The organism is Mycobacterium europaeum, assembly GCF_034555895.2.
Taxonomy (GTDB): Bacteria; Actinomycetota; Actinomycetes; order Mycobacteriales; family Mycobacteriaceae; genus Mycobacterium; species Mycobacterium europaeum.
In genome coordinates, this window is the sequence record NZ_CP157315.1 from 623,725 (window position 1) to 739,067 (window position 115,343).

At 69.0% G+C, this 115,343-nt stretch carries 102 protein-coding genes and 2 pseudogenes (2 of these 104 only partly in view); 65 read left to right on the forward strand and 39 right to left on the reverse strand.

Annotated features, from left to right (window positions below; translation table 11 throughout):
* A protein-coding gene (locus U8D42_RS03145) for a 3-hydroxyacyl-CoA dehydrogenase (RefSeq protein ID WP_322859265.1) crosses the window boundary here: on the forward strand, positions 1-75 show its end. 678 nt of this gene lie to the left of the window's left edge; the window shows 75 of its 753 coding nt (coding positions 679-753); the start codon falls outside the window, past its left edge; the stop codon is at positions 73-75.
* Positions 76-204: 129 nt separating this feature from the next.
* Here the strand turns inward: U8D42_RS03145 and U8D42_RS03150 are convergent, their stop codons facing one another.
* Positions 205-327 (reverse strand): hypothetical protein, encoded by a 123-nt coding sequence (locus U8D42_RS03150; RefSeq protein WP_085981634.1) that lies wholly within the window; start codon positions 325-327, stop codon positions 205-207.
* 311 nt (positions 328-638) lie between these two features.
* Between U8D42_RS03150 and U8D42_RS03155 the strand changes: the two genes are divergently transcribed.
* Together U8D42_RS03155 and U8D42_RS03160 are read left to right on the forward strand one after the other, a co-directional pair.
* Positions 639-2,960 (forward strand): MMPL family transporter, encoded by a 2,322-nt coding sequence (locus U8D42_RS03155; RefSeq protein WP_322859264.1) that lies wholly within the window; start codon positions 639-641, stop codon positions 2,958-2,960.
* 52 nt (positions 2,961-3,012) lie between these two features.
* Positions 3,013-3,642, forward strand: coding sequence for a class I SAM-dependent methyltransferase (locus U8D42_RS03160; RefSeq protein WP_322859263.1), 630 nt, complete (start codon positions 3,013-3,015; stop codon positions 3,640-3,642).
* Positions 3,643-3,652: 10 nt separating this feature from the next.
* Here the strand turns inward: U8D42_RS03160 and U8D42_RS03165 are convergent, their stop codons facing one another.
* Entirely contained in the window at positions 3,653-4,366 is a 714-nt protein-coding gene (locus U8D42_RS03165; protein ID WP_322859262.1) for an NAD-dependent deacylase, read from the reverse strand.
* A gap of 37 nt (positions 4,367-4,403) precedes the next feature.
* Here U8D42_RS03165 and U8D42_RS03170 point away from each other — a divergent pair, with 37 nt between their 5' ends.
* Positions 4,404-4,769 carry a GntR family transcriptional regulator gene (locus tag U8D42_RS03170; RefSeq protein ID WP_067277218.1) on the forward strand — a complete coding sequence of 122 codons (366 nt, stop codon included), beginning with the start codon at positions 4,404-4,406 and terminating at the stop codon, positions 4,767-4,769.
* A 10-nt stretch (positions 4,770-4,779) separates the two neighbouring features.
* On the opposite strand, the gene U8D42_RS03175 is transcribed toward U8D42_RS03170, so the two are convergent.
* The gene (locus tag U8D42_RS03175; RefSeq protein WP_322859261.1) at positions 4,780-5,301 is read right to left on the reverse strand and encodes a DUF1697 domain-containing protein; all 522 of its coding nucleotides are present in this window, start codon (positions 5,299-5,301) and stop codon (positions 4,780-4,782) included.
* Between the two features lie 77 nt (positions 5,302-5,378).
* Between U8D42_RS03175 and U8D42_RS03180 the strand changes: the two genes are divergently transcribed.
* Both U8D42_RS03180 and U8D42_RS03185 read left to right on the forward strand, forming a co-directional pair.
* Complete coding sequence (locus tag U8D42_RS03180; protein WP_085240390.1) at positions 5,379-5,822, forward strand: PPOX class F420-dependent oxidoreductase; 444 nt, start codon at positions 5,379-5,381, stop codon at positions 5,820-5,822.
* A 37-nt stretch (positions 5,823-5,859) separates the two neighbouring features.
* The gene (locus tag U8D42_RS03185; protein WP_085240389.1) at positions 5,860-6,048 is read left to right on the forward strand and encodes a DUF5302 domain-containing protein; all 189 of its coding nucleotides are present in this window, start codon (positions 5,860-5,862) and stop codon (positions 6,046-6,048) included.
* Positions 6,049-6,097: 49 nt separating this feature from the next.
* Here U8D42_RS03185 and U8D42_RS03190 read toward each other — a convergent pair whose 3' ends face one another.
* Positions 6,098-6,631, reverse strand: a complete 534-nt coding sequence (locus U8D42_RS03190; RefSeq protein ID WP_322859260.1) for a nuclear transport factor 2 family protein — start codon at positions 6,629-6,631, stop codon at positions 6,098-6,100.
* Between the two features lie 88 nt (positions 6,632-6,719).
* On the opposite strand from U8D42_RS03190, the gene U8D42_RS03195 reads away from it, so the two are divergent.
* Positions 6,720-7,292, forward strand: coding sequence for an HhH-GPD-type base excision DNA repair protein (locus U8D42_RS03195; RefSeq protein WP_322859259.1), 573 nt, complete (start codon positions 6,720-6,722; stop codon positions 7,290-7,292).
* 29 nt (positions 7,293-7,321) lie between these two features.
* Complete coding sequence (locus U8D42_RS03200; protein WP_067325215.1) at positions 7,322-7,468, forward strand: DUF1059 domain-containing protein; 147 nt, start codon at positions 7,322-7,324, stop codon at positions 7,466-7,468.
* A 66-nt stretch (positions 7,469-7,534) separates the two neighbouring features.
* On the opposite strand, the gene U8D42_RS03205 is transcribed toward U8D42_RS03200, so the two are convergent.
* Together U8D42_RS03205 and U8D42_RS03210 are read right to left on the reverse strand one after the other, a co-directional pair.
* On the reverse strand, positions 7,535-8,680 hold the full coding sequence (locus tag U8D42_RS03205; protein ID WP_322859258.1) for an Rv1157c family protein: 1,146 nt from the start codon (positions 8,678-8,680) through the stop codon (positions 7,535-7,537).
* A 49-nt stretch (positions 8,681-8,729) separates the two neighbouring features.
* Positions 8,730-9,401, reverse strand: coding sequence for a hypothetical protein (locus U8D42_RS03210; protein WP_322859257.1), 672 nt, complete (start codon positions 9,399-9,401; stop codon positions 8,730-8,732).
* A 162-nt stretch (positions 9,402-9,563) separates the two neighbouring features.
* Here U8D42_RS03210 and U8D42_RS03215 point away from each other — a divergent pair, with 162 nt between their 5' ends.
* Positions 9,564-10,805, forward strand: coding sequence for a mannosyltransferase (locus U8D42_RS03215; RefSeq protein ID WP_322859488.1), 1,242 nt, complete (start codon positions 9,564-9,566; stop codon positions 10,803-10,805).
* On the opposite strand, the gene U8D42_RS03220 is transcribed toward U8D42_RS03215, so the two are convergent.
* On the reverse strand, positions 10,802-11,086 hold the full coding sequence (locus U8D42_RS03220) for a 4a-hydroxytetrahydrobiopterin dehydratase (protein WP_085240384.1): 285 nt from the start codon (positions 11,084-11,086) through the stop codon (positions 10,802-10,804). The genes U8D42_RS03215 and U8D42_RS03220 overlap by 4 nt on opposite strands.
* Before the next feature lie 103 nt (positions 11,087-11,189).
* Here U8D42_RS03220 and U8D42_RS03225 point away from each other — a divergent pair, with 103 nt between their 5' ends.
* From U8D42_RS03225 to U8D42_RS03250, 6 genes are all read left to right on the forward strand, one after another.
* The gene (locus U8D42_RS03225; RefSeq protein WP_322859256.1) at positions 11,190-12,104 is read left to right on the forward strand and encodes a tyrosine-type recombinase/integrase; all 915 of its coding nucleotides are present in this window, start codon (positions 11,190-11,192) and stop codon (positions 12,102-12,104) included.
* 23 nt (positions 12,105-12,127) lie between these two features.
* Positions 12,128-12,607, forward strand: a complete 480-nt coding sequence (locus U8D42_RS03230; protein ID WP_322859255.1) for a hypothetical protein — start codon at positions 12,128-12,130, stop codon at positions 12,605-12,607.
* Positions 12,608-12,646: 39 nt separating this feature from the next.
* On the forward strand, positions 12,647-12,988 hold the full coding sequence (locus U8D42_RS03235) for a hypothetical protein (RefSeq protein WP_322859254.1): 342 nt from the start codon (positions 12,647-12,649) through the stop codon (positions 12,986-12,988).
* Between the two features lie 1,310 nt (positions 12,989-14,298).
* A complete protein-coding gene (locus U8D42_RS03240; RefSeq protein ID WP_322859253.1) occupies positions 14,299-14,523 on the forward strand; it encodes a hypothetical protein in 225 nt (74 codons plus the stop codon).
* 308 nt (positions 14,524-14,831) lie between these two features.
* On the forward strand, positions 14,832-16,241 hold the full coding sequence (locus U8D42_RS03245; RefSeq protein WP_322859252.1) for a phage major capsid protein: 1,410 nt from the start codon (positions 14,832-14,834) through the stop codon (positions 16,239-16,241).
* A gap of 446 nt (positions 16,242-16,687) precedes the next feature.
* A complete protein-coding gene (locus tag U8D42_RS03250; RefSeq protein WP_322859251.1) occupies positions 16,688-17,143 on the forward strand; it encodes a hypothetical protein in 456 nt (151 codons plus the stop codon).
* 5 nt (positions 17,144-17,148) lie between these two features.
* On the opposite strand, the gene U8D42_RS03255 is transcribed toward U8D42_RS03250, so the two are convergent.
* From U8D42_RS03255 to U8D42_RS03265, 3 genes are all read right to left on the reverse strand, one after another.
* Positions 17,149-18,123 carry a DUF2971 domain-containing protein gene (locus tag U8D42_RS03255; protein ID WP_322859250.1) on the reverse strand — a complete coding sequence of 325 codons (975 nt, stop codon included), beginning with the start codon at positions 18,121-18,123 and terminating at the stop codon, positions 17,149-17,151.
* A 102-nt stretch (positions 18,124-18,225) separates the two neighbouring features.
* A complete protein-coding gene (locus U8D42_RS03260; RefSeq protein WP_322859249.1) occupies positions 18,226-18,759 on the reverse strand; it encodes a hypothetical protein in 534 nt (177 codons plus the stop codon).
* A gap of 31 nt (positions 18,760-18,790) precedes the next feature.
* Positions 18,791-19,708, reverse strand: coding sequence for a hypothetical protein (locus U8D42_RS03265; protein ID WP_322859248.1), 918 nt, complete (start codon positions 19,706-19,708; stop codon positions 18,791-18,793).
* 158 nt (positions 19,709-19,866) lie between these two features.
* On the opposite strand from U8D42_RS03265, the gene U8D42_RS03270 reads away from it, so the two are divergent.
* From U8D42_RS03270 to U8D42_RS03310, 9 genes and pseudogenes are all read left to right on the forward strand, one after another.
* Positions 19,867-20,022, forward strand: coding sequence for a hypothetical protein (locus tag U8D42_RS03270; protein ID WP_322859247.1), 156 nt, complete (start codon positions 19,867-19,869; stop codon positions 20,020-20,022).
* A gap of 318 nt (positions 20,023-20,340) precedes the next feature.
* Positions 20,341-20,535 (forward strand): hypothetical protein, encoded by a 195-nt coding sequence (locus tag U8D42_RS03275; RefSeq protein ID WP_322859246.1) that lies wholly within the window; start codon positions 20,341-20,343, stop codon positions 20,533-20,535.
* 295 nt (positions 20,536-20,830) lie between these two features.
* Entirely contained in the window at positions 20,831-21,235 is a 405-nt protein-coding gene (locus U8D42_RS03280) for a (deoxy)nucleoside triphosphate pyrophosphohydrolase (RefSeq protein ID WP_085240383.1), read from the forward strand.
* A gap of 433 nt (positions 21,236-21,668) precedes the next feature.
* Positions 21,669-25,367 (forward strand): annotated as a pseudogene (locus tag U8D42_RS03285) (nitrate reductase subunit alpha).
* Positions 25,368-25,401: 34 nt separating this feature from the next.
* A complete protein-coding gene (narH, locus tag U8D42_RS03290) occupies positions 25,402-27,024 on the forward strand; it encodes a nitrate reductase subunit beta (RefSeq protein WP_322859245.1) in 1,623 nt (540 codons plus the stop codon).
* Positions 27,021-27,689, forward strand: a complete 669-nt coding sequence (gene narJ / locus U8D42_RS03295; protein WP_322859244.1) for a nitrate reductase molybdenum cofactor assembly chaperone — start codon at positions 27,021-27,023, stop codon at positions 27,687-27,689. The genes narH and narJ overlap by 4 nt, the downstream gene beginning before the upstream one ends.
* Positions 27,682-28,413 carry a respiratory nitrate reductase subunit gamma gene (narI, locus tag U8D42_RS03300; RefSeq protein ID WP_322859243.1) on the forward strand — a complete coding sequence of 244 codons (732 nt, stop codon included), beginning with the start codon at positions 27,682-27,684 and terminating at the stop codon, positions 28,411-28,413. Before narJ ends, narI begins: the two co-directional genes overlap by 8 nt.
* Positions 28,414-28,565: 152 nt before the next feature.
* Positions 28,566-30,455 carry a translational GTPase TypA gene (gene typA / locus U8D42_RS03305; protein WP_322859242.1) on the forward strand — a complete coding sequence of 630 codons (1,890 nt, stop codon included), beginning with the start codon at positions 28,566-28,568 and terminating at the stop codon, positions 30,453-30,455.
* A 51-nt stretch (positions 30,456-30,506) separates the two neighbouring features.
* The gene (locus tag U8D42_RS03310; protein WP_431523819.1) at positions 30,507-32,393 is read left to right on the forward strand and encodes an ABC transporter family substrate-binding protein; all 1,887 of its coding nucleotides are present in this window, start codon (positions 30,507-30,509) and stop codon (positions 32,391-32,393) included.
* A 30-nt stretch (positions 32,394-32,423) separates the two neighbouring features.
* Here U8D42_RS03310 and U8D42_RS03315 read toward each other — a convergent pair whose 3' ends face one another.
* Positions 32,424-33,038 (reverse strand): TetR/AcrR family transcriptional regulator, encoded by a 615-nt coding sequence (locus U8D42_RS03315; protein ID WP_085240377.1) that lies wholly within the window; start codon positions 33,036-33,038, stop codon positions 32,424-32,426.
* A gap of 80 nt (positions 33,039-33,118) precedes the next feature.
* On the opposite strand from U8D42_RS03315, the gene mshB reads away from it, so the two are divergent.
* The 4 genes and pseudogenes from mshB to U8D42_RS29325 all read left to right on the forward strand — a co-directional run.
* Positions 33,119-34,021: an N-acetyl-1-D-myo-inositol-2-amino-2-deoxy-alpha-D-glucopyranoside deacetylase gene (gene mshB / locus U8D42_RS03320; protein ID WP_085240376.1), complete on the forward strand. Its 903-nt coding sequence runs from the start codon at positions 33,119-33,121 to the stop codon at positions 34,019-34,021.
* Positions 34,022-34,114: 93 nt separating this feature from the next.
* Positions 34,115-34,576, forward strand: a complete 462-nt coding sequence (locus U8D42_RS03325) for a hypothetical protein (RefSeq protein ID WP_085240375.1) — start codon at positions 34,115-34,117, stop codon at positions 34,574-34,576.
* A 109-nt stretch (positions 34,577-34,685) separates the two neighbouring features.
* The gene (locus tag U8D42_RS03330; RefSeq protein ID WP_322859241.1) at positions 34,686-37,313 is read left to right on the forward strand and encodes a bifunctional FO biosynthesis protein CofGH; all 2,628 of its coding nucleotides are present in this window, start codon (positions 34,686-34,688) and stop codon (positions 37,311-37,313) included.
* A gap of 81 nt (positions 37,314-37,394) precedes the next feature.
* Positions 37,395-37,496 (forward strand): annotated as a pseudogene (locus tag U8D42_RS29325) (maleylpyruvate isomerase N-terminal domain-containing protein); the annotation flags it as partial.
* 14 nt (positions 37,497-37,510) lie between these two features.
* On the opposite strand, the gene U8D42_RS03335 reads toward U8D42_RS29325, so the two are convergent.
* The gene (locus U8D42_RS03335; RefSeq protein WP_085240373.1) at positions 37,511-37,843 is read right to left on the reverse strand and encodes a hemophore-related protein; all 333 of its coding nucleotides are present in this window, start codon (positions 37,841-37,843) and stop codon (positions 37,511-37,513) included.
* Positions 37,844-38,216: 373 nt separating this feature from the next.
* Here U8D42_RS03335 and fdxA point away from each other — a divergent pair, with 373 nt between their 5' ends.
* The 4 genes from fdxA (at position 38,217) to pks2 (ending at position 48,770) form a co-directional block, all read left to right on the forward strand.
* Entirely contained in the window at positions 38,217-38,543 is a 327-nt protein-coding gene (gene fdxA, locus U8D42_RS03340) for a ferredoxin (RefSeq protein ID WP_068096492.1), read from the forward strand.
* 26 nt (positions 38,544-38,569) lie between these two features.
* On the forward strand, positions 38,570-39,682 hold the full coding sequence (gene dapC / locus U8D42_RS03345; protein WP_322859240.1) for a succinyldiaminopimelate transaminase: 1,113 nt from the start codon (positions 38,570-38,572) through the stop codon (positions 39,680-39,682).
* 106 nt (positions 39,683-39,788) lie between these two features.
* Entirely contained in the window at positions 39,789-42,152 is a 2,364-nt protein-coding gene (locus U8D42_RS03350) for an APC family permease (protein WP_322859239.1), read from the forward strand.
* Between the two features lie 282 nt (positions 42,153-42,434).
* Entirely contained in the window at positions 42,435-48,770 is a 6,336-nt protein-coding gene (gene pks2 / locus U8D42_RS03355) for a sulfolipid-1 biosynthesis phthioceranic/hydroxyphthioceranic acid synthase (protein ID WP_322859238.1), read from the forward strand.
* 70 nt (positions 48,771-48,840) lie between these two features.
* Here the strand turns inward: pks2 and U8D42_RS03360 are convergent, their stop codons facing one another.
* Both U8D42_RS03360 and U8D42_RS03365 read right to left on the reverse strand, forming a co-directional pair.
* Positions 48,841-50,001, reverse strand: coding sequence for a PPE family protein (locus U8D42_RS03360; protein ID WP_322859237.1), 1,161 nt, complete (start codon positions 49,999-50,001; stop codon positions 48,841-48,843).
* A gap of 84 nt (positions 50,002-50,085) precedes the next feature.
* Entirely contained in the window at positions 50,086-51,282 is a 1,197-nt protein-coding gene (locus U8D42_RS03365; protein WP_322859236.1) for a PPE family protein, read from the reverse strand.
* A 1,115-nt stretch (positions 51,283-52,397) separates the two neighbouring features.
* On the opposite strand from U8D42_RS03365, the gene U8D42_RS03370 reads away from it, so the two are divergent.
* The 7 genes from U8D42_RS03370 to U8D42_RS03400 all read left to right on the forward strand — a co-directional run bounded on the left by U8D42_RS03370 (position 52,398) and on the right by U8D42_RS03400 (position 60,322).
* Entirely contained in the window at positions 52,398-53,822 is a 1,425-nt protein-coding gene (locus U8D42_RS03370) for a nitrate/nitrite transporter (protein ID WP_322859235.1), read from the forward strand.
* A gap of 95 nt (positions 53,823-53,917) precedes the next feature.
* Complete coding sequence (gene cysC, locus U8D42_RS03375) at positions 53,918-54,610, forward strand: adenylyl-sulfate kinase (RefSeq protein ID WP_085240368.1); 693 nt, start codon at positions 53,918-53,920, stop codon at positions 54,608-54,610.
* A gap of 145 nt (positions 54,611-54,755) precedes the next feature.
* Positions 54,756-56,015: a sulfate adenylyltransferase gene (gene sat, locus U8D42_RS03380; RefSeq protein WP_085240367.1), complete on the forward strand. Its 1,260-nt coding sequence runs from the start codon at positions 54,756-54,758 to the stop codon at positions 56,013-56,015.
* On the forward strand, positions 56,012-56,329 hold the full coding sequence (locus U8D42_RS03385) for a DUF6955 family protein (RefSeq protein WP_085240366.1): 318 nt from the start codon (positions 56,012-56,014) through the stop codon (positions 56,327-56,329). Before sat ends, U8D42_RS03385 begins: the two co-directional genes overlap by 4 nt.
* Before the next feature lie 625 nt (positions 56,330-56,954).
* Positions 56,955-57,893, forward strand: a complete 939-nt coding sequence (locus U8D42_RS03390; RefSeq protein WP_322859234.1) for a sulfotransferase domain-containing protein — start codon at positions 56,955-56,957, stop codon at positions 57,891-57,893.
* Positions 57,894-58,015: 122 nt separating this feature from the next.
* Positions 58,016-58,957 carry a hypothetical protein gene (locus U8D42_RS03395; RefSeq protein ID WP_322859233.1) on the forward strand — a complete coding sequence of 314 codons (942 nt, stop codon included), beginning with the start codon at positions 58,016-58,018 and terminating at the stop codon, positions 58,955-58,957.
* Positions 58,958-60,322 (forward strand): cation:proton antiporter, encoded by a 1,365-nt coding sequence (locus U8D42_RS03400; protein ID WP_322859232.1) that lies wholly within the window; start codon positions 58,958-58,960, stop codon positions 60,320-60,322. It abuts the gene before it with no gap.
* A 140-nt stretch (positions 60,323-60,462) separates the two neighbouring features.
* Here the strand turns inward: U8D42_RS03400 and fadD21 are convergent, their stop codons facing one another.
* A complete protein-coding gene (gene fadD21 / locus U8D42_RS03405; protein WP_322859231.1) occupies positions 60,463-62,196 on the reverse strand; it encodes a fatty-acid--AMP ligase FAAL21/FadD21 in 1,734 nt (577 codons plus the stop codon).
* Between the two features lie 5 nt (positions 62,197-62,201).
* Positions 62,202-63,806, reverse strand: coding sequence for a PucR family transcriptional regulator (locus U8D42_RS03410; RefSeq protein ID WP_322859230.1), 1,605 nt, complete (start codon positions 63,804-63,806; stop codon positions 62,202-62,204).
* Between the two features lie 81 nt (positions 63,807-63,887).
* On the opposite strand from U8D42_RS03410, the gene pruA reads away from it, so the two are divergent.
* From pruA to U8D42_RS03425, 3 genes are all read left to right on the forward strand, one after another.
* Complete coding sequence (gene pruA / locus U8D42_RS03415; RefSeq protein ID WP_322859229.1) at positions 63,888-65,519, forward strand: L-glutamate gamma-semialdehyde dehydrogenase; 1,632 nt, start codon at positions 63,888-63,890, stop codon at positions 65,517-65,519.
* Positions 65,519-66,481, forward strand: a complete 963-nt coding sequence (locus U8D42_RS03420) for a proline dehydrogenase family protein (RefSeq protein ID WP_322859228.1) — start codon at positions 65,519-65,521, stop codon at positions 66,479-66,481. The genes pruA and U8D42_RS03420 overlap by 1 nt, the downstream gene beginning before the upstream one ends.
* Positions 66,482-66,712: 231 nt before the next feature.
* Complete coding sequence (locus U8D42_RS03425; protein WP_322859227.1) at positions 66,713-67,960, forward strand: HNH endonuclease signature motif containing protein; 1,248 nt, start codon at positions 66,713-66,715, stop codon at positions 67,958-67,960.
* Between the two features lie 33 nt (positions 67,961-67,993).
* Here U8D42_RS03425 and U8D42_RS03430 read toward each other — a convergent pair whose 3' ends face one another.
* The 10 genes from U8D42_RS03430 to U8D42_RS03475 are packed head-to-tail and all read right to left on the reverse strand — an operon-like array spanning position 67,994 to position 76,862.
* Positions 67,994-69,028 (reverse strand): alpha/beta fold hydrolase, encoded by a 1,035-nt coding sequence (locus U8D42_RS03430; RefSeq protein WP_322859486.1) that lies wholly within the window; start codon positions 69,026-69,028, stop codon positions 67,994-67,996.
* A 50-nt stretch (positions 69,029-69,078) separates the two neighbouring features.
* Positions 69,079-69,693, reverse strand: a complete 615-nt coding sequence (locus tag U8D42_RS03435; RefSeq protein WP_322859226.1) for a TetR/AcrR family transcriptional regulator — start codon at positions 69,691-69,693, stop codon at positions 69,079-69,081.
* Positions 69,690-70,760, reverse strand: a complete 1,071-nt coding sequence (locus U8D42_RS03440) for a zinc-binding dehydrogenase (RefSeq protein WP_322859225.1) — start codon at positions 70,758-70,760, stop codon at positions 69,690-69,692. Before U8D42_RS03440 ends, U8D42_RS03435 begins: the two co-directional genes overlap by 4 nt.
* A gap of 11 nt (positions 70,761-70,771) precedes the next feature.
* A complete protein-coding gene (locus U8D42_RS03445) occupies positions 70,772-71,941 on the reverse strand; it encodes a lipid-transfer protein (protein ID WP_322859224.1) in 1,170 nt (389 codons plus the stop codon).
* Positions 71,938-72,393, reverse strand: a complete 456-nt coding sequence (locus tag U8D42_RS03450; RefSeq protein ID WP_322859223.1) for a MaoC family dehydratase — start codon at positions 72,391-72,393, stop codon at positions 71,938-71,940. The genes U8D42_RS03445 and U8D42_RS03450 overlap by 4 nt, the downstream gene beginning before the upstream one ends.
* Entirely contained in the window at positions 72,390-73,523 is a 1,134-nt protein-coding gene (locus tag U8D42_RS03455; protein WP_322859222.1) for an acyl-CoA dehydrogenase family protein, read from the reverse strand. Before U8D42_RS03455 ends, U8D42_RS03450 begins: the two co-directional genes overlap by 4 nt.
* A gap of 9 nt (positions 73,524-73,532) precedes the next feature.
* Positions 73,533-73,931: a Zn-ribbon domain-containing OB-fold protein gene (locus tag U8D42_RS03460; protein WP_322859221.1), complete on the reverse strand. Its 399-nt coding sequence runs from the start codon at positions 73,929-73,931 to the stop codon at positions 73,533-73,535.
* The gene (locus tag U8D42_RS03465) at positions 73,931-74,476 is read right to left on the reverse strand and encodes an FAS1-like dehydratase domain-containing protein (protein ID WP_322859220.1); all 546 of its coding nucleotides are present in this window, start codon (positions 74,474-74,476) and stop codon (positions 73,931-73,933) included. The genes U8D42_RS03460 and U8D42_RS03465 overlap by 1 nt, the downstream gene beginning before the upstream one ends.
* 14 nt (positions 74,477-74,490) lie before the next feature.
* The gene (locus tag U8D42_RS03470) at positions 74,491-75,678 is read right to left on the reverse strand and encodes an acyl-CoA dehydrogenase family protein (protein WP_322859219.1); all 1,188 of its coding nucleotides are present in this window, start codon (positions 75,676-75,678) and stop codon (positions 74,491-74,493) included.
* The gene (locus tag U8D42_RS03475) at positions 75,678-76,862 is read right to left on the reverse strand and encodes a cytochrome P450 (RefSeq protein ID WP_431523820.1); all 1,185 of its coding nucleotides are present in this window, start codon (positions 76,860-76,862) and stop codon (positions 75,678-75,680) included. The genes U8D42_RS03470 and U8D42_RS03475 overlap by 1 nt, the downstream gene beginning before the upstream one ends.
* Before the next feature lie 200 nt (positions 76,863-77,062).
* On the opposite strand from U8D42_RS03475, the gene U8D42_RS03480 reads away from it, so the two are divergent.
* From U8D42_RS03480 to U8D42_RS03500, 5 genes are all read left to right on the forward strand, one after another.
* Entirely contained in the window at positions 77,063-78,532 is a 1,470-nt protein-coding gene (locus U8D42_RS03480; RefSeq protein ID WP_322859218.1) for an aldehyde dehydrogenase family protein, read from the forward strand.
* A complete protein-coding gene (locus tag U8D42_RS03485) occupies positions 78,529-80,832 on the forward strand; it encodes a CaiB/BaiF CoA transferase family protein (RefSeq protein ID WP_322859217.1) in 2,304 nt (767 codons plus the stop codon). The genes U8D42_RS03480 and U8D42_RS03485 overlap by 4 nt, the downstream gene beginning before the upstream one ends.
* Before the next feature lie 46 nt (positions 80,833-80,878).
* Positions 80,879-81,787: an alpha/beta fold hydrolase gene (locus tag U8D42_RS03490; RefSeq protein WP_322859216.1), complete on the forward strand. Its 909-nt coding sequence runs from the start codon at positions 80,879-80,881 to the stop codon at positions 81,785-81,787.
* A 28-nt stretch (positions 81,788-81,815) separates the two neighbouring features.
* Positions 81,816-83,234 carry an acyl-CoA synthetase gene (locus U8D42_RS03495; protein WP_322859215.1) on the forward strand — a complete coding sequence of 473 codons (1,419 nt, stop codon included), beginning with the start codon at positions 81,816-81,818 and terminating at the stop codon, positions 83,232-83,234.
* 170 nt (positions 83,235-83,404) lie between these two features.
* Positions 83,405-84,691: an MFS transporter gene (locus tag U8D42_RS03500; protein WP_322859484.1), complete on the forward strand. Its 1,287-nt coding sequence runs from the start codon at positions 83,405-83,407 to the stop codon at positions 84,689-84,691.
* Between the two features lies 1 nt (position 84,692).
* On the opposite strand, the gene dapD is transcribed toward U8D42_RS03500, so the two are convergent.
* A complete protein-coding gene (dapD, locus tag U8D42_RS03505; protein WP_322859483.1) occupies positions 84,693-85,646 on the reverse strand; it encodes a 2,3,4,5-tetrahydropyridine-2,6-dicarboxylate N-succinyltransferase in 954 nt (317 codons plus the stop codon).
* 104 nt (positions 85,647-85,750) lie between these two features.
* Here dapD and dapE point away from each other — a divergent pair, with 104 nt between their 5' ends.
* Complete coding sequence (gene dapE / locus U8D42_RS03510; protein ID WP_322859214.1) at positions 85,751-86,815, forward strand: succinyl-diaminopimelate desuccinylase; 1,065 nt, start codon at positions 85,751-85,753, stop codon at positions 86,813-86,815.
* On the opposite strand, the gene U8D42_RS03515 is transcribed toward dapE, so the two are convergent.
* Positions 86,812-88,929: an AAA family ATPase gene (locus U8D42_RS03515; protein WP_322859213.1), complete on the reverse strand. Its 2,118-nt coding sequence runs from the start codon at positions 88,927-88,929 to the stop codon at positions 86,812-86,814. The two genes, dapE and U8D42_RS03515, sit on opposite strands and share 4 nt — an antisense overlap.
* A 60-nt stretch (positions 88,930-88,989) precedes the next feature.
* On the opposite strand from U8D42_RS03515, the gene U8D42_RS03520 reads away from it, so the two are divergent.
* The 7 genes from U8D42_RS03520 (at position 88,990) to U8D42_RS03550 (ending at position 94,800) form a co-directional block, all read left to right on the forward strand.
* A complete protein-coding gene (locus U8D42_RS03520) occupies positions 88,990-89,553 on the forward strand; it encodes a TIGR00730 family Rossman fold protein (protein ID WP_090421089.1) in 564 nt (187 codons plus the stop codon).
* Positions 89,554-89,622: 69 nt separating this feature from the next.
* The gene (gene fadD6, locus U8D42_RS03525; RefSeq protein ID WP_090421086.1) at positions 89,623-91,407 is read left to right on the forward strand and encodes a long-chain-acyl-CoA synthetase FadD6; all 1,785 of its coding nucleotides are present in this window, start codon (positions 89,623-89,625) and stop codon (positions 91,405-91,407) included.
* Positions 91,408-91,437: 30 nt separating this feature from the next.
* A complete protein-coding gene (folP, locus tag U8D42_RS03530) occupies positions 91,438-92,448 on the forward strand; it encodes a dihydropteroate synthase (protein ID WP_431523821.1) in 1,011 nt (336 codons plus the stop codon).
* Positions 92,445-93,443: a glucosyl-3-phosphoglycerate synthase gene (locus tag U8D42_RS03535; protein ID WP_322859212.1), complete on the forward strand. Its 999-nt coding sequence runs from the start codon at positions 92,445-92,447 to the stop codon at positions 93,441-93,443. The genes folP and U8D42_RS03535 overlap by 4 nt, the downstream gene beginning before the upstream one ends.
* A 50-nt stretch (positions 93,444-93,493) precedes the next feature.
* Positions 93,494-93,841 (forward strand): DivIVA domain-containing protein, encoded by a 348-nt coding sequence (locus tag U8D42_RS03540; protein WP_322859211.1) that lies wholly within the window; start codon positions 93,494-93,496, stop codon positions 93,839-93,841.
* A 2-nt stretch (positions 93,842-93,843) separates the two neighbouring features.
* Positions 93,844-94,422, forward strand: coding sequence for a DNA-3-methyladenine glycosylase I (locus U8D42_RS03545; protein WP_322859210.1), 579 nt, complete (start codon positions 93,844-93,846; stop codon positions 94,420-94,422).
* A gap of 204 nt (positions 94,423-94,626) precedes the next feature.
* A complete protein-coding gene (locus U8D42_RS03550; protein WP_003878471.1) occupies positions 94,627-94,800 on the forward strand; it encodes a DUF3117 domain-containing protein in 174 nt (57 codons plus the stop codon).
* A 22-nt stretch (positions 94,801-94,822) separates the two neighbouring features.
* Here the strand turns inward: U8D42_RS03550 and glgA are convergent, their stop codons facing one another.
* Positions 94,823-95,986, reverse strand: a complete 1,164-nt coding sequence (gene glgA, locus U8D42_RS03555; RefSeq protein ID WP_322859209.1) for a glycogen synthase — start codon at positions 95,984-95,986, stop codon at positions 94,823-94,825.
* Between the two features lie 159 nt (positions 95,987-96,145).
* Here glgA and glgC point away from each other — a divergent pair, with 159 nt between their 5' ends.
* Positions 96,146-97,360: a glucose-1-phosphate adenylyltransferase gene (glgC, locus tag U8D42_RS03560; protein WP_322859208.1), complete on the forward strand. Its 1,215-nt coding sequence runs from the start codon at positions 96,146-96,148 to the stop codon at positions 97,358-97,360.
* 48 nt (positions 97,361-97,408) lie between these two features.
* Here the strand turns inward: glgC and U8D42_RS03565 are convergent, their stop codons facing one another.
* From U8D42_RS03565 to U8D42_RS03585, 5 genes are all read right to left on the reverse strand, one after another.
* Complete coding sequence (locus tag U8D42_RS03565; RefSeq protein WP_322859207.1) at positions 97,409-98,083, reverse strand: methyltransferase family protein; 675 nt, start codon at positions 98,081-98,083, stop codon at positions 97,409-97,411.
* Between the two features lie 8 nt (positions 98,084-98,091).
* Positions 98,092-99,735, reverse strand: coding sequence for an ABC transporter permease (locus U8D42_RS03570; RefSeq protein ID WP_322859206.1), 1,644 nt, complete (start codon positions 99,733-99,735; stop codon positions 98,092-98,094).
* Entirely contained in the window at positions 99,732-100,646 is a 915-nt protein-coding gene (locus U8D42_RS03575; protein ID WP_322859205.1) for an ABC transporter ATP-binding protein, read from the reverse strand. Before U8D42_RS03575 ends, U8D42_RS03570 begins: the two co-directional genes overlap by 4 nt.
* A complete protein-coding gene (locus U8D42_RS03580) occupies positions 100,636-101,274 on the reverse strand; it encodes a TetR/AcrR family transcriptional regulator (protein ID WP_322859204.1) in 639 nt (212 codons plus the stop codon). The genes U8D42_RS03575 and U8D42_RS03580 overlap by 11 nt, the downstream gene beginning before the upstream one ends.
* Before the next feature lie 85 nt (positions 101,275-101,359).
* Positions 101,360-102,028: an O-methyltransferase gene (locus U8D42_RS03585; protein WP_085242605.1), complete on the reverse strand. Its 669-nt coding sequence runs from the start codon at positions 102,026-102,028 to the stop codon at positions 101,360-101,362.
* 202 nt (positions 102,029-102,230) lie between these two features.
* Here U8D42_RS03585 and sigE point away from each other — a divergent pair, with 202 nt between their 5' ends.
* The 4 genes from sigE to tatB all read left to right on the forward strand — a co-directional run bounded on the left by sigE (position 102,231) and on the right by tatB (position 105,615).
* Positions 102,231-102,998, forward strand: a complete 768-nt coding sequence (gene sigE, locus U8D42_RS03590; RefSeq protein ID WP_085242604.1) for an RNA polymerase sigma factor SigE — start codon at positions 102,231-102,233, stop codon at positions 102,996-102,998.
* A gap of 111 nt (positions 102,999-103,109) precedes the next feature.
* Positions 103,110-103,505: an anti-sigma E factor RseA gene (gene rseA, locus U8D42_RS03595; RefSeq protein ID WP_322859203.1), complete on the forward strand. Its 396-nt coding sequence runs from the start codon at positions 103,110-103,112 to the stop codon at positions 103,503-103,505.
* Between the two features lie 187 nt (positions 103,506-103,692).
* Entirely contained in the window at positions 103,693-105,216 is a 1,524-nt protein-coding gene (gene htrA, locus U8D42_RS03600) for a serine protease HtrA (RefSeq protein WP_085242602.1), read from the forward strand.
* Positions 105,217-105,615 (forward strand): Sec-independent protein translocase protein TatB, encoded by a 399-nt coding sequence (gene tatB / locus U8D42_RS03605; protein ID WP_322859202.1) that lies wholly within the window; start codon positions 105,217-105,219, stop codon positions 105,613-105,615.
* A 39-nt stretch (positions 105,616-105,654) separates the two neighbouring features.
* Here tatB and U8D42_RS03610 read toward each other — a convergent pair whose 3' ends face one another.
* The 5 genes from U8D42_RS03610 to U8D42_RS03630 form a co-directional block, all read right to left on the reverse strand.
* Complete coding sequence (locus U8D42_RS03610) at positions 105,655-106,800, reverse strand: Mrp/NBP35 family ATP-binding protein (protein ID WP_085242600.1); 1,146 nt, start codon at positions 106,798-106,800, stop codon at positions 105,655-105,657.
* A 36-nt stretch (positions 106,801-106,836) separates the two neighbouring features.
* Complete coding sequence (locus U8D42_RS03615; protein ID WP_322859201.1) at positions 106,837-108,138, reverse strand: lytic transglycosylase domain-containing protein; 1,302 nt, start codon at positions 108,136-108,138, stop codon at positions 106,837-106,839.
* Between the two features lie 106 nt (positions 108,139-108,244).
* Complete coding sequence (locus U8D42_RS03620) at positions 108,245-108,787, reverse strand: DUF1003 domain-containing protein (RefSeq protein WP_322859200.1); 543 nt, start codon at positions 108,785-108,787, stop codon at positions 108,245-108,247.
* Positions 108,784-110,091, reverse strand: a complete 1,308-nt coding sequence (locus U8D42_RS03625) for a magnesium transporter MgtE N-terminal domain-containing protein (RefSeq protein ID WP_322859199.1) — start codon at positions 110,089-110,091, stop codon at positions 108,784-108,786. Before U8D42_RS03625 ends, U8D42_RS03620 begins: the two co-directional genes overlap by 4 nt.
* A 70-nt stretch (positions 110,092-110,161) precedes the next feature.
* Positions 110,162-110,782: a DUF4190 domain-containing protein gene (locus U8D42_RS03630; RefSeq protein ID WP_322859198.1), complete on the reverse strand. Its 621-nt coding sequence runs from the start codon at positions 110,780-110,782 to the stop codon at positions 110,162-110,164.
* Positions 110,783-110,952: 170 nt separating this feature from the next.
* Between U8D42_RS03630 and U8D42_RS03635 the strand changes: the two genes are divergently transcribed.
* The 5 genes in view from U8D42_RS03635 to U8D42_RS03655 are tightly spaced (at most 26 nt apart) and all read left to right on the forward strand, a layout consistent with a single transcriptional unit that may run on beyond the window.
* Positions 110,953-111,477: a general stress protein gene (locus U8D42_RS03635; RefSeq protein WP_085241580.1), complete on the forward strand. Its 525-nt coding sequence runs from the start codon at positions 110,953-110,955 to the stop codon at positions 111,475-111,477.
* A 26-nt stretch (positions 111,478-111,503) separates the two neighbouring features.
* The gene (locus U8D42_RS03640; protein ID WP_322859197.1) at positions 111,504-112,913 is read left to right on the forward strand and encodes an extracellular solute-binding protein; all 1,410 of its coding nucleotides are present in this window, start codon (positions 111,504-111,506) and stop codon (positions 112,911-112,913) included.
* Positions 112,913-113,842, forward strand: coding sequence for a carbohydrate ABC transporter permease (locus U8D42_RS03645; protein WP_322859481.1), 930 nt, complete (start codon positions 112,913-112,915; stop codon positions 113,840-113,842). Before U8D42_RS03640 ends, U8D42_RS03645 begins: the two co-directional genes overlap by 1 nt.
* Positions 113,832-114,683 (forward strand): carbohydrate ABC transporter permease, encoded by an 852-nt coding sequence (locus tag U8D42_RS03650; protein WP_322859196.1) that lies wholly within the window; start codon positions 113,832-113,834, stop codon positions 114,681-114,683. Before U8D42_RS03645 ends, U8D42_RS03650 begins: the two co-directional genes overlap by 11 nt.
* 4 nt (positions 114,684-114,687) lie before the next feature.
* Positions 114,688-115,343, forward strand: the 5' portion of a protein-coding gene (locus U8D42_RS03655) for an ABC transporter ATP-binding protein (RefSeq protein ID WP_322859195.1). 520 nt of this gene lie beyond the right edge of the window; 656 of the gene's 1,176 nt are visible here — the first part of the coding sequence; it begins with the start codon at positions 114,688-114,690; the stop codon falls past the right edge of the window.

Consider the following 115,343-nt stretch of genomic DNA (forward strand, 5'->3'; position numbering starts at 1 on the left):
CACATCATCGAAAACCCGATGCTCAACGGCGAGGTCATCCGGCTGGACGGTGCCATCCGCATGGCGCCCCGCTGAGTCCCACGAACACGAAAGCCCCCCGCGCGAAGCGGGGGGCTTTCGTATCGGAGAGAGACCTTATCGACGGAACCATCGACTGACAGCGGGTTCGGCCATCAACAGCCGTGCGAGCATACTCATGTCAGCTCAACTCGCCGCTTGCAGTTCTTCGAACTGCTCGGAGGTCTCGCCTTCCACCAGGACGTCGCCGTGGTAGAGGGCTTCGAAGTCAACCTTGATGACGTCGGCACTTGTGTCGTCGATCCACATGACACTGAGCGTATGGGCCACCATTAAGGAATCCTTGAGTCACGATTCGGAAAATGTTGGCAATTTACCGGCGGGTAGGTTCCGGGCGGTCAACCGTGGCGTTCAGCCCCATGACCTGCTTAATCGCCGGCCAAGTTTCTGGCCGGACTCTTACTGTGTGCCCGGTTTGAAACGCCCCCGTTGAACCCTGGGATGGGCGCCGCCCGTGCTTGAAGGTGAATCTGTTTGACGCGTGGAAACTAGCGTTTGTTAGGTTGTCGCCGGTACGCCAGCGGCCAGCGCGATCAGCACCGGCGGCGGAAGGGCTTGACATGCTGCAGGGGATCGCCCGCATGGCCATCGCGGCGCCCCGCCGCATCATCGCCATCGGTGTCCTGGTTTTCGCCGCCGCCGCGATCTTCGGCATCCCGGTCGCCAAGAGCCTGTCTCCCGGCGGCTTCCAGGATCCCCACTCCGAGTCCGCCCACGCGATCCAGGTGTTGACCGACAAGTTCGGCCAGAGCGGTCAGCAGATGCTGATCGTCGTGACCGCTCCCGGCGGCAGCGACAGCGCACAGGCCCGCGCCGTGGGCACCGGCCTGGTCAACCAGCTGCAGAAGTCACCGCTGGTGTACAACGCATCGTCACCCTGGACGGTCCCGCCCCAGGGGGCCGCCGACCTGCTCAGCCGCGATGGCAAGTCGGGGCTGATCGTGGTGAACCTCAAGGGCGGCGAGAACTACGCGCAGAGCAACGCCCAGACCATCGCGGACCAATTCGTCCACGACCGTGACGGCGTCACCGTTCGCGCCGGCGGCGCGGCCATGCAGTACGCGCAGATCAACACCCAGAACCAGGCGGACCTGCTGGTGATGGAGATGATCGCGCTGCCGCTGAGCTTCCTGATCCTGATCTGGGTGTTCGGTGGGCTGCTGGCGGCTGCGTTGCCGATGGCGCTGGGCGCGCTGGCCGTCGTCGGGTCCATGACGGTGCTGCGGCTGATCACCTTCACCACCGAGGTGTCGATCTTCGCGCTCAACCTGAGCACCGCGCTGGGCCTGGCGCTGGCCATCGACTACACGCTGCTCATCGTCAGCCGGTACCGCGACGAGTTGGCCGAGGGCTGCGACCGGGACGAGGCGCTGATCCGGACCATGGCCACCTCCGGGCGGACGGTGTTGTTCTCCGCGGTCACCGTGGCGCTGTCCATGTCGGCGACGGTGGCGTTCCCGATGTACTTCCTCAAGTCGTTCGCCTACGCCGGCGTGGCCACCGTGGCCTTCGTCGCGACCGCCTCGATCGTGCTCACCCCGGCCGCCATCGTGCTGCTGGGTCCCCGGCTCGACGCGCTCGACGTGCGCCGGCTGCTGCGCCGGGTGTTCCGGCGTCCGGAGCCGGTGCGCAAGCCGGTCGAGGAGACGTTCTGGTACCGCTCGAGCAAGCTGGTGATGCGCCGCTGGGCGCCGATCGGCCTGACCGTCGTGGCGCTGCTGCTCCTGCTCGGGCTGCCGTTCATGGGCGTCAAATGGGGTTTCCCGGACGACCGGGTGCTGCCGCGCTCGGCCTCGTCGCACCAGGTCGGCGACCAGTTGCGCAACGACTTCGCGGACGACTCCGCGACGTCCGTGCCGGTCGTCGTGCCCGACGCGCGCGGCCTGAAACCGGCGGACCTCGACTCCTACGCCGCCGACCTGTCGCGGGTGCCCGACGTGGAGGCGGTGTCGGCCCCCGGCGGGACGTTCGTCGGCGGCAACCGGACCGGGCCGCCGGCCGGGGCCACCGGCCTGGCCGACGGCAGCGCGTTCCTGACCGTCAGCAGCACGGCGCCGCTGTTCTCCGCGGCCAGCGACGCCCAGCTCAAGCGGCTGCACCAGGTGCCCGGGCCCGCGGGCCGGTCCGTCGCGATGGGCGGCGTCGCCCAGGTCAACCGCGACAGCGTGGACGCGGTCACCGACCGCCTTCCGCTGGTGCTCGGGTTGATGGCCGCGATCACCTTCGCCCTGCTGTTCCTGCTCACCGGCAGCGTGCTGCTGCCGGCCAAGGCGCTGGCGTGCAACATGCTGTCGCTGACCGCCGCGTTCGGTGCGCTGGTGTGGATCTTCCAGGACGGGCATCTCGGCGCGCTGGGCACGACGCCGAGCGGGACGCTGGTCGCCAACATGCCGGTGCTGCTGTTCTGCATCGCCTTCGGGCTGTCGATGGACTACGAGGTGTTCCTGCTCTCGCGCATTCGTGAGTACTGGCTCGCGTCCGGGGCGGCTCGACCGGCGAAGCCGAGCCCGCAGCAGGCCGACGCCGCCAACGACGAGAGCGTGGCGCTCGGCGTGGCGCGCACCGGCCGGGTGATCACCGCGGCGGCGCTGGTGATGTCGATGTCGTTCGCCGCGCTGATCGCCGCCCACGTGTCGTTCATGCGGATGTTCGGGCTCGGCCTGACGCTCGCCGTCTTCGCCGACGCCACCCTGGTGCGGATGGTCGTCGTGCCCGCCTTCATGCACGTGATGGGCCGGTGGAACTGGTGGGCGCCCAGGCCCCTGGCCTGGCTGCACGATCGGTTCGGCATCAGCGAGGGCGGGGCGCGGGAGACCGGATACGCCGAGCCGATCCCGCTTGACGGTGGCCCGTTGGGGGAACCCGTGCCCAACATCGGCTAGGCACCGGCGCGACCCTTATCCTGAGGCCGATCCGATCGGAAGGTTGACCTGTATGACAACGGCGGTGGACAACCCGTTCTTTGCGCGCATCTGGCCCGTCGTGGCCGCCCACGAAACCGAGTCCATCCGGGCCCTGCGCCGGGAGAACCTGGCCGGGTTGTCGGGGCGCGTGCTGGAGGTCGGCGCGGGCATCGGGACGAACTTTCCCCACTACCCGGAGTCGGTCCACGAGGTGGTCGCGGTGGAGCCCGAGCCGCGGCTGGCGGCCCAGGCGCGCGCCGCCGCGGACGTGGTGCCCGCCCGGGTGGTCGTGACGGGGGAGACGGCGGAGGACTTCCGCGGCGGTGAGGCGTTCGACGCCGTGGTGTGCTCGCTGGTGTTGTGCTCGGTGCGCGACCCCGGCGGCGTGCTGCGGCACCTGTACTCGGTGCTGCGCCCGGGTGGGGAGCTGCGGTACCTCGAGCACGTGGCGAGCGCCGGCGCGCGGGGGCGCCTGCAACGGGTCGCCGACGCGACGGTGTGGCCCCGGTTGTTCGGCAACTGCCACACCCACCGGGACACCGAGCGTGCGATCGTGGACGCCGGATTCGAAGTGGACGCGTCCCGGCGCGAATTCACGCTGCCGGCGTGGGCGCCGATGCCGGTGTCGGAGCTGCTCTTGGGCCGCGCCCGCAGGCCGTAGTCCGCGCCGGCTACTTGAGCAGGGCGGGCAGCCGCTGCAGCAAGCCGGGCAACGCCTGGCTCGCCGTCTCGCGGATGCTGATCGTCGCGTTCCGCGACAGCGGTGTGACCTCGGGATTGACCTCGATGACGGCCGTGCCGCGGGACAGCGCGAGCTCGGCCAGCCCGGCCGCCGGGTAGACGATCGCCGACGTCCCGACCACCACCATCACGTCGGCCGCCTCGGTCGCCTCGACCGCGCGCTGCCATGGCGCGTCGGGCAACGGCTCACCGAACCACACGATGTCGGGCCGGATCAGGCCACCGCAGTGGCAGACCGGCGGTTCGACCTCCAGCATCGGTTCGGGCATCTTGGGCAACGCGCCGCTGTAAGGCATACCGCAACGGTCGCAACGGAATTCGAACAGGCTGCCGTGCAGGTGGTGGACCGGCATGCTGCCAGCGCGCTCGTGCAGGTCGTCGACGTTCTGGGTGATGACGCTGACCTCGGCGCCGTCCTGCCAGGCGGCGATGGCGCGGTGCCCGGTGTTGGGCTGGACATCGGCCACCAGGTAGTGACGCCACAAGTACCATCCCCAGACCCGCTCGGGGTTGTCGCGCCAGCCCTGGGTGCTGGACAGCTCGTAGGGATCGAAGCGGGCCCACAATCCGTTCTTGTCGTCGCGGAAGGTCGGCACCCCGCTCTCCGCGGAGATCCCCGCGCCGCTCAGCACCGTCACTCGCATCCCACAAAGATAGCCGTGCTTGGGACATACTGAGGACGTGGAGCTGCGGGATTTGCTGAAGGTCGACGTGAAGGCGGGCAAACCGCTGTTCGACCAGCTCAGGACCCAGGTCATCGACGGCGTTCGGGCGGGCGCACTGCCCCCGGGCACGCGGCTCCCGACGGTGCGCGACCTGGCCGGGCAGCTCGGCGTGGCGGCGAACACCGTGGCCCGTGCCTACCGGGAGCTGGAGTCGGCGGCGATCGTCGAAACGCGGGGCCGCTTCGGCACTTTCATCTCCCGCTTCGACCCGACGGACGCCGCGATGGCCGCCGCCGCCAAGGAGTACGTCGAGGTGGCCCGGGCGCTGGGGCTGACCAAGTCCGACGCGATGCGCTACCTGACGAACGTGCCGGACGACTGAGCGCGTCCCCTCAACGCAACACCTTCGCCAGCGTGCGCAGGTTGCGGGTCGTGGTCGAGGACTTGTAGCGGGGCTTGCCCATCGTCTTGCCGATGGTGCTGTCCAGGGTGCCGCCCTTGGGCACCTGCCAATAGATGACGCCCGCGCCGGCCCCGATCCTCTCGTGCGGGCCCGCGCCCTCGCCCAGCGCGGCGAGTTCGTCGAGCGCCGTTTGGTCGGCGACGAACGTGACGTAGGACTGGTACCCGTCGACCTCGGGCTCGAACGGGTAGGCCTCGACGACGGCCCGCACCGTCGCCAGGTCATAAACGAGCACCCAGGCGTCGTAGCCGAACCGCTCGCGCAGCGCGGCCTCGGCCTTCTTGCGCACCGCCGCGGCACCGGCGGGTGACTCAAGCACGACGTTGCCGCTGGCCAGGATGGTGCGCACGCCGGTGAAGCCGGCGTCGGTCAACGCGCGCGCCACCTCGGCCATCTTGAGGTTGACGCCGCCGACGTTGACACCGCGCAGGAAGGCCGCGTACTCGGTCATGATCCGATTCCACCAGGGCGTCCCGTGCTGGGCTGATCCGGGACCGGTTGCTGGACCGGCGACGTAGGCTTTCTCCCATGGGGCGCCAAGTCTTCGACGACAAGTTGCTGGCCGTGATCAGTGGAAACTCGCTCGGAGTGCTGGCCACCATCAAACGCGACGGGCGCCCGCAGCTGTCGAACGTGAGCTACCACTTCGACCCGCGCGACCTGGCGGTGCGGGTGTCGATCACCGAGCCGCGCGCCAAGACCCGCAACCTGCGCCGCGACCCGCGGGCGTCCATCCTGGTCGACGCCGACGACGGGTGGTCCTACGCGGTGGCCGAGGGCACGGCGATCCTGACGCCGCCGGCGGCCGATCCCGGCGACGACACCGTCGAGGCGTTGATTGCCTTGTACCGCAACATCGCCGGCGAACATCCGGACTGGGACGAATACCGCGAGGCGATGGTCACCGATCGGCGGGTGCTGCTGACCCTGCCGATCTCGCACGTGTACGGCATGCCGCCCGGGGTGCGGTAGCCGCCCGATTTCGGCGCTCCGGGGCTAGGCTGCCGGTATGGCTGAACCCAAGTCTTCCGAGGCGCCGGAATCGGACGACGACACCAAGCGCAAGTTCCGCGAAGCCCTCGACCGCAAGATGGCCAAGTCGTCGGGCGGGTCGGACCACAAGAGCGGCGGCGGCAAGCAGTCACGCGCGCACGGACCGGTGGAGAACCGGCGTGAATTCCGCCGCAAGAGCGGGTGAGTAGCGAACGGAAAGCATTGCGTCGCAGCTAGTTCGGCGCTGAGCCGGTTCAGCTTTTCGGCGGGGCGAATAGGCCGACCGACGGGTCGGCCTGGCCCGGCCGGCCGCGCAGGCTGCCCCGGGTGCTGGGGTGCCCGAAGTTCACCTGCGACGGGTCGTTCTGGTAGGCCCAGTCGGCCACGATGGTGCGCTGGGCGAACTTCCAGCGGCCGTCGTGTCTGGCGTAGGAGTCCAGGTACCGGCCGCCGATGACGACGTCCGAGTCGTGCTCGGGACCGGCGAAGGTGTGAAACACCAGGCAGTAGATCTCGCCGCGGGCGGTGTCGCCCTCGACCACGAAGTTCGTCGTGGTGATGTTGTGTTGGGAGACACGCACATACGGTTCGGCCGCCTGCAGTTGCGTGATGAATTCTTCGACGCCGCCGGCGGAGAACGAGCCGTGCGAGTCGATCGCGTCCGGGTGGTACAGGCCGCGGAGCGCGGCGTAGTCGGCGCGGTCGACGGCACGGCAATAGGCAGTGACGAGCTCGTGCAGTTCGTCGCGGGCCAGCATCAGCGCCAATCGGGCCTCGTCCACCACCACGCCACGATAACGCGGGGATGGGGTGAGTAGTCTCCCAACAACAGCTCTTCGGTCTTAGGGTGTTCACCGGAAAGGGAGGTCGTTGACGGTGAAACTGTGGCTCGCTCAAGAACCCGAGGCCGACGCGCTGCTGGACGAGAACCCGCTGGCCCTGCTCATCGGGATGGTTCTCGACCAGCAGGTGCCCTTCGAGACGGCGTTTGCGGGACCCAAGAAGATCGCGGACCGGATGGGCAGCTTGAATGCCCATGAAATCGCCGAGTACGACCCGGACAAGTTCGCCGCCCTGTGTGCGGAAAAGCCTGCGATACACCGCTTTCCCGGCTCGATGGCCAAGCGGATCCAGGCCCTGGCCCAGATCATCGTGGATCGCTACGACGGTGACGCGGCGGCGCTGTGGACCTCCGGCGACCCGGACGGCGAGGAGCTGCTGCGCCGCATCAAGGGGCTGCCGGGGTTCGGCGAGGTCAAGGCGCAGATCTTCCTGGCTCTCCTGGGCAAGCAGTACGGCGTCGACGCCGAAGGGTGGCGCGCCGCGGCCGGGCAGTTCGGCAAGGACGGCACCCACATCTCCGTCGCCGACATCGTCGACGCCCAATCGATGGGCAAGGTGCGTTCCTACAAGAAGCAGATGAAGGCAGCAGCCAAGGCGGCCAAGTAGTTCGGTGACCAGAAGGGAAGGGCGGCGACGTGAAGACACACCTGACGTGTCCGTGCGGGGAAGCCATCGTCGGCAAGGATGAGGACGAGCTGGTCGAGCTGACCCAGGCTCATCTCGCCAAAGATCATCCGGGCCTCGAGTACGACCGGGACGCGATCCTGTTCATGGCGTACTAGCGCCGACGCAGTGAGCGCGCGTGCCCCGGCGGGGACACGCGCGCCCATGGCGATAGACGGTGCGGCCTACGGCACCACCGTGGAGCCGATCGTGGGCATGAACTGGCACTGCTTTTCCTTGGTGGTGACCTGCCCGAAGATGGTCGACATGACGCTGCCCGACCCGGTGTCGGCGATCGCGGTGAGCGTCGTCGGCCCCTCGGGATTGATGTCGGTGCGCGGCTTGAGCGCGACCGTTCCCGACTTGCCCGTCGTCAGATTCACCCAGGTGACGTTCAACGGCAGCTTCTGCACCTCGGCGGGGCCGGGAGTGCCGACGGCGGTGAACACGTAGGCGGTCTGCCCGGGGCCCGGCCCGGGGGTCGGAATCTTCGCCGGTCCCGCCACCGACAGCGCGGTGGCGATCGAACCGGTGCCGTCCGCAAGGCAATTGGTGCCGATCGAGGGATACATGAAGTCCTGCGTGGGCGGAGCGTCGGGGCCGAATCCCGGCGCCGCCGCCGGGGCCGCGGCGGGCGCGGGAGCCGGTGCGGGGGCGGCGGCCGGTGCGGCTTCGGCCGGCGCCGGCGGCACCGGTGCGGGTGCGGCGACGGGTGCGACGGTGCCCGGCGCCGGTGCGGAAGCGGGCGGCGCGACCACCGACGGTGCGGCGGCCGGCGCCGCGACCTGTCCCGGGCCGGCGGCCGGCGCCGTGACCGGTCCCGGGCCGGCGGCGTGTGCCGGGTCGATGCCGGTCGGCAGGTGAGACTGGGTTCCCGGTTCGGCGCCCGCCGCTGGCGGGGCGGCGGCCGGTGCCGGGCCGGCGGCGTGTGCCGGGTCGATGCCGGTCGGCAAATGCGACTGGGCGCCCGGTTCCACGCCCGCCGCCGGCACGTGCGGCACCGGTGAGCCGTCCGGCAGGGCCACGCCGGGCTCGGCCAGGAACTGGTTCACCGACGCGGCCACGTTGCGGGACTCGGTGGGCGCGCCCTGGTTGTGACTGAAAGCTTGCGCGGCGGCCATGAGCAGCTGAGTCGCCTGCGCCGGATTGCCGGCCGCCTGCTGAATGATCGGGCTGAGCTGGGAGAGGGCCGGCAGGCCCGGAAGTTCTTGAGTCGAGTTCGGTTGCGGTGCCGCCGGATCGGCTGCCGCGCTCGGGCAGAACCCGAACGCGGCAGCCGATGCCGTCACGACAGCGGCCAAACCTTTGGACAGATTCCAAGTGGTTGCCACGGTGTGTCCTCCGGTCGTTAGGTGGTGGCGTTGGCTGTCTGGCGACTTATCAGGGCAGGGCGGCGAGCAGCGGGGCGACCGGGTTGGCCCCGGTTGCCGGTGCGGCCGGCGCTGCCGGCGCGGCCGGTGCGGCGGGCGCCCCGGCCAGTGCCGGCAGGTCCTGCGGCAGGGTCATCTGCGCGGGCATGTTGACCGGCAGGTTGGGCAGGAACGCCGGCATGTCGACCTTGGCCTGCGGGATCTGCGGGGCCGGCGGCGTGGCGGGGGCGGTCGGCGTCGACAGCCCCGGGATGGCCGGCAGTCCGGGAATCGAGGACGAGGCCGGGGCGGCGGGTGCCGCGGGTGCCGACTGCGTCAGGCCCGGAATCAGGCCCTGCAGGCCCTGCGTCGTCGCAGGCGCGGACGGGGTCGCCGCCTGCGGCAACCCGGGAATCGAGGGCACGGCGGCCGGCGACGCCGGCGACGTCGCGGCCGCGGACGGAACCCCCGGGAAGGTGATGCCCGGGGCGGCCGGGGCGGCCGGCGGGGTCGCACCCAGCGCGGTGGCGAGGTTCTGCAGGATCTGCGGCGCGTTGGCCGCCGAACTGATCAGTTGCTGCGGAATGTTCGGCATGGGCGGAGCCGGCACGGGGTCGGCGTGGGCGATACCGCCCGTGAGTAGGGCTGCGGACGAACCGACGACGACGGCCGCTGCACGCATGTAAGTCCAGATGGTTGGCATGACTCTCCCTGGTTGTGGAAAACGGGTCCGCCGCCGAAGTTACGTTGATACTGATGGGACTCAAGTGACACGTGTGGCATTTACTTGATCGTTATTGCTTCGAGTGACGGCGGTGATCGACCGCCCGCGGCCAGGCCTGCCGATGCCGCTGGGGCCGCGGCCATCGCTAAAGTCGGGCGGATAGACACCACCTCGGCCACCGCGGCGGTCCCCCCGCGCCGGCGGATCGCGAGTCTCCTGCGAGCGGCGGCGCCCGCCCTGCTGGTCGCCAGCGTCGCCGCGCGGCTCGGCTGGACCTATCTGACGCCACACGGCGCGAACTTCGTCGACCTGCACGTCTACCTGGGCGGCGCCGCAACCATCAACCATCCCGGCACCCTGTACCGCTACGTCTACGCCGACCAGACGCCGGACTTCCCGCTGCCGTTCACCTACCCGCCCTTCGCGGCGGTCGTCTTCTATCCGCTGACCCTGCTGCCGTTCGGCGTGGTCGCCTTCGCGTGGCAGATCGCGACGATGGCCGCGCTGTACGCGGCGATCCGGATCAGCCAGCGGTTGATCGGCGTGGCGCCCGGCGCCGACGGCCGCCGCCTGGCCATGGTGTGGACGGCGGTCACGATCTGGATCGAGCCGCTGCGCAGCACGTTCGACTACGGGCAGGTCAACGTGCTGCTGATGCTCGCGGTGTTGGGCGCGGCCCTGACCGCGCGCTGGTGGATGTCGGGGCTACTGGTCGGCGTGGCGGCCGGCATCAAGCTGACCCCCGCGATCGCCGGTGTCTATCTGGCCGGCATGCGGCGCTGGGCCGCCGCGGCCTTCTCCTTCCTGGTATTCCTCGGCACCGTCGGCGTGTCCGTCCTGGTCGTCGGCGATCAGGCCCGCTACTACTTCACGAAGCTGCTGGGCGACGCGCACCGCGTGGGGCCCATCGCCACGTCGATCAACCAATCCTGGCGCGGCGGCATCTCCCGGATCCTGGGCCACGACGCCGGCTTCGGGCCGCCGGTCCTGACCGCCATCGCGGTCACGGCGGCGCTGGCCGTGCTGGCCTGGCGGGCCCTGGAGCCATCCGATCGGCTGGGCAAGTTGCTGGTGGTCGAGCTGTTCGGGCTGCTGCTGTCCCCGATCTCCTGGAGCCACCACTGGGTGTGGCTGGTGCCGCTGATGATCTGGGCGATCCACGGGCCGCAGCGCGAGCGACCCGGCGCGCGGATCGTGGGCTGGGGCTGGCTCGCGCTCACCCTCGTCGGCGTGCCGTGGCTGCTGCTCTTCGCTCAGCCGACCATCTGGCAGATCAGCCGGCCGTGGTATCTGGCCTGGGCCGGCCTGGCCTACATCGTGGCGGCCGTGGCCACGCTGGTCTGGGTCGCCGCCACCGGCCGGCGCGCCGGATCCGGCGACTAGCTCCCGACGATCTCGTCGATGTCGTGCGCCATCGCCACGTCCTTGTCGGTGATGCCACCCTCGGAATGCGTGACCAGAGCGAAAGTCACCGTCCGCCAACGAATGTCGATGTCCGGGTGGTGGTCCTTGCTCTCCGCGTGCTCGGCCACCCGGCGCACCGCATCGATGCCGGCGAGGAAACTCGGGAACTTGATCGACCGGCGCAACGCGCCGTCGGCACGCTCCCATCCGTTGAGATCGGGCAGTGCGGCGTCCACCTGCTCGTCCGTTAACACAGCCATATCGTAAGTATCCCTCCTCGCGTTGAATGGGCTCTAAATGGGAAAACATGCCGAAAATCCAGCATCCACCTTCTGTACAGCGTTATCAGTTACCGTTAACAACATGCCAGCAACACCCACCCTGCCGCCGCTAGACATCACCGAGCTGGTGGACAGCTGGGTCATCGCGCTCAAGTCCGCCCGCCGTTCGTCGTCAACGCTGAAGATCTACACCACCAGTGTGGACCGCTACCTGCAATGGTGCGACGACCACGGTCACCCGCGCCAGATCGACCGCGGTCAAGTCTCCAAGTGGCTGGCCGAGATTCTTGACGCTGGGGCACAGCCCACCACCGCGGCTGCCCGGCTGGCCGGGGTCCGGCAGTTCTCCAAGTGGCTGGCCGAAGAGGGGGAGATACCGTCCGACCCGCTGCTGCGGCTGACCGCCCCCAAAGGTGACATGCCGATCACCCCTGTGCTCTGCGACGACGAATTGAAGGCGTTGATCAAAGCCTGCAACGGCAATCGGCTGCGGGATCGCCGCGACGAAGCCATTGTGCGTCTGCTGGCCGAAACCGGCATGCGCGCTGGTGAGTTGATCGCGCTGGAGCTGGACGACGTGGATTTGACGCGCGGGCTGGCGTACATACGGCGCGGCAAGGGCGGCAAGGGCCGAATTGTGCCGTTCGGCCCGCAGACCGCCCGGGCCCTCGACCGCTATATCCGGTTACGCCGCGGCCACCGTGGGGCAGAGAGCAGGGCGCTGTGGCTGGGCGCGCGAACCCACCAGCCCCTCGGCCCCCACGGGCTACGGGTCACATTGTTGGAGCGCGCTGAGATGGCCGGTATCACCGGGTTTCATCCACATGTGTTGCGGCACACGGCGGCATCGCGCTGGCTGTCCAAGGGCGGAACCGAGGGCGGCCTTATGAGCGTGGCCGGGTGGAGTTCCAGAGAGATGTTGGACCGTTATGCCCGCGTCACGGCATCTGAACGCGCTGCCGCCGAGGCCCGTGGACTGAACCTGGGGGACCTGTGAGCGACATCAGAGCGTCGGAGGGCATGTCCGACGAGAAGACAATCACGGTGTATTGCGCCGCCCAATCTCACCAGCGGTGGGAGCGCACCTACTTCAGGCATGGCGACGACGACTTTTGGAGGCCGGACACGTGGGATCGTATTGATGGGCGCGCCAAGAAGTCCCGCCGTGGCGGGGGAATGGAGTTCATCGACGCCGCCGGCCGCGTGGTCCCGCTTTGGGCTACCGGCCGTGCCTCGGGCGGCTTTGAGCCACAAGGGATCAACCGGCTTATCGCCGATCTTGATCGCGCCAATCAGGTCGCCGGCCGCAGCGATAATGAATTTGGTCGGCGCTACCTCATACGCTGTCCGCTGTGCGGTGATGGTTTCCACCGCAGCGGCTCGCAGGTCGATGCGCAGTTCGACCTGCTGTGGGAAAAAAGGGAGCTGTGGGAAAACGGGCTCCCCCAAGTTTCCATCGACGACCTCCGAACAATCCGGAAACCCCGCGGCCTGTCATAACCCGTTTTGGGTACAGCGCTGAGCTACGCTGTACCGAGCGTGCCGGATGTCCCTCCGGCCGGAGCCTCCGAGGAAGGCGTGATTTTCCACGCCCAAAACTCGGAGGCCTTTTCAATGCCGCGATTCCTCCTGCTGCTCCTACTGCTTTCGCTCACCCCAACCGAACGCTCGCTCCTCGGCAAACTTGCCGTCGAAACGTCTTGGGCCAATACCGAAGACCGCACGGAGCGAACCGCTAAAGCGCGCAAAGCATTTCACGACAAGTTCCTAGCCGAAGCTGGCGGTGACCCGAAACGCGCCGAGCACTTGCGCAAGGCGCACTATGCGCGGATGGCTTTGAAATCAGCACAGGCCCGCCGACGCAAGTCAGGCGCGGCATGAGCCGGAGCTTAGGCCCCCCTGCACGGGAAAGGCCCCGCGGCCGGCAAGCAGCGGGACCTGACCACAGGAATTCGACCTTCCAACAGTCAGGGTACGCCGGGCCAGGCAGACCCACCGGCCGACGCGCGGAAGCGTGGTGTTGATCGTGGGCCGAAGACACCCGATTTACGTTGCAGGACAACCGATCCGCCAGGGAGTCACCTGGCTTTCCGACGAGCTGATCCGTGTAGGTGCCCACGAGGATGCCCTTGGCTCGGACGGGTTCACGGTCGTTTCGTATCTCCTTTCTTGTGGCTGCGCGCCTGGTTCCAGCCGCCGACCGTGGGAGACCTCCCCGGGCGATCTGTCTGAGCAATTCGGCTGGGGTCAGAACCGAGAGCGAGCCAGGCGGGCTATCGATAAAGCGGAGAAGGACCATCGTCTGGTCCGGCGCAAGTTCATGCGCGGGGGCAAGGAGTTGGCTAACCGATACGCCTACGTCGTGTGTGCGGGCGGCCGGCGGTTCACCGACGAGGAATTGTCACTGTGGTCGAGGCCGATCGAGTGTTGACCAACCTGCACGGTTTCCGTGCACCTTTGGATCGCGGAACCTGCACGGAATCCGTGCAGCTTAACCACTCCACGCTGCACGGGTTGGGGTGCAGCTTAAGCACCCACCAAGCTGCACGGGTTCCGTGCAGCTTAGGTGCACGGATTCCGGTCACCACTGGACAACCTAACTGGACAACCTATCCCGGCATGCACTTCGTGCACGCCGGACCCCAATACCCTTCCGCGACTTGCTTGCCGAGTTACGAAGTCGGGGACTGTGGTGACCAAACGACCGCGCGACGAAAACGGCCTATCCCCGAAAGACGGCGAATTCCCGTGAAACCCCGCAACAACACAGGTTTCGTTGCCTACGCACAGGCCGCCTGCGACTGCCGGCCCGGCGTTGTGTGCTCGTTTTGCCGCGCCATCGGTAACGGACACCCCAAGCGGGCACGGAAATCTCGGCAGCGTCGCGGCCAGACACGCGCAATGCGCGTTGGCTACCGAGCGGCGCACGCCAGGGTCCAGGCCGCGCGAGGACGAGCGTCGTCGTGGCCCTGTGCGGGTGACTGCGGTGGGTTGGCGCGCGACTGGGCCTACGACGGCACCGACAGCCGGGAGCTGACCGAGATTGTCAATGGCTCGCTGTGCCGATACTCGCTCAGCTCCGATCGCTACCTACCCCTCTGCCGTCGGTGTCACAGGAAGTTTGACGCCGCCCAACGCGCGATGCGCGTATTCGCCACCTGGTAGCCCCTACCCACGAAAGGCTCAAAACCATGACTGATTCGCCCGAAAATTACCCCGACTGGGACGACCTGACCGACGAGCAGCGCTGGCAGGTTGCCGAGCTGAGTGCGCTGATCGAGACCCTCGACCGCGAGCAGACCGCGCTCGACAAGATCGCGCATGACGACCCCATCGGGGTCGTGGCATTCGGCGACCGCGACGAGTGGATCGACAAACGGCTCAACCCGAAAGACGCGCCGGATGAGCTGGGCTGACGTCGCGGCGTGGCTTGTTGTCGGTGCGGCGGGTTATCTTGGGGCTGCGGTTGCTGTTTGTGCGGCGGTCGGCGGCTTGGCTACAGGTAGCAAGCGGACTGCGGGAGCGCGGAGAGCGAACCAACGAGGTCGCAGCGAGCCACCAGTCGGCAGGCAAGCACCACCTCGCGCAGTACGCCCGGCTACCGGGCATTCCTTTGACAACGTCGGTTGCGCGCACACGCCCTTTACTTGGCTTCGAGCGATGTGCGCGGGCCGCGTTGTCGCCCACAAGATTCCACAGCCCTGGATGACCAGAGGACACCACAATGAAGACGATCGACCTCGACCGCGAGCAGGCCGTTAGCCGGATGCGCTCTCTCCACGAGCGGATGGAGCAGCTGCAGAAGCAGTCGCGAATGAGCCCCGCCGACGACCAGGAGTTCACCGAGGCCGCCGCGGAGTTCGACGCGCTGGCCGACCACGTGCGCGCCTGGGATCGACGCGCTGAAATCAGCCGCGCGGCCGGCGAAGGCGGAGGCGGGCTGGCGATCGACCGGGGCGTTGACGCGTACCGGGGCCGCGACATCGTCGACGAGCGCCGGTTCGGCGGCCAGCGGGAGTCGGCCCTCAGACAACTCGAGCGCAGCGTCAAGGGCGGCCTGCCGGCGCGCAGCGCCGAGGTCGTTGAGCAGCTGTTGCAGACCGGCCCCGAGGTCTCCCAGTCGTGGGTGTCGCGGTGGGTCACCGAGACCGGATCGGATGTCTACCGCTCGGCCTTTTCGACGTTGGTGGTGAACGGAGAGGCTAGGGCTGCTTTGCTGTGGACGCCAGCCGAGCGCGCGGCGTTCGAGCGGGTCAGCCGGTTGAAGAGTGAGCGCGCAATGTCCTTGACGGACTCGGCAGGCGGGTTCCTCGTACCCTTCGAGCTCGATCCGACCATCGCGATCGTCAACGCCGGGTCGACAGCCCCGATGTTGCAGATCAGCCGGGTCGTGAGCACCTACACCGATCTCTGGCATGGGGTTTCGGCCGCTGGTGTCCAAGCGTCCTGGGATGCGGAGGCCTCGGAGGTGTCCGACGACAGCCCGGTATTGGGCGAGCCGGAGGTTCCATGCCTGAAAATGCAGGCGTTCGTGCCGTTCAGCGTGGAGTTGCAGGGCGATGCGGTCGCGCTTGTCAGTGAGATCGGCAAACTGTTGGCTGATGGGGCGCTGCAGCTGTTGAATTCGGCGTTGACCGTGGGTAGCGGTGTGGGTGAGCCGACGGGCATTGTGACAGCGTTGGCCGGCGGCAGCTCGGTGGTGACCACGGGAGCGGCGGGAACACTCACGGCGGCCGACGTGTACGCGACCCAGAACGCCCTTGGTCCGCGCTGGCAGGCCAACGCACGCTGGGTCGGCAACCTGGCCACCCTGAATGCGTTGCGCCAGATGGAATCCGGCAACGGCAGCCTGCTGTTCCCGGAGCTGCGCGCTTCCGAGCCGACCTTGCTGGGGAGGCCGGTCCACGAGGCCAGTGTCATGGACAACACCGTGGCGACGGGCAAAAACGTTCTGGTGTATGGCGATTGGCAGAACTACCTGATCAGCCAGCGCGTCGGCTCATCCGTCGAGTTGGTGCCGCATCTGTTCGGCAGCAACCGGCGACCCACGGGTCAGCGGGGGATGTTGCTTTGGGCTCGTTGGGGTGCGGATTCCATCAACGACAGCGGTTTCCGGATGTTGCAGGTGGCCTAGAAAGCTCCCGCGCGAGGTCGTGGTCTCTGGTAGCTCTCTGACACGGCTCCGCGCGGGCCAAACTCCCGTGGCCGGGGCACATGGTGGGCCACCGCTTGGGGGCTTCCCCGGTCACGGGACCAGACTTCCGTGGAGGGCGGCAGGAAAGTCGAGGCTGGTCTGAGGCCATCGCCAGTCTCGACACCAGGGCCCTGCCGCCCTCCACGGGACCACCACGGCCATCAACGGCTTTCATCAGCGCCCGCACGTCCCAAGAGTAGGGGGGTGGGTAGGCCGCGCGAAACGGATCGATGCGGCCACACCCCACCCAGAGCGTATGTACCCCTCCGAGCTGGAATGACCGATACACCCTTGCTGCAGGGCGCTGCCGCAGTGGTTTCGGCCCCTGTGACGTGCGGTGATGGGCGATTGTCGTGGGCGTCGGTGCGATAGGAGAAACTGACCACATGAAGGCCGCTGACCGGGAACGCCGTGACGCCCAGGTGGTGCGATTGTTCCTGGGCGGGGCCAGCTATCGGTCCATCGCGGCGGCGGTTGGGCTGCGTTCCCACGTGAGTGTGGGCAACATTGTGCAGCGGGTGTTCGCTGGGCCGTCGCTGCGGCGCGAGCTGCTGACGGATGAGGCGTTCGCGGTGTGGCAGGAGCGCAGCGAGCGGCTGTTCCAAGCTCACTGGACGCGCGGGTTGGACGGCAATCACCGCTCGGCGGAGTTGTGCCGCAAGATCCTCGCCCAGCACGTCCTGGTTTATGGTCTGGCCCAGGACGTTTCGTTAGCCGGCACGCCGGCCGATGCGGTGGAGGTTGAGTTGGAGCGCGAATTTGACGACGATGACGACCTGGACGTGTTGGAGCGCATGCGCCGCGACCGTGCCCGTGTCGAGCGTGAATGCGCTTCCGGCTAACGGGATCAGCCCTGAAACGGCGACTTTGATTCATTGATTGCGGTGTGGCGGAACCCGTTTCGATCCAGCATCCGCCTCACCGTAGCCTCCACCAGTTGGTGCTTCACGACTGGTCCCGTGATGACTTCGACGAGGGCTTCCCGCTCAAATGGCAGCGCGACGTAAGGCTTGAACATCGTCGCGTCGCCTGGGCGAAACTGCACATCCACCGATTCCAGCGCTCCTCGGGCATAAACCGAGAACGGCTCCCCAAGGCTGTGCACAGCTCGTCTGTAGGAAAGGCTTCTGCCACCGAAGTGTTCGGTGATGGTGATGCGGCGCTCTTGCTCGTATTCCCACGCCGTGCGCTTCACCAGCGGCAGGCGGTGCACCAGCGCGTACGTCTGGGAGATGCAGTTGAACACGTTGCTTTCGCGGCTGTCGCTGGTCTCGCCAATCCGTTGTACCGTGTCAATGAGGCCATCCACGACGTGGTCTCGGGCGGCATCGCCATACGCGACCTTCTGCAGGCGCGCTGGCCACGTAAATTCGACCTCCTGACCCGAATTAGGTCCTCCGCCAACGATCGCTGTCATGGGCCTCACCTGCCCACCGACGCCGTGGCGATACTGGGGAACCTTAAGGGCAGCAATGCGTTCGGTATCGAACCCGAGCGCGACGCCGCGCCCCTTGTCACCGTAGCCGGCCCACTGGGTGACCTCGTCGCGCAGTTCGGAGAAGCACGCAACAAATATTGCATCGTCAAACTGCATCAGGTCCCGCGCGTTCATCAGCCTCAGTGCTTCAAGCTGGGCCCGATACGCCTCTGCGTGATCTCCCGGCTGTTTCACCAGCTGATCAAGCCGCTCCACGAACGCGGCCCACGTCCAAACCAGCTCGCCGGAATCGTTGAGGTACCTGAAGTCGGTAGCCCACAACGCCGCATTTTCGATGACGCCTTTGAAGGCCTGGGTGTCTGTGTAGTGGTAGACGATGCCCACGCCATCAACCTAGCGGGGTTGCGCCGCCTTGCCTGAACTAGCAACGTTTCGGGTGCTGCGGCGGGCGGGATTGGAGCCGTGTCCCTCGGGGCTTCTCAAAGGCTATTGGCTTATGAATCCGCGCCGGGGGAGCCGCGCGATTTCACGGTAGGCGGCACGAACTCGCTTGATACACATGAAGACCACGAGCATGAGGTGCAAGCTCAATGCGGTCAAAATTCCCGACCAGAGGCCATTCACTTGACCTTTGTCGTCGGAGGTTGTCGCGGCGATCATAGCGGCCGCGGTCGCGATTACACCCACTACTACTGCGTAGTTCACGTTCGCGAAGAGCTGATCGACGAACTCCACCAACTTGCCGTCCCGGGGGACGGTGGCGTTGCTCAGCAACTGAACACGAAGCTGAAAGACGTAGATGACAAGCGCGAACAACAGGGCCGTAAAGATTGCCACTCCAGCGATATAGGAGCCGAGCTCTCGGAGATGGAACAACCAACCGACAAAGGCACCCGCCGCGCACGGCAAACTGATCAAGACGATGTAGTCCGGCCAATACGGTCGACCCGGCACGTTCTGGTCAACCAGCGTCCGGTAGTGATCACCGATCGTCGGCAGCACGCTGAACTTACTGTCCACAGAACCACCAAACCATGTCACACCGACGAGATCATTCCTGCGCCTCCTGGCGGATCGCGTCAGACTCGCTCCACTCTATCCCGTAGTAGTCGAAGATCCCGGCCGCTTCGTTGAGTGCCGTATTGCGCACGCGCGACTCATCGAACGCCGGTTCACCGCTTGTGGTCAACACCAGGCTCAAGCTTGGCGTCTTCTCGTGATCCAGCTCGAATCTCTTCGTCTGCCCACCGTGGGTCACTGTTACGCCCACGGCGTCTGGCTCAGTCCCCTCGGCGAAGCCGAGGAACTTCGCCCGATCGATTCTCCGGTCGCGCAGGTGCTCCCAGACCCGTCGGGGGAAGTACTTTTGGTCCCGGGGCGGAACCAAGGTATGGGTGAGCTCACCAACAACCTGGTCGCCCGCGTCCGACGCCGGGTCAGTTGTGTACCTGCGTATGGTGCCCTCGACCCGCATCAATTCCGCTGCCTGTAACCAGGCGTCCGTCCGCACCACGCTCTGCTTCTTCATCAAGTAGTCGGTGAACTTCGCGTTGAAGGCATCGACGAAGTGATCGACTAGGGCCGGCATCCCACCAACCCCTGCCGATCGCTCCGAAAAGACGAGCGCTGACGTACCGGTTTTCGGGACGAGTAAAACGCCATGGGTTACGACGGTGGTCGCGTTGTCCCTGGTGAACTCACCTACCTGCTCGTGGGTAGTTACGTCCTTGATTGCCCCGTCTTCGCCGAAGCGCCCTGATTCCATCCGCACGGTGATTGAGCGTCCGATCCGACGCTTGGACTGCAATGTTGCGTAGCGTTCGTTCTCAGCCCGCACAAGGCTATCGGCGGTCAATTCGTCTGTCAGGAACTTGTCGAACATGTCCAGGAGGTCAGACTCGTCGGGGAGTTCGGTCAGGTCGCCGAGCTCGTCTGGCTTCCGGCGGGGGTGATACCACAGCCTGGTCACGCTCATCGTTCGTCTGGGCATTGATCCCTTCTTTTTGCTTCTCGTTGTGCCGGACCGGCCAGTCCGGCGGACCAGCGCCCAACAAGTTCAACACCCTAGATACCCGATCCACGGATTCAACGCGCCCACATGGGGAAACGCAACCTTCGGAAAGTGATATGGGGTCGAGCACGCTGGCGGTGCTGTTGCGATCCCGCCAGGTGATGCCATCGCTGCCCGGCCCGGCGAGCGCGGTGTGCGCCCGATTGCGGATTGCCTGGGCGGGGCCGTCGTGGTCGCAGGTGTCCAGTGGACAGCGCGGCGGCGACGGGTGAGACGATTCCTCACACGGCGATCGACGGCCGGTCGGCGACCCCGAATACCAGTTTGCTGGCCAAAATTTTCGTGATTTGGATCACACCGCAAGCGTGGATTGCATTATGTCCGTTTTCCTGGCGGTTTGGCGAGTGACTCTAAGTTTCCTCTGAGAGTCTTCGTTTGCGTGATGTGAAAACGGCAACGAGAAGACAGTAATTGGGCCCAATTCCAGAGCTGGCGAGTTAGCCCGTTTGCTGACCAAAAGCCACTGGGTTTTCCCTGTTCAGGCCCGGTATCGTCGAGTTCAGCGATGTCCCGACGACGAAAGGAAAGTCATGTCGCTGAACGAAATCCCCGTGAAAGTCGCCATCACTCAAGAGACCGGCCAGCCCACCGTCGCGATAGTTGCTGACGTGCAAATGCCGGGGGTCCACCCGAGCCATCTGGAGCACCCCGACTCGCGTGACCATCTGGCGAATGAACTCGCCGACGCGGTGCGGAACGAATTCCTCCGGTGCACGGGCGGTTAGGCGTCCGACGTCGCGTCAAAAGGGGGGGCCGGATTCCGGCACCCCCTTTTGAAACGATGGCCTGGCCGACCACTGTTGCTTGTGGATCCGAGACTCGGCTATTTCGGTAGCCACGTGGTCCCGGCGCTCGGTCATCGCTGGTGGATACGGCGCAGCCGACACCTGGCTACCCATGTGCGGTTACTTACGTATAACAGGCGCTACAGCGTTAGGCGGCCAGCAGTGTTTTCCCAGCTCAGGTACAGCGTTCGGCGGGAAATAACACAGCCATGCCCCGACCGTATACCGTCTGGCCATGCCGACCCAGATCGTCGTCGCCGGTGCGGTCATCCGCCGCGCCACGGTCCTGGTCGCGCAGCGCGTCCGCCCGCCCGAGTTGGCCGGCCGCTGGGAGCTGCCGGGCGGCAAGGTCGCCCCGGGTGAGACGGAGCGGGACGCGCTGGCACGCGAGCTCGGCGAGGAGCTGGGCTTGGCCCTCGGCGACGTCGCGGTGGGCGATCGCCTGGGGGAGGACATCGCCCTGGACGGCATCACGCTGCGCGCCTACCGCGTGCAACTGGTCAGTGGTGAACCGCACGCCCGCGATCACCGGGCGGTGCGCTGGGTGACGGCGGACGAGTTGCCCGATGTCGACTGGGTGCCCGCCGACCGCGGCTGGGTCGCTGACCTGGCCCGGACGCTGGCGGCGTCGGCCTCATAACAATTCCACAGGCTTTCCGCAGCTGACGTCCAGCGCCGTAGAAGGTCGCGAAGGTGAACTTGAGATATAACAACGTAGCTTGTAATAACGATTGACCTAGAAACCCGCGGCGGCAGCGATCCGTCGTCTCGGCGGCGTGGTCACGGCGTCCCCGCCGGGCGCCCCTAGGTCTATAAAACCCATGCTGAACAGACCAAATTGTGCTAACAGGCCGTGCGCGGAGAAGGTGATTGGCGGGCCCACCGCGCCTCGTGCCGGTGCCCGATCGCTCCCCGGCCCGCGGCCCGCCGACCACCATGGCCCGGCCGTTCCGGGCCGGTGCGGGCGGAGGAACCGGCAGACCGTTGTGCGGCGCGGCACCACGGCGCGGATCTGGGGTCGATGCAACGGCCCGGCCACGACGCGCGGCGCGACGAAGTAGAAGGGGTACCTGTTGGCTGTCACATCACACGTCGGTGGACCGCTCGAGGAGTTGCTGGAGCGCAGCGGGCGGTTCTTCACGCCCGGCGAGTTCTCGGCCGACCTGCGCACGGTGACGCGTCGGGGCGGCCGGGAGGCCGACGTCTTCTACCGTGACAGGTGGAGCCACGACAAGGTGGTGCGCTCGACCCACGGGGTGAACTGCACCGGTTCCTGCTCCTGGAAGATCTACGTCAAGGACGGGATCATCACCTGGGAGACCCAGCAGACCGACTATCCCTCGGTGGGCCCGGACCGCCCGGAATACGAGCCGCGGGGGTGCCCCCGCGGGGCGTCGTTCTCCTGGTACAGCTACTCGCCCACCCGGGTGCGCTACCCATATGCCCGGGGCGTGTTGGTCGAGATGTTCCGGGAGGCCAAGGCGCGGCTCGGGGATCCGGTGCTCGCCTGGGCCGACATCCAGGCCGACCCCGAGCGTCGCCGTCGCTATCAGCGCGCCCGCGGCAAGGGCGGGCTGGTCCGGATCACCTGGGCCGAGGCCACCGAGCTGATCGCCGCCGCCCACGTGCACACCATCAAGACCTACGGCCCCGACCGGGTGGCGGGCTTCTCGCCCATCCCGGCGATGTCCATGGTGTCCTACGCCGCCGGGTCGCGGTTCTTCGAGCTGATCGGCGCCCCCATGACGTCGTTCTACGACTGGTACGCCGACCTGCCGGTGGCCTCGCCGCAGGTGTTCGGTGATCAGACCGACGTTCCCGAGTCCGGTGACTGGTGGGACGCGGCGTATCTGATGATGTGGGGCTCCAACGTGCCGATCACCCGGACCCCCGACGCGCACTGGATGGCCGAAGCGCGCTACCGCGGCACCAAGGTGGTGACCGTCAGCCCCGACTACGCCGACAACACCAAATTCGCCGACGAGTGGATGCCCTGCGCGGCCGGCACCGATGGGGCGCTGGCCATGGCGATGGGCCACGTCATCCTCTCGGAATGCTATGTGCAAAAAGAGGTTCCGTTCTTCGCCGACTTCGCCCGCCGCTACACCGACCTACCGTTTTTGATCAAGCTCGAAGAGCGCGGCGACATGCTGGTGCCGGGCAAGAACCTCACCGCGGCGGACCTGGGAGAGGCGGTCGAGAACGCGGCGCTCAAGCCGGCGGTGCTCGACGAGGCGACGAATTCCGTTGCGGTGCCCCACGGTTCGCTGGGATTCCGTTACGGCGAGGACGGCGTCGGGAAGTGGAACCTCGATCTCGGCGGCCTCGTGCCTGCGCTGAGCGTGCGAGGCGCACACGGCACCAACGGCGACGGCGCCACCGCGCTGGTGCACCTGGCGAGCTTCGACACGGTCAACGGGGAGGGCGCCACCATCGCCCGCGGCGTGCCGGTGCGCCGCGTCGGCAAGCACCAGGTGTGCACCGTGTTCGACCTGATGCTCGCCCAATACGGGGTGGCGCGCCCGGGGCTGCCCGGTGACTGGCCCACGGGCTACGACGACGCGACCCGGCAGAACACCCCGGCGTGGCAGGAGGCGATCACCGGCGTGTCGGCCGCGCAGGCCATCCGCGTCGCCCGCGAATTCGCGCGCAGCGCAGAGGAATCCGGCGGGCGGTCGATGATCATCATGGGCAGCGGAATCTGTCAGTGGTTCCACGGCGACGCGATCTACCGGGCGGTGCTCGCGCTGCTGATGCTGACCGGCTCGATGGGACGCAACGGCGGCGGATGGGCCCACTACGTCGGCCAGGAAAAGGTGCGCCCGCTCACCGGGTTTCAGACGATGGCGATGGCCACGGACTGGGTGCGCCCGCCGCGGCAGGTACCGGGCGCCTCCTACTGGTACGCGCACACCGACCAGTGGCGCTACGACGGCTACGCGGCCGACAAGTTGGCCAGCCCCCTGGGCCGGGGCCGGTTCGCGGGCAAGCACACCATGGACCTGCTGGCCTCGGCGACGGCCATGGGCTGGAGCCCGTTCTATCCGCAGTTCGACCGGTCCAGCCTGGACGTCGCCGACGAGGCGCGCGCCGCCGGGCGCGACGTCGCCGACTACGTCGCCGAGCAGCTCCGCGACCGCAAACTCAAGCTCTCCGTCACCGACCCCGACAATCCGGTCAACTGGCCGCGGGTGCTCACGGTGTGGCGGGCCAACCTGATCGGATCGTCGGGCAAGGGCGGCGAGTACTTCCTGCGCCACCTGCTCGGGACCGATTCCAACGTCCAGGCCGAGCCGCCGGCCGACGGGATAGCGCCCGTCGACGTGGTGTGCGAGGGGGACATCCCCGAGGGCAAGCTCGACCTGATGATGTCGATCGACTTCCGGATGACCTCCACGACCCTGGTGTCGGATATCGTGCTGCCGGCGGCGACCTGGTACGAGAAGGCCGACATCTCCAGCACCGACATGCACCCGTACGTGCACGCGTTCAGCGCCGCGACCGATCCGCCCTGGGAAACCCGCTCGGATTTCGAGGCTTTCGGTGCCATCGCGCGTGCGTTCAGCGCTTTGGCCAAGGGGCACCTGGGCACGCGCAGCGACGTGGTCCTCACCGCGCTGCAGCACGACACGCCGGACGCGATGGCCTATCCCGACGGCACGGAGCAAGACTGGTTGCACACCGGCGCGACGCCGGTGCCCGGGCGCAGCATGCCCAAACTCACCGTGGTGGAGCGCGATTACGGCGCCGTCTACGACAAGTGGCAGACCCTGGGCCCGTTGGTCGACACGTTCGGGGTGACCACCAAGGGCGTCACGGTGCATCCCTTCCGGGAGGTCGAGGAGCTGGCGGCAAAGTTCGGCGTGATGAATTCCGGTGCGGCAGCGGGCCGTCCGGCCATCACCACGGCCGCGCGGATGGCCGACGTGTTGTTGCTGCTGTCCGGAACCACCAACGGCCGGCTCGCGGTCGAGGGCTTCCGCGAGCTGGAGAAGCGCACGGGCCAGCGGCTGGCGCACCTGGCCGAGGGCAGTGAAGAACGGCGCATCAGCTATGCCGACACCCAGGCGCGTCCGGTCCCGGTGATCACCAGCCCCGAGTGGTCGGGCAGCGAAACCGGCGGGCGCCGCTACGCGCCGTTCACCATCAACATCGAGAACCTCAAGCCGTTCCACACGCTCACCGGCCGGATGCATTTCTATCTGGCCCACGACTGAGTCGAGGAGCTCGGTGAGCACCTGCCGGTGTTCCGGCCGCCGCTGGACATGACGCGGCTCTTCGGCCAGCCCGGGCTCGGCCCCACCGAAGACGGCATCGGCCTCACCGTGCGGTATCTGACGCCGCACTCGAAGTGGTCGTTCCACTCCACCTACCAGGACAACCTCTACATGCTGTCGCTGTCCCGGGGCGGGCCGACGATGTGGATGAGCCCCGGCGATGCGGCCAAAATCCAAGTGCGCGACAACGATTGGGTGGAGGCGGTGAACGCCAACGGCATCTACGTGTGCCGGGCCATCGTCAGCCACCGCATGCCCGACGGCGTGGTCTTCGTCTACCACGTGCAGGAACGCACGGTCGACACCCCCCGCACCGAGACCAACAACAAGCGCGGCGGCAACCACAATGCGCTGACCCGCGTCCGCATCAAGCCCAGCCACCTCGCCGGGGGCTACGGCCAGCACGCGTTCGCCTTCAACTACATGGGACCCACCGGCAACCAGCGCGACGAGGTGACCGTGGTGCGCCGTCGCGGTCAGGATGTGACCTACTGATGCCCACGAGCCAAGCCCGCGAAGCGAGGCCCTCATGAAAGTCATGGCGCAATTGGCGATGGTGATGAACCTCGACAAGTGCATCGGCTGCCACACCTGCTCGGTCACCTGCAAGCAGGCCTGGACCAACCGGTCGGGCACCGAGTACGTGTGGTTCAACAACGTCGAAACCCGGCCGGGCCAAGGGTATCCGCGCACCTACGAGGACCAGGAGCGGTGGCGCGGCGGCTGGATACGCGACAAGAAGGGCCGGCTGCGGCTGCGCGATGGCGGCCGCATCCAGAAGTTGTTGCGGATCTTCGCCAACCCCCGGCTGCCGATCATCGACGACTACTACGAGCCGTGGACCTACGACTACGAGAACCTGACCACCGCCCCCGCGGGCGACACGTTCCCCACCGCCGCGCCCAAGAGCCTGCTGTCCGGCGAGCGCATGAAGATCTCCTGGGGGCCGAACTGGGACGACAACCTGGCCGGCTCACCGGAGATCCTGGCCGGCGACCCGATCCTGAAGAAGGTCAGCGAGGAGGTCAAACTCGCCCTCGAAGAGACCTTCATGTTCTACCTGCCCCGGATCTGCGAGCACTGCCTCAACCCCTCCTGCGTGGCGTCGTGCCCGTCGGGGGCGATGTACAAGCGCAGCGAGGACGGCATCGTGCTCGTCGACCAGGACCGTTGCCGCGGCTGGCGGATGTGCGTCTCCGGATGCCCTTACAAGAAGGTCTATTTCAACCATAAAACCGGAAAAGCCGAGAAGTGCACGCTGTGTTACCCGCGGATGGAGGTCGGGTTGCCGACCATCTGCTCGGAGACCTGCGTGGGGCGGCTGCGGTACCTGGGCCTGGTCCTCTACGACGTCGACCGGGTGCTGGAGGCGGCCTCGGTGGAGAAGGAGACCGACCTCTACGAAGCGCAGTGCCGAATCCTGTTGGACCCAGGCGATCCCGAGGTCATCACCGCCGCGCGGGCAGAGGGCATCTCCGACGAGTGGATCGAGGCCGCCCAGCGCTCGCCGGTGTACGCGCTGATCAACCACTACAAGGTGGCGCTACCCCTGCACCCGGAATACCGCACCATGCCGATGGTCTGGTACATCCCGCCGCTGTCGCCGGTGGTCGACGCGGTGAGCCGTGACGGTCACGACGGGGAAGACCTGGGCAACCTGTTCGGCGCGCTGGACGCGCTGCGCATTCCCATGCAGTACCTGGCCGAACTGTTCACCGCCGGTGACACCGCCGTGGTGGAGGGCGTGCTGCGGCGGCTGGCGGCGATGCGCTCCTACATGCGCGACATCAATCTCGGGCGCGATACCCAGCCGCACATACCGCATTCCGTCGGGATGACCGAGGAGCAGATGTACGAGATGTACCGGCTGCTGGCCATCGCGAAATACGAAGAGCGATACGTCATTCCGACCGCATTCGCCCCGCAGGCCCGTGACCTCGAGGACATCGGCTGCTCGTTGACGGGCGACGGCGGCCCGGGCATGTACGAATCGGGCGAACCGGTGCCCGTCTCCGTCGAGACCTTCCACGCGCTCAAGCGACCCGGCGGCGAACCGGCCGCCGACGGCAGCGGCCGGCCCCGGGTGAACCTGCTCAACTGGGACGGCCGCCAGGTGCCCGCCGGGATGTTCCCCGAAGAGCAGCAGAGGTGAAGCTGCTCACCGGCCGCCGGGCGCGCGGCGACACCCTGCAGGACCGACTGGTGTGGCAGGCGGCGTCATTGCTGCTGGCCTACCCGGACGACGAGCTGCCGGCTCGGCTGGACACCGTCGAGGAACTGCTCAGCCACCTCGGTGGGGGCGCGGCGGGGCTGCTCGCACAGACCGTGACCGCACTGCGTGCCCGCGAGCCGATGGCCGCCGCGATGGACTATGTCGCCACGTTCGACATGCGGCGCCACTGCACGATGTACCTGACGTACTGGACCGCCGGGGACACCCGCAACCGCGGCCGCGAGATGCTGGAGTTCGCCACCGCCTACCGGCGAGCGGGGGTGACACCGCCGCGCGCCGAGGCGCCCGATCACCTGCCCGTCGTGCTCGAATTCGCCGCCACCGTCGATCCCGAGGTCGGGCGGGGGCTGCTGACCGCGCACCGTATCCCCATCGACGTGCTGCGCGGGGCCCTGGCCGACGCGAAGTCGCCCTACGAACCCACCGTGGCCGCCGTGTGCGCGACGCTGCCCGCCGCGACCGACCAGGACGTGCGCCGCGCGGAGCGCCTCGCCAAGGCCGGCCCACCCGCGGAAGCCGTTGGGCTGCAACCATTCGACTTGACGGTGCCGCCGCGACGCGAAGGAGGAGCGCGCAGTGTTTAGCAACGTACTGTTCTGGGACATCGCGCCGTACGTCACCCTGACGGTGTTGATCGTCGGCACCTGGTGGCGCTACCGCTACGACAAGTTCGGCTGGACCTCCCGCTCCTCGCAGATCTACGAGTCGCGGCTGCTGCGCATCGCCAGCCCGATGTTTCACTTCGGCATCCTGGCGGTCTTCGCCGGGCACGTCATGGGCCTGTTCATCCCGCCGCGGGTGACGCACATGCTGAACGTGAGCGACCACCTCTACCACTTGCAGGCCGTCATCGCCGGATCGGTGGCGGGCTTTGCGACCCTGGCCGGCATCGGGTTGCTGATCTACCGGCGGTTCACCCGACCCGCGGTGTCGATGGCCACCACCCGCAGCGACAAGGTGATGTACGTGGTGCTGGTGCTGGCCATCGTGGTGGGTCTGTACTGCGACCTGATCGGCACCGGCCTGGACAGCGGCGAGTTCCACTACCGCTACACGGTCGGCCTGTGGTTCCGCCGGATCTGGATCCTGCAGCCCCACGGCGAGGTGATGATCAACGCGCCGCTGGACTACCAGCTGCACGCCCTGATCGGCATGGTGCTGTTCACGCTGCTGCCGTTCACCCGGCTGGTGCACGTCCTGAGCGCGCCGGTCGCCTACCTGTTCCGGCCCTACATCGTCTACCGCAGCCGCGACGAGGCCCACAAGGGCGAATTGGTCGGCACCGCGCCCCGCCGAAGGGGCTGGTAGACCGGCCGGCCGCCGGGTGTGCGCCCCGGGCTTCCGGCGTGCGCCCACGGCCGCGACACGCCGTAACGGCCCGCCCCGTACGCACCCCGGACGGCACGCTCGGCCGCCTGCCGGTTCGCTTTGTCATGCCCACCGCTGCCACAATCACCGACGTGCCTTTCCGTAACGTCGCCATCGTCGCCCACGTCGACCACGGCAAAACGACCCTCGTGGACGCGATGCTGCGGCAGTCGGGGGCCCTGCACCACCGCGGCGACGACACCCAAGAACGCATCTTGGACAGCGGTGACCTGGAGAAGGAAAAGGGCATCACCATCCTGGCCAAGAACACCGCCGTGCATCGCCACAACCCGGACGGAACGGTGACGGTCATCAACGTGATCGACACGCCCGGGCACGCCGACTTCGGCGGCGAGGTCGAGCGCGGTCTGTCCATGGTGGACGGGGTGCTGCTGCTGGTCGACGCGTCCGAGGGACCGTTGCCCCAGACCCGGTTCGTGCTGCGCAAGGCGCTGGCCGCGCACCTGCCGGTGATCCTCGTCGTCAACAAGACCGACCGGCCCGACGCGCGCATCGCCGAGGTGGTCGAAGCCAGCCACGACCTGCTGCTCGATGTCGCGTCGGACCTCGACGACGAAGCGGCCGCCGCGGCCGAACACGCGTTGGGCCTGCCCACGCTCTACGCGTCGGGGCGCGCGGGCGTCGCGAGCACCGAAGCGCCGGCCGACGGCGAGGTGCCCGCGGGTGACAATCTCGACCCGCTGTTCGACGTGTTGATGGAGCACATCCCGGCGCCGTCCGGCGACCCCGAGGCGCCGCTGCAGGCGCTGGTGACCAACCTCGACGCGTCGGCGTTCCTCGGCCGGCTCGCGCTGATCCGCATCTACAACGGCAAGCTGCGCAAGGGCCAGCAGGTCGCCTGGATGCGGGAGGTCGACGGGCTGCCCGTCATCACCAGCGCCAAGATCACCGAGCTGCTGGCGACCGAGGGCGTCGAGCGCAGCCCCACCGACGAGGCGGTCGCCGGCGACATCGTCGCGGTCGCCGGCCTGCCGGAGATCATGATCGGCGACACGCTGGCCGACCCCGACCACGCCCACGCGCTGCCGCGGATCACCGTCGACGAGCCGGCGATCTCGGTGACGATCGGCACCAACACCTCTCCGCTGGCGGGCAAGGTGTCGGGCCACAAGCTGACCGCGCGCATGGTCCGCGGCCGGCTCGACCAGGAGCTGGTGGGCAACGTGTCGATCCGGGTCGTGGACATCGGCCGGCCCGACGCATGGGAGGTGCAGGGCCGTGGTGAGCTCGCCCTGGCGGTGCTGGTGGAGACGATGCGCCGGGAGGGCTTCGAGCTCACGGTCGGCAAGCCGCAGGTGGTGACCCGCACGATCGACGGTCAGCTGCACGAGCCGTTCGAGGCGATGACGATCGACTGCCCCGAGGAGTTCGTGGGCGCGATCACCCAGCTGATGGCCGCCCGCAAGGGGCGCATGGAGGAGATGGCCAACCATGCGGCCGGCTGGGTCCGGATGGACTTCATCGTCCCCAGCCGCGGCCTGATCGGGTTCCGCACCGACTTCCTCACCCTGACGCGCGGCACCGGCATCGCCAACGCGGTGTTCGACGGCTACCGGCCGTGGGCCGGCGAGATCCGGGCCCGCCACACCGGGTCGCTGGTGTCCGACCGCGCCGGAACCATCACGCCGTTCGCGCTGATCCAGCTCGCCGACCGGGGCCAGTTCTTCGTCGAACCCGGCCAGGACACGTACGAGGGCATGGTCGTCGGGATCAACCCGCGCGCCGAGGATCTCGACATCAACGTCACCCGGGAAAAGAAGCTCACCAACATGCGGTCGTCGACCGCGGACGTGATCGAGACACTGGCCAAGCCGCTCGAGCTGGACCTGGAACAGGCGATGGAGTTCTGCGCGCAGGACGAATGCGTCGAGGTGACCCCGGAGATCGTCCGGGTGCGCAAGGTCGAGCTGGACGCCACGACCCGGGCGCGCAGCCGGTCGCGGGCCAAGGCGCGGGGTTAGCCGCGCGTGCTCGGGCGGGCCGCTGGCGGGCTGCTCGTTACCCTGATCGCCATGCCGAGACGGGTGCGCCGCTTCTTCGTGACGGTCGGCGTGGTCGTCTCGCTGGCCGGGTTGGCGCTCGCGGCGTGCACGGTCAACCCCCCGCCGGCGCCGCAGAGCACCGACACCCCGCACAACTCGCCGCCGCCGCCGCCGCGGCCCACCCAGATCATCATGGGCATCGACTCGATCGGCGCCGGCTTCAACCCGCACCTGCTGTCCGACCTGTCGCCGGTGAACGCGGCGATCAGCGCGCTCGTGCTGCCCAGCGCGTTCCGGCCGGTGCCCGACCCGGGCACACCGACCGGCTCGCGCTGGGAGATGGACCCGACCCTGCTGGAGTCCGCCGAGGTCACCAGCCAGAACCCGTTCACGGTGACCTACAAGATCCGGCCCGAGGCGCAGTGGACCGACAACGCGCCCATCGCCGCCGACGACTTCTGGTACCTGTGGCGGCAGATGGTCAGCCAGCCCGGCGTCGTCGACCCGGCCGGCTATGACCTCATCACCGGCGTGCAGTCGCTCGAGGGCGGCAAGCAGGCGGTGGTCACCTTCGCCCAGCCGTATCCGTCGTGGAAGGAGCTGTTCAGCAACATCCTTCCCGCGCACATCGTCAAGGACGTGCCGGGCGGGTTCGCGGCGGGGCTGGCCCGGGCGCTGCCGGTCACCGGCGGCCAGTTCCGGGTGGAGAGCATCGATCCGCAGCGCGACGAGATCCTGGTGGCCCGCAACGACCGGTACTGGGGAGCACCGGCCAAGCCCGCGCTGATCCTGTTCCGGCGGGCCGGCGCGCCCGCGGCGCTGGCCGATTCGGTCCGCAACGGCGACACCCAGGTGGCCCAGGTGCACGGCGGGTCCGCGGCCTTCGCGCAGCTGTCCGCCATCCCCGACGTGCGCACCGCCCGCATCGTCACACCCCGGGTCATGCAGCTGACGTTGCGCGCCAACGAGCCCAAGCTGGCCGACACGCAGGTCCGCAAGGCGATCCTCGGGCTGCTCGACGTCGACCTGCTGGCGGCGGTGGGCGCGGGTAGCGACAACACCGTCACACTGGACCAGGCCCAGGTCCGGGCGCCCAGCGACCCCGGTTACGAGCCGACCGCACCCCCCGCGATGACGACGCCGGCGGCGCTGGGGTTGCTGGAGGGGGCCGGCTACAAGGTCGAGGGCAACTCGTCGGGGTCGCCGGCGCCCACGCCGGCGAACACCGGGCCGCCGGAGGTCATCCGCGGCCGGATCAGCAGGGACGGCCAGCAGCTGTCGCTGGTCATCGGGGTGGCGGCCAACGACCCGACGTCCGTGGCGGTGGCCAACACCGCGGCCGACCAGTTGCGCAACGTCGGCATCGCCGCCAGCGTGCTGGCGCTGGACCCGGTGACGCTGTACCGCGACGCGCTGAACAAGAGCCAGGTGGACGCGATCGTCGGCTGGCACCAGGCGGGCGGGAACCTGGCGACGCGGTTGGCGTCGCGGTACGGCTGCCCCGCGCTGGAGTCGACTCAGGTGCCGACGTCTACGGGGCCGCCAGCCACCTCTCCTGCTGGGCCGGGCCCGCCGTCGACCACCGGGCCGGGCACCTCGGCCACCACGCCGACGTCGACCCCGCCCAGCCGTCCGGTGGACCCCAACGCGCTGGTGCAGGCGCCGTCCAACCTCACCGGGATCTGCGATCGCAGCGTGCAGTCGAACATCGATGCCGCGCTCAACGGCACCAAGAACATCAACGACGTGATCACCGCGGTCGAGCCCCGGCTGTGGAACATGTCCACCGTGTTGCCGATCCTGCAGGACACCACGATCGTGGCGGCCGGCCCGAGCGTGCAGAACGTCAGCCTGTCGGGTGCGGTGCCGGTCGGCATCGTCGGCGACGCCGGCCAGTGGGTCAAGACCGGGCCCTGATCGGGTGGCCCCGGTGGGCCCGGTCGCCCTCTAGTCGCAGGTCTCCCGCGCCCCTCGCGGCGGTATCACGGCGTCGACGATGAGCGCCAGCTCGCGGCGGTTCGGCGGCGACCCGGTCAGCAGGAAGTGCTGATTGATCAGCGCCGGGCCGATGCGCGCGGTCAGCGGTGTGAGCATCTCCGGATCGAGGTCACCTTCGGCGACGGCGGCCTGCAGGATCGATTCGACGATCCGCAGGCGGGGTGCCACCACGGCGTCGGCGAAGATGGCGCGCATCTCCGGCTCGTGCAGGAGCTGGTTCACGGTGGCCATGCCGGGGAACGCCGTCTTGCCGGCGCACACGTCGCGGTGGGCGGTGAACACCGACAGCAGATTTTCCCGGGCCGAACGACCGGCGCGGGCCTCGGGCAGGGGTGGCAGGGTGTGGGCCAGCGCGGCGTGCACCAGCTCGCACTTGGTGGTCCAGCGCCGGTACAGGGCCGCCTTGCCGGTCTGGGCGCGCGCCGCGATCCCCTCCATCGTCAGCCCGCCGTAGCCGACCTCGGCCAATTCGGCCAGGGTGGCCTCGTAGAGCGCCCGTTCGAGGACCTCGCCCCGTCGGCGGCTCCGGCCGCCGGCCGGGGCGGTCTGGGTGAGCTGCGGCATCCCTCGATAGTAGCCGTATGCGTTCCTATCGGCTGCGACGAGACCGCCGGCCGACCGGCACTGCGGGGTAATGTGCGTCCATGCCTGAGACTCCCCGGCTGCTGTTCGTCCACGCGCACCCCGACGACGAGAGCCTCAGCAACGGCGCCACCATAGCCCACTACACCGCCCGCGGAGCGGACGTACGCGTCGTCACCTGCACTCTGGGCGAGGAGGGCGAGGTCATCGGCGATCGCTGGGCCGAACTGGCCGTCGATCGCGCGGATCAGTTGGGCGGCTACCGCATTGGCGAGCTCACCGCGGCGCTGCGCGCGCTGGGCGTCGGTGCGCCCCACTACCTCGGCGGCGCGGGGCGCTGGCGGGACTCGGGCATGGCGGGCACGCCCGGGCGGCGGCGCGGGCGGTTCATCGACGCCGACGAGCGGGAGGCCGTCGGCGCGCTGGTGGCCGTCATTCGCGAGCAACGACCGCACGTCGTGGTGACCTACGACCCCGGTGGCGGCTACGGCCACCCCGATCACGTCCACACCCACACCGTCACCACCGCCGCCGTGGCGGCCGCCGGCTCCGGCGACTTCCCCGGCGAGCCGTGGACCGTGCCGAAGTTCTACTGGTCGGTGTTCGCGACGAGCGCCTTCATGGCGGGCCTGCACGCCCTCAGCGCCGAGGATCTGCTGCCGGAGTGGAACATCGCGCCGGAGGAAGAGTTCGGCTTCGGGTATGCCGACGCCGACATCGACGCCGTCGTCGAACCCGCGCCGGAGGCGTGGGCGGCGAAGAGGGCGGCGCTCGCGGCGCACGCCACCCAGGTGGTCGTCGGGCCCACCGGCCGGGCCTGCGCCCTGTCGAACAACGTGGCGCTGCCGATCCTGGCGGAGGAACACTACGTGCTGGCCGCGGGCGCCGCGGGGGAGCGCGACGAGCGCGGCTGGGAAACAGATCTGCTTGCGGGGCTTGGTTTCAGCGCGGCCGGTGCGCGGTAGGCTTGCCAATCAGGCAGCCACGGAAGGATTTCGCATGGACCCCGACCTGGACCCTAATCAGCAGCATTGGCAGGACCGGCTCGACAGCCTGCAGTGGGTTATCGGCTCGATTCTCTCCAACATCGACAGCGTTCCGACCTGACCGCAACCGAGCCCCGCGCCGCGTCGCTGGAAGACGGCGGCGCGACCGACCCCGCGATCCGGTTCGTTGTCTTGGCGCTGCTCGCCGTCGACGGGGTCCTCTCCGCACTGGCCGGGGCGATGCTGCTGCCTTCCTACGTCGGTGCGGTTCCGTTTCCCATCAGCGGCCTGATTTCCGGCCTGGTGAACGCCGCGCTGGTGTGGGCGGCCGGGCGGTGGACCACGTCGGCGCGGGTGGCCGCGCTGCCGTTGTGGACGTGGCTGTTCACGGTGGCGGTGATCAGCATGGGCGGCCCGGGCGACGACGTCATCCTGGGGGGTCAGGGCGTGCTGGCCTATGGGGCCCTGCTGCTGATCGTGCTCGGTGTCGGGCCGCCGTTCTGGGTGTTGTGGCGGCGCGGCCACCGGCGCTGACGTCCGTGCGGTCACGTGGGCCGGGATGTCCCCGCCGGGCGGCGTGGCCCTGCCGCTACTGTTGACTGTTGCGCAGACGGGGCCCGGACGGGTCGGAAGAAAATTTCACATGTTGGGACACGCGGATGAAATTCGATCGTGGGGAAGTTACACGAAGGTGCCGCTGACTCCGGGCGAGGAGCCTACCGCTCTTCCTGATCCTGTGGTTCCCCCAAAGACCAGCGCCTCGGCGCTTCGGCGGGTGTTGCGCCGCGCTCGAGACGGTGTCGCGCTCAATGTCGATGAGGCGGCGGTCGCGATGACCGCGCGGGGTGAGGACCTCGCCGATCTGTGCGTCAGCGCCGCGCGGGTGCGCGACGCCGGGCTGGCGTCGGCGGGCCGGCGCGGCCCCGGCGGCGGGTTGCCGATCACCTATTCGCGCAAGGTGTTCATCCCCGTCACCCACTTGTGCCGCGACACGTGTCATTACTGCACCTTCGTCACCGTGCCGGGCAAGTTGCGGGCGCAGGGCTCCGGAATGTATCTCGAGCCGGACGAGATCCTCGACATTGCCCGCCGCGGAGCCGAACTCGGTTGCAAGGAAGCCCTTTTCACACTCGGCGACCGGCCCGAGGACCGGTGGCCGGAGGCGGGGGAGTGGCTCGGCGAACGGGGATACGACTCCACGCTGTCCTACGTGCGGGCCATGGCCATCCGCGTGCTCGAAGAAACCGGGCTGCTGCCGCACCTGAACCCCGGCGTGATGAGTTGGTCGGAGATGGCCCGGCTGAAACCGGTGGCGCCGTCGATGGGCATGATGCTCGAGACGACGTCGCGGCGGCTGTTCGAAACGAAAGGTCTTGCGCACTACGGCAGCCCGGACAAAGACCCGGCGGTGCGGCTGCGCACGCTCACCGACGCGGGGCGGTTGTCCATTCCGTTCACCACCGGCCTGCTGGTCGGGATCGGCGAGACGCTGACCGAGCGGGCCGAGACACTGCACGCGATCCGCAAGTCGCACAAAGAGTTCGGGCACGTCCAAGAAGTGATCGTGCAGAACTTCCGGGCCAAGCAGCACACCGCGATGGCCGACATTCCCGACGCGGGGATCGACGACTACGTCGCGACCGTGGCGGTCGCGCGGTTGGTGCTCGGCCCCGGCATGCGCATTCAGGCGCCCCCCAACCTGGTGTCGCGTGACGAGTGCCTGGCGCTGGTGGCCGCCGGGGTGGACGACTGGGGCGGGGTCTCGCCGCTGACGCCCGATCACGTCAACCCGGAGCGGCCGTGGCCCGCGCTGGACGACCTGGCCGGCGTCACCGAAGAGGCCGGATACGAACTGGTTCAACGGCTCACCGCCCAGCCCAGGTACGTGCAGGCGGGGGCGGCGTGGATCGACCCGCGGGTGCGCGGACACGTGCTGGCGCTGGCCGACCCGGCGACCGGCCTGGCCCGCGACGTCAATCCGGTGGGGCTGCCCTGGCAGGAGCCCGACGACGTCGCGTCCGCCGGGCGGGTCGACCTCAACGCGGCGATCGACACCGAGGGCCGCGCCACCGAAGCCCGCAGCGATCTGGACAGCGCCTTCGGCGACTGGGAATCGATCCGCGCGCACGTGCACGAGCTGGCCGCCCAAGGCGCCAAAGCGCCAGAACGCCTAGACACCGACGTGCTCGCCGCGCTGCGGGCCGCCGAACGCGATCCCGCCGGCTGCACCGACTCCGAGTACCTGGCGCTGGCGACCGCGGACGGGCCCGCATTGGAAGCCCTTGCCGCGCTGGCGGATTCGCTGCGCCGCGACACGGTGGGTGACGATGTGACGTTCGTCGTCAACCGCAACATCAACTTCACCAACATCTGCTACACCGGGTGCCGGTTCTGCGCGTTCGCGCAACGCAAGGGCGACGCCGACGCATATTCGTTGTCGACCGAAGAGGTGGCCGACCGCGCTTGGGAGGCGCACGTCGAAGGCGCCACCGAGGTGTGCATGCAGGGCGGGATCGACCCGGAGTTGCCCGTCACCGGCTACGCCGACCTGGTCCGCGCGGTCAAGGCGCGGGTGCCGTCGATGCACGTGCACGCCTTCTCGCCGATGGAGATCGCCAACGGTGTGACCAAGAGCGGGTTGAGCGTGCGCGAGTGGCTGATCAGCTTGCGCGAGGCCGGGCTGGACACGATCCCGGGCACCGCCGCCGAGATCCTGGACGACGACGTGCGCTGGGTGCTGACCAAGGGCAAGCTGCCGACCTCGGAATGGATCGACATCGTGACCACCGCGCACGAGGTGGGCCTGCGGTCGTCGTCGACGATGATGTACGGCCACGTGGACAGCCCACGGCACTGGGTCGGCCACCTCAATGTGCTGCGCGGGATCCAGGACCGCACCGGCGGGTTCACCGAGTTTGTTCCGCTGCCGTTCGTGCACCAGAGTTCCCCGTTGTATCTGGCCGGCGCGGCCCGCCCCGGGCCGACTCATCGCGACAACCGGGCCGTGCATGCGTTGGCGCGAATCATGCTGCACGGCCGCATATCCCAGATTCAGACCAGCTGGGTCAAGCTGGGTGTCGAGCGCACCCAGGTGATGCTCAACGGCGGCGCCAACGATCTGGGCGGCACGCTGATGGAGGAGACCATCTCGCGGATGGCCGGTTCCGAGCACGGGTCGGCCAAGACCGTCGAGGAGCTGACCGCGATCGCCGAGGGGATCGGGCGCCCGGCGCGCCAGCGCACCACCACGTACGCCCCGCGGGCGGCTTAGCGGCCAGAGGCGGCGGGTATACCCGCCGCCGTGAACCGACGGATCGACCGCGACCGGTTCCCTTCAGTGGCAACCGTTCGCCTGCTGCTCTGGGGGCGCAGGCCCGCGGACCCCTCCCGGGTTTGCAGTCGCGTCGGACCGGAGACGCTGGGCCGCGTGCGCGGCCTGCTCAGCGGTTACTGAACGACCGCGTCGACTCAGAAGTTGTTACAGGTGACCGCGACCTGGTTGATGTCGTCGTAGTACTTCATCGCCGACGGCATCGCCTGGATCTGCTGGGCCATCTGCTGACGCTTCGGCGGCGGTGAGGCCAGGAAGCTGCGGATGTAGGACTGCGCCATCGGCGAGCTGTTCAACTGCGCCGCGGCCGCCGGATCGGTGGCGTTGAGCGCCGCGATCACCTGCCCGTAGTTGCACGTGGTGTTGATGATCGCGTCCGCCGGATCCGCCGAAGCGATCCCCGCGCCGGCGGTCAACGCGACCGCCGCACTACCGACGGCGACGGTCAATTTCGTCAACGACAGCCTCATGTGTGTACACCTTCCCCGATTAATGCACCCGCTATAGGCGACGACATTTGCCAGCGGCTGCCGCCTGACGTCGAGGTTACCAGGCACCTCGAACATGCTTCCATCCAAATGACTATCGGCGGGACTCGCCGGAGTGCGACTTTTTGCAGGTCAACGGGCCGCCGAGGCCGTTCGCCGTCGGCGAAACGGCCCCCCGCCGCGGGGCCCGAGACCGGCAGTCTCGAATCGTCGAATTAACGGGCGTGCCAAGTGGTTGACGTGTATGTGCAACGTCTAGTATCAGTAACCGAAAGCTCTGCCTGAAGCGGCCGGAGGCACCGGGCGCGAGCCGAAAAGCAGCCCACACTAAAAGCAGTACATGGAGGAGACGTCTGTGACCTACACGATCGCCGAGCCCTGTGTCGACATCAAAGACAAGGCGTGTATCGAGGAGTGCCCGGTCGATTGCATCTACGAGGGCGCGCGGATGCTGTACATCCACCCCGACGAGTGCGTCGACTGCGGGGCGTGTGAGCCCGTCTGCCCCGTCGAAGCGATCTACTACGAAGACGACGTGCCCGAGCAGTGGAGCCAGTACACGCAGATCAACGCCGACTTCTTCACCGAGCTGGGATCGCCGGGCGGGGCGGCCAAGGTCGGCATGACCGAGAACGACCCGCAGGCAGTCAAGGACCTGCCGCCGCAGGGCGAGGGCGACTGATCGGGCCGGGGCTGCATGAGCCCGGGGTGAGGCCGCGCGCCCCACGCGGGCGAGTCTCGGCGTCCCTGCCCGAGTTCCCCTGGGACACCCTGGCCGACGCGAAGGCGCGGGCCGGCGCCCATCCCGACGGCATCGTCGACCTGTCGGTCGGCACCCCGGTGGACCCGGTCGCCCCGGCGATCCGGGAGGCGCTCGCCGCCGCCGGGTCCGCGTCCGGGTATCCGGCCACCGCCGGCACCCCACGCCTGCGCGAATCGATGGTGGCCGCGCTGGCCCGCCGCTTCGGCATCACCGGGCTGAGCGACGCCGGCGTGCTGCCGGTGATCGGCAGCAAGGAGCTCATCGCCTGGCTGCCGACCCTGCTGGGGTTGGGGCCCGCCGACCTGATCGTGGTGCCCGAGCTGGCGTATCCCACCTACGACGTCGGGGCCCGGCTGGCCGGCGCGCCGGTGCTGCGCGCGGATTCGCTGACGCAGGTGGGCCCGCGATCGCCGGCGCTGATCTACCTGAACTCCCCGAGCAACCCGACCGGGCGGGTGCTGGGCGTCGACCACCTGCGCAAAGTCGTCGGCTGGGCGCGTGACCGGGGCAGCGTGGTGGCCTCCGACGAGTGCTACCTGGGCCTGGGCTGGGAGGCCCAACCGCTGTCGATCCTGCATCCCTCGGTCTGCGACGGTGACCACAGCGGGCTGCTCGCGATCCACTCGCTGTCGAAGAGCTCGTCGTTGGCCGGTTACCGGGCCGGATTCGTGGCGGGCGACCACGAGCTGGTGGACGAGCTGCTGGCGGTGCGCAAACACGCCGGGATGATGGTGCCGACGCCGGTGCAGGCGGCGATGGTCGCCGCGCTGGACGACGACGCCCACGAGCGGGCACAGCGGGAGCGGTACGAGCGGCGGCGGGCGGCCCTGCTGCCGGCGCTGCGTTCGGCCGGATTCACCGTGGACCACTCGGAAGCCGGCCTGTATCTGTGGGCCACCCGCGGCGAGCCCTGTGGGGACAGCGTCGCGTGGCTGGCCGACCGCGGCATCCTGGTGGCGCCCGGCCACTTCTACGGCCCGCGCGGGGCGCAGCACGTGCGGGTGGCGTTGACCGCCACCGACGAGCGGATCGCCGCCGCTGTGCAGCGGCTCGCCTAGCCGGCCCCCACCGGTTGCCGCCGCGGCGGCCGCGAACGTGCACAATGCACGTGCACAATGCAGCGGAGGTGTTTCGCCCGCTCAACCCGGGGTAAGGACGGTGGTCGTGACGACTTCGGCCGGCAAGCTGCGCATCCCCCTTTCGGTCGGGGACATTGTCAAGCGCGTGTTTTTGGGCAAGCCCCTGATCACCGAGGACATCGCTTCCGAGAAGTTGTCGAACCCGGTTGCCCTGGGCGCGCTTTCGCCGGACGCGGTGTCGTCGGTCGCCTACGGTCCGGAGCAGATCCTGATCGAGCTGTTGCCGCACGCCGGGCTGGCCGCGTTCCTGCTGCTGCTTCCCATCACCGGGGTCATCCTGCTCATCCTGGTGCTGGTGGCCGCCTCGTACCGGCAGGTGGTGATGGCCTACACCCGGGCGGGCGGCTCCTACATCGTCGCGCGCGACAATTTCGGACCCCGGGTGGCGCAGATCGCCGCCGCGGCGCTGCTGATCGACTACGTGGTCACTGTCGCGGTCCAATCGGCGGCCGGGACGGTCGCGGTGGTGTCGGCGATCCCCGCGCTGGGGCCCTACAGCCTCGAACTCACCGTGGGTGTGGTGCTCGTCATCTGCTACGCGAACCTGCGCGGGTTGAAGGAGGCGGGCCTGCCGTTCGCGGTGGCGACCTACTCCTTCATCGCCATGGTCGGCCTGACCATCGTGGTCGGCGTGATTCGCGCGGCCGCCGGGAACCTACCGATCTACGATCCCGCCCGGATGGCCGGGACCGTGCCGGTCCACCAGGGCAACGGGTTGGTGCTGGGCGCCACGATTCTGGTGTTGCTGCGCGCGTTCGCCAACGGCGGTTCGTCGCTGACGGGTGTCGAGGCCATCTCCAACACGGTCGACTACTTCCGAAAGCCCCAGGGCCGCAATGCGCGCCGCGTCCTCACCGCCATGGCCGTCATCCTCGGGCTGCTGCTGGCCGGTGTCGCCTACCTGGCTCACGTCACGCACGCCACGCCGTATCTCACCGAGTACCCGTCGGTGCTGTCGCAGATCGGCCGCGCTGTCTTCGGCAACGGCATCATGGGCGACGTCTTCTACATCCTGGTTCAGGCTTCGACCGCCGCGATCCTGTTCACCGGTGCGAACACCAGTTTCAACGGGTTCCCGGCGCTGGCCAGTTTCGTTGCCGAGGACCGCTTCCTGCCGCGCCAGCTCACCAAACGCGGTCACCGGCTGGTCTTCTCGAACGGCATCATCACCCTGACGGCGCTGTCGGTGCTGTTGCTGGTGGTGACCGGCGGCTCGGTGAACGCGCTGGTGCCCTTCTATGCGATCGGCGTGTTCACGGGCTTCTCGATGGCCGGCTACGGGATGACCAAGCACCATCTGACGCACCGCGAACCGGGATGGCGGCGCCGCCTGGCGATCAACCTGTCCGCGGCGGTCCTGTCGACGATCGTGGTGGGCATCTTCGCGGTGGCGAAATTCACCGAGGGCGCGTGGCTGGTGGTGGTCATCTTCCCGCTGCTGGTGTTCATGCTGATGCGGCTCAACCGCGAATACCGCGCGGAGGCCGCCATTCTCGAGATGTTCCGCACCGATCGTCCGGAGATGGTGAAGTACGCGCGGCACCGGGTGTTCGTCCTCGTCGACTCGGTCGACCTGGCGGTGGTCGAGGCGTTGCGGTACGGCAGGGGATTGCGGGCCGACGAGCTGACCGCGGTGCACTTCATGGTCGACCCGGCCCACGCCGCCCAACTGCGCAAGCGCTGGGACCACTTCGGGCTGGAGACCCCGCTGCGGGTGGTGGACTGCCCGGACCGGCGCGTGAGCCGGGCCGCGCAGCTGCTGGTCGCCAAGGCGCGCGACGAACAGGCGGACACCAACGTGACGGTGCTGCTGCCGCGCCGCACGTTCGCGCCGCTGCTGGGCCGGCTGCTGCACGACCGGACCGCCGACAGGATCGCCCGCGCGGTGAGCCTGGTCCCGGATGCGGCGGCGACGATCGTGCCCTATGACGTGGAGTCGCGGATCAAGGAGGCCTACCCGGACACCTTCGAGCAGCGGATCGCTCAGGAGATCGACAAGCTCGAGGCCTGGGTGTCCAAGGCGGAGGACGACAAGGTGGACTCCTACGAGCACCCCGCCCGGCCGGCATCGGTGATCCTGGTGGCCGGGCTGATCTCGGGGCAGCGGGCCACCGTCGAAGGGCGGGTCAACCAGGTCGAAGACGTCGCCGACCGCGGCCGGACCCTTCGGCAGGTCGTCATCGGGGACAACAGCGGGGAAATGACGGTCACCTTCCGCCCCGGCCATGGGGGCGCCGACATTCAGCCCGGCCAGCTATTGCGTCTCACCGGGAAGGCCCGCCAGACCGGTAACCGGCCCATCTCGATGGTCGATCCGGTGTATTGCGTGATCGAGGACCCCGTGAACGCCGCCGACTCCGACGAATCCGGAGCGAGCAGCAAAACGTAAATCCCGCGAAACAACGGATTCACCCGGGCGTGGGCAAATGTTCACGATACTGTCGCCGTGCCGGCTGGGCGAATCGGCGGTGCCTCGCTAATCGCCTTGTCGTCCAAGCGATTTCGTCCCTTCCGGGTGGGGCCGGAGACCGGGGCGAACGGCCGGGCCGCGCGAGCGGCGCGCTGGAAATCGGGCATCATGTGATGAGCCGAGTGTCGACGAAGCCGGGGTCGGTAAGCTGTCAGCCGCCCGACTGCGCGACGCCTTTGGGGGAGAACAGGGGACTGCACATTGCGTGCTACAACCGCCGCGCCGGTTGCCGTCATCGGTATGGCCTGCCGGCTTCCGGGTGGGATCGACTCTCCACAACAGCTATGGGACGCGCTGTTGCGCGGCGACGATTTCGTGGGCGAGATCCCCGCCGACCGGTGGGACGCCGACCTGTATTACGACCCCGAACCGGGCGTGCCCGGCCGCTCGGTGACGCGGTGGGGGGCCTTCCTGCACGACGTCGGGGGCTTCGACTGCGATTTCTTCGGCATGACCGAGCGCGAAGCCACCGCGATCGACCCACAACACCGCCTGCTGTTGGAGACGTCCTGGGACGCCATCGAGCATGCGGGCCTCGACCCCGCGCGGTTGTCCCACTCGCAGACCGGGGTCTTCGTCGGGCTGACGCACGGCGACTACGAGCTGCTGTCGGCCGACTGCGGAGCCGCCGAGGGGCCGTACGGGTTCACCGGCACCAGCAACAGCTTCGCGTCCGGACGCGTCGCCTACACGCTGGGTCTGCACGGCCCGGCCGTCACCGTGGACACCGCGTGCTCGTCGGGCCTGATGGCCGTCCACCAGGCCTGCGGCAGCCTGAACAACGGTGAGAGCGACTTCGCCCTGGCCGGCGGTGTCGTCGTGACGCTGGAGCCGCGGAAATCCGTCTCGGGCTCGTTGCAGGGGATGCTGTCGCCCACCGGCCGCTGCCACGCCTTCGACGCCAAGGCGGACGGATTCGTCTCCGGCGAGGGCTGCGTCATGCTGCTGCTCAAGCGGCTTGACGACGCGCAACGCGACGGCGATCGCGTCCTGGCGGTGGTGCGCGGCACGGCCGCCAACCAGGACGGCCGCACCGTGAACATCGCCGCGCCCTCGGAAACCGCCCAGGTGGCCGTCTACCGGAAGGCCCTGGAGACCGCCGGGGTCGACGCCACGACCGTCGGCTTCGTCGAGGCGCACGGGACCGGTACCCCGGTCGGGGATCCGATCGAGTACTCGAGCCTGGCCGCCGTCTACGGCACCGGGGGGCCGTGCGCGCTGGGTTCGGTGAAGACCAACTTCGGCCACCTCCAGTCGACCTCCGGGCCGCTGGGCCTGATGAAGGCGATTCTCGCGCTGCAGCACGGGACGGTCCCGCGCAACCTGCACTTCACCCGCCTGACCGCCGAGATGGCACAGGTCGAGACCGAACTGTTCGTGCCGCAGGACAACACGCCCTGGCCCACCAACGGCCGGCACCCGCGCCGCGCCGCGGTGTCGTCCTACGGGATGTCGGGCACCAACGTGCACGCCGTCTTGGAAGAAGCACCGGCGCAGGCGCCAGAACGGGCCCCCGGGCCGCCCACGACGGCGCCGAACCCGGACGGGGCGCTGTTGTTCCCGGTGTCGGCCACGTCCGCGGAGCAACTCCGGGTGACGGCCGCCCGGCTCGCGGAGTGGGTGGACGAGCACGCCGGCGCGGCCGACACCGCGGGGCTGTGGGATCTGGGCTACACGCTGGCGCGCCGCCGCGCGCACCGGCCGGTGCGGACGGTGGTCTCGGCCGGCAGCTTCGGCGAGCTGAGCGCGGCCCTGCGCGACGTCGCCGGCAGTGACATCCCCTACGAGCCCGCCGTCGGGCAGGACGACCTCGGGCCGGTCTGGGTGTTCTCCGGGCAGGGGTCGCAGTGGCCGGCGATGGGCGCCGAACTGCTCGCCCGGGAGCCGGTGTTCGCGGCGACCATCGCCGAGCTGGAGCCGTTGATCGCCGCGGAATCGGGGTTCTCGGTCATCCGGGCGATGTCGGCGCCGGAGGTGGTGACCGGCATCGACCGGGTGCAGCCCACGATCTTCGCGATGCAGGTCGCGCTGGCCGAGACGATGAAGTCGTACGGGGTGCGCCCCGGCGCCGTCATCGGCCATTCGCTCGGTGAATCGGCGGCGGCGGTCGTCGCCGGCGGGCTGACGCTGCACGACGGGGTGCGCGTCATCTGCCGCCGCTCGAAACTGATGGCGCGGATCGCGGGCAGCGGCGCCATGGCATCGGTGGAACTGCCCGGCCAACAGGTGTTGTCGGAACTGTCCATCCGCGGAGTTTCCGACGTCGTCCTCTCCGTGGTCGCCTCGCCGACGTCAACGGTCGTCGGCGGCGACGCGCAGGAAATCCGCGACCTGGTCGCGGCCTGGCAGGAGCAGGACGTGCTGGCGCGCGAGGTGGCGGTCGACGTGGCCTCGCACTCGCCGCAGGTGGAACCGATCCTCGACGAACTCCTCGAGGCGCTCGCCGGCCTGGAGCCCGCCGAACCGCAAGTCCCCTACTACTCCGCGACGCTGTGGAACCCCCGCGAACGGCCGTCGTTCACCGGCGACTACTGGGCCGAAAACCTGCGCTACACCGTGCGATTCGCGGCGGCGGTGCAGGCCGCCCTCAAGGACGGTTACCGCGTCTTCGGGGAACTGGCGCCGCATCCGCTGCTGACCCACGCCGTCGAGCAGAACGCCGGCAGCCTGGACATGCCCATCGCGGCGCTCGCCGCCATGCGCCGCGAGCAGGAGCTGCCCGCCGGCTTGCGCGGCTTCGTCGCCGACGTGCACAGCGCCGGTGCCGCGGTCGATTTCTCGGTGCAGTACCCGACCGGGCGCTTGCTGGACGCTCCGCTCCCGACGTGGACGCATCACCGGCTGATGCTCACCCGAGAAACCAAGGACCAGGCGCACGGCACCTCGGTGCAGGCCGTCCACCCGCTGCTCGGCGCGCACGTGCACCTGCAGGAGGAACCCGAGCGTCACGTCTGGCAGGGGGACATCGGCACCGAGGCGCACCCCTGGCTCGGCGACCACCAAATCCACCACGTGGCCGCGCTGCCCGGCGCCGCCTACTGCGAGATGGCGCTGGCCGCCGCGCACGCGGCGCTCGGCGAGCGCTCAGAGGTCCGCGACATCACCTTCGAGCAGACGCTGCTGCTGGACGACCGGACGCGGGCATCCTCGGCGGCCACGGTCGTCGCGCCCGGCGTCCTCGAGTTCACGGTGGGCACCCACGACGAGGGTGAACGCGTGCGCCGGGCCGGCGCGGTGCTGCACGCCCTCGAGGGAGCGGACGGGGTGGAGGCGGGGCAGCCGCCCGCCCATGACATGGCCACCCTGATCGCCAACCACCCGACGGGCATGGACGGCGCCGAATTGCGAAAAGCCTTCGACGCCATCGGGATTCAATACGGTACGGCATTCTCGGGTTTGGCCGCGGCGCTGGTGGGCGACGCGGACGCCGGCACGGTGCTGGCCGAGGTGGCGCTTCCCGGTGCCATCCGCTCGCAGCAGTCGAGCTACACCGTCCACCCTGCCCTGCTGGACGCGTGCTTCCAGTCGGTCGTCGTCCTTCCCCAGGTGCAGGAGGCCGGCGCGGGCGGCCTGCTGTTGCCGGTCGGCGTGCGCAGGCTGCGCAGCTATTCCTCGACGCGCAACGCGCGCTACTGCCTGGCCCGGGTCACCTCGTCGGGACGCGGCGAATGCGAGGCCGATCTCCAGGTGCTGGACGAGTCCGGAGTGGTGTTGCTGGCCGTCGAGGGGCTGCGGCTGGCCGGCGGGGCTTCCGAGCACGAACAGGCCCACCGGCTGCTCAACGAACGGTTGTTGACCATCGAATGGGAACCCCGGGCACTGCCGGAGTTGACGCAGGGCGAGCCGGGGTCCTGGCTACTGCTCAGCGCGTGCCAGGCGGCGGACCCGCTCACGGCGCAACTCGGCGAGGCGCTGAATTCCGATGGCGCGCAATGTAGGACGGTGTCCCTGCCGCTCGGACCGGTGGACACCGCGCAGCTGCGCTCGCTGCTGTCCGGCGGTGGGCCCAATCCCGGCAACGGCCATGGTCCGCTGAAGGGCCTCACCGGCGTGGTCGTGGTGACCGCGCCGGCGGCCCCCGACGCCGAAGGTGACACCGGGCGGGGGCGGGACCACGTTGCCCACGTCGTGACCATCGCCCGTCAGCTTTCCGAGCTGCCCGGTGCGTCGCCCCGGCTGTTCGTGGTGACCAGAAACGCCGCCACCGTGGCCGGCGGCGATGTGGCGAACCTGGAGCAGGCCGGCCTGCGCGGGTTGATGCGGGTGATCGATTCCGAGCACCCGCATCTGAGCGCCACCCAGATCGATATCGACGCGGCGACCGACCCCGCGCAGGTTGCGCTGCAGTGCAAGAGCGGCTCGGACGAGGACGAGACGGCCTGGCGCGACGGAACGTGGTACACGGCCCGGCTGCGTCCCGGTCCGCTGCGCCCGGCCGAGCGGCGAACCACCGTGGTCGAACACGACCGTGACGGCATGCGCCTCCAGATCCGCATGCCCGGTGACCTCGAATCGCTGGAGTTCACCGCGTTCGAGCGGGTGGCGCCCGGGCCGGGGGAGATCGAGGTCGCGGTCACCGGGTCGACCATCAATTTCGCCGACGTGCTCGTCGCCTTCGGGCGCTACCCGACGTTCGAGGGCTACCAGCAGTTGTTGGGCGGCGACTTCGCCGGTGTGGTGACCGCCGTGGGGCCCGGCGTCACCGAGCACAAGGTCGGCGACCGGGTCGGCGGCCTGTCCCGCAACGGATGCTGGGGCACCTTCGTCATCGCCGACGCGCGGCACGTGGTCACCCTCCCGGACGGCATGCCGCTCGAGGACGCGGCGGCGGTGCCCACCGCGGCCGCGACCGCGTGGTACGGCCTGCACGACCTGGCCCGCATCGGCCCGACCGACAAGGTGCTCATCCACTCCGGCACCGGGGGAGTCGGGCAGGCCGCGATCGCCATCGCCAGGGCCGCGGGCTGCGAGGTATTCGCGACGGCGGGCAGTCCGCAGCGCCGGCAACTGCTGCGCGACATGGGCATCGAGCACGTCTACGACTCGCGCAGCACGGCGTTCGCCGACGAGATCCGCCGGGACACCGGCGGGTACGGCGTCGACGTGGTGCTCAACTCGCTGCCCGGCGCCGCGCAGCGCGCAGGCATCGAGCTGCTGGCCTTCGGCGGGCGGTTCGTCGAGTTGGGCAAGCGCGACATCTACGGCGACACCCGCCTGGGGCTGTTTCCGTTCCGCCGCAACCTGTCGCTGTTCGCGGTTGATCTGGCGTTGCTGACGTTCAGCCACCCCGAGACGGCCCGTCGGCTGCTGACCACCGTGTACCAGCGCACGGCCGACGGCGAGCTGCCCATGCCGCGGACCACGCACTACCCGATCCATGACGCGGCCGCCGCGGTCCGGCTGGTCGCCGCCGCCGGGCACACCGGCAAAGTCGTGCTCGACGTGCCGCGCGCGGGACGCACCGTGGCGGCGGTCCCCCCGGAGCAGGTGCGGCCATTCCGCGCCGACGGCGCCTACATCGTCACCGGTGGCCTCGGCGGCCTCGGGCTGTTCCTGGCCGGCGAGATGTCCGCCCAAGGCGCCGGGCGCATCGTGCTCAATTCCCGCTCGGCACCCAACGAGCAAGCGCGCCAGGCCATCGAGCGTCTGCGCGCCGGCGGGGCCGACATCGCCGTGGAGTGCGGCGACATCGCCGAGCCGAGCACGGCCGAGCGCCTGCTGGCGTGCGCGACCGCGTCGGGACTTCCGGTACGGGGTGTGCTGCACGCGGCGGCGGTCGTGGAGGACGCCACGCTGGCCAATGTCGGCGAGGAGCTGATCGACCGGTGCTGGGCCCCGAAGGTCTACGGCGCGTGGAACCTGCATCGAGCATTGCAGGGGCAGCCGCTGGATTGGTTCTGCTGCTTCTCCTCGGCGGCCGCGCTGGTCGGTTCCCCGGGCCAGGGCGCCTACGCCGCCGCTAACAGCTGGCTGGACGCGTTCGCCCACTGGCGTCGCGCCCAGGGGCTGCCGGGCACCGCGATCGCGTGGGGCGCCTGGTCGGAAGTCGGCCGCGCCACCGCGCTGGCCGAAGACGCCGGCATCGCGATCACTCCGGCCGAGGGTTATCGCGCGTTCCAGACGTTGCTGCGTTATGACCGCCCGTATTCGGGCTACGCGCCGATCACGGGAACGCCGTGGTTGACGTCGTTCGCTCAGCGCAGCCGGTTCGCCGAGGCGTTCCAGTCGATGGGGCAAGGCAAACCGGACAGCGGCAAGTTCCTGGCCGAGCTGCGGTCGTTGCCGCGCGAGGAATGGCCCGGCGCCATTCGCCGGCTGGTATCCGGTCAACTCAGCCTGCTGTTGCGGCGCACGATCGACCCGGATCGGCCGTTGTCCGACTACGGGTTGGACTCGCTGGGCAATCTGGAGCTGCGCACCCGCATCGAAACCGAAACCGGGGTGCGCATCAGCCCGACGAAGATCACCACGGTCCGGGGCCTCGCGGACCACTTGTGCGACGAGTTGGCCGACCTGGAGGCCGCGCCGGCATCCTGATCGCGGGGCCCGGATACCGCTCCCCGGTCGTGCTGCCGATCCTGACCGCATCGCTGTGTGCGGTCGTCGGTCATCCGCCGTAGAGGGGACGGGGCATCGTGAAGGTGCGACGTCCATTGCGCAGCACCGGGACTCCGGTCCGCTGGGCCGCGCGGCCCGTCGGCAGCCCCCCCAACGTGTTGCCCGGTGCGGTCGTCTCGGCCGCCGGGACGACCCGCGCGTCGGCTCCCGCCAACGGAATTGGGCCGCCGCCGGGGTCGGCCACCGGGTTGGCGGCCACCCAGCTCTGCGGGACCGACAGCTTTCCCACCGGCGCCGCCTTGCCCACGCTCGCGAGCACCGGGCCGCGAACGGCGGCTGGGGACACCACATCTGCGTTGGCGGCGGCCTTCGCGGCGATCTTGGCCAGCTGGTGGTTCAGCAAGAAGTTCCCCGTGCCGTAGTGGCCGGCCGAAAACACCGCGTAGGTGGTCGACCAGAACGGTTGCGCCGGGTTGGTGACCAGGGTGTTGAAGATGCTGAAGGCGTTGACTATTGACGCCGTTCCCGCGGGAGGGCCGGCCGCGGGCGTCGGTGCCCCCGCGGTGAGCGTTTGCAGCTGTTGCGGCAGCACCGTCATCAGCTGCGACATGGTTGCCTGGGTCTCGCCCGCGGAGGTGCCCGCGGCTTGGGCCGCCGCGCCCGCCTGGGCGGATTGTCCGCCGGAGTTCGTGGTGCGGGGCGGTTCGGCGAACGGGGTAAGGGCGCCGGCGGCCGAGGAGGCCGCCGCGTAGCCATACATGGCGGCGGCGTCCTGGGCCCACATCGCGGCGTATTCGGCTTCGTTGGCGGCGATCGCCGGCGTGTTCTGCCCGAAGAAGTTGGTGGCGACCAGGATCGCGAGCTCAAGGCGGTTGGCCGCCACCACCGTCGGTGGCACGGTGGCGGCGAAGGCGGCTTCGTAGGCGGCGGCCGCCGCGCGTGCCTGCGTGGCCGCCTGCTCGGCCTGCGCGGCGGTCGCGGTCGCCCAGGCCACATACGGCGCGGCCGCTGCGGCCATCGCCATCGACGACCCGCCGGACCATTGGCCCTGCAGCGCGGTGAGTGTCGAGGAATATCCGGCCGCGTACATCTCCAGTTGTGCGGCAAGCGCATCCCAGGCCGATGCGGCCGCCATCATCGGCGCCGACCCGGGGCCGGCATACATTCTGGCCGAGTTGATCTCGGGCGGTAGCGCCCCGAAATCGAACATCGGCCTTCCTTTCTCGAGCGTCTGTCAACCGCCGCCCTGTCGATCAGGGCGGCTCTGCATCGCGGAACTTTGCGGTGGGGCGGACTATCCGCCGGCGGTGGGGCGGGGCATCTTGAATTGACGCGGCGTCACCCGCAGCACGTTGTTGACCGAGGGGCGCGACAACAGCCCCGACGATGTGCCGGTGGCTGCTCCGGCCGGCACGCCGTTGAACATGTTCGTCGGTGGGCCCTCATGCCAGGACGGACCATCGAGCTCGGTGTCCGACAGCCAGTGCTGTTCGGCGGCCAGGCTGACCGCCGGATTCGCCGTCGCCCAGCTCGGCGGGACCGTCAGTTTCCCCACCGCGGTCGCGCTACCCGCGCTGGCGAGTACCGGACCCGGAACACCCAGGGTCGTCGTGCTGCTCGCCGCCTTGGCCGCCGCGCCCGCGGCCCCCTTGGCGACGTCGGCGGCCGACTGGAGGTTCGACCGGAAAAGACCGGTGCCGAAGCTTCCGCCCGAGGTGATGGTCCGGCTGATGCCGCCACCGAGGCTCACCGGGCCGGTCACCGTGTTGAAGTTGCTGAATCCGTTGAGGATTGCCGATGACGCCGACGTTGTCGACGAGCCCGACGATCCGCCTGACGCGAGGCTCTGCAACTGTCGCGGCACTGCCGACATCACCTGGGACAGCGTGGTCTGAGAATTCCCGGCGGTTGAGGCGCCCGTGGCCTGGGCCACCGCGGCGGCCTGGGTGGAGGAGCCGGCGGCGTTGGTGGTCTGTGGCGGCTGGTTGAACTGCGTCAGCCTGGTCGCGGCGGACGAGGATGTGGCGTAGCCATACATCGCGGCGGCGTCCTGGGCCCACATCTCCTGGTAGTCGGCCTCGGTGGCGCCGATCATCGCGGTGTTCTGCCCGAAGACGTTGGTCGCGACCAGCTGCGTCAACTGGGTGCGGTTGGCCGCCACCACCGGTGGCGGCACCGTGGCGGCGAAGGCGGACTCGTAGGCGGCCGCGGCCGCCCGAGCCTGGCCGGCGGCCTCCTCGGCCTGCGCTCCGGCGCCCATCACCCAGGCGACATACGGGGCGACCGCGCCGGCCATCGCGTCGGACGCACCACCGGACCAGCCCTCGCCTTGTAGCCGAGCGATCACCGAGGAGTAGTTGCGCGCGGCCGCCTCCAGTCCGGCGGCCAGCACGTCCCACGCCGCGGCGGCCGCCATCATCGGTCCGGAGCCGGCACCGGCATACATTCTGGCCGAGTTGATCTCGGGTGGTAGCGCCCCGTAATCCAGCATCCGCATTCCCTTCGTCAGCCGGGTTCACCGTGGCCGAAGCCTCGGTACAGTCGCGCTGCCGCGCATGGCCGGCAGCGGGCAGCGACTGCTTTGTCAGCTGCCGATCGGGGCATGGACGCGTGGGTGCACCCGCGTGCGGGCGACCGGGTCCTCGGTATGGCCGAGACCGAATGCCCATGTGGTCCTCCGCGTCCTCGGCTGATGCCGCGTCGGCCAGCCGGGTGCTGACACGTTCGAGGGGGACCGTTGGGCCGTCGACTGTGACGGCCGGTGATGGCGAGCCCCGCCGCCATCTCGCGTTGCCAGGACGGCGCCATCTCGGCAACGCGACTTCACGATCTGTTTGATAGTCAAACCGAATTAGATGGCTTCATCAACCTGGATAGCCGATATACAGAAGATATCCAGCTAACGACATAGTGATCTTCAGTTATGCGCATCGACCCCGGTTCCGGGCCTCAACACCGGGTAGGGCCAGGTTGGGGCGCCGCAATGGCAAATGGTCGCCACGACCCCGAGGTGGGGTCCGGCATTTGATTCACGGCTAGCGAAACTCGCACCGCGGTGTGCGTTTTGCCCCAAAGGGCCCCGCCGGCGAACCCCGGATCGCCCTCCGTCGCCTTTGCTGGCGGCACGAGTTCCGGCCGGCCGATGCGAGGTTGCGAGGTCGCTCAGATCGCCGCCGGCTGGAGGTGGCGGCAAAGCTTTCTGGAAATCTCCTGTAAGTTGACCATCTTAACTTGCTCATGGGCGAGAATCCGGCTTGACTGGCAGGCAATGTGGTCAAGGGGCGTCGCCGATGGGGCGCACCGCAGTTGTCCACGCACCGTGGTGGTGAGGCCCGACGTAGCTGCGCGTCACCGCCGACGGTGGGCGGTTTCGGTATGGATGCGGCAGTCGAATGGCCGTTGCTGCGGCGGTATGTGAGGCGGAGGTTTGCACATGCTCGATCCGGCGCGATCGCGACCGTATGCGTCGACGGCGGCCCCGCCCACGGCCGGCTTGTTCGATCGGCGGGTACTGCATTGTTGACGGGTCCCACAGAGCCCGGCCCGGTAGGCGGTCAGGGCGGCGCAACGGCCACGCCAACATCGTCTGAGAAAGGTAGATATCGCGTGGCGCGTTCTCATCGCATCACGGTGTGGGACCCCGAAGACGTGGAGGCCTGGCGCAACGGTAATCGCGCCATCGCTCGCCGGAACTTGTTCTGGCAGGTCGTCAACGTTCATGTCGCATTCTCGATTTGGTACCTGTGGTCGGTCATGGTGCTGTTCATGCCGCAGTCGGTCTACGGCTTTTCGACCGGCGACAAGTTGCTGATAGGTGCCACCGCCTCCCTGGTCGGCGGATTGGTGCGCATCCCGTATGCGGTTGCCGCCAACTGGTTCGGGGGCCGCAACTGGACGATGTTTTCGGCGGCGGTGCTGCTGGTTCCCACCGTCGGGGCGATCGTGCTCCTGGCCCATCCCGGTCTGCCGCTGTGGCCATACCTGGTCTGCGCCGCGTTGACCGGTCTGGGGGGCGGCAATTACTCGTCCTCACTGGCCAAGGTCGACGGGTTGTTCCCGCACCGGCTCAAGGGCCTGACCCTGGGCGTCATCGGCGGGATGGCCAACCTGGGCTCGGCGGGCATCCAGGTGGTCGGGCTACTGGTGCTCGCCACCGCGGGCCACCAGGCGCCGTACTGGGTGTGCGCCATCTATCTGGTGCTGCTGGCCATCGGCGGCGTCGGTGCGGCGCTGTTCATGGACAACATCGCCGCGCACCGCACCGGTCTTTCGGCGGCAAACCTGCGGTCCATTCTCACCGTGCCCGACACCTGGATGATCTCGTTCTTCTACATGTGCGCCTCGGGCACGTTCCTCGGCTTCGCGTTCGCCTTCGGCCAGGTGCTGCAGCACAATTTCGTGGCCGGCGGGCAAAGCCACGGGCAGGCGGCGCTGCACGCCGCCGAGGTCGCGTTCATCGGGCCGCTGCTCGGCTCGTTCGCGCGGATCGTCGGTGGCAAGGTGAGCGACCGCTTCGGCGGCGGCCACGTCGTGCTCGCCGTCTTCGGCGCCGCGATCGTGGCCGGCGGATTCCTGGTCGGTGTCAGCACCCACGACGATTTCACCCGCGGGCGCGGCGGACCGGTGACCGCGATGACGATGGAGGGCTACATCGCCGGATTCATCGCGCTGTTCATCTTCTGCGGTGCGGCCAAGGGGGCGGTCTACAAGATGATCCCCTCGGTCTTCGAGGAACGCGGCCGTGCGCTCGGCCTGACCGGCGAGGAGCGGCACCACTGGGCCCGCGTGAGATCGGGTGCGCTCATCGGCTTCGCCGGTGCGTGCGGTGCGCTGGGTGGCGTGGGCATCGACCTGGTGCTGAGGCAGTCCTATGTCAGCGCCGGCACCGAGACCCCGGCCTTCTGGACGTTCCTGGCGTGTTATGTCGCCGCCGCACTGCTGGTCTGGGCCCGCTACGTGCGGCCGCGCGGCGGGCAGGCGACGACGCCGCCGCCGCGGCAACCGACTGCGGAGGGGACGGCCACGACCTAAACCGTCGCGCGGCCGCCACGATCGGATCCGCCGACTACTCAACTGTTTTCAAACCGCCGGCTTTCCATTCACAGGGAAATGTATGAGGAGCTCGAATGTCTAACAACATCACCTGGCACGAACACAAGATCAGTCGCGCCGAACGCGAAAAGCTGAACGGGCACAAAGGATGTGTCATCTGGTTCACCGGCCTGAGCGCGAGCGGCAAGAGCACGGTCGCCAACCTGGTTGAGCAGAAGCTGTACCAGCGGGGCGTGCGCAGCTACCTGCTGGACGGCGATAACGTCCGCTTCGGGCTCAACGCCGCCCCCGATACGCTCAAGGAGCGTCACGGGGCCGAGTTCGCCAACCGGTTCGGTCTCGGATTCTCCGCGGAGGATCGCGAGGAGAACATCCGCCGCATCGGCGCGGTCTCCAAATTGTTCTGCGAGGCCGGCATGATCGCGTTGACCGCGTTCATCAGCCCGTATCGCCGCGACCGCGACGCGATCCGCGCCACCCTCGATGAGGGCGATTTCATGGAGATCTTTGTCGACACCCCCATCGAGATCTGTGAGCAGCGCGACCCCAAGGGGCTGTACAAGAAGGTCAGGGCCGGAGAAATCAAGGGGTTCACCGGAATCGACGATCCCTACGAAGCTCCCGTGCAGCCGGAATTGCACCTCGACGGCGGCAACAAAGATGCGGACACACTGGCCGAGGAAGTGATTTCTCATCTCGAGAACGCGGGCGTGATTCCCGCCGCCGACCGATGCCAAGACACTCGCGAAGGGATGGTTGAAGTCTAGAACCAGATCCGAGGCCGTTGAACGCATCGACGCATACGACGAAAAAGGCCGCGGCACTTCGAGTTTCGGCGCGCTGACACCGCTGAGGAGGCCGGTCGTTTGAGGATGCGGTTGTTGATTACATATCCGGAAATGAGGTCATGACATGAACTACACGGGACACAACGGGAAACCGATTGTGGAACGGGTGGCCACCGAGAACGCGGCCGCTCAGATAAAGGGGATGCCGCGCATCCAGATATCGAAGGCCACCGCGCACGAGGTGATCAGCCTGTCCTATGGCTTTTTCACCCCGTTGACGGGATTCATGGGCCGCCACGAAGTCGACGGAACCCTGGACAAGATGCAGCTCCCGGACGGGACGTTGTGGAGCATCCCGATCGTCTTCGACATGTCCGCCGACGACATCGCCAAGCTGGGGCTCAAAGAGGGTGACAGCGTCGTTCTGGAATACCTCGACGCGCCGATGGCCATCTTCGAGATCTCCGAGATCTACGAGTACGACCTCGAGCGCATGGCCGAGAAGACGTACGGCACCAGCGACCCGCGCCATCCGGGGGTGAAGAAGACGCTGGCCTACCAAAACCGGTTCATCGGCGGTGACATCACGCTCATCAACGAGCCGGTCTTCAACGAGCCGTTCAAGAGCTTCTGGCTCACCCCCAAGCAGCACAAGGAAGCGCTGGCGGCCAAGGACTGGAAGCACGTCGTCGCGCATCAGACCAGGAACGTTCCGCACACCGGCCACGAAGCCCTGATGAAGCAGGCCTGGTTCGCGGCGAACGAGGACATGCCGGTCAACAACCTGAACACCGGCGTGCTGGTCAACGCCATCATCGGCCAGAAGCGGGTTGGCGACTACATCGACGAGGCGATCCTGCTGGCCCAGAACGAGCTGGGTAACAGCGGCTATTTCCGCGAGGACGTGCACAAGGTGTCTTTCACCCTGTGGGACATGCGCTATGCGGGCCCCCGCGAGGCGATCTTCCACGCCATCCTGCGGACGAACCTCGGGTGCACGCACCACATGTTCGGCCGCGACCACGCCGGTGTCGGTGACTTTTACGATCCGTACGATGCGCAGAACCTGCTCAAGCAACATCGAAGCGAGTTGGGCATCAAACCGGTGTTCCTGCGGGAGAACTGGTACTGCCCGGAGTGCCTGGAAGTCACCAACTCGGCGCTGTGTGGTCACGACGACCAATCGCAGAGCTTCAGCGGCAGCCTGATTCGCAGCATCCTGACCGACGAGGTCAAGCCGACGCAGAAAGTGATGCGGCACGAGGTGTTCGAAGTGGTGATGGATTGCGCCGATAAGTACGGCTCAGGCTCACCCTTCGTGACCGAGGAGTACTTAAAGACCAGGCGCCCGGTCTTTACGTTGAAGCAATTGGAGGATTCGTGAGCGGTAGCGAGAACAAAATCAAGGTCAATGTCTGGATCAACGAGGAGCGGCTCGACGCGCTGCAGCAGGCCGGGATGGCCGATGCGGCGAAGGAAGCTTTCGCCGGCATGAAGCTGCTGGAGATCTATACGACCGAAGAGCAGAAGAATGTCGTGCTCGAGCGCTTTCCAGGGGCCAAGTACGATTCGGCCACCACGAAATCCATCGAGTTGCTGCCCAAGAAGGCGAAGGACAGGCTTCTTGAGCTGTCAATCAGCATGCACTCCACCGGCCCCGATGTGATGGGTCGCTTCCTCGAGGAAGCGCAGCCCTGACGGCATAGCCCCGGGACCGGCCGAAGGTATCCGACGTTAGCTGGCGCCGATCGGCGATGGGAACAACCCCACTCGCCGGTCGGCGCTTTCGTGTGCGAGGCATCTGGTTTGCCGGCGGACCCGGTCGCGGCGGCCGGCGGATGAGGTGCCCGTCCGCGCTGGTCTGCGGGGGGTGTCGGGGGGGTCGGGGAATCCTGTTGCCGGATGCGGTTGCCGGGCGTGGCAGCGGGCCGGCCCCGACCGGCAACGGGGCGACGCTCGCCGGCGACCGTCAGGTGCCGTTTGCTCACGAATAGACAGCAATATGCCAACCACGACACAGGAAATTGACAGCAGACCGGCCCATACTTTTGATCATCACGAGTTTAACTCGGCGCGTACTGCCTGCGGGGTGACCGCATGGCCGCATGTGACCTGAGACTCGAGGTCAGAGCGCCCTCCACCGCGGAGGACGAGTCGTGGCCCGTTTGACCAACTGGATAGCAACGCTCCCTGCCGGACTTGTGGGGCGGGAAGGCCGGTGATCGCACCGTGCCCCTACCGGACCAACTCATCAGGTGTGTTGCTGCCCAGAGCGTGTGAGCCTCGTTGCTGCGAACCATTCTTGATGAAAGGCATTTCTGCTGTGGAAAAGCAATTGATCGCGCCCACCCGTATTCTGCGGGACTACCTCTCGGACTCCCGGGTCTGGGAGGACTTTCTGGCCCAAGGCGGTTTCGTCGAGGGAGACATCGTGGTCGCCGACCCGTTCAAGGCGGGAACCACGTGGACGCAAAGGATCGTCCAGCAGATTCTGCACAACGGTGAGGAGCCGGAGGGTGGCCTTTCCGACACGTCGCCGTGGCTGGATTCCAGCTGGGGCGATCACGCCGGAATGCTCAAGGTGCTGAAGGAGCAGCGCGAGGCCGGGATGCGCCGCGTGATGAAATCGCATCTGCCCGCGGATGCCTTGCCGATCGGGCCCGAGGCCCGCTACGTGTTCGTCGGGCGGAACGGCAAAGACCTCGGGATCAGCTTCCACAACTACCTCTACAACTTCTCCCCGGCGACTATGGAGACGATCAACCAGATCCACGCCGAGTGGTCGGGAGACCCGGCTCCGTTGGTGATCCCGGAGGACATGCAGCAGTTCTTCGACCTCTGGCTGGACACCAACGGCTACCAGTGCTGTGACCTGCTCGACGTCATGAAGTCGTGGTGGCGGCTCAAGGACGAGCCGAATGTGCTGCTGCTCCACTACGGGGAGCTCAAAAAGGATCTGCCGGGCCAGATCGCGCGGCTCGCGAAATTCTTCTCGATCGATCCCGCGTCGCTGCAAATGGACGTCATCGTCGAGCACTGCTCCTTCGACTACATGAGCGAGCGGGCGGAGAAGATGGCGCCGTTCGGTGGCGCGCACATGTCCAGCGCCAAGGCCTTCTTCCACAAGGGCCTCAAGCGCGATCACCGCAGCGAGTTGACGCCGGAGCAGGTCGAGCGCTTCGACCGGTTCGCGCTGGAGAAGCTGGGCCCCGAGTGCGCCCACTGGTTGGAGACGGGCGAGGGGCTCGCGGGCAGCAACTGAGTCAGTTCGAGAACAACGTCGTCATGTCGCGGGACTTCGCCGCAGCGCGGAGTCCCGCGACGCGATACGAGGGCTTGGCAGCTATGGCCGATCGAGGGCTCGTACTCCGGGACCGCCTCGTCATGGAGGCCGTAGCCGTGCTCTATATCGTGGTCGCCGCGCAGGCGCACGGCTGGCACTACCTGTTCTTCCCCGGACTGGCCGCGCTTTCCCATGACGTGCTCACTCGACCGATGGGAAAGTGGGCGGCCCAGCCGGGGCGGCTCGTCATCACGCCGGTCGCGGGGGCGGCGATCGGAACGGTGGTGACCCGCACATTGCCTTACGGGGTGCTCGCCATCCTGCTCGTCGTGACGCCGTGCGTGCTTCTTCTTGCGGCCCTGAAATCGAATATCGCTCCCGCGATCGCGGCCGGCGTCCTGCCGCTGTTTCTGGGCGTCAAAAGCTGGCTTTATCCCGTCTCGGTGGCGGTGAGCCTGCTTGTCCTGGTGGCCATCTTGCTGCCGTGGCAAAAGTACTGCCGCAGAAAATATTTCGACCACCGCGTCGCCCCGGCGGACACCGACGACGTCCTCGAATCGCTGCCGAACGCGACCACGTGGGTTTTGCCATTCTTTGCGTTCGTGACGGTCATGGCCTGGTGCGCGTCGGCATCGGGCCTGCGGCTCATTCTGTTTCCCCCGCTCATAGTCATCGCCTACGAGATGTTCGCCCACCCCGCGACATGCCCCTGGGCCCGTCGGCCCGTGGCCCTGCCCGCGGCCTGCGTTCTGACGTCGGGCGCCGGCCTGGTCGCCGCCAACCTGCTGGGCAGCGCCGCGCTCGCCGCCGGATGCGCGATGGTGTTCGGCATCATCACGCTTCGCCTGCTGCACCTGCACATGCCGCCCGCGCTGGCACTCGGACTGCTGCCGTTGGTGATTCATGCGCCCAACATCAAATACCCGATTTCCGTGGCAATCGGGACCACCGTCCTGACGCTCACCTTTCTGCTCTACCGACGTTGGGTCACCGGCCAAGGCCGCGCTGGCCGGCGTGTCCCCAAAATGATGAGGAGTGCATAAGTGTCGAACGCGCAATTGACTGCCGTCATCGTCGTCCTGCTCTTATTGGTGGGGCTGGCTCAATGCCTGGGCTACATATTCATGAAGCTTGGCCAACCGAAAGTGGTCGGCGAAATCTTGGCCGGCATCGTGTTGGGCCCGGCGCTACTCGGCCGGCTACCGTTCTTCGAACATCTGATGGGCACGGCCCGGCACAACAACCACATCCTGAGCTTCGTCTACTGGCTGGGTCTGTTGCTGCTGATGTTCGTCTCCGGCGCCGAGGTGCAACAGCTGTTCGGCAAGGGCGAGCGGCGCACCGTGAGTTGGCTGGTCATCGTCGGCACCGGCATCCCGTTCGTGCTGGGACTCGTCTTCGGTCCGCACCTGATTCGTCCCAGCCTGGCCGGTCCGCACGGCAACCGCATTTCGCTCATCATCATTCTCGCGGTCGGCGTCGCCGTCACCTCGGTGCCGGTGGTGTCGAAGATCTTCGCCGACCTCAAGATTCTGGACACGCGGTTCGCGCGGCTCATCCTGGGCGTCGCCGTGCTCGAGGACATCGTGTTGTGGCTGGCGCTCGCGATCGCGACCTCGATCGCCGCCAAGTCCCACCTGCACCCGTGGCAGATGGGTTTGCACCTGCTGGTGACGGTGGCCTACTTCGCCCTCGGGCTCACGGTGGTCCCGCGCGTCATCAAGCGGATGAACAAGTCCCGCTGGAACGTGCTCGCGCAGCACTCGCCCACCGGGTACGCCATCGCGGTCCTGCTGGCCTACTGCGCGGTGGCCGGCGCGCTCGACGTCAACCTGGTGTTCGCCGCGTTCCTCGCTGGTTTCGCCCTGGTGGACCAAAGCCACCGGATCTTCGATGATTCCCTGGACGCCATCAGCAAGGTCTCCTTCGCCTTCTTCATCCCGGTCTACTTCGCCATCGTCGGGCTGAAACTGGACCTCATCCGCGGCGTCTCGCTGCCCATGATGGCCATCTTCATCGTCGGCACCTGCGTGGTGAAGATGCTGTCGGTGGGGCTCGCCGGACGGCTCGCCGGCTTTCGGGGCCTGGATTTGGTCAACCTCGGGATCACCACCAACGCTCGCGGTGGCCCGGGCATCGTGCTGGCCAGCGTCGCGTTCGACGCCGGCATCATCAGCTCGAAGTTCTACACCACGCTGGTCGTCGCCGCGGTGCTCACCTCGCAGCTCGCCGGCGCCTGGCTGGACTACGTCCTGCGCAAGGGCTGGCCGCTGCTCAAATCGGATGTGGCCGCGGAAGCGGGGGACGTCACCACCCCGAGCGATCAGGCGGCCGGGCCGGACGTCGTGCATGACGAAACGGATGTCGTCTCCAGCGGGTTGGAGGGCCAGCACGCCCCGGGATCGTAGGGGGCGCCGCTCCTCAGCTCGTCGTTGGATCGGACTTCATCTCCGCACACAGCCGATCGCAGCGTCGCGATCCGGGTGTGTGTGAACGGGCTTGTGGCAGCGCGCTGTTCGGCTCACAGACCGGTTGGGGCGCCGGGCGCTCAGGCGTCCAACCGGGCGAACTGCTGGCGGCGGTATTGCTCGACGCAGGCGGCCCGCCGGATCTTGCCGCTCGTCGTGGTGGGGATGGACCCCGGCGGGACCAGGACCAGATCAGCGACATTGAGTCCGTGCGAGCTCGAAATCGCCGCGGTGACATCGTTTTTGACGGCGTCAAGCCGGCGCAACGCTTCCTCGTCGGAATCGTTGCCCTTCTTCAATTCGATGATGGTCACCAGCTTTTCGGACTCGTCCACCGGGACGGAGATCGCCGCGACCCGGCCGCCGGTGATCACTTGCACCGTCGACTCGATGTCCTCGGGATAGTGGTTGCGCCCGTAGACGATCAGCAGGTCCTTCATCCGGCCCACGATGAACATCTCGCCCTCGGAGACGAAGCCGAGATCGCCGGTGCGCAGCCACGGCCCCGCGGGCGTGCCCGGTGACGGGTCGGCCACGATCCCGCCGAAGGTCCGCTCGGTCTCCTCCGGCTTTCGCCAGTAGCCGCCGGCCACGTTCTCGCCGTGGACCCAGATCTCGCCGACCGTTCCCGGCGGGCATTGCCTGGCGGTGTCCGCGTTGACGATCCGCACGGTCGGTGACGCCGGCATGCCGTAGCTCACCAGCGGCGAGCCGTTCTGCGCCGAACACCGCTGCGCGGTGCCCTCCGACAGCTGCTCGGGTTCGAAGTGCGCGACCTCCGGGACGCCACCCTTGGTGCGGCTGGCGACGTAGACGGTCGCCTCGGCCAGGCCGTAGGAGGGGCGCATCATGTCTGCCCGGAAGTTGTACGGCGCGAACCGTTTACAGAACCGGTCCAGGGTGGCGGGATGGATGCGCTCGGCCCCGCTGACGATGCCCAGGACGTTGCCCAGATCGACGCCGTCCAGGTCGGCATCCGACGTCCTGCGGGTGGCCAGCTCGAAGGCGAAGTTGGGTGCCGCCGACATCACCGGTCCGGCGTTGGCCAACGCGTGGATCCACCGCGCGGGGCGCTGCAGGAAGGCGACCGGGCTCGTCAGGTCACCGCGGTAGCCGCCGAGGATGGGCGCGATCACGCCGAGCACGAGACCCATGTCGTGATAGAAGGGCAGCCACGACACCACGGCCGTGTCGCGCGGCGGCACGCCGTTGGCCTCGACGAAATAGTCCGACATCAGTTGCCGGAAGTTCACCTGCAGGTTGCGGTGCGAGATCATCACCCCGGCGGGCAGCCGCGTTGAGCCGGAGGTGTACTGCAGGTACGCCGTGTCGGGGGCGCCGGCCCGGATACCCGGTGCGCCTGCGGCGTCCAAATCCAGCGCGTCGACCTCGATGACGGCGGCGGTGGCGGAGCCCGGTTGCCGCAGGTAGTCGGTGACGGTTGCCGCCACCGCGGACGTTGTGAGGACGACGGTGGGCGTGGTGTCCGCCAGGACGGCGCTCACCCGTTCGTCGTGCGAGCCGGGCGCGGGCACCGACAGCGGCACCGCGATCAAGCCGGCCTGCATCGCGCCCAGGAACGCCACGATGTAGGCCAGCCCCTGCGGAGCGAGGATCACGGCCCGGTCTCCCACGGCGCCGTGCCGCCTGACCTCGTGCGCGACGTTCAGCGTCCGCCGGTACAGCTGTGCCCACGTCAACGCCTCGGTGACGCCGGCCCAATCCTGTTCGTAGTCGGTATAGCGGAACGCCACGTCGTCGGGCTGCAGGCCGGCGCGTTCGCGCACCAGGGCGACCACGGACGAGTTCGACATGCGCGTTAGGTTACCGCCTCCCGCGGGAGGCCACCCGGCAGCCGGAGGCCGAGCGAAAACAGCAGCCGCACCTCGGGATCGGCCAGTGACGTCGACAACAACCGTTCGATGCGCCGCACGCGGTAGCGAACCGTGTTGGGGTGCACGTGCAGCGACCGAGCGGCGGCCGCGACGTCGCCGAAGCCGTCCAGATACACCCGCAGGGTCTCGGCCAGCACCGGCTCCCGGGCGCGCAGTTCGACGATGCGCGGATCGACCAGTCGGTCTTCGCGGGCGACCAGGGTGAGGATCTCGTCGAGCAGGACCGTGGTGCGTGCCTCGGCCAGCGTCGTCACCTGTGGAATCGAAACGGGATGCCGCGCAGCGCTGTCCAGCACGCGGTCCAGCTCGGTGCGCGCCGCGGCTATCCCGGCGAGGCCGGCGACGGGAGCCGCGATGGCGGCTCTCAGCTGCACCCCCAGCTCGGCCCGCATCGCCGCGACGGTGCCGCGCACCCACGACGCGACCGAGCGGGGCTGTGTCTGGGGCAGCAGCACGTAGATCCGCGATCCACGCGTCCCCACCTGGGCGTCGCGCCGAAAGGCGCTGGCGCTCAGCGCCATCACATCGGCCAATCGGGCCTGGCGGGGCGGGTTGCCGGCGGTCTCCGCGGTGTCCCAGCCGATCAGCGCCGCCTCGCCGTCGGCGGTGAGGCCGAGTTCGCGGGCGACGGCGGCGACGTCGGGTTCGCCGTCGCCCAGGCCCAGCAACTGCTGCACCCGCCGGGCGTGCGTGGACGGCCGGGCCGCCAATCGCGCCATGATGCGCGCGGCCAGCACCGCCGCACCGCGCAACATCTGTTCGGCGTCTTCGGCAAGCGGTGACGTGCCCTGTTGCACCCAGATGGTGCCGGCGAACGCCGGCGCTCGCCGCGAGTCGGGTTGATAGATGCCGACGGCCAGTCGCGGCCGGAGGCCGAGTTCGGGACGCTCGGCCACGCGCACCACCTGATCGCTGGCCCGCAGCGCGTCGAAAATGCCCCACTGGCCGATCCATTCGAGATGTTCGGGCGGCCCCGCCCTGCCCAGGATGGACAGGCGGCGCAGCTCGTCGGCTTCGTCGTTGGAGGCCGAATACGCCAGCACGTGCGACTGGGCGTTCTCGATGCTGACCATGCCGTGAATGCGGTCGGCCAGCGACTGCGCCAGGCCGAACAGGTCGGTGCCCGAATCCTCGGCCTCGCCGGCGCGGTCCCCGTGGTGCTCGAGCACGTGATTGACCAACTGGTAGAGCCGCTCCCACCGGGCCCGCGGCTCGACGGCGACCACCGCCGAGCCGGCTTTGACCGCCGCGCTCACCAAAGCGCTCGACGGCTCCTTGGCGAACACCGCCACCGGAACACGCTCGCGGGCCTGCTTACCCATCCACCGCAACGCCTCGTCGTCGCCCACGCCGAGCAGGAAGAACACGTCCGCCGAGCCCGCGGCCGCCGCCAGGCCGAGCCGAACGTCGTCGCTGTCGATCAGCGCCGCCGAACCCACCGCGAGATCGAGGCCCCGCGGCGCTTCCACCAGGCTGACCAGGGTCGCGTCCAACGCAAGCAACAGCTGGCCCAGCCCCACACCGGCCATTGTCCGATCGTACTAGCCTGCGGCCTCACTCCTGTCCGATTGGCTAACTCCGTGGGTCGCCGCGACGAGGATCCTGGCAGGATGGACGCGATAACCCAGGTGCCGCTGCCGGCCAACGAGCCGGTGCATGACTATGCGCCGCGATCCCCGGAACGCGAGCGGCTGCGCGCCGAATTGGCCGCGCTGGCCGCTCAGCCGATCGACCTCCCGCACGTCATCGGCGGTAGACACGGGATGGGCGACGGCGACCGCATCGACGTCGTCCAGCCGCACCGGCACTCCGCCACGCTGGGCACCCTGACCAATGCGGTGCACGCCGACGCGTCGGCGGCCATCGACGCCGCCATGGCCGCGAAACCCGCTTGGGCGGCAATGCCTTTCGACGAACGCGCGGCGGTGTTCCTGCGGGCGGCCGACCTGCTGGCCGGGCCGTGGCGGGAGAGGATCGCCGCCGCGACGATGCTGGGCCAGTCCAAGTCCGCCTACCAGGCCGAGATCGACTCGCCCTGCGAGCAGATCGACTTCTGGCGGTTCAACGTGGCGTTCGCGCGGCAGATCCTGGCGCAGCAGCCGATCAGCGGGCCCGGGGAGTGGAACCGCAGTGACTACCGCCCGCTCGACGGCTTCGTCTACGCCATCACCCCGTTCAACTTCACCTCCATCGCCGGCAACCTGCCGACCGCACCGGCGCTGATGGGCAACACGGTGGTGTGGAAGCCGTCGATCACCCAGACGCTGTCGGCCTACCTGACCATGCGGCTGCTGGAGGCCGCGGGACTGCCGCCCGGCGTCATCAACCTGGTCACCGGCGACGGGTTCGCGGTGTCCGACGTGGCGCTGGCCGACCCGCGGCTGGCCGGCATCCACTTCACCGGGTCCACGGCCACCTTCCAGCGCCTCTGGCAGCAGGTGGGCGCCAATATCGGCCGCTACCACAGCTATCCGCGGCTGGTGGGCGAGACCGGCGGCAAGGACTTCGTGCTGGCGCACGCGTCGGCGCGGCCGGATGTGCTGCGCACCGCGCTGATTCGCGGCGCGTTCGACTACCAGGGCCAGAAATGCTCGGCGGCGTCGCGGGCGTTCGTCCCGCACTCGGTGTGGCGGCGGATGGGCGACGACTTCCTGGGGCAGGCCGCCGCGCTGCGCTACGGCGATGTCACCGACCTGACCAACTACGGCGGGGCGCTGATCGACGAGCGGGCGTTCGCCAAGAACGTCAAAGCCATCGAGCGGGCGAAGAGCGCCGCCCACGTCACCATCGCGGTGGGCGGCGAATACGACGACAGCGTCGGCTATTTCGTGCGCCCCACCGTGCTGCTGTCCGACGATCCGGCCGACGAGTCGTTCGCCACTGAGTACTTCGGCCCGCTGCTGTCGGTACATGTCTACCCCGACGAGGATTACGAGCGAATCCTCGGTGTGATCGACGGCGGCTCGCGGTACGCGCTGACCGGCGCGGTGATCGCCGACGACCGCGAGGCGGTGCTGACAGCCCAGGAGCGCCTGCGCTTCGCCGCCGGCAACTTCTACGTCAACGACAAACCCACCGGCGCGGTCGTCGGGCGCCAGCCGTTCGGGGGCTCGCGTGGCTCGGGCACCAATGACAAGGCCGGGTCGGTGCTGAACCTGTTGCGCTGGACGTCGGCCCGCACCATCAAGGAGACGTTCGTCCCGGCGACCCACCACACGTACCCGCACATGGGCGCCGACTGATGACCGGCGTGTTCGCCAGCACGCTGCGCCCGGCCATCATGGCCGCCAGCCGGCGACCCGGACTGCGCCGGGCCGCCGAAGGCCTGCCGATCACCCGTCGGGTGGTGCACCGCTTCGTTCCCGGTGAGACGATCGACAGCGCGCTGGGCAGCGTTGCGGCGCTTCGCGCTTCGGGCCGGTGCGTCAGCCTCGACTACCTCGGCGAAGACGTGACCGACGCCGGCGCCGCCACCGCGGCGGTGACGGTGTATCTCGACCTGATCGACCGCCTGGCGCGGTTCGACGATCGCTCCGCCGGCCGGCCGCTCGAGGTGTCGCTGAAGCTGTCGGCCCTGGGGCAGGCGCTGGGTGGCGACGGGGAGAAGATCGCCCGGGAGAACGCCTTTGCGATCTGCGCAGCGGCGCAGCGGGCCGGCGTGTGGGTGACGGTGGACGCCGAAGACCACACGACGACGGACTCCACGCTGGCGATCGTGCGCGATCTGCGGCACGACTTCGGATGGCTGGGCGTGGCGTTGCAGGCCTACCTGCGGCGCACGCCGGCCGATTGCGCAGAGTTGGCCGCCGCCGGGGCGCGGGTCCGGCTCTGTAAGGGCGCCTACGACGAACCGGCGGCGGTGGCCTATCGCGACCCGGCCTCGGTGACCGATTCCTACCTGCGTTGCCTGCGGGTGTTGATGGCCGGTTCGGGCTACCCCATGGTGGCTTCCCACGACCCGGCGATCATCGAGGCGGTGCCCGCGCTGGCCCGCGAAGCAGGCCGGGGCGCAACCGATTTCGAGTACCAGATGCTGTACGGCATCCGCGACGGCGAGCAGCGACGGCTGGCCGACGCCGGCAACCGGGTCCGCGTCTACGTGCCGTTCGGCACCCAGTGGTACGGCTATTTCATGCGCCGCCTGGCCGAGCGGCCCGCGAACCTGACGTTCTTCCTGCGGGCGCTGGCCCAGCGCGGTCACTGAGTGTGCGCTCACGGCTTTGCGTGTGCCGCCACGGCGGCGCCACCCCGACGATCCCGCCCTGGCCGCACACTCGAAGCCCACGATGCACACCCGAGGCGCTGGCGTTGAGCCTTAGCCGCGGGTGGGGCGTGCGGGGGCCGATCAGATTGTCCGGCTTGGTGGCTGACGACGGTCACCGCCGTGCGTTGAACGCGCGGCCGGGATGTCATACCCCGCTGCGATGATGGGGTTATGTCTTCGACCGTATCCGCCGGCGCCGTGGTGATCAGTCCCAGCGAGCGTCTTGAGGTGCTGTTCGAGGAGTTGGCGGAGTTGGCCGGTCAGCGCAACGCCATTGATGGGCGCATCGTGGAGATCGTCGCCGAGATGGAACGCGACGAGCTGTGCGGGGCCACGGGGGCGCGCTCGGTCGCGGCGTTGGTGGCCTGGAAGCTCGGTTCGTCCTCGGCCAACGCCCACACGATCGCCACCGTCGCGCACCGACTCGAGGAGTTTCCGCGCTGCGCCCAAGGCCTGCGAGAGGGTCGACTGTCGCTGGATCAACTGGGGGTCATCGCGGCGCGCGCGGGTGAGGGATCGGATGAGCACTACGCGCAGTTGGCGAGGGTCGCCACGGTCAACCAGCTGCGCACCGCGGTCAAGCTCGAGCCACGACCCGAACCCGATAGCGGGCCGCCACCGCAGCCCTCGATCACCAAGACCTCGGATGAAAAATTCACCTGTTGGCGGATCCAACTGCCGCACCCCGACGCGGCGAAATTCGACGCCGCGCTGGCCTCGCATCGGGAGGCGCTGATCACCGAGTGGAAACACGATCACGGCGATAGCGCCCACGGCTCAGCGCAGAGGCCGCCGCCACCGGGCACCCTCGAGGCATTTCTGCGCCTGGTCGAGACCGGATGGGACGCCGAAGCGGCACGGCGGCCGCACGGGCAGCACACCACGGTGATCGTGCATCTCGACGTTGAGCAGCCCGCCGCGGCGCTGCACCTGGGTCCGCTGCTGTCCGACGCCGAACGCCGCTACCTGACCTGTGATGCCACGTGTGAGGTCTGGTTCGAACGTGACGGCGAGGTTATCGGCGCCGGCCGGGCGACGCGCACGATCAGCCGGCGGCTTCGCCGCGCGCTGGAGTATCGCCACCGCATGTGCGCGGTTCCCGGCTGTGGCGCTACGCGTGGGCTGCACGCGCATCACATCCGGCACTGGGAAGACGGCGGCCCCACCGAGTTGGCCAACCTGGTGCTCGTCTGCCCTTATCACCACCGGCTGCACCACCGCGGCCTGATCACCATCGCCGGACCCGCAGCCGATCTGACCGTCACCGACAGCTGCGGCCGACCGCTCAGCGCAGGATCGCTCGCGCGCACACCCACCGGCCCCCCGCCCGCCGTCCCGCCGTGCCCCGGACCCACCGGCGAACGCGCCGACTGGTGGTGGTACGAGCCCTTCCAACCGCAACCCCCGCCCAACAACTAGGCCGGCAGCGCGGTCGTCGACGAGATACTCGAGTCAGCCGGGGCAGCCCTCGCGGTTGGCACTTGTTAGCGCTTTCGGCGCGCCCTCGAGGGCGGAGTGCAGCGCGTCGAAGACCTGCGGATCCCAGGTGAGCGCCGTCTTCCAGTCCAGCCCGGCCTGGTTGGAGACGAAGATGCTGTGCGTGTCGTCGAAGGCGTAGCAGCGCCGGTGCGGCAGCACGGAATCGGCGAGATCGACCGCCAGCGCGCTGCGCAACGCCACGATGCCGTCGTTGGGCCACACCATGGGGTTGACCTGCCCGGCCTTGGTGAACTTCTTGCCCCCGATCAACACCACCGGGATCTTGTCCAGCACGCCGGCCTGAAACTGGTTCCACCCGTCCTTGCCCATCAGGTAGGCCTGATTCACCTCGCGGCCCGAGCCCGACACCAGCCGCAGCACGTCGGTTTTGAAGCCCTTCATCGCGTTTTCGCAGAACTGGTCGCCCGCGCAGTCGGTCAGCGGCAGGGCGTCGTTGGCGTAGTCCGACAGGTAGGAGCCCTGCCACGGCGTGCCGATCGTGGTGAGCGAGCGGACGTGGATCGGGGAGTTCGTCGTGGTCAGCACCCGGATCGCCGCGCGCGCGTACAGGCCCCCCATCGAGTGGCCGACCAGGTCGACGTCGTCGATGCCCTTGTCGGTGTGCAGGTACGTCAGGAACCGCGCCAGGTGTTCGCCGGCGGTGTCGATGCTCCCGGTGGAGTTCACGGTCATGTTCTCCGGCAGCGTGATCGGGCACACCCCGAACGGGCCGAAACCGGTCTGGTCGGTCACCTGCCCGCGGCCGGCCATCGCCGGTGAGGTGAACACCTTGTAGCCCTGCTTGAGCAGGTACTCGCGGATCGCGGTGTCGGTGTTGCCCGCCGCCAACCCGGTCGAGCACGCCTGGTCGGGTGTGGTGAACGGGCTCGTCGCATCCCCGCCGGAGACGATCACGACCGCCTGCGACGCCGCCCGTTTCTCGTCGGATCTGCCGCAGCCCAACAGCATCGATGTCGTGGCCACCACGACCGCGGTGAGCGCCAGCATGCGTCGCACACCCAGGATGGTAACGGTCGCAGCGGGCCGATCGGGGCGACTCAGGGGGCGCGCCTGGACCGTGCGCGTTCGCCGGCGAACCCGCGTACCGCGTAGGCGCGCACGAACTCGGCCACCGCCTCGGGGTCGTCCATGTCCAGCGTCGAGGACGGCGTGCTGAAGAGCGAGAACAGGATGCGCGCGAACCATTCGCCGGCGGTCTGGACGTCGAGGTCCTTGCGTACCTCCCCGGTGAGCCTGGCGGCCGACAGGTAGGGCGCGACGAAGTCGACGCACTCGCGCAGCAGGACGGCGGCATCCTTGGTCAGCAGCAGACTGATCGCATCCTCGTCGAAGTACTTCTCGGATGCGATGGATCGCCGGGCCTGGGTCACGAAAACGGCCGCCTGGCTCAGCTTTTCCTCAAGGGAGCCGCCCCGCGCCATGGCTGTGGACATCTCGCGGTAGAACCGTTCGGAAGCGTGTTCGGCACAGGCTTCGATGATGGCGGCCTTGTCGCCGAAGTACTCGTAGATGGTGCTGCGCGACACCCCGGCGGTCCTGGCGATGTCGACGATGGTGGCCTTCTGCAGCCCCTGCTTACGGAAGCAGGCGTACGCGGATTCCACGATCAGCTCGCGGGTGTCGATGGCCTGGGCGGCGGCTTGCGTCGTCACGGCACCAACGCACCCCGCGGCACCAACCCGGCATCGGCCGACGCGAAAGCGGCGTTGACGTCGGCCAGGTGGAACGGTTCGGGCATCAACCGGTCGAACGGAAAATCGGTGTGCTGCAGGAAACTCAGGCCGATCGCCAGTGTGACGGGCTCGTAGAACATGACGCCGCGCACGGATTTGTTGCCGTAGACCAGGACGCTCGGATCCAGCTCGAAGGTTCGTCCCATCCCGACGTTGCCGACCTCGAGGAGCGTTCCGCCGTTGTTGAGGAAGCCGATTCCCTCGGGAATGACGCCCGGCACGCCGACGACCTCGAGCACCCAGTCGGCGCCGATGCCGTCGGTGCGCGCGCGGACCTGTTCGGTGACTTCCGCGGTCGACAGGTCGCTCGCGTCGATGCACTGCGTGGCGCCGAAATCGGCCGCGACGTCGAGCCGTTCGGCGATCTTGTCGATGACGATCACCTCCGCGGCCCCCGCGGTGCGGGCCACGGCCGCGGCGTTGATGCCCAGTCCACCCGCGCCCTGGATGACGACCGTGTCGCCCAGTCGCACGTCGCGCAGCGCGAACAGCACCTGCGCCAGCGCGCAATTCAGCGGCGCGACCGCCGCGTCGGGCAGGTCCTCGGGCACCTTGTACAGCGGTTGCCGCCGGCTGGTGTAGTAGTACTCCCCATAGGCCGCGACGAAGTGCGGCTCCCGGTCGTGCGTCCGGTATTCGCCGGCCATCAGGTTCTGGCACGCATAGGAGCGGCCGCGCGCGCAGGCGTGACATTGACCGCAGAACCAAAAGTACGGTGTCACCACGCGATCGCCGACGGCGAGCGGCTTGCCGGTCGCGTCGGTGGTCAGGCCCTCGCCGAGTTCGGCTATCTCGCCGACCATTTCGTGGCCCATGGCGAACGGGCACGGCAACGGCAGCTCGCCGCGGAAGATGTGCAGGTCGGATCCGCAGATGCCGGCCATCCGCAGCCGCAGCGCCGCCGTTCCGGGCGCCGGGGTGCACAACGGGAATTCGGCCAGCTCGATCGGCCCGCCGTGGGCGGTCAGCAGCGCGAGCTTGGGCATGCGGGTCCCCTTCAGTCGGCCGGCGCCAGGATCAGCCCGCTGGTGGGCACCCCGGTGCCCGACGTGACCAGGACGTGTTCGACGTTGTCGACCTGGTTGTACGACGTGCCGCGCACCTGGCGCACCCCCTCGGTGATGCCGTTCATGCCGTGGATGTAGGCCTCGCCGAGCAGCCCGCCGTTGGTGTTGATCGGGAATTCCCCACCCAGCGAGAGCCGCTCGACCGTGGCGAAGTCCTTCGCCTCGCCCCGTCCGCAGAAGCCGAGTTCCTCGAGCTGGGTGAACACGAACGGCGTGAAATGGTCGTAGATGAAGGCCGTTTGGATGTCCTGCGGCTTGAGGCCCGAGTCGCGCCACAGCCTTTCGGCGACCACGCCCATCTCGGGCAGGCCGGTGATGTCGTCGCGGTAGTAGCTGGTCATCATCTCGCCGTTGGCGGCCGCGCCCTGGGCGGCCGCGGTGATGATCGCCGGCGGCTGCCGTAGGTCGCGGGCGCGTTCCGCACTGGTGACCACGAGCGCGACCCCGCCGTCGCTCTCCTGGCAGCAATCCAGCAGGCGCAGCACCGGTTCGACGATCCAGCGCGAATTCTGGTGGTCGTCCAGCGTGATCGGGCGCTGGTAGAACCAGGCATCGGGATTCTTCGCGGCGTGCGTGCGGTCCACGACGGCGATCCGACCGAAGTCTTCGTTGGTCACGCGAAAGGTGGACATGTAGCGCTGTGCGTGCATCGCCACCCACGCCGCGGGGGTGAGCAGCCCGAACGGCGCGTAGTGCGCCATGAACAGCGGGGTCCCCAGGTCGGTGCGTCCGCTGCCGCCAAACCGCATGCCGGACCGTTCGTTGAAGGCGCGCCAGCACACCACCACGTCGGCGACCCCGGTCGCGACGGCCATCGCGGCGTGCACGACGGTGCCGGCGGCGGCGCCGCCACCGTGGTGCACGCGGGAGAAGAAGCTCAGGTCGCCGATGCCCACGTTGCGCGCGATCTCGATCTCGTCGCTGGAATCCATGGTGAAGGTGACCATGCCGTCGACGTCGCCGGGCGCCAGGCCCGCGTCGTCGAGCGCGGCGCTCACCGCTTCGCACGCCAATTGCAGTTCGCTGCGGCCGGATTCCTTGGAGAACTCGGTCTGGCCGATCCCGACGATGGCGGCGGCGCCGGGCAGCGAGCCGCTCATGCGCACGTCCCGTCGAGCAGGCTCAGGATCGCCGTGCCCGAGACGTGGTCGCCCAGGCTGTTGGCGCCCTTGAACGTGACCTCGACGAAGTTCTCACCCCCGACGCCCTCGGTCTTCCCGGTGACGCTGCCGGTGAAGCGCAGCGGGTCGTCCGGAAAGCACGGCACGCCGAGGCGGATCGACAGGTTCTTGACCATCGCTTCGGGCCCGGCCCAGTCGGTGAGGAACCGCACGCAGTAACCGTTGGTGGTCAGGATGTTCATGAACAGGTTGGGCGAGCCCTGCTTGTTGGCGTAGTCGCGGTCATGGTGCACGGGCATGAAGTCGCGGGTGGCGATCGCCCCGGCGACGATCATCGTTGTGGTGATGGGTATTTCGAGCGGGGTGACTTCGTCGCCGACGGAGGTGTCCGCCCAGCGCAGGGTGGTGGTACGGCTCGCGGTGGTAGTCATGGGAGTCCTTCCGAATACGTTGCGCCATACGTTGCGCCAAGGTGGGCCAGCTGCGCCGCGGCAGGGCCGAGTGCCAGCTCGTTGTGCTTGGCCCACAAGAAGTAGCGGTGCAGGGGATAGGTGATGTCGATACCGATGCCGCCGTGGACGTGCTGGGCGGTCGCGGCGACGCGCGCGCCGGCGTCGGCGGCCCAGAACTTCGCGATGCGGGCGGCGCGGTCGGCCTCGGGTACGGGGCGCCCGTGCGCGACCATCCACGCCGCGTGCCAGGTGGTCCACCGAATCGCCTCGACGTCGATGAACGCATCGGCCAGGCGCTGCTGGACGGCCTGGAAGCTGCCGATGGGCCGGCCGAATTGCTCGCGGCCCGTGGTGTATTCGGCCGCGATCCGCAGGGCCCGCTCCGCGACGCCGAGCTGGACCGCGCACAGGCCGACCAGCGCGCGGGTGCGCAGCGACTCGAGCAGGCCCGCGCCGACCAGCCGGTCGGCGTCGGATACCGTTGCGCCGTCGAGGTATACGTCGGCGTGCGGTTCGCGGTTGGTGGTCGGCACCGGCCGGAGATCGACGCCGTGGGCGTCGGCCGCCACCAGGAACAGGCCGACCTGCCCGTCCTGAATCGACGCCGGGATCAGCACCGTGTCGGCGATCTGGGCGGCCGGAACCAGCTCCTTGGCGCCGTCGAGCCGCCAGTCGCCGCCATCGCGCCGCGCGGTGGTGGCGGGTGCCGTCGCGCCGGAGCGACCCGGCTCGGCCAGCCCCGCGGTCAGGATGCGGTTCCCTGCCACGACCCCCGGCAGGAAGCGTTGCCGCTGTTCGGAATTGCCGTGCCGGGCGATCGGGTCGGCCCCCAGCACCAGCGTCGCGTACGCGGGCGCGGGAGCGACGGCCCAGCCCACCTCGGCCAGCAGCACCCCGAGCTCGACGAAGCCACCGCCGTTACCGCCGACGGACTCCGGCAGCGCGGTGCCCAACAGGTCGGCCGCGGCCAGCTCCTGCCAGAGCGCGTCGTCGAAGCGAACGTCACCGGCTTCCAACTCGGCCAGACGTTCGGGTGTCGCCCGGCGCTCGAAGAGGTCGCGGGCGAGCTTGGAGATGGTCTCCTGCTCCGGGGTGAACGTGAAGTCCATGTCGCTCGCCTAGCCGGCCGGCCGGAACTGATGCAGCACCAGGCCGTCGTCGAAGCTCTGGAAGTAGACCTCGACCGGCATTCCCGTTGTGACGTCCGCCGGGTCGATGCCGGTCAGATTCGACACCAGCCGCACGCCCTCCTCGAGCTCCACCAGCACGACGACGTAGGGATATTCGAAGAACGGAAACTTCGGTTCGTGCGGCATCACGTAGCTGTAGACGGTGCCGCGGCCCGACGACTCGACGGTGTCCCAGTCCAGGGAGCGGCAGTGCGGGCACATCGGGCGGGGTGGGTGGCGCAGCCGGCCGCATCCGCCGCAGCGCTGGATCAGGAGCTTGTTCTCCCGCAACCCGTTCCAGAAGAATTCGGTGTCGGCGGTGATGGCCGGCGCCAGTCGGGCGGCCATCAGCGCGCCGGCCTGAATCGCAGCACCCGGAATCGCTGCCGTCCCAGAACTTCCCCGTTCTGGTCGGTGTAGGTGGTCAACCAGGTCAGGAAGAAGCCGGTGCCCAGCGCCGTCTTCTTCTCGTCGGAGACCGATTCGTACACCGTCGTCGCGCTGATGACGTCACCCAGGCGCGGGTAGCGCTCGATCTCGAACTCCGAGTTGGTCGCCACCGTGCTGGTGTAGCCCGCCTCGTCGAGGAACGCCGTTGGGTTGCTTTCGATCACGACCGGCGCGCCACCACGCTCGCCGATGCCCTCCAGGATCGGCGACGGCATGGTCCAGGTCTGCAGCATCACCGGCGGCGAGACGATGCCGCCGAACCGCGATTTCTCGGCGAACTCCGGGTCGAGGTAGACCGGGTTCATGTCGGCCATCGCGTAGGCCCAGTGCCGGATCATCGGCTGGTTGACCGGATCCGGGGCCAGCGAGGGCTTTCCGGTGCCGCCGGTGGGCTGGCCGACGAGGGCTTTCACCTTGGCGCTGACGGTTTCTGAGTCGGTCACTGACGGCTGTCCTCCTATTGTGCGGTGGCGCGTAGGTCACGGGGAGCGCGCGGCATGCCCAATCCCGCCATGGCGATGATGTCACGCTGAATCTCGTTGGCGCCGCCACCGAACGTGTTGATGACGGCCCATCGATACGCGGTTTCCAGCGCGCCGCGTAGCGGTGCATCAGTGCCCCGGCGAACCCCGTTGTGGTCGAGCACTTCCAGCAGCTGGCGGGCGACCTGCTGGGTCAGTTCGGTGCCGAACACCTTCGCGGCGGAGGCTTCCCCCATGTTGAGGATGCCCTTCGTCATCGCCGCGTTCACCCGCAGGTTGACCAATTTATACGCCGCTACCTGGGCTTCGACCCTCGCCAGGGCGAGCTGCACCCACGGCTGGTCGATGACGCGGCCGCCGTCGAGCTCGGTGGCGGCGGCCCACTCCAGGGTCTTCTCGAACAGCGGCTCGAGCGCGCCGAGGTTGCCCAGGGCGGCGCGCTCGAAGTTCAGCTGGGTGGTGATCAGCTGCCAGCCCTGGTTCTCGCCGCCCACCAGCGCGCTGGCCGGGACCCGCACGTCGTCGTAGAACGTGTAGAAGGTGGAGATGCCGGGCATGGTGTGCAGCGGCTGCCAGGAGAACCCGGGCGACGAGGTGGGCACGATCAAGATGGAAATGCCCTTGTGTTTCTTGGCATTCGGATCGGTGCGGGCGGCCAGCCAGATGTAGTCGGCGTATGCGGCGCCGCTGGTGAACATCTTCTGCCCGTTGATCACGTACTCGTCGCCGTCGCGGACCGCGGTGGTGCGCAGGGACGCCAGGTCGCTACCCGCTTCGGGCTCGGAGTAGCCGATCGCGAATTCGACGCTGCCGTCCAGGATCGCGGGCAGAAACTGCCGCTTCTGCTCCTCGGTGCCGCACTGCATCAGGGTTGGCCCGACCGTGTTCAGCGTCACCAGCGGGATCGGTGCATTCACCCGCTGTGCCTCTTCGGAGAAGATGAACTGCTCGATCGCCGAGAACCCGCGTCCCCCATATTCTTTGGGCCAGCCGACGCCGAGCAGGTCGGCCGCGGCCAGCGCCCGTACGCACTCGCGCACTTCCGGGCCGCCCTCCATGCGTGCGTCGAGCGCGAGGGTGCGTTCGGGCGTCATCACCTGCTCCAGCGCGGCGCGGATCTCGGCGCGCAGCCGCTGCTGCTCGGGCGAGTACTCCAGATCCATCAGGCCCCCAGCCGCACCGGCATGCGCTTGACCCCGGGCACCATGGTGGCCCGCATCCGGTCCACCGCGCCCACCAGCTCGAGCCTGGGGAAGCGGCGCAGCAGCTCGTCGAACATCACGCACGCCTCCAGCCGGGCCAATTGCGCACCGACACAGGAGTGTTCGCCGCACCCGAACGCGATGTGCGGATTCGGGTGCCGGGTCACCTTGAACTCCTCGGAGTCGGGGCCGAAGATCTCCTCGTCCCGGTTGGCGGAGCCGTAGAGCATCACCACGATGTCGCCCTCGGCGATCCGCTGGCCGCGGATCTCGACGTCGGTCGTCGCGGTGCGCGCCATGTGCACCACCGGGCTGGTCCAGCGCAGCATTTCCTCGACCGCGCCCGGGATCAGCGCCGGATCGTCGGCCAGTAGGCGGCACTGGTCGGGATGGGCGATCAGCGCCAGCGTGCCCAGCGCGATCAGGTTGCGGGTGGTTTCGTTGCCGGCCACCAGCAGCAGGTAGGCGAAATTGAGCAGGTCCTCATCGGTCAGGCGGACACCATCGATCTCCGCGCCGGCCAGCACCGACAGCAGGTCGTCGCGCGCGTCCACGCGCCTGGCGGCGATCAACTTCTGGAAGTACTCATACAGCTGACCCATGGCGACCACCGGGTCCAACTCGATCTCCGGGTCGGCCGTCCCGGTGGCCGCGTCCGACCACGCCCGGAACTGCTCCCAGTCGTCCGCCGGGGCGCCGATCAGCTCGGCGATCATCCGGGTGGGTAGCGGGGCGGCGACCTCATCGGCGAACTCGTGCACGGAATCCGGTTGGACGCCATCGAGGATGCCCCGCACGATCTCGCGGATCTTGGGCTCCAGCAGGGCAACACGCCGCCGGGTGAACCCCGAGTTGATCAGCTTGCGCAACTGTCGGTGCCGCGGCGGGTCGGTGAAGATGAGGTTGCCCTCCTGCACCGCGTTGCCCATCTGCGGATCGGGGATGGTGATGCCGCGGGTCGAGGTGAAGGTGGCCGGGTTGGTCGACACGAAGCGGATGTCCTCGTACTTCGACAGCGCCCAGAAATTGGTGACGTCGTTCCAGCAGACCGGCGCCGTCGCGCGCAGCTCGCGGTACGCCGGGTACGGATCGCCGGCGTAGAAGTCGGGGGAGTGCAACAGAGAAGCGGGAAAAGTGGTCCGCACGGCGGCCTCCCTGACCAGACGATCCGACACATTGACGCGATGTGTCTTGCGGCCTTGTGTCTACCCCGCGTCGCCCACCCGTGTCAATACCGCCGCGAAGCGCGGAAATACCGCGCAATTCGAGAGGTTGGTGATTGACGGTACGGGGGCATGGGTGTACACCAAGTGGTTAGATGACCGACGTTCGGGTGAGGAAGCGCATGACCGAGCTGCACACTCCGCGATCTCTTGTCGACACCTATCAGCTCTATATCGATGGCAGATGGGTCGAGCCGGAGGACGGTCGCTACGACGACGTCAACCCGGCCACCGAGCAGTCCATCGGCACCGCGCCCGACGCGAGCGTCACCCAGGTCGGCGCGGCGATCGGCGCCGCGCGCCGGGCCTTCGACGCCGGGCCGTGGGGGCGCATGGGCCCCGACGAGCGGGCCGGCTGCCTCAACCAGCTCGGTGAGGCCCTGCTCAAGCACGCCGACGAGATCTTCGCGCTGTCCCAGGTCGAATGGGGCTGCGTGAGCAACGAGCGGATGATGCAGATCGACGGCGCCGGCTACATGTCCATGCACGCCGCCCAGCTCGCCACGCAGCTGGTCGACGAGCCGGTCACCGGGATCGGCGCGGGAACGACGTTGCTGCGCCGCGAGCCGCTCGGTGTCGTATCGATCCTGACGCCGTGGAATTTCCCGCACTGCCTCAACGTCATGAAGGTGAACAACGCGCTGGCCGCCGGCAACACCGTCGTGCTCAAGCCCTCACCGCTGACACCGCTCGCCGGGCTCGCGCTCGCGCGCATCATCGACGAGGAGACCGACATCCCCCCGGGAGTGGTCAATGTCGTCACGCCGTCGGGCCTCGAGGCCGCCAAACTGCTCACGACGGATCCGCGCATCGACATGATCAGCTTCACCGGCAGCTCGGCCGTCGGTTGCGAGGTCATGCGGGCCGCCGGCGACGCCATGAAGCGGCTGTTGCTGGAGTGCGGCGGGAAGTCGGCGAGCATCGTCCTCGACGACACGCGGGTGACCGACGAGATGCTGCGGCAGATGCTGTTCGATTGCTGCTCGTTGCATGCCGGGCAGGCCTGCATCCTGCACAGCCGGTTGCTGCTGCCCGATTCGTTGCACGACGACGTCGTCGACCGGCTCGTCGCGCTGGCCCGCGACGTCAAGGTCGGCGACCCCACGGACCCGCCGGTCCAGATGGGCCCGCTCATCAGCGCGGCGCAACGCGAGCGCGTGCAGGCGCACGTCGACGGTGCCGTCCGCGACGGCGCGAAGCTGGCTACCGGCGGCGGTCGCCCCGCCGGGTTGGATGTCGGCTACTACTTCGAACCGACGATTCTCACCGGCGTGCAACCGGATTCGACGATCGCGCAGGAAGAAGTGTTCGGGCCGGTGCTCTCGGTGTTGCGCTACCGCGACGACGAGGACGCCGTCGCGATCGCCAACAACTCGTGCTACGGGCTCTCCGGCGCCGTCTGGGGCACCGACGTGGACCGGGCCGTCGCGATCGCCCGGCGGATGCGCACGGGCCAGGTCGCCGTCAACGGGATCGGGCCGGGCGATGCGCCGTTCGGCGGCTTCAAGCTGAGCGGGTTCGGTCGTGAGAGCGGCGGAGTCAGCGGGCTGCACCAGTACATGGAGGTGAAGGCCATCGGGATCCCGGCATGACGGGACCCCTTGATGGGCTCCACGTCGTCGAACTCGCCAGCGAGATCTCAGGTTGCTACGCCGCAAAGCTTTTCGTCGACCTCGGCGCCGAGGTCACCAAGATCGAGCCGCCCGCCGGGGATCCGCTGCGCCGGTGGGGCCCGTTTCCCGGCGGGGTCACCGACCCGGAGCGGTCCGGCCTGTTTCACTACCTCAACGCCGGAAAGCGCGGCGCGACAGTCGATCTAACCCGACCGGACGGGCTGGCGGAAGCACGTGGCCTCATCGCGGGGGCGGACCTGCTCGTCGAGGACTTCACCCCCGGAACGCTGGAGGGCTGGGGCCTCGGACCCGACGACTTGGGCCGGCTGAGCCCGAACCTGGTGCTGCTGCGCATCTCCGGGTTCGGTCGGTGCGGGCCCTGGCAGCACCGGCGCGCCACCCCCCTGACCATGCAGGCGGCGTCGGGCTGGGTCAGCAACCGGGACCCGGACCGGCCGCCGGTACAGGTCGGCGCGCGGATCTCCGAGTACGTCGCGGGCAGTTACGGCGCGTTGGGCGCGCTGACCGCGCTGCGACTGCCACCGGCCGGCCGGGTCCGAGAGGTCGACGTCTCCCAGGTGGAGGCGCTGTTGTCGACGCTGCCCTACCCGATGCTGATGGCACAGCGCATGAAAAACCTTGGCCTGCCGGCGAACCTGCGCTCGGCCCCCATGCTGGGAGTTGTCCGCGCCGCCGACGGCTGGGTGGGCATCAACTGCCTGACGGGCCAGCACTGGCTGGACGTGTGCGCGATGCTCGGCCTGCCCGAGTACGGCGAGCAGCAGATCGCCATCATGCTGGGCGGCCCGGAGCGCGACGAGTTCTTCGGCAAGGCGGAGCCCCTGCTCGCCCGGCAGACCGTCGCCGAGATCGTGGAACTCGGCCAGGCGCTGCGCATTCCGGCCGCTCCGGTCAACGACGGGGCCACCGTGTTGGAATGTCCGCAGTACGCCGAGCGCGGGTTTTTCGTGCAAGCCGGCGGCCCCGGCTGGTCGTTTCGTCGCCCCGGGCCGGCGTTCCGCTTCTCGAAAACCCCAGTGCCGCAAACCCGCCCGGCGCCGCGCCTGGGCGCGCGCCCCGGGCGGTGGGCCACCGCCGCCCGATCGCTCAACACGACTGGGCCGCAGCCGTTCTCCGGTCTCAAGGTCCTCGACCTGACCACGTTCTGGGCCGGGGCCTACCTGACCTGCTACCTGGGCGCGTTCGGCGCCGACGTCGTCAAGGTCGAGTCGATCCAGCGGCCGGACGGGCACCGCTACTCCGGCGCCTTCGCCTACGAGGGCGACGACTGGTACGAACGCAGCCCCATCTGGCAGGGCACCAACCTCAACAAGCGCGACCTCACCCTCGACCTGACCTCGGAGCGTGGCCTCGACATCGCCCGGCGGCTGGCCGCGGCGGCCGACGTGGTGGTGGAGAACTTCTCGCCGCGGGTGGTCGAGCAGTTCGGCCTGGACTACGACGCGCTGGCGGCGCTGAACCCCGACGTGATCGCCGTGCGCATGCCCGGATACGGCCTGCAGGGTCCGTGGCGCGACTACGTCGGCTGGGCGCTGAACTTCGAGCAGATCTCGGGGATGTCGGCGGTCACCGGCTACCCCGACGGTCCGCCGTGCAACCCGCAGGGCCCCGCGGATCCGATCGTCGGCGTGCACGCGGGGGTGGCGCTGCTGGCCGCCCTCGAGCACCGGCGCCGCACGGGGGAGGGCCAGCTGATCGAGATCGCGCAGATCGAGGTCGCCGCCTGCCTGGCCGCCGAACCGGTGATCGAGTACTCGATGACCGGCGCCGTGCGCCCGCGAGAGGGCAACCGGCAGCGCGGTTACCTGCAAGGCGTCTATCCGACCGCCGAGGACGGCGTCTGGGTCGCGGTGTCGCTGCCCGACGACGGGCGGCTCGACCACGACACGTTCGACGAGCTCGTCACCGGGTGGACCCGCGCCCAGGCCGCGGCGGCGGTCGTGAAATCCCTTCAGGGGCAAGGTATCCCGGCCGAACGGGTGATCACCGGCGACCGGATGTACGACGGTGACCTGATCGGGGGCCAGCTTGACGCGCGCGGCTACTACGAGGAGTTCACTCATCCGATCACCGGCCCGCACCGCTACCCGGGCTGGCCGTTTCGCATCACCCCCGGACCGGTCCGCCACCACCGCGCCGCTCCGCCGACGCTGGGTCAGCACAACGACGAAATCCTGCGCGATCTGGGCCTGTCCGCCGACGAGGTGGCGAGCCTTCGGTCCGAACGGGTCATCGGGGAGCGGCCGCTCAACGCCTGACCCGTGAGCCTTTGGTAAACGGCCCGTCACGTGCAAGGCTGCTGGCATGGCCATCGAGATCGCCCGCCCCAAGCTCGAGGGAAACGTCGCCGTCGGCGAGGACCGCCAGATCGGCTTCGCCGAATTCGGTGACCCGCAAGGGCGCGCGATGTTCTGGCTGCACGGCACCCCCGGCGCCCGCCGCCAGATCCCGGTCGAGGCCCGGGTCTACGCCGAGCAGCACAATATCCGCCTGATCGGCCTGGACCGGCCGGGCATCGGTTCGTCGACGCCGCACCGGTACGAGAACATCCGGGCGTTCGGCGACGACCTGCGGACGATCGCGGACACGCTGGGCATCGACAAGATGGCCGTTATCGGCCTGTCCGGCGGTGGCCCGTACGCGCTCGCGGCCGCCGCGGTGCTGCACGACCGGGTCGTCGCGGCCGGCGTGCTCGGCGGCGTCGCGCCGTTCCAGGGCGACGAGGGGATCACCAGCGGCCTGATGAACCTGGGCAAGCGGGTGGCGCCGCTGCTGCGGCTGGGCGGTGATCCGCTGCGGATCGGCGCCAGCCTGGTGGTCCGGATGATCCGCCCGGTCGCGAATCCCGCGCTCTACCTGTATGCCGCGATATCGCCCGAGGGCGACCGCCGGCTGCTCACCCGGCCGGAGTTCGGGGCCATGTTCCTCGACGACCTGCTCAACGGCAGCCGCAAGCAGCTGGCGGCCCCGTTCAACGACATCATCCTGTTCACCCGGGACTGGGGCTTCCGGCTCGACGAGGTCAAGGTCCCGGTCCGCTGGTGGCACGGCGACAGCGACCACATCGTCCCGTTCGCCCACGGCGAGCACGTGGTATCCCTGCTGCCCGACGCCGAGCTGATCGTGCTGCACGGCGAAAGCCACCTCGGCGGGCTGGGCCGCGGCGAGGAGATCCTGTCCACGCTGACGAAGATCTGGGACGAACAGAACTGACGCCCCCGACGCCGGGTAGCCTGCTCACGTGCTGCTGGCGTCACTGAATCCCGCGGCGGTCACCGCCACCGACATCGCCGACGCGGTACGTATCGACGGCGCCGTGCTGAGCCGCAGCGACCTGGTCGGCGCCGCCACGTCGGTGGCCGAGCGGGTCGGCGGCGCGGACCGGGTCGCGATCCTGGCCACGCCCACCGCGGCGACGGTGCTCGCGGTGACCGGGTGCCTGATCGCCGGCGTCCCCTTCGTTCCGGTGCCCGCCGACGTCGGCGCCGCCGAACGCCGGCACATGCTGACCGATTCGGCGGCGCAGGCCTGGCTCGGCCCCGTGCCGGACGAGCCGGAGGGCCTGCCGCACATCCCGGTGCGACTGCACGCCCGGTCCTGGCACCGCTACCCTGAGCCGTCGCGCGACGCCACCGCGATGATCATCTACACCTCCGGCACCACCGGCCTGCCCAAGGGTGTGGTGCTGAGCCGGCGCGCGATCGCGGCCGACCTCGACGCCCTGGTCCAGGCCTGGCAATGGACGGCCGACGACGTGTTGGTGCACGGCCTGCCGCTGTTCCACGTGCACGGGCTGGTGCTGGGATTGCTCGGGTCGCTGCGGGTGGGGAATCGCTTCGTGCACACCGGGAAACCGACGCCGGCGGGCTACGCCCAGGCCGCCGATGCCGGGGGCACGCTGTTCTTCGGCGTGCCGACGGTGTGGTCGCGGGTGGGGTCCGACGAGGCGGCGGCCCGGGCGCTGCGGCCGGCTCGGCTACTGGTCTCGGGCAGCGCGCCGCTGCCGGTGCCGGTGTTCCGGCGGCTGGTAGAGCTCACCGGGCACGAGCCGGTCGAACGGTACGGCGCGTCCGAATCGCTGATCACCCTGTCGACCCGCGCGGACGGCGAGCGACGCGCCGGGTGGGTGGGCCTCCCGCTGACCGGCGTGCAAACCAGGCTGCTCGACGACACCGGCGCGGAGGTGCCGCACGACGGGGAAACCGTTGGGAAGCTCGAGGTTCGGGGTCCGATGATGTTCGACGGTTATCTCAACCGCCCGGAGGCCACCGCCGAGGCGTTCGACGCCGGCGGCTGGTACCGCACCGGCGACGTCGCGGTCATCGACGGCGGCGGCATGCACCGCATCGTGGGCCGCGAGTCGGTCGACCTGATCAAGTCCGGCGGCTACCGGATCGGCGCCGGGGAAATCGAGACGGCGTTGCTCGGGCATCCCGGCGTGCGGGAGGTGGCGGTCGTGGGGATGCCGGACGCCGACCTGGGCCAGCGCATCGTCGCGTTCGTCGTCGGCGCGGCCGACCTGAACCCCGACGACCTGATCGACCGCGTCGCCCAGGAGCTTTCGGTGCACAAGCGGCCGCGCGAGGTCCGCCTCGTCGATGCGCTGCCCCGCAACGCGATGGGCAAGGTGCTCAAGAAGCAGCTGCTGACCGAGGGCTGACCGCTCGACACGCAGCAAGTTGCCAGCTTCAGCGCGAGCGTGACCGTGACGCTTCACCTACCGTCGTAACCGTGTATCGATCCGACCGGGCAGCGAGCGGCCACACGGGTGACCCGCATCGGTCCGTGGGCACCGCCACCATGGCGGGCGCCGCGGCGCCTGCCACCCCCATGCGGCGGATCGCTGCCGCCTGCCTCGTCGGCTCGGCCATCGAGTACTACGACTTCCTGATCTACGGGACCGCGGCGGCGCTGGTGTTCCCCGCCGTGTTCTTCCCCCGCCTGAGTCCCACGGTGGCCATGATCGGCTCGATGGGAACCTTCGCCTCCGCCTTCCTGTCCCGGCCGCTCGGCGCGGCCGTCTTCGGCCACTTCGGAGATCGGCTGGGCCGCAAAAAGACGCTGATAGCGACGCTGCTGATCATGGCCGTCTCCACCGTCGGCGTGGGCCTGGTGCCCAGCACCGCGGCCATCGGGATGGCGGCCCCGCTGATCCTGGTCGGCCTGCGGCTGCTGCAGGGATTCGCCGTCGGCGGCGAGTGGGCGGGCTCGGCATTGCTGAGCGCGGAGTACGCGCCGAGTGGCCAACGGGGCCGCTACGGCATGTTCACGCTGCTCGGTGGTGGTACCGCGGCGGTGCTGAGCAGTCTGACCTTTCTCGGCGTGAACGTCACCATCGGCGAGAACAGCCCCGCGTTCCTGCAGTGGGGGTGGCGCATTCCGTTCCTGGTCAGCGCCGCGCTGATCGGAATCGCCCTGTACGTGCGGCTCAACATCGACGAGACCCCGGTCTTTGCCGAGGAGAAGGCGCACAACCTGATCCCCAAGGCGCCGACCACCGAGGCGCTGCGCCTGCAGCGCCGGGAGATCGGGCTGGCCGCCGGAAGCATGATGACCGCCTTCGGCTTCGTCTACATGGGCAACACCTACCTCGTCATGTACGCGCATTCACACCTGGGTTATTCGCGCGGCTTCATCTGGTCCGTCGGCGCGCTCGTAGGGCTGGTGAGCATCTCCTGCGTCGCGCTGTCGGCCACGTTGTCCGACCGGGTCGGACGCCGCCGCATCATGTTGCTGGGTTGGACGGGGTGCCTGGCGTGGTCGTTCGTCATCATCCCGCTGATCGACACCGGCAGACCCGCCTGGTACGTGGTCGCCATCGTGGGCATGTTCGCCCTCACCGCGATCGGCTCGGGACCCACCGCGGCGTTCGTGCCCGAACTGTTCGCCACCCGCTACCGCTACAGTGGCTCGGCACTGGCACAGAACCTGGCCGGGGTGATCGGTGGCGCGTTGCCGCCGCTGCTGGCCGGAACGTTGCTGGCCACCTATGGCAGCTGGGCGATCGGCCTGATGCTGGGCCTTCTTGCCCTGACCAGCCTGGTCTGCACGTATCTACTGCCGGAAACCAACGGGACCGCGCCGCTCTACGAGGGCCGGATAGACGCCGCCGGGTAGCTCAGTTGGCGTGCAAGTCCTCGTTGAGGGCGATGCCCTGACCGCCGCGGGCCACCACCTCGACGGCCCCGGTGACCGAATTGCGGCGGAACAACAGGTTGTTGCCGCCGGACAGCTCGGCGGCCTTGAGCACCTGTCCGTCGGGCGTGGCGACCTTGGTGCCCGCGGTCACGTACAGGCCGGCCTCGACGACGCAGTCGTCGCCGAGCGAGATGCCCAGCCCCGCGTTGGCGCCGAGCAGGCACCGCTTGCCGATCGAGATGACTTCCGTTCCGCCGCCGGACAGCGTGCCCATGATGGACGCGCCGCCGCCGATGTCCGACCCGTCGCCCACCACCACGCCGGCGGAGATGCGGCCCTCGACCATCGACGCGCCCAGCGTGCCGGCGTTGTAGTTGACGAAGCCCTCGTGCATCACCGTCGTCCCCGGCGCCAGGTGCGCGCCCAGCCGCACCCGGTCGGCGTCGGCGATGCGCACGCCGGTGGGCACGACGTAGTCGACCATTCGCGGGAACTTGTCGATGCCGTAGACGGTCACCGGGCCGTGCCGGCGCAGCCGCGCCCGGACCGCCTCGAACCCCTCGATCGCGCACGGCCCGCGGTTGGTCCACACGACATTGGTCAATACTCCGAACAGGCCGCCGGCGTTCAGCCCGTGCGGCGCCACCAGCCGGTGCGACAACAGATGCAGCCGCAGGTAGGCGTCGTAGGCGTCGGCGGCCACGTCGTCGAGCGAGCCGATGACCGTGCGCACCGCGACGCTCTCGGTTCCGCGGTCGTCGTCCCGGCCGACGAGCGCGGCCAACTCCGGCGGGGCATCCGACGGCGCGAGGCGCGACGTGCCCCCGGTGCCCGATTCGGTCAGTTCCGGTGCGGGAAACCACGTGTCGAGGATCGATCCGTCGGCGGCCAGCGTCGCCAGCCCGATTCCTACAGCTCCAGTCACGGCGGTCAGGTTACTTGGGCCGCCGAGCAGACGCAGAATCGCATCCCAGGGCGGTCGATAGCGCGATTCTGTGTCTGCTCGCCGAATGAAGGCGACCCATTACCCTTGGGGGCGTGCTGGACTTGCGCGGGGATCCGATCGAGCTGACCGCCGCGTTGGTCGACATCCCCAGCGAATCGCGCGACGAGGCGCGCCTGGCCGACGAGGTGGAGGCCGCGCTGCGGGCCCAGACCTCCGGCTTCGAGATCGTGCGCAACGGCAACGCCGTGCTGGCGCGCACCCGCTACCGGCGGCCGTCGCGGGTGCTGCTGGCCGGACACCTGGACACCGTCCCGGCCGCCGGCAACCTGCCCAGCCGCCGGGAGGGCGGCGACCTGTACGGATGCGGCGCCGCGGACATGAAATCGGGTGACGCGGTCTTCCTGCATCTGGCCGCGACCGTGGCCGAACCCGTCCACGATCTGACGCTGGTGTTCTACGACTGCGAGGAAATCGACGCGGCGGCAAACGGTTTGGGCCGCATCGAGCGCGAGCTGCCGGACTGGCTGTCCGCCGACGTGGCCATCCTGGGCGAACCCACCGGCGGATACATCGAGGCCGGCTGCCAGGGCACGCTGCGCGTCGTGATCTCGGCCATCGGCACGCGCGCCCACTCGGCGCGGCCGTGGTTGGGCGACAACGCGATTCACAAACTGGGCGCCGTCCTGGACCGGCTGGCCGCCTACACCGCCCGCACCGTGGACATCGACGGTTGCCAGTACCGCGAGGGCCTGTCCGCGGTGCGCGTCGACGGCGGCGTCGCGGGCAACGTGATCCCCGACGCCGCCGCGGTCACGGTCAACTTCCGCTTCGCCCCCGACCGGTCGGTGACCGCCGCGCTGCAGCACGTGCACGAGGTGTTCGACGGGCTCGACGTGCACATCGAACAGACCGACGCCGCCGCCGGCGCCATGCCCGGCCTGTCCCAGCCCGCGGCCAAGGCCCTGGTCGAGGCGGCCGGTGGCCAGGTGCGGGCGAAGTACGGGTGGACCGACGTCGCCCGCTTCGCCGCGCTGGGCATCCCGGCGGTCAACTTCGGCCCGGGTGATCCGAACCTGGCGCACAAGCGCGACGAGAGCGTTCCGGTCGCCAACATCACCGCCGCGGTGGCGATGCTGCGCGAGTACTTGAGCCGCTAGCGAGCGCCGCAGCGCTGCGCCTGCGCGGCGGCGTCGCCCGCCGCCGCCCGCATGCCCACCGCCGCCAGGTCGTCCGACACCGCCAGCAGCGCCGCCGCGTCGCCGCTGGCCAGCGCCCGCCCGTGTGCAAGCGCGAGTTCTCCTGCCCGGCAGTCGATGTCGTCGCAGATCCGGGCCAGCGGATCGGCCGCCCGGGTGTCGCCGAGCCGCACGGCGTCGTGCCATGCGCGCAGCGCCACGGCCCGCTGCCCGCCGCGTTCGGCCATCCGGGCGGCGTCGCGGGCCGCGGCCACCGCACCGTGCTGGTCACGCATCGACGCCAGCCGCCATGCCCGGGCTACGCCGAGCTCCGGCGCGAACAGCGCCGATTTGGTACCGTGCCGGGATTCGGCCCGGCCCAACGTCTTTCCCGCGGCGGCGATGTCGCCCTGCTGGGCCAGCGCGGTGGCCAGCAGCGTCAACGACAACGGGCCCCACGAATACCCGGTGCGCTCCAGCGTGGCGCCGGCGGGGCCGAGTAGCGCTGCGGCTCGGGCGAACTCGCCGCCGGCGAGCAGGACGTGCGCCAGCAGCACCTCGCCGATCGCCCGGCCCGGCTGCTGCAGCTCGGCGAAATCGGTGAACTGCTGGGCGAGTTCGCGGGCCGCCTCGAGCCGGCCCGCCATCAGCAACGCGGTGGTCTGCCCCAGCCCGATCGTGAAGCGCAGCAACCCGGGATGTTCGGCGGCCAGGGCCCGCTGGGCCAGCGGCTCGACGTCGTCGAAACGCCCCTGCCGGGCCGCGCACAGCGCCGCCGCGCTGGCCGCCCAGGCCACCGCCTGGTCGTCGGCCTCCGGGGTGGCCAGCACCGCGTCGGCGACCTTCACGGCGTGCTCGACGTTGCCGGCGTTCATCGCGAACGTGGCGCTCAGCGCGTCGAGGGTGGTGCGCGCGCCCGCATCCGACACGCGATTGCGGATGGTGCGCAAGAACGCGGTGGCCCGCTCGGGCTCGCTGAGCATCCAGAATTGGTTGGCCGCGCGCAGCAGCGCCCAGTCCATCAGGGCGGCTTCGGTCAGCGCGGTGGGATCCAGGCCGGCCAGCACCGCGTCGGCCTCGCGGCCGCGGCCCTGCCAGCCCAGGGCGTGTGCCAAAGCCAGCCGCGCTGCCAACCCGCCCGACCGCTCCAGGGCCGAGGAGGCCAGTCGTTCGCCCAGGGCGAGATCGCCCAGCCGCAGCGCCTGCTGCGCGGCGGCGACCAGCTCGGCCGCCGGCTGGGGGGCGTCGCTGTCCAGGGCCAGCGACGCCAACCGCAGCCGGTCACTGAGGTGCTCCGACGGATGCTGCGACAACAGCCGCACCACGTCGGTGCGGCGGCGCCGCGCGCCATCACCGCCCAGCGCGACGCGCGCCCGCTCGGCGAACAGCGGGTGGGCCGTGTAGACCACCGGGTCGTCCGAGGCCCCACCGCGCACCCGCGTCTCCGCCGCCCCGCAGTCGCTCGCCGCGCTCACCGCATCCGCGCCGGCGAGGACGCTCAGATCCGCCAGCGACAGCGGCTCGGCCACGGCCAGATAGTCCAGCACCGCCCGGGCGTCGGCCGGCATTTCGGCGAGGAAGGCGTCGACCTCGGCCGGCGTGGTCGTCCCGCCGGGCGCCTCGATGTCGATTCGGGGCAGCAGGCCGTCGGTCCACAGCGCCGCGATGGCCTCGGGAGCCGGATCCGCGCGGCCGGTGACGACCATTCCGGCCTTGCCGGCCAGCGCCAACTGGTACACCAGCGTGGCCGACAGGATGTCCAGGTCGTGGGCGTCGTCGACCACCAGCAGCAGGTCGTCACCGTCCAGCGACGCGCGGGCGGCGCGCAACAGCGCGGCCGGCTTGCCGATGTCGGCGATATGCACCAGGTGGCTGAACGCGCCGAAGGGAACCGCGCGCTCGGTCGGGGTTCCGGTGACCCAGCGCACGCGCGTGCCGGGGTGCCGGCGGCCGAAGTCGTCGACGGCCGACCGCGCCAGCGTGGACTTGCCGCAGCCGTCCGGTCCGAGCACGACGGCGCCCCTCCCGGTCGCCAGCGCCGCCTCCAGCCGCTCCAGGGCCGGCGCGTGCCGGGGGACGTTCCATCGAATCGGCATCGCCGGATTTTATTGCGCGCGGTGTGCGGCCGTCAGCAAGCTTGGTCTACCTTTCGGTGTATGCGCCCGGAACCCGAGCCAACAGGCGACTGGGCGGTGTGCGTGTACTGCGCGTCCGGCCCGCAACATCGCGAATTGCTTGCGGTCGCCGCCGAACTCGGCGAGGCGATCGCCGAGCGTGGCTGGACCCTGGTGTGGGGCGGGGGCCGGGTGTCGGCGATGGGCGCGGTGGCGACCGCCGCGCGCGCCCGCGGGGGCCGGACCGTCGGCGTCATCCCCCAGGTGCTGATGCGCGTCGAGATCGCCGACATCGACGCCGACGAGCTGATCGTCACCGAGACCATGCACGAGCGAAAGCACGTGATGGAGGAGCGCGCCAACGCGTTCATCGTGCTCCCCGGCGGCGTGGGCACCCTGGACGAGTTGCTGGACTCGTGGACCACGGGCTACCTGGGTCTGCACCGCAAACCCATCGTCATGCTGGATCCGCTGGGGCATTACCAAGGGCTCTGGGCCTGGCTGGGCGGGTTGCTCGACAGTGGGTACGTCTCGCAGCCGGCGATGGACCGGTTATTGCTGGTCGACAAGGTGAGCGACGCCGTCGAGGCGTGCGCACCGGACTGAGCGCGCCGGCAACATCGTTATCCCTATTAGGCTGTCCGCCGAGTTGTATACGCAGAATCGAGGGATGACGTGGCCGATCACGACGGGGGAGCGCGGACCGCGGTCAAACTGACCGACATCGCGTCGCGGGCGCCGGGCCTGCTGGCCGATATGCCGGTGATCATGCGCGGGGCGATGACCGGCCTGCTGGCCCAGCCGGGTTCGAAGAAGTCGATCGGCACGGTGTTCCAGGAGCGGGCCGCCCGCTACGGGGACCGGATCTTCCTGCGGTTCGGCGACCAGCAACTCACCTACCGCGACGCCAACGCCGCCGCCAACAGGTACGCCGCGGTGCTGGCCGCCCACGGCGTCGGACGCGGCGACGTCGTCGCGATCATGCTGCGCAACTCGCCCAACGCGGTGCTGACCATGCTGGCCGCGGTCAAGTGCGGTGCCGTCGCCGGAATGCTGAACTACCACCAGCGGGGCGAGGTGCTCGCGCACAGCCTGGGTTTGCTGAAGGCCAAGGTCCTGGTCGCGGAGAGCGACCTGGTCAGCGCGGTCGCCGAGTGCGGCGGCGTGGGCGACACCGAGACGATGACCATCGAGGACCTGGAGCGATTCGCCGTCAGCGCCCCCGCCACCAACCCGGCGTCGGTGTCGGCCGTGCAGGCCAGGGACACCGCGTTCTACATCTTCACCTCGGGCACGACGGGGTTCCCCAAGGCCAGCGTGATGACCCACCTGCGGTGGCTCAAGGCGCTCGCGGCGTTCGGCGGAATCGGGTTGCGGCTGAAGAGCTCCGACACCCTCTACAGCTGCCTGCCCCTGTACCACAACAACGCCCTCACCGTCGCGCTGTCGTCGGTGATCAACTCGGGCGCGACGCTGGCGCTGGGCAAGTCGTTCTCGGCGTCGAAGTTCTGGGACGAGGTGATCGCCGCGGAAGCCACGGCGTTCATCTACATCGGCGAGATCTGCCGGTACCTGCTCAACCAGCCGAGCAAGGTCACCGACCGCGCGCACCAGGTGCGGGTGATCGCCGGCAACGGGCTGCGCCCGGAGATCTGGGACGAGTTCACCAACCGGTTCGACATCGGCCGGGTCTGCGAGTTCTACGCCTCCAGCGAGGGCAACACCGCGTTCATCAACGTCTTCAACGTGCCCCGCACGACCGGTGTCTTCCCGATGCCGCTGGCCTACGTGGAGTACGACCCCGACACCGGGGCCCCGCTGCGCGACGACAACGGACGGGTGCGCCGGGTGCCCTCCGGGGAGCCGGGCCTGCTGCTCAGCCCGGTCAACCGGCTGCAGCCGTTCGACGGCTACACCGACAAGGAGTCGAGCGAGAAGAAGCTGGTGCGCAACGCCTTCCGCGAGGGCGACGTGTGGTTCAACTCCGGTGACGTGATGAGCCCGCAGGGCATGGGGCACGCCGCGTTCGTCGACCGGCTCGGCGACACCTTCCGGTGGAAGGGGGAGAACGTCGCCACCACCCAGGTGGAGGCGGCGTTGGCGTCCGACCCGTCCGTCGAGGAATGCACGGTGTTCGGCGTGGAGATCCCCCGCACCGGCGGCCGCGCCGGGATGGCCGCGGTCAAGCTGCGCGACGGCGCGGAGTTCGACGGCAAGTCGTTGGCCCGCGCGGTATACGGCCAGCTGCCCGCCTATGCGTTGCCGCTGTTCGTGCGGGTCGTGGAGTCGCTGGAGCACACCACGACGTTCAAGAGCCGCAAGGTGGAGCTGCGCGAGCAGGCCTACGGGTCCGACATCAAGGACCCGCTCTACGTGCTGGCCGGCCGCGACGAGGGCTACGTGCCGTACTACGACGAGTACCCCGACGAAGTCGCCGACGGTAAGCGGCCGCGCGGCTGAGTGTGCGCTGTTCGCACCGGGTGTGCACCCATGGCGTCGGGTGTGCGCCGGCGGTGGCGACACGCCGTGACACCGCGCCCCGGCCGCACACCCGATCCCGGGGCGGCGCGTAACCCGGTGACCGGGCACCATAGACGCGTGCAATTCACACCGTCGGCGACGGCCGGCCGATCCACCTGGTGCGGCCGTCCGGTCGCCGGCGATCGCCCGCTGATCATGGCGATCGTGAACCGCACCCCCGACTCGTTCTACGACAAGGGCGCGACGTTCAGCGACGAGGCCGCCAGGGCCGCCGCACACCGGGCCGTCGCCGAGGGCGCCGACGTCATCGACGTCGGCGGCGTCAAGGCCGGGCCTGGCCAGGAGGTCGACACCCAGACCGAGATTGCCCGGTTGATCCCCTTCATCGAATGGCTGCGCGACGCCTATCCGGACCAGCTGATCAGCGTCGACACCTGGCGATCCGAGGTGGCCAAGGTGGCCTGCGCGGCCGGGGCGGACCTGATCAACGACACCTGGGGCGGCATCGACCCGGCCCTGCCCGAGGTCGCCGCCGAGTTCGGCGCCGGGCTGGTGTGCTCGCACACCGGCGGCGCGCTGCCCCGCACGCGTCCGTTCCGGGTGAGCTACGGGGCCAGCACGCGCGGCGTGGTCGACGACGTCATTCGCCAGGTCACCGCGGCCGCCGAGCGCGCGGTCACCCACGGGGTGGCCCGCGACCGCGTGCTGATCGACCCAGCCCACGATTTCGGCAAGAACACCTTCCACGGCCTGCTGTTGTTGCGTCACCTGGACGATCTTGTTAGTACCGGGTGGCCTGTGCTCATGGCTTTGAGTAACAAGGACTTCGTCGGGGAGACTTTGGGTGTGGAATTGACCGAGCGGCTGGAGGGGACGCTGGCGGCCACCGCGCTGGCGGCCGCCGCCGGAGCGCGCATGTTTCGCGTGCACGAGGTCGCCGCGACGCGGCGGGTGCTGGAGATGGTGGCGTCCATCCAGGGGATACGCCCGCCGGCGCGCACGGTGAGGGGGCTGGCATGACGGCATCCGACCTGGTCGCCGGCGACCTGACCGCGGACGCGGTGCTGTCCGCCCGGCCCGGCGACACCTGGCTGTCCGATCGCAGCTGGAACCGCCCCAGCTGGACCGTCGCCGAGCTCGAGGCGGCGAAGGCGGGGCGGACCATCTCGGTGGTGCTGCCGGCGCTCAACGAGGAAGAAACCATCGAATCGGTGGTCGACAGCATCTCCCCGCTGGTTGACGGGTTGGTCGACGAGCTGATCGTGCTGGATTCCGGTTCGACCGATGACACCGAGATCCGCGCCGTCGCCGCCGGCGCCCGCGTCGTCAGCCGCGAGCAGGCCCTGCCCGAGGTGCCCATCCGGCCCGGCAAGGGGGAGGCGCTGTGGCGCTCGCTCGCGGCCACCAGCGGCGACATCGTCGTGTTCGTCGACTCCGACCTGATCAACCCGCACCCGATGTTCGTGCCGTGGTTGGTCGGCCCGTTGCTCACGGGTGACGGCATCCACCTGGTCAAAAGCTTCTACCGGCGGCCGCTGCAGGTCGGCGACGTGGGGGGCGCCGCGGGCGCCACCGGCGGCGGGCGGGTCACCGAGCTGGTGGCCCGGCCGCTGCTCGCGGCGCTGCGGCCGGAGCTGGGCGGCATCCTGCAGCCGCTCGGCGGGGAGTACGCGGCCACCCGTGAGCTGCTGACGTCGGTGCCGTTCGCGCCGGGCTACGGGGTGGAGATCGGCCTGTTGCTGGACACCTTCGACCGGCTGGGTGCCAACGCGATCGCGCAGGTCAACCTGGGTGTGCGCGCACACCGCAACCGGCCGCTGGCCGAGCTCGGCGCGATGAGCCGCCAGGTCATCGCGACCCTGCTCGCGCGCTGCGGGGTTCCCGACTCGGGGGTCGGCTTGACGCAGTTCCTCGCCGTTGGCCACGACGGACCCGATGGCCAGGGCTACACCCAGCACACGTCGCCGGTGTCGCTCGCGGACCGCCCGCCCATGACGGTCCTGCGGCCGCGCTGACGCCCCGCTGCTTCGCCGCGGTGTCGGCGGCATAGGGCAGTATCGACGACGTGGCGTTGGTGTTGCTGTACCTGGTGGTCCTGGTGCTGGTGGCGATCGTGCTGTTCGGCGCGGCGAGTCTGCTGTTCGGTCGGGGTGAGCAGCTGCCGCCCCTGCCGAGGGGGACGACCGCGACGGTGTTGCCCGCCTACGGTGTGACGGGCGCGGACGTGGACGCCGTCAAATTCACCCAGGTGCTGCGCGGATACAAGACCAGCGAGGTGGACTGGGTGCTGGACCGGCTCGCCCGCGAGCTCGAGGCGCTGCGCGGTGAGCTGGCCGCGGTGCATGCCCCCGCGGCGGCCGAGGATGAAGCCGAGCCCGTGGAACCCGGGGGCGGCGAGGATCGTCAGGACTAGATGTGAGCGATGACGAGCTGGTCCGGTGTGGTTGGGCGGCCATTCGGCCCGGCCCGGATTTCCAGATGTACCGCGACTACCACGACCAGGAGTGGGGCCGCCCGGTGCACGACGGGGTGGCGCTGTTCGAGCGGATGAGCCTGGAGGCCTTCCAAAGCGGCCTGTCGTGGCTGATCATCCTGCGCAAACGGGAGAACTTCCGGCGCGCTTTCGCCGGGTTCGATTTCGAGGAGGTCGCCGGCTACGCGGACGCCGACGTGCAGCGGCTGATGGCGGACACGGGCATCGTGCGCAACCGGGCCAAGATCGACGCGACGATCGCCAATGCGCGCGCCGCGGCCGAGCTGGGGAGTGCGGCCGACCTGTCGAAGCTGCTGTGGTCGTTTGCGCCGGAACCGCGTCCCCGGCCCGCTGACGGCTCCGAAATTCCCTCGGCGAGCGAGGAATCGAAGGCCATGGCGCGCGAGCTCAAGCGGCGCGGGTTCCGCTTCGTGGGGCCGACCACCGCCTATGCGCTGATGCAGGCAACGGGGATGGTCGACGACCATGTCCGGGATTGTTGGGTGCCTTCCCCCCGGTGACGATGCCGTCGGGCGGTCGCGGTTCAGCCGCCCGCTAAGCCAGGAGAACCGGGTCTTTGTACAACTCGTGACCTGGATAGGGAACAATGGGGGGGTGATTTGGCAGTTCGATGTCGGGTATGGCTGGAAAATCGCTGGCGGGGCATGCTCGGCGCCGACCAGGTCCGCAAAGGCGGGCCAGCTCGAACCTGGAGGGAGCACTCGATGGCGGCGATGAAGCCCCGGACCGGCGACGGTCCTCTGGAAGCAACCAAGGAGGGGCGCGGCATCGTGATGCGGGTACCACTTGAGGGTGGCGGTCGACTGGTCGTTGAGCTGACGCCCGACGAAGCCGCGGCCCTCGGTGACGAACTCAAGGGCGTCACGAGCTCCAGCTAAGACGTGCCGGCCGACGGCCGCGCTACGCACACACCTTTCGATAGACGTCCAGGGTCTGCTCGGCCACGCGGGCCCAGGAGAATTCCTCGATGCAGCGCTGGCGCCCCGCCCGGCCGTAGCGCTTCGCCTTCTCGGGGTCGGCGACCAGAGCGTTGACCGCGTCGGCCAGCCTGGTCTGGTAACCGGCCGGGTCGCCGGCGTCGTAATGCACCAGCGAGCCGGTCACCCCGTCGACGACCACCTCGGGTATCCCACCGACGTCGGACGCCACCACGGGCGTCGCGCACGCCATCGCCTCCAAGTTCACGATACCCAGCGGCTCATACACCGATGGGCAGACGAAAACCGTTGCGGCCGATAGGATTTCACGCAGCTCGCCGATGGGCAGCATCTCCCTGATCCAGAACACCCCCTGCCGCTGGTCGGTCAGCCGCGCCACCGCGGACCGGATCTCGTCGGCTATTTCCGGGGTGTCGGGGGCGCCCGCGCACAGCACCACCTGCACCTCGGGGTCGAAGTGGTGCGCCGCCGCCAACAGGTGGGCAACGCCCTTCTGCCGGGTGATCCGGCCGACGAAGGCCACGGTGGGCCGGTCCGGGTCGACCCCGAGTTCGGCCAGCACAGACCCGGTTTGCATCGGCCCGGCCGGATGCCAGACGTCGGTGTCGACCCCGTTGCGGATGACGTGCACCAGGCTGGGATCCAGCGCGGGGTAGACCCGCAGGATGTCTTCGCGCATCGCGGAGCTGACCGCGATGACTGCGTGCGCGGCCTGTACCGCGGTGTGCTCCACCCACGTCGACACGCGGTAGCCACCGCCGAGCTGTTCGGCCTTCCACGGCCGCAGCGGCTCGAGCGAATGCGCGGTCAGAACGTGGGGGACGTCGTAGAGCAGCGCGGCCAGGTGCCCGGCCATGCCGGTGTACCAGGTGTGCGAATGCACGACGTCGGCCGCCGACGCGGCGTTGGCCATCATCAGGTCCGCGGACAACGTCGTGAGCGCCGGGTTGGCTCCCTGCAAGCGCGGATCGGGCTGGTGCACGAAGGCGTTCGGTCGCGGTTCGCCCATGCAGTGCACGTCGACCGCGCACAATCGGCGCAGTTGGCCGACCAGTTCGGTGACATGTACACCGGCGCCCCCGTAGACCTCTGGTGGGTACTCCCGAGTCATCATCGCCACCCGCATACCCGCACGGTAGTTCGCTCGCGGCCGGCCCCGCGAGCCGGGCCGACAATCCGTGGCGGGGTTCCGGGTTGCCAAATACCTTGACGGACAGCCGCACAGAACACCGCCAATAGCGCGGTCCCCCTGGCAGCGTTTCGCGGCGGCCGATAGGTTGAAACCATGAGGGAAGCGCCACACGTGCTGGGCATCGTCCTGGCCGGCGGTGAGGGCAAGCGGCTGTATCCGCTGACCGCGGACCGGGCCAAGCCCGCGGTTCCCTTCGGCGGCGCCTACCGGCTGATCGACTTCGTGCTGTCCAACCTCGTCAATGCGCGCTACTTGCGGATCTGCGTTCTCACTCAGTACAAGTCGCATTCACTGGACCGTCATATTTCGCAGAACTGGCGGCTGTCCGGCCTGGCCGGTGAGTACATCACCCCGGTGCCCGCGCAGCAGCGCCTGGGCCCGCGCTGGTACACCGGCTCCGCCGACGCGATCTACCAGTCGCTCAATCTGATCTACGACGAAGACCCCGACTACATAGTCGTTTTCGGCGCCGACCACGTGTACCGGATGGACCCCGAGCAGATGGTCCACTTCCACATCGAAAGCGGGGCCGGCGCAACGGTGGCCGGCATCCGGGTGCCGCGCAGCGAGGCCACCGCCTTCGGGTGCATCGACGCCGACGATTCCGGCCGCATCCGCGACTTCGTGGAGAAGCCCTTGGATCCGCCGGGCACACCGGATGATCCGGAGGCGACCTTCGTGTCGATGGGCAACTACATCTTCACCACGAAGGTGCTCATCGACGCGATACGTGCCGACGCCGACGACGACCACTCCGACCACGACATGGGCGGCGACATCATCCCCCGCTTGGTCGGCGACGGGATGGCCGCGGTCTACGACTTCAAAGACAACGAGGTACCCGGCGCCACCGACCGCGACCGGGGTTACTGGCGTGACGTGGGGACGCTGGACGCGTTCTACGACGCCCACATGGACCTGGTGTCGGTGCACCCGGTGTTCAATCTCTACAACAAGCGCTGGCCGATCCGCGGGGAGTCGGAGAACCTGGCGCCGGCCAAATTCGTCAACGGCGGCTCGGCGCAGGAGTCGGTGGTCGGCGCCGGCAGCATCATCTCGGCGGCCTCGGTGCGCAACTCCGTGCTGTCGTCCAACGTCGTGGTCGACGACGGGGCGATCGTGGAGGGCAGCGTGATCATGCCGGGCGCGCGGGTCGGCCGGGGCGCGGTGGTACGCCACGCCATCCTCGACAAGAACGTCGTCGTCGGCCCCGGCGAGATGGTCGGCGTGGACCTGGAGAAGGACCGGGAGCGCTTCGCCATCAGCGCCGGCGGTGTGGTTGCGGTGGGCAAGGGCGTCTGGATCTAGCCGGGGCCGTCCCCGCCCGCGCCGGTGACGCGCGGGTCGTCCCGGCCGTCACCAGACGTAGGGCACCAGCCGGTAGCGCACCCGTCGGCGATAGTCGCGGTACCCGGTCAGCTGCTCGGTGAGCAACTTCTCCTCGTCGAGGATGCGCAGCGCGAGCATGAGGCCGCCGGGAATGACGAACAACAGTCCCCAAAAGGAGCCGAGCGCCAAGGGCATGCCGATCATCATGATGACGTTTCCGACGTACATGGGGTGGCGCACGAATCGGTAGAGCCCGTCGGTCACCAGCGTCTGGCCCGATTCCACGGTGATGGTGGCGGCGGCATAACCGTTTTGGACGATCACCAGCATGGCGACCCCGAGTCCCGTCGCCACCAGGACGTCGCCGACCACACACAGCCAGGCCGGAACCGACGACCAGCCGAACCGGTGGTCGAGCGCGCTGAAGACCATCGTCGCGAAGAGGGTCAGAAACGAGCCCGTGATGATGAATTTCTGGATCGCCCGGGGTTCCGCCCGCGGACCCGCTTTCATACGCCGCTGCAGGGCCGCGGGGTTGTTGCGCGCCAGATAGATCACGGGGACGATGGTCGCCGCCATGAAGACGGCGATGAAAACCCATGCCTGCCAATAGCGCAACGTGCCCGCCGGAACGAAGACGATCAAGCCGAACGAGACGATTCCCCAGATCGATGTCAACGTCACGCGGATGCCGGTTTTCACAACGCCTCCTAGCTACGCAGGTCCCGGCGCCGGAAAGCCATGACGCCGAGCGTAACGAGTGCGGTGTCGATGGCCAACAGCCAAAGCAGTGGCACGCCGGTGAAATCCGCGCCGACCCGGGGCACGTGGGCGAACGGTTCCAGGTCGAGCAACCACTGCGGGAAGCCGGCCAACGACCCGATCAGGTACAAGGCGATGAAGCCGACGAGAACGCCCCAGGCCACCGGCGTGAATCGCGGCGCGAGACCGAACGCGGCGACGGTCACCGCCGACAGCAGCCAGACGGCGGGCAGCTGCACGGCCGCGCTTCCCACCATGACGGCCACCTTGCCGCCGACGTCGCCGGCCGCGGCGCCGTAGACGAGTCCGCCGGCCACGCCGCTGACCAGCATGGCCGCCGCGGACCCCAACGTCGCCGCCAGTACGTGGCTCGCCAGCCAACGGGTCCGGGACACCGCGCCGGCCAGGGTCGTCTCGGCTCGTTGACCCGTTTCCTCCTGGTGCAATCGCAGTGTCAGCGAGACGGCGAACGCGGCGGCCGCCATGCCCAGCATGGTGAACGCGACGGCGATGAAGGCCTCCGCCAACGCGTTGGTGCCGCCCATCCGGACGACGATGTCGCGCGCGGCGTTGCTGTTGCCGAGCTCGTCGCCGATGCCGTGCACGACGCTGCCCATCAGGACGCCATACAGGCAGAGGCCCACGGTCCACAGCAGCAGGGCGCCGCGGTCCAGCCGCCACGCCAGCCCGAACACGTTGCCCAGCGCGGGCGCGGCGGAGCCGGGGCCGGGGCGTTCGGCGAACAGCCCGGCGCCGACATCGCGGCCGGCCAGCAGCCGATACGCCATCGCGGTGAGCGCGACGGTGGTCGCCACGTGCAGCGCCAGCACCGCCCAGTGGTCGCCCGCGTAGGGCCGCACTTGCAGCGACCAGCCCAGCGGCGAGAGCCACGACAGCGCGCCGGAACCGGCGTCGCCGAGGGCGCGCAGCGTGAACGCGGCCGCCAGGACCGTGAACGCGGCGCCGCGCGCGGTCCGGGCGCTCGGCGACAACTGCGCGGTCACCGCGGCGACGCCGGTGAACACCAGGCCGGAGCAGGCGAGCGCGGCGCCGAAGGCGAGCGACCCGCCCGGTGGGACGTCGGTGGTGAGCAGTCCCGCCGCGCCGATCACGCCGGTGGCGATGCTGGCCCCGAAGGACAACAGCAGCGCGGCGCTGAGGCTGGCGTAGCGGCCGACCGCGGTCGAGTCCAGGAGCTCGGTCCGGCCGGCCTCCTCGTCGGCGCGGGTATGCCGGATGACGGTCAGGATGACGGCCACCGAGATCAGCAGATGGAACATCCCGGCTTTCCAAATGCCCACGGCCCCAAGGCTGTCGTTGTAGATCTGCCCGTAGAGCGCGCGCTGTGCGGGGCTGGCCATGATGGTGGCGGCGAACCCGGCGCGTTCGGCCTGGGTGGGATAGACCTTTGCGATGCTGCCCACGTACACCGTTGCCAGCGGTACCGACAGCAGTAATACCCACAGCGGCAGCGAGATTCGATCGCGGCGCAGGTAGAGCCGCAGCATCCCGAGCGTCCCCGAGAAGTTCGGCCGGCGTTGCGGCACGGGGTGGGCCGGTCGGTGCGACCGAGCCAGGGTTGCGGTGGTCATGACGCGGAAACCCTGCCCGCCGTGTCGTAATGGCGCAGGAAGAGTTCCTCGAGCGTCGGCGGCTGGCTGACGAGGCTGCGCACGCCGGCGTCCCCGAGCGCGCGGATCAATTCCCCGAGGCTTTCGCCGTCTACCTGCGCGCGCACCGTGTGGCCCTCGACGCTGACGTCCTCGACCCCCTTGATACGAGTGAGGTCACCGGGGTCGCCGGTCATTTCGGCCCGGATCGAGGTGCGGCTGAGATGCCGCAGCGAGGCCAGTGAACCGCTCTCGATGGTCTTGCCGGCCCGGATGATCGTCACCCGCTCGCACAGCGCTTCGGTTTCGGCCAGGATGTGGCTGGACAGCAAGACCGTCGCGCCCCGGTCGCGCGCCTCGGCGACGCACTGCTGAAAGACGTTCTCCATCAACGGGTCCAGGCCGCTGCTGGGCTCGTCCAACAGCAGCAGCCGGGCTCGCGAGGAGAAGGCCGAGATGAGCGAGACCTTTTGCCGGTTGCCCTTGGAGTAGGTCCGCGCCTTCTTGTGCGGGTCGAGGTCGAAGCGCTCGATCAACTCGGCGCGGCGCCTGCGATCGATGCCGCCGCGCATGCGGGCCAGCAGGTCGATGATCTCGCCCCCGGTCAGCGTCGGCCACAGCGTGACATCGCCCGGAACATAGGCGATGTGACGGTGTAATCGCACCGCGTCGGTCCACGGGTCCCCGCCCAGGAGTCGCACGCTGCCGCCGTCCGCCTTGACCAGACCCAACAGGATGCGGATGGTCGTCGACTTCCCCGCGCCGTTGGGGCCGAGGAAGCCGTGCACTTCGCCTTCGCGCACGGTGAGATCGAGGCCGTCGAGCGCGCGCACCGCCCCGAATCTCTTTGTCAAGCCGCGGATGTCGATCGGCGCGGCAGTGTCAACTGGCATCGGTTTCTCCTTGCTCTTCTGTGGCCAGGAAGGCGTCGTACATGGTGCGGTCGACCATCAGCCCTTCGGTGTAGATCTCCAGCGCGGGCAGCACCATCTCGCGCGCGTAGTCGCGCAGGACCGCCCGGATGTCCGTTGGGGTTTCGTGCATCTGCAGATACAGCAGAAAGCCGCCACCGCCGGTGATGCCCATGTAGCGGGCCCGGGCGTGCGGGTCCCGGCTGGGTTTGATGGTGCCGGCTCGCACGCCCTCGTCGAGGTACTCCTCGGCGTTGTCGATCATCCTGCGCCACAACATCTTCGCCAGCTCGCCGCCGGATTGCATGCTGCGAACCAGGTAGGCCATCATCGGTGCGTACGACTCGATCTCGGCCAGCTGGGCGAACCAGGTGGCGGGGTCATTCGACCGAAGCGCCTCGGACTTGCTGTTGCGGATCTCTTCGGCGATGTGGGCGTCACACGCCTTTCGCAGGCCCTCCTTGGAGCCGAAGTGGTGGATGACCAGCGCGGCGCTCACGCCGGCCGCTTCGGCGATCGCGCGCAGGCCCACGCCGAACCCCTGCTCGCCGAACCGCTCGATGGCCGCGTCCCGGATCCGGGCGGCGGCGGTCAGGTCGGCTGAACGCATGTTCAGCACACTAAACGTACGTTCAGTCGCTGGTCAATAGGGTGGCGCGTCAAGAATTCGTATCGGTCGGATCCGGGTGCGCCGTCTAATCGCGCACGGCGGCCAAGATGCCGTCGCCCAGCGGCACCAGCGCCGGGGTGAGCCGCTCGTCCTCGGCGATGAGTCGCGCCGCTTCCCGCACCGCGACCACCTCGGCGTCGCGGGCGGCGGGATCGCCGGCCCGCCCCCCGAGGGCCGCGCGGTGCACCACGATGACGCCCCCGGGGCGCAGCAGCCGTACGCCCTCCATGACGTAGTTGGGCTGGTCGACGGGGTCGGCATCGACGAACACCAGGTCGTAGGACGCGTCGGCGAGCCGGGTGAGGACCTCTTGGGCCCGGCCGCTGATCAGCCGGGTGCGCGACGGCCCGATCCCGGCTTCGGAGAACGCCTGCTTGGCGAGCCGCAGGTACTCGGGCTCGATGTCGATCGTCGTCAAGACCCCGTCGTCGCTCATGCCGGATAACAGCCAGAGCCCGCTGACCCCCGCTCCGGTCCCCACCTCGGCGACGGCCTTGCCGCCGCTGAGTTTGGTCAGCAGGCTCAGCAGCGCACCCACCGCCGGGGTCACCGCCCCGGCGCCGATGTCCATCGCACGCTCGCGGGCGGCCGCCAGCAGCGCGTCCTCCGAGATCGACCCCTCGGCGTGCGCGAAGAGGGATTCGGCTCGACTGGGCGCCGGCTGGCCGGGGGGTTCTGCGTCGGTGCCGTCCATGCCCGCAGCGTATTCCACTCCGTTGCGCACCCCGGCGTGGCACGCCTAAGCCGCACCCTCGTGACACGCCCGGCAGGGCCGACGCGTTTAACTTCACCGCGCGGCGGATATCTCCTGCGCAGCGATGGTAACGATCCGGTTTCTCAGGTTGAGCTCAGATTGTTCATATATCGCACATACGCCGATACGCGACGGTGTCCCTATGGATCGCGGAGCGCGTTGGCACGGGAATACGGACTGGCGGCCACGTGTTGCCGCCGGTGACGACTTGTCGCTTTTGGGCAGGACGGATTCGGAGGATCTGATCATCACCACGCTTTTGGGCCCGACCAGCATGTCGCACGCGCAGGACTGCCCCGCAAACGAGTGGGCGGAGGAGTCCGACGGTTTGCAGGGCACCGCAGTATTCGACGCGACCGGGGACAAGTCCACGATGCCGTCGTGGGACGAACTGGTGCGCCAGCACGCCGACCGGGTGTACCGGCTGGCGTACCGCCTCTCCGGCAATCAGCACGACGCCGAGGACCTCACCCAGGAGACGTTCATCCGCGTTTTCCGGTCGGTGCAGAACTATCAGCCGGGAACGTTCGAAGGCTGGTTGCACCGCATCACCACCAACCTGTTCCTCGACATGGTGCGCCGGCGCGCCCGGATCCGGATGGAGGCGCTGCCCGAGGACTACGAGCGTGTACCGGCCGACGAGCCGAATCCCGAAGAGATCTACCATGATTCGCGGCTCGGCCCCGATCTGCAGGCGGCGCTGGATTCGCTGCCGCCGGAGTTCCGCGCCGCGGTCGTGCTGTGTGACATCGAGGGCCTGTCCTACGAGGAGATCGGTGCGACGCTGGGCGTGAAGCTGGGAACGGTGCGCAGCCGCATCCACCGCGGACGGCAGGCCCTGCGCGACTACCTGGCCGCGCATCCCGACCAGGGCACCGGCCGGAACGCGCTGCACGCCGAGTCGGCGTAGCCCCGCGCCCGCCGCGGCCCGCGATGCCAGCGGTTTTGCCGCCGGTAGACGCGGTATTGCGCGTCGCCTCGCGCTACATTCGAGGGGTAGGCGCGATGAAAGGACCCGGTGATGGCCGATCGAGGACATGTCTTCCGGCGCGCGTTCTCCTGGCTTCCCGCTCAGTTCGCCTCTCAGAGCGATGCGCCCGTCGGCGCGCCGCGGCAGTTCGGTTCCACCGAGCACCTGTCGGTGGAGGCCATCGCGGCCTTCGTCGACGGTGAGCTGCGGATGAACGCGCACTTGCGGGCGGCGCACCACCTGTCGCTGTGCCCCCAATGCGCGGCCGAGGTCGACGACCAGAGCCGGGCGCGCGCGGCGCTGCGGGACTCGCACCCGATCCGCATCCCGAGCGCGCTGCTCGGGATGCTGGCCGAGATTCCCTACGAGTCGCCAGAGGACGCGGAGACCAGCGCGGCCGACCGTTTTGCTGACCGCGATGCCCGTGAACAGCGCAAGCGTCGCTAGCTCGCTTCCTTCTCCTCGAGATCCTCGCGGTTGATCCGGCCGAATTTTGCGCACCCCGCCCGTGCGCTCATGGGCGAGGTGTCCCGAACCGTGGATACTAGGGTGGACACGACCGCGCCGGTGTCGCACATCTCGCCCGGTGAAGGGCCCGTCTCGAGCGCTCAAGAAGAGGATCCAAAGGGGTAACGTGACCTCCGATCAAGGCTTCGACCAGAAGCAGGACAGCGGCCAGAACCGCGGCAACCGTCTGGCGCCGCGCCCCATCTCGCGTCCGCCGGTCGACCCCGCGTCGCGTCAACTGTTCCGCCGCCCCGCCGGGCTGCGCGGATCCTTCGTGGCCGATCGCGTGCGCCCGCCGAAGTATCGGGACCAGACCGAGTTCTCCCCGCACGACGAGCCGGCCGATCCCGTGCTTCAGGAGGCGTTCAGTCGGCCGACCGGCAGCCCCGACTCCCTGCAACGCCACCCCGTCGACGCCGGCGCGCTGGCGGCCGAGAAGGACGGCGCCGGGCCGGACGAGGTCGACCCATGGCGTGACCCGTCGGCGGCGGCCGCGCTGGGCACCCCGGCGGTCGCCCCGTCTGGACCGCGGGGGCCGCAGGGCTACGGCGGCAAGCTCGGGGTGCGCGATGTGCTGTTCGGCGGCAAGGTGTCCTACCTGGCGTTGCTCGTCTTACTGCTGATCGCGCTGCTCATCGGCGTCATCGGCGGGGTGGTCGGCCGCAAGACGGCCGAGGTCGCCGAGGCGTTCACCACCTCGAAGGTGACGCTGTCGACCAACGGCAACGGCGAAGGCCCGGCCGGTCGCTTCGCCAAGGTGGCGGCCGCGACCGCCAACGCAGTGGTGACGATCGAGTCCAAGAGCGACCAGGAGGGCATGCAGGGCTCCGGCGTGGTGGTCGACGGCCGCGGCTACATCGTCACCAACAACCACGTGATCTCCGAGGCGGCCAACAACCCCAGCCAATTCAAGACGACCGTGGTGTTCAACGACGGCAAGGAAGTGCCGGCCAACCTGGTCGGCCGCGACCCCAAGACCGACCTGGCCGTGCTCAAGGTCGACAACGTCGACAATCTCAGCGTGGCCCGGTTCGGTGACTCGAACAAGGTGCGCGTCGGCGACGAGGTGCTCGCTGCCGGTGCGCCGCTGGGGCTGCGCAGCACCGTGACCCACGGCATCATCAGCGCGCTGCACCGGCCCGTTCCCTTGTCGGGGGAGGGCTCGGACACCGACACCGTCATCGATGCGCTGCAGACCGACGCGTCCATCAACCACGGCAACTCCGGTGGTCCGCTGATCGATATGGATTCACAGGTGATCGGCATCAACACCGCGGGTAAGTCGCTGTCCGACAGCGCGAGTGGGCTCGGCTTCGCCATCCCGATCAACGAGGCGAAGGAAGTCGCGCAGACGCTGATCAAGGACGGCAAGATCGTGCACCCGACGCTGGGGATCAGCACCCGGTCGGTGAGCAACGCCATCGCCTCCGGGGCCCAGGTCGCCAACGTGAAGGCGGGCAGCCCCGCGCAAAAGGGCGGGATCCTGGAGAACGACGTCATCGTCAAGGTCGGTAACCGCACGGTCGCCGACGCCGACGAGTTCGTCGTGGCCGTGCGCCAGCTGACCATCGGGCAGGACTCCCCGGTCGAGGTGGTCCGCGACGGCCGGCACGTCACCCTCACCGTCAAGCCCGACCCCGACGGCAGCTAGATGTTCGGCAGCCTGAGCTGGGAGCACATCCTGGTCCTCGTCGTGGTCGGGTTGGTGGTCCTCGGCCCCGAACGGCTCCCCGGCGCGATCCGCTGGACGTCGACCGCGCTGCGCCAGGCGCGCGACTACCTCAGCGGGGTGACCACCCAGCTGCGTGAGGACCTCGGGCCCGAGTTCGACGAGCTGCGGGTTCCGCTGAGCGAACTGCAGAGACTGCGGGGGATGACTCCCCGCGCCGCCCTGACCAAGCACCTGCTGGACGGCGACGATTCCTTCCTCACCGGCAACTTCGACAGGCCGGCCAACGGTGCTGCGGTCACTCCGTCGGAGCCGTCGCCGCCGCCGCAACCTCAGCCGCACATCCCCGGGCCGACGCCGTTCGACGCCGACGCGACTTAGCGCGGCGCAGTCGGGCGAAGCGGGTCGCCGCCATCGGGACTAGCGCCGCGTCGGATCGAGCCCCAGCGACACGCCCGCCAGCCCGCGGCGCCGCGACGACAGCTTGTCGGCCACGGCGCGCAGTTCCTTGCCCGCCGGGGAGTCGGGGGCACTCAGCACGATCGGCGTGCCGGAATCGCCGGCGGCCACCAACGCGGGATCCAGCGGAATCTGGCCCAGCAGCGGCACATCGGCGCCGATCGCGCGGGACAGGCGTTCGGCCACCTGCCGGCCGCCGCCCTCGCCGAACACCTGCATGGTCGAGCCGTCCGGCAGGGTCAGGCCCGACATGTTCTCCACCACCCCGGCCACGCGCTGCCGGGTCTGCATCGCGATGCTGCCCGCCCGCTCGGCGACCTCGGCGGCGGCCAGCTGCGGCGTCGTGACCACCATCAGCTCGGCGCTCGGGATCAGCTGAGCCACCGAGATGGCGATGTCGCCGGTGCCCGGCGGCAGATCCAGCAACAGGACGTCCAGGTCGCCCCAGTAGACGTCGGCCAGGAACTGCTGCAACGCCCGGTGCAGCATCGGCCCCCGCCAGACCACCGGTGTGTTGCCCTCGGTGAACTGCGCGATCGAGATGACCTTCACCTCGTGCGCGATGGGCGGCAGGATCATCGACTCGACCTGTGTGGGCCGGTCGGTGGTGCCCATCATCCGGGGGATGGAGTGGCCGTGGATGTCGGCGTCGAGCACGCCGACCGACAGGCCGCGGGCCGCCATCGCCGCGGCCAGGTTGACGGTGACGGTGGATTTGCCCACCCCGCCCTTGCCCGACGCGACCGCATAGACCCGCGTCAGCGAGTTGGGCTGGGCGAAGGGGATGACGGGTTCGCGGGCGTCGCCGCGCAACTGCTTGCGCAGTTCGGTGCGCTGCTCGTCGTTCATCACGTCCAGGGTGACTTTCACCGCCCCCGTGCCCGGCACGTCGGAGACGGCCTGGGTGACCCGCTCGCTGATCTCGGTCTTCTTCGGGCAGGCGGCGGTGGTCAGGTAGATCCCCACGTGCACGGCGCCGTCGGGCTCGGTGTCGATGCTCTTGACCATGCCGAGTTCGGTGATGGGGCGCCGTAGTTCGGGGTCGATCACTTTCCCCAGTGCGGTGCGGATTGCCGCGCTCAAGTCGGCAGTGTCATGACTGGACATCACCGCCGAGTGTAGGCGCGCGATGAGATGGGACGGTCAGGCGCCCGCAACGGGGCCCGGCTGCTTGGGCGCCGCGTTCGGCGGGCCGGCCGGTTTCGGTGCCGGCGCTGGTGCGGCCGGCGGCGGGGCCGCCTGCGGGTCGGGAGGCGGTGGCGGGGCCATCGGGGGTGGGGCCATCGGCGGAGCCGGCGGCGGTGGGGCCATTGGCGGCGCCCACGGCGGGGCGTTCGGCGGCGGGTTCTGGGGCCCCACGCAGATCACCGTGCAGCCGGGCTGGCGCGCCGGGGCCTGCTGCGGCGTGGGGGTCAGCCACGGGAACATCGGTGGTGGACCGGCGCTCTGCGGTGCGGTGAGGTCGATCAGCGGCATGCGGGCCAGCGGATCGTCCAGCGGCAGCCCGTTGACGTTCATCGGCAGGTTGGGGCCGAGTCCCTCGGCATGCTCGAGGTGTGCGTCGGCCAGCGGGGGCGGCGGGCCCGTCATCGGCGGCAGGTCGACCGGAACGACGCCGGTGGCGTACGCCGAGGCCCAGCCCAGCACGTTCTGCGCGTAAGCCATCGAGTTGTTGTAGCGCAAGATCGCCGCCATCACCTGCGAGGGGTCGCGGAGGTTGAGGCCGCCGCTGCACAGGTAGCGGGCCGCGGCCAAGGTGGCGTCGAACAGGTTCTGCGGGTCGGCGACGCCGTCGCCTTTGCCGTCGGAGGCGTATCGCGCCCAGGTGCCCGGCAGGAACTGCATCGGCCCCATCGCCCGCGCGTAGGTGGGGCGATTGCCCGCGCTGCTCTGCAGGATGATCTCGTTGCCCGGCAGCGTGCCGTCCAGCGCGGGGCCGTAGATCGGGACCACCGCCGTGCCGCGCGCGTCGACCGCGCCGCCGCCGGCATGACCCGATTCGATGCGCCCGATCCCGGCCAGCAGGTTCCAGCTCACGCCGCAGTTCGGGGCGGCCACGGCCATCTTCTGCTCGGCACTGCGGTAGGCCGCCAGTGCGATGCTCGGAATGCCAAGTGCCCCAGGCGCATTCACGATCATCGCCGGCGGGGGTGCCGACAGGGCGGGTTCGGCGACGTGGAAGGCGGTCGGGGAACGGTCGATGGAAACGACGGCCGGTCCCGAGAGGTCGGGCATCGAAGGGGAGACGGCCGCCACCGGGGCGACGTTCGCGTGCACCGGGGGCAGCTTCAGGGGCAGCGACGGCGCCGCCCCGCTGACCGCTCCCGCGAAGACCAACGGGGTGATGGTGGCTACGCCGAACACGCGCGAACGGCTGACCTGAAGTGCTCGCAGCCGCTCCACCGCGGCGGCCGGGCGTGCACCCCGGCGTCCCCCAATGCGCACTCGACCGTCCTAGGTATGTGAGCTGGTCAACTGCTCCCGTAGCCGTGAACTAGATCACCATACATAACTCTTGTGACCAGAGTGGCGCAATGGTCGGAACTGGTTCTCAGCCCGATTTCTTAGCCTTTCGGTCCGCCCCGTCGTCGCCCTGCGCCGCGGTGGAGCCCTCGGAATCGGCGTCCAGATTGGCCAGCAGCGAGCGCAGATCTTCGAGCTCGTGGCGCAGATACTCGCGGGTCACCACCTCACCGACCGCCAGCCGCACCGCGGCGAGTTCGCGGGCCAGAAACTCGGTGTCGGCCTTGGTCTGCGTCGCGCGATGCCGATCCTGTTCCAGCGCGACCCGGTCCCGGTTCTCCTGACGATTCTGGGCGAGCAGGATCAGCGGGGCCGCGTAGGCGGCCTGCGTGGAGAAAGCCAGGTTGAGCAGGATGAAGGGATAGGGGTCCCAGCGCAGGCCCACCGCGAACAGGTTCACCGCGATCCACGCCACCACGATGGCCGTCTGCACCAGCAGGTAGCGGCCGGTGCCGAAGAACCGCGCGATGGACTCGGTGATCTGGCCGACGGCCTCGGGGTCCAGCCGCGGCGAGTACCGGCGCGACGTCCGCGGGGTGTAGAGGCGACGCGGTGACGAGGACTTGCTCAACGCCAACCTCCCAGTCCCTCCAGCCGGCCGGTGGCGTCGAGGGCCTGTGCATCCGCTCGCCAGTCGTGCGGCAACAGGTGATCGAGAAGATCGTCGACGGTCACCGCGCCCAACAGGTGGTTCTGGCCGTCGAGCACCGGTCCGCACACCAGGTTGTACGCGGCCAGGTAGCGGGTCACCGCCGCCAGCGGCGTTTCCGGCGTCAGGGTGAGCAGGTCGGTGTCGACGATCCCGCCGACCAGTTCCGCCGGGGGCTCGCGAAGCAGCCGCTGCAGTTGCACACAGCCCAGGTACCGGCCGGTGGGTGTGGCCGTGGGCGGGCGCACCACGAACACCATGGACGACAACGCGGGGGTGAGATCCGGGTCGCGGACCCGGGCCAGCGCCTCGGCGACCGACGTGTCGGGTGTCAGCACCACCGGGTCCGAGGTCATCAGGCCGCCCGCGGTGTCGGGGGAATGGGCCAGCAGCCGACGCACCGGGGCCGACTCGTCGGGGTCCATCCGTGTCAGCAGCATCTCCGCGTCCGTCGGATTGAGCACGCCGAGCAGGTCGGCGGCATCGTCGGGGTCCATCTCCTCGAGCACGTCGGCCGAGCGTTCGGTGCCCAGCTCGGACAGCACGTCGGCCTGGTCGAGCTCGGGCAGTTCCTGCAAGACGTCGGCCAGCCGGTCGTCGTCGAGGGCTTTGAGCACCTCGTAGCGCCGCTTGGGGGGCAGACCGCGGATGGCGTCGGCCACATCGACCGCCTTCCAGCCCTCGAACCGGTCCAGCAACTGCGCCACCCCCTGGCCCGGCATCGCCAGCGCCGACGGGGTCAGGCCCTGCACGTTCTGCCAGTCCACAACGTGCACCGGGCCGCGCCGGCCCAGCCGCCGCTGGGAGCGCACCGCGACCCGGCTCACCATCCAGTCGCGGGTTCGGGTCTGTTCGATGCCCAGGTCGGTGACGACGACGTCGAGGCCGGCCAGCTCGGGCAGCGCGGGATCGTTCACCCTGACCTGGGTGTCGAGTACCTGCCCGATCGCCAGCACCTCGCCCGGGCGCTGTTCGAAGTGGCGCAGGGACACGCTGCCGGTGTTGAGGGTGACGGCCTCCGGCTCGATCGCGGCCACCCGCAGCATCGGGATGAAGATGCTGCGCCGCGTCGCCAGATCAACGACCAGTCCCAACACGCGCGGTTGCCGACGCACGATGCTGATGCTGACCACGACATCGCGGATCCGGCCGAAGGACTCACCGAGGGGACCCAGCACCAACATCCGCGAGAGCCGGGCGATGTACACCCTGTTGACCGATGCCATGGGGAAAGCCTAGGCAGCCGGTGGTGGCGCGGCGGATGGCGGCGGTGACGGCCCCGGCGCGCCGAGGCGGCTAGTGCGAGTGCATCGCGAACAGGACGATGATCGTGGTGACCACCAGGGTGGCGATGCCGATGACGATGCCGGCGACCGCGAGGCCGTAGCCGTCTTGCTGGGTGCGCTTGATCTGATTGATCGCGACCGCGCCGAGCACGATGGCCACGATCGAGCCGAGGCAGCAGCAGAACGCCCCGGTGAACGACGAGATGAGCGACGCGATGGCGAGCTTGTTCGTGCCGGGTTTCACCCGGCTCGGCGGCCCGTAGCCGCCCCGGTAGTCCGGTGCCGGGTAGTAGCCACCCGAATAGGGCGGTGGCCCGTAGCCGGCGGGCGGCCCGCCGACTTGCGACGGCCCGGGCTGGTACTGCGGTGCGCCATAACCCGGCGGCTGCTCGTACCCGGGCGGCGGCCCGTATCCGGTTGGGGGCGGCGGGTATTGGGCACCGTAGCCGGATTGGTACTCGGCGGGATAGCCGGGCGGGGGATAGGCCTGGGGCGGATATTCGGGTGGCGTGGCCGATGCCGGCGGTTCCCACGGCGCCTCCGGCTGATCCGGGGCCCCGCTGCCGGTGGGCGCCGGTTCGGCCTGGTCATCGTGGGCGGGTTCGCCGAAGCCATCGCCGGGCGCTGTCATGGTGTTCAACCTAGCCGATGGCCACGCCGCGGATCGGTGGTGAATCGCCGCGGGCCGCCCGGCCGCACCGGGTGCCGGCGCCCTGTTTTCGCAGGTTGGCTTGCGGCCGCTCGATAGGCTGGAAGGGCCCGAGATGTGACGACGGCCTCGGCGGAGGAGAATGAGCGCCAATGACTAGTCCATTCCAGCCCGGTCAGGTACCCGGCGCGACGCCTTCGGGCGCGGCGGGCGGTCGGCGCGCACCCGGGTTGCCGACACCGCCCAAGGGCTGGCCGGTCGGCTCCTATCCCACCTACGCCGAGGCGCAGCGCGCCGTCGACTACCTCTCCGAGCAGCAGTTCCCGGTTCAGCAGATGACCATCGTCGGCGTCGACCTGATGCAGGTCGAACGGGTCACCGGCCGGCTGACATGGGCCAAGGTGCTCGGCGGCGGGGTGCTCAGCGGTGCCTGGCTGGGTCTGTTCATCGGGTTGGTGCTCGGCTTCTTCAGCCCGAATCCGTGGGCGGCGCTGGCCACCGGCCTGGTCGCCGGCGTCTTCTTCGGCCTGATCACCTCCGCAGTCCCCTACGCGATGGCGCGGGGCACAAGGGATTTCAGCTCGACCATGCAGCTGGTGGCCGGCCGCTACGACGTGCTCTGCGATCCGCAGAACGCGGAGAAGGCACGGGATCTGTTGGCCCGCCTGTCGATTTGAGGACACGCACAAGGGGTGTGAACCCGGTGTTCAGTCGCGTGCGCCCGCGCCGGCTGGGCGTCATCGCGTCGGCGGCGGTGATCATCGCCGCGGCGGGATCGGCCTGCGGGCCGGTCGGCGGCGGGCTGGTGATCACGTTCTTCACCCCGGCCACCGATTCGGCCGCGTTCAACGCCGTCGCTCAAGAGTGCACCAAGCGAATGGAAGGCCGGTTCGCGATCCGGCATGTGAGCCTGCCGCGGGGCCCCGGGGAGCAGCGTGTGCAGCTGGCGCGGCGGCTGAGCGCTCACGACCGCGGCCTGGACGTGATGGCGCTGGACGTGGTGTGGACCGCGGAGTTCGCCGAGGCGGGCTGGGCGCTGCCGCTAGCCGACGACCCGGAAGGGCTGGCCGACGCCGACGCCCGAGCCGACACCCTGCCCGGCCCGCTGGCGACGGCTCGATGGAAGCACGAGTTGTATGCCGCACCCGTCATCACGAATACCGAATTGCTTTGGTATCGGCCGGATTTGGTGAGGCAGCCGCCGCTGGATTGGGGCGCGATGGTGGCCGAGGCCGCCCGGTTGCACGCCGCGGGTCAGCCCGCCTGGATCGCCGTGCAGGCGAACGAGGGGGAGGGCCTGGTGGTGTGGTTCAACACGCTGTTGGTGAGCGGTGGGGGTCAGGTGCTCTCCGAGGATGGTCGCCGTGTCACCCTGACGGACACCCCCGCGCACCGGGCCGCGACCGTCGACGCGCTGCGCATCCTCAAGTCCGTGGGCACCGCTCCGGGCGCCGACCCGTCGATCACCCGGACCGACGAGGGCACGGCGCGCCTGGCGGTCGAACAGGGCAAGGCCGCGCTCGAAGTCAACTGGCCGTACGTGCTGGCCTCCATGCTGGAGAACGCGGTGAAGGGCGGTGTCCCCTTCCTGCCGCTGAACCGGGACCCGGCGTTGGCCGGCAGCATCAACGACGTCGGGACCTTCGCGCCCACCGACGAGCAATTCCGCCTGGCCTACGAGGCCAGCCAGAAGGTGTTCGCGTTCGCGCCGTATCCAGGTGTGGCGCCGGGCCGGCCGGCCAAGGTCACCATCGGCGGGCTGAACCTGGCCGTGGCCAGCACCACCCGCCATCGCGCGGAGGCGTTCGAAGCCGTGCGCTGCCTGCGTAGCCTGCAGAGCCAGAAGTACGTCTCGATGCAAGGTGGACTGCCCGCGGTGCGGACGTCGTTGTACTCCGACCCGCAATTCCAGACCAAGTACCCGATGTACACCGTCATTCGCCGGCAGCTCACCGAGGCCGCCGTGCGGCCAGCGACGCCGGTGTATCAGGCGTTGTCGCTGCGGCTGTCCGCGGCCCTGAGCCCCATCACCCGGATCGACCCGGAGCGGACCGCCGACGAACTCACCGCGCAGGCGCAGAAGGCCATCGACGGCAAGGGGCTGCTGCCGTGATCCGCGCCGGCGTCGCGTCGGATCCCCCCGCCGGCGCGCAGCACGCCCGCACGCGAAACCGGCTGTCGGAACGGCGCCTTGCCTTCATCCTCGTCGCGCCGGCGGCGCTGCTGATGCTGGCGGTGACTGCCTACCCGATCGGCTATGCGGTGTGGCTGAGCCTGCAGCGCAACAGCCTCGCCACCCCCCACGACACCGCGTTCGTCGGCCTGAGCAACTACCAAACGATCCTGACCGACCGGTATTGGTGGACGGCGCTGGCCGTAACCCTGGGAATCACAGTGGTTTCCGTGTCGGTCGAGTTCGTGCTGGGCCTGGCGCTGGCGCTGGTCATGCACCGCACGCTGGTCGGCAGGGGGCTGGTGCGCACCGCGGTGCTCATCCCGTACGGCATCGTCACCGTGGTGGCGTCCTACAGCTGGTATTACGCGTGGACGCCGGGCACCGGCTATCTGGCCAACCTCCTGCCGCAGGGCAGTGCTCCGCTGACCCAGCAACTGCCGTCGCTGGGCATCGTCGTCCTCGCCGAGGTCTGGAAGACGACGCCCTTCATGTCGCTGCTGCTACTGGCCGGGCTGGCGCTGGTGCCCGAGGATCTGCTGAAGGCCGCCCAGGTCGACGGCGCGGGGCCGTGGCGGCGGCTGATGCGCGTGACGTTGCCGATCATCAAGCCGGCGGTCGTGGTCGCGTTGTTGTTCCGGACCCTGGACGCCTTCCGCATCTTCGACAACATCTACGTGCTGACCGACGGCGCCAACAACACCGACTCGGTGTCGATCCTGGGCTACGACAACCTGTTCAAGGGCTTCAACGTCGGGTTGGGCTCGGCGATCAGCGTGCTCATCTTCGGCTGTGTGGGCATCATCGCGCTCGTCTACATCAAGGTGTTCGGCGTCGCGGCGCCCGGTGGTGACGCAGATGGCGGTTGATCGACGACGGGCCGGGGCGGGCGCCCGGCGGGCCGCGGCGTGGGCCGTTCTCGACACCGTGGTGGTGGTGTACGCGCTTGTGCCGGTGTTGTGGATCCTCAGCCTCTCGCTCAAGCCGACGTCAACGGTCAAGGACGGCAAGCTGATTCCGTCGTCGGTGTCCCTCGAGAACTACCGCGGCATCTTCCGCGGTGACCTGTTCGGCTCGGCGCTGGTCAACTCGATCGGCATCGGGCTGATCACCACCGCGATCGCGGTGGTGCTGGGCGCGATGGCGGCCTACGCGATCGCCCGGCTGAGCTTTCCCGGCAAGCGGGTCCTGATCGGCGCCACCCTGCTGGTCACCATGTTCCCCGCGATCTCACTGGTCACCCCGCTGTTCAACATCGAACGCTTCGTCGGCCTGTTCGACACCTGGCCCGGCCTGATCCTGCCCTACATCACCTTCGCTCTGCCGCTTGCCATCTACACGCTGTCGGCGTTCTTCCGGGAGATCCCCTGGGATCTCGAGCGTGCGGCGAAGATGGACGGCGCCACGCCGGCGCAGGCCTTCCGCAAGGTGATCGTCCCACTGGCGGCGCCCGGCGTGGTGACGGCGGCGATCCTGGTGTTCATCTTCGCCTGGAACGACCTGCTGCTGGCGCTGTCGCTCACCGCCACCAAGGCGGCGATCACCGCACCGGTGGCCATCGCGAACTTCGGCGGCAGTTCCCAATTCGAGGAGCCCACCGGGTCGATCGCGGCCGGCGCCGTCGTGATCACGGTGCCGATCATCGTCTTTGTTTTAGTCTTCCAACGACGAATCATCGCCGGGTTGACCTCCGGCGCTGTGAAGGGATAGCGCGATGGCCGAGATTGTGCTGGACCATGTCAGCAAGAGCTACCCCGACGGCGCCACCGCCGTGCAAGACCTCAGCATCACCATCGCCGACGGCGAATTCCTGATCCTGGTCGGGCCTTCGGGCTGCGGTAAGACCACGACACTGAACATGATCGCCGGTCTCGAGGACATCACGTCGGGGGAGCTGCGCATCGGCGGCGAACGCGTGAACGAGAAGGCGCCCAAGGACCGCGACATCGCGATGGTGTTCCAGTCGTACGCGCTGTACCCGCACATGACCGTGCGGCAGAACATCGCGTTCCCGCTGACGCTGGCGAAGATGAAGAAGGCGGAGATCGCCCGGAAGGTCGAGGAGACCGCCAAAACCCTTGACCTGACCGAACTGCTCGACCGCAAACCCGCCCAACTGTCGGGCGGGCAACGGCAGCGGGTCGCGATGGGCCGTGCGATCGTGCGCCACCCCAAGGCCTTCCTGATGGACGAGCCGCTGTCCAACCTCGACGCCAAGCTGCGCGTGCAGATGCGCGGCGAGATCGCCCGGCTGCAGAAGCGGCTGGGCACCACCACCGTGTACGTCACCCACGACCAGACCGAGGCGATGACGCTGGGAGATCGGGTGGTGGTGATGCACGCCGGGGTCGCGCAGCAGATCGGCACCCC

Coding starts and splice junctions, on each gene's coding strand:
- U8D42_RS03550 (WP_003878471.1), top strand. CDS start 94,627: ATGGCGGCGATGAAGCCCCGGACCGGCGACGGTCCTCTGGAAGCAACC.
- U8D42_RS03430 (WP_322859486.1), bottom strand. CDS start 69,028: ATGCTGGCGCTCACCGCGGTCGTGGTGGCCACGACATCGATGCTGTTG.
- U8D42_RS03455 (WP_322859222.1), bottom strand. CDS start 73,523: ATGGACTTCACGTTCACCCCGGAGCAGGAGACCATCTCCAAGCTCGCC.
- U8D42_RS03490 (WP_322859216.1), top strand. CDS start 80,879: ATGGCCATCGAGATCGCCCGCCCCAAGCTCGAGGGAAACGTCGCCGTC.
- U8D42_RS03650 (WP_322859196.1), top strand. CDS start 113,832: ATGGCGGTTGATCGACGACGGGCCGGGGCGGGCGCCCGGCGGGCCGCG.
- U8D42_RS03250 (WP_322859251.1), top strand. CDS start 16,688: ATGAAGGCCGCTGACCGGGAACGCCGTGACGCCCAGGTGGTGCGATTG.
- U8D42_RS03425 (WP_322859227.1), top strand. CDS start 66,713: ATGTCTTCGACCGTATCCGCCGGCGCCGTGGTGATCAGTCCCAGCGAG.
- U8D42_RS03625 (WP_322859199.1), bottom strand. CDS start 110,091: ATGGCATCGGTCAACAGGGTGTACATCGCCCGGCTCTCGCGGATGTTG.
- U8D42_RS03485 (WP_322859217.1), top strand. CDS start 78,529: ATGACGGGACCCCTTGATGGGCTCCACGTCGTCGAACTCGCCAGCGAG.
- U8D42_RS03610 (WP_085242600.1), bottom strand. CDS start 106,800: ATGTCCAGTCATGACACTGCCGACTTGAGCGCGGCAATCCGCACCGCA.
- U8D42_RS03470 (WP_322859219.1), bottom strand. CDS start 75,678: ATGGATCTGGAGTACTCGCCCGAGCAGCAGCGGCTGCGCGCCGAGATC.
- U8D42_RS03330 (WP_322859241.1), top strand. CDS start 34,686: ATGTTGGGACACGCGGATGAAATTCGATCGTGGGGAAGTTACACGAAG.
- glgA (WP_322859209.1), bottom strand. CDS start 95,986: ATGCGGGTGGCGATGATGACTCGGGAGTACCCACCAGAGGTCTACGGG.
- U8D42_RS03185 (WP_085240389.1), top strand. CDS start 5,860: ATGGCTGAACCCAAGTCTTCCGAGGCGCCGGAATCGGACGACGACACC.
- U8D42_RS03315 (WP_085240377.1), bottom strand. CDS start 33,038: ATGCCGCAGCTCACCCAGACCGCCCCGGCCGGCGGCCGGAGCCGCCGA.
- U8D42_RS03220 (WP_085240384.1), bottom strand. CDS start 11,086: ATGGCTGTGTTAACGGACGAGCAGGTGGACGCCGCACTGCCCGATCTC.
- folP (WP_431523821.1), top strand. CDS start 91,438: ATGGCGTCGGGTGTGCGCCGGCGGTGGCGACACGCCGTGACACCGCGC.
- sigE (WP_085242604.1), top strand. CDS start 102,231: ATGGATCGCGGAGCGCGTTGGCACGGGAATACGGACTGGCGGCCACGT.
- U8D42_RS03175 (WP_322859261.1), bottom strand. CDS start 5,301: ATGACCGAGTACGCGGCCTTCCTGCGCGGTGTCAACGTCGGCGGCGTC.
- U8D42_RS03230 (WP_322859255.1), top strand. CDS start 12,128: ATGTCCGACGAGAAGACAATCACGGTGTATTGCGCCGCCCAATCTCAC.
- rseA (WP_322859203.1), top strand. CDS start 103,110: ATGGCCGATCGAGGACATGTCTTCCGGCGCGCGTTCTCCTGGCTTCCC.
- U8D42_RS03275 (WP_322859246.1), top strand. CDS start 20,341: ATGTCGCTGAACGAAATCCCCGTGAAAGTCGCCATCACTCAAGAGACC.
- U8D42_RS03460 (WP_322859221.1), bottom strand. CDS start 73,931: ATGGCCGCCCGACTGGCGCCGGCCATCACCGCCGACACCGAATTCTTC.
- U8D42_RS03630 (WP_322859198.1), bottom strand. CDS start 110,782: ATGACAGCGCCCGGCGATGGCTTCGGCGAACCCGCCCACGATGACCAG.
- U8D42_RS03270 (WP_322859247.1), top strand. CDS start 19,867: ATGGGGTCGAGCACGCTGGCGGTGCTGTTGCGATCCCGCCAGGTGATG.
- U8D42_RS03635 (WP_085241580.1), top strand. CDS start 110,953: ATGACTAGTCCATTCCAGCCCGGTCAGGTACCCGGCGCGACGCCTTCG.
- pruA (WP_322859229.1), top strand. CDS start 63,888: ATGGACGCGATAACCCAGGTGCCGCTGCCGGCCAACGAGCCGGTGCAT.
- U8D42_RS03360 (WP_322859237.1), bottom strand. CDS start 50,001: ATGTTCGATTTCGGGGCGCTACCGCCCGAGATCAACTCGGCCAGAATG.
- U8D42_RS03535 (WP_322859212.1), top strand. CDS start 92,445: ATGACGGCATCCGACCTGGTCGCCGGCGACCTGACCGCGGACGCGGTG.
- U8D42_RS03280 (WP_085240383.1), top strand. CDS start 20,831: ATGCCGACCCAGATCGTCGTCGCCGGTGCGGTCATCCGCCGCGCCACG.
- U8D42_RS03445 (WP_322859224.1), bottom strand. CDS start 71,941: ATGAGCGGCTCGCTGCCCGGCGCCGCCGCCATCGTCGGGATCGGCCAG.
- U8D42_RS03580 (WP_322859204.1), bottom strand. CDS start 101,274: ATGCGTTCAGCCGACCTGACCGCCGCCGCCCGGATCCGGGACGCGGCC.
- U8D42_RS03225 (WP_322859256.1), top strand. CDS start 11,190: ATGCCAGCAACACCCACCCTGCCGCCGCTAGACATCACCGAGCTGGTG.
- U8D42_RS03160 (WP_322859263.1), top strand. CDS start 3,013: ATGACAACGGCGGTGGACAACCCGTTCTTTGCGCGCATCTGGCCCGTC.
- U8D42_RS03165 (WP_322859262.1), bottom strand. CDS start 4,366: ATGCGAGTGACGGTGCTGAGCGGCGCGGGGATCTCCGCGGAGAGCGGG.
- U8D42_RS03480 (WP_322859218.1), top strand. CDS start 77,063: ATGACCGAGCTGCACACTCCGCGATCTCTTGTCGACACCTATCAGCTC.
- U8D42_RS03450 (WP_322859223.1), bottom strand. CDS start 72,393: ATGACTACCACCGCGAGCCGTACCACCACCCTGCGCTGGGCGGACACC.
- mshB (WP_085240376.1), top strand. CDS start 33,119: ATGCCTGAGACTCCCCGGCTGCTGTTCGTCCACGCGCACCCCGACGAC.
- U8D42_RS03155 (WP_322859264.1), top strand. CDS start 639: ATGCTGCAGGGGATCGCCCGCATGGCCATCGCGGCGCCCCGCCGCATC.
- U8D42_RS03365 (WP_322859236.1), bottom strand. CDS start 51,282: ATGCTGGATTACGGGGCGCTACCACCCGAGATCAACTCGGCCAGAATG.
- cysC (WP_085240368.1), top strand. CDS start 53,918: ATGTCTAACAACATCACCTGGCACGAACACAAGATCAGTCGCGCCGAA.
- U8D42_RS03310 (WP_431523819.1), top strand. CDS start 30,507: ATGCCGAGACGGGTGCGCCGCTTCTTCGTGACGGTCGGCGTGGTCGTC.
- U8D42_RS03150 (WP_085981634.1), bottom strand. CDS start 327: ATGTGGATCGACGACACAAGTGCCGACGTCATCAAGGTTGACTTCGAA.
- U8D42_RS03520 (WP_090421089.1), top strand. CDS start 88,990: ATGCGCCCGGAACCCGAGCCAACAGGCGACTGGGCGGTGTGCGTGTAC.
- sat (WP_085240367.1), top strand. CDS start 54,756: ATGAACTACACGGGACACAACGGGAAACCGATTGTGGAACGGGTGGCC.
- U8D42_RS03420 (WP_322859228.1), top strand. CDS start 65,519: ATGACCGGCGTGTTCGCCAGCACGCTGCGCCCGGCCATCATGGCCGCC.
- U8D42_RS03575 (WP_322859205.1), bottom strand. CDS start 100,646: ATGCCAGTTGACACTGCCGCGCCGATCGACATCCGCGGCTTGACAAAG.
- U8D42_RS03585 (WP_085242605.1), bottom strand. CDS start 102,028: ATGGACGGCACCGACGCAGAACCCCCCGGCCAGCCGGCGCCCAGTCGA.
- U8D42_RS03570 (WP_322859206.1), bottom strand. CDS start 99,735: ATGACCACCGCAACCCTGGCTCGGTCGCACCGACCGGCCCACCCCGTG.
- U8D42_RS03410 (WP_322859230.1), bottom strand. CDS start 63,806: ATGGCCGGTGTGGGGCTGGGCCAGCTGTTGCTTGCGTTGGACGCGACC.
- U8D42_RS03500 (WP_322859484.1), top strand. CDS start 83,405: ATGCGGCGGATCGCTGCCGCCTGCCTCGTCGGCTCGGCCATCGAGTAC.
- U8D42_RS03440 (WP_322859225.1), bottom strand. CDS start 70,760: ATGCCCAAGCTCGCGCTGCTGACCGCCCACGGCGGGCCGATCGAGCTG.
- U8D42_RS03395 (WP_322859233.1), top strand. CDS start 58,016: ATGGAGGCCGTAGCCGTGCTCTATATCGTGGTCGCCGCGCAGGCGCAC.
- glgC (WP_322859208.1), top strand. CDS start 96,146: ATGAGGGAAGCGCCACACGTGCTGGGCATCGTCCTGGCCGGCGGTGAG.
- U8D42_RS03180 (WP_085240390.1), top strand. CDS start 5,379: ATGGGGCGCCAAGTCTTCGACGACAAGTTGCTGGCCGTGATCAGTGGA.
- U8D42_RS03210 (WP_322859257.1), bottom strand. CDS start 9,401: ATGCCAACCATCTGGACTTACATGCGTGCAGCGGCCGTCGTCGTCGGT.
- tatB (WP_322859202.1), top strand. CDS start 105,217: ATGTTCGGCAGCCTGAGCTGGGAGCACATCCTGGTCCTCGTCGTGGTC.
- U8D42_RS03335 (WP_085240373.1), bottom strand. CDS start 37,843: ATGAGGCTGTCGTTGACGAAATTGACCGTCGCCGTCGGTAGTGCGGCG.
- U8D42_RS03515 (WP_322859213.1), bottom strand. CDS start 88,929: ATGCCGATTCGATGGAACGTCCCCCGGCACGCGCCGGCCCTGGAGCGG.
- U8D42_RS03245 (WP_322859252.1), top strand. CDS start 14,832: ATGAAGACGATCGACCTCGACCGCGAGCAGGCCGTTAGCCGGATGCGC.
- U8D42_RS03240 (WP_322859253.1), top strand. CDS start 14,299: ATGACTGATTCGCCCGAAAATTACCCCGACTGGGACGACCTGACCGAC.
- narH (WP_322859245.1), top strand. CDS start 25,402: ATGAAAGTCATGGCGCAATTGGCGATGGTGATGAACCTCGACAAGTGC.
- fadD21 (WP_322859231.1), bottom strand. CDS start 62,196: ATGTCGAACTCGTCCGTGGTCGCCCTGGTGCGCGAACGCGCCGGCCTG.